The organism is Microbacterium sp. GXF0217, from assembly GCF_054798195.1.
In genome coordinates this window covers 452,355-565,150 of record NZ_JBSJZG010000001.1, presented here as the reverse complement: position 1 = coordinate 565,150, position 112,796 = coordinate 452,355, and the positions used below count along the sequence as shown (strand labels likewise).

The following is a 112,796-nucleotide window of genomic DNA, read 5'->3' as shown; positions in this document are numbered from 1 at the left end:
TGCGGAATCCGCGACCCAGCCGTCGACGGCGACGGCGAAGTCGAGCGTGACCAGATCGCCGTCGCGCAGGACGTAATCGTGCGGGAGGCCGTGCAGGACCGCATCGTTGACGGAGGTGCAGATGACCTTTCCGAACGGGCCGCGGCCGAACGAGGGTGCGTAGTCGATGTAGCAGGATTCGGCGCCGACCTTGCGGATCATGTCGTGCGCGCGGCGGTCGATGTCCAACAGGTTCGTGCCGATCCTCGTGTCATCGCGCAGCGTGGCGAGCGTCTCGGCGACGAATCGCCCGGCGGCCCGCATCTCATCGATCTCGGCCGGAGTGCGCAGTTCGATCATGGTGTTCCTCTCATCCTCTCCATTCTCCCGGATCGGCGAGGGGCAGAGCTCCACCCGCTCTCAGCGAACATCGTGACTTGTGCGCGCCGGCCGACGTACGATCGCATCATGTGGTTGCGCGAGGCGTTCTTCCGGTGGCTGATCCCGGCTGCGTTCGTGCTGCCGCTGTGGCTGCTGATCGGCTGGGGTGTGTTCTCCGGCGGCGGCTGGGCGTTCCTGTTCCTCTTCATCGGCATCCCGTCGGTCTTCATCGGCCAGCTGATACTGACCCTGCTCGTTCGGGCGCGGGCATCCGTGCGCATGAGCCGAGCCGTGTCGTGGTGGGACGTCGCCGGCTTCGGCGTGTGGCACGCGCTGACGATCGCCGTCGGGTTCTATCCCTCGTGGTTCGCGCCAGCGCTGACGCTCGCGATCATCGCGGGAATCGGACTGGTGTGGCTGACGCTGTGGCAGCTCTGGCGGGAGGCTCGCGACTCCGGCGGAATCCGGGTGATGACAACGTCGTGGCGCACTCCCGTCGCCGATGAGACCGCGGATGCGCGGGCTGCGGACCCCGAGGTGTTCATCGTCAGGGAGAAGCCGGACGCCGAGCGCTGAGCACGTTTTGGCGGAGCGGGACATTCATGGCAGAATAGTTCCTTGTGCCGTGATCGGCTCTGCCTCAGGGGAGCCCGCGGACGCATCGCGTTCCGTTCAGCACACACCTAACGTATTCCTTCCAGCTTGCACCCGACCTGTGGCGGATGCAGAGAGTAGACGATCATGCAGATCCTCGACGCCGTCGACGCGGCTTCGCTTCGCTCGGACATTCCCGAGTTCTTCCCCGGTGACACCATCAAGGTGCACGTGAACATCACCGAGGGCAACCGCTCCCGTGTGCAGGTCTTCCAGGGCGTCGTCATCGGCCGCCAGGGCGACGGCGTGCGCGAGACTTTCACGGTCCGCAAGATCAGCTTCCAGGTCGGCGTCGAGCGCACCTTCCCGGTGCACTCCCCGGTGATCGACCACATCGAGGTCGTCACCCGCGGTGACGTGCGTCGCGCGAAGCTCTACTACCTGCGTCAGCTGCGCGGCAAGAAGGCGAAGATCAAGGAGAAGCGCGACAACTGAGTCGCCCTCACTTCGAGAGGCACCCCGGGACACTCGTGTCCCGGGGTGCTTTCTTTCGGCCAGGGTGTGCAACGCTTGGTAGGCCGTACCGTTGTCCGGCTGATGCTCGTGAAGGAATGCGATGACGACTGAGTCCACCCCGGCCCCGGCGGCGAAGCGGAGGCGCGGCTTCCTGATCTTCCTGCGTGATGTCCTCATCATCGTGGTGATCGCGGCGCTCGTGTCGTTCCTGGTCAAGACCTTCATCGTCCGCTCGTTCTACATCCCGTCCGGATCCATGGAGCAGACGCTGCTCGTGAACGACCGCATCCTCGTCGATGAGCTCACGCCCCGCTGGACCGGGTACGAGCGCGGTGATGTCGTCGTCTTCAAGGATCCGGGCGGATGGCTCCCGCCTGCGGTCCAGGAACCCGCTCAGCCGCCGCTGATCGCGTTCGTCGACGGCGTCCTGACGTTCGTGGGCGTCTCGGCATCCGACTCGCAGGATCATCTGGTCAAGCGCCTCATCGGCCTGCCCGGCGACCACGTCGTCTGCTGCAACGCGCTCGGCCAGATCTCGGTGAACGATGCGCCGATCGACGAGCTCTCGTACCTGAACCTGCCCGAGGGCGACACGCTCGCGTCGGAGGAGCCGTTCGACGTCACCGTTCCGGACGACCAGCTGTGGCTGCTCGGCGACAACCGGGATCGATCGCAGGATGCCAGAGCGCACCAGGATCTGCCCAGCGGCGGATTCGTGCCGCTGGAGAACGTCGTCGGCAAGGCGTTCCTGACGACGTGGCCGTTGGACCGGATCGGCCTGATCGACGGCCACTACGACGTCTTCAACGGAGTCCCGGACCCGCAATGATGACGGTCGTCGCCCCCTCGCTGCGGTTGGAGCGCACGCTGCTCAAGGAGCACGAGCTCATCATCGCTCTCGACGAGGTCGGTCGTGGTGCGCTGGCGGGACCCGTCACGGTCGGTGCGGCGGTGATGGATGCCGCTGGCGCGCGGCGCCGAGTCCCCGAAGGCCTGCGCGACTCGAAGCTCATCACCGAACGACGGCGCCCTGAGGTCGCCCTGCGAGCCGCGGCGTGGGTGCCGGCATCGGCTCTGGGGTGGGCGAGCGCGGCCGAGGTCGACGAGGTCGGCATCATGCGCGCGCTCGGGCTCGCCGCCTCGCGTGCCGTGTCGGCGATCGCGGAGCAGGGTGTTCCCGCCGAGCGGGCGCTCGTCATCCTGGACGGAAATCACGACTACGTCTCGGCCGTGCATCCGACCGGCCTCCGTGTGCGGCCGGTGATCAAGGCGGACCGGGACTGCGCCTCGGTCTCGGTGGCCTCTGTGATCGCGAAGGTCGCGCGCGATTCGCTGATGGCGCAGTTGCATGACGAGCACCCCGCCTATCAATGGGACCGCAACAAGGGGTACGCCAGCCTGGAGCATCGGACGGCCATCCGCGAGCACGGGCTCTCGCCGCTTCATCGGTCGTCCTGGGCGATCGCTGACGCGCCCACCCTGTTCTGACCTCCGGTGGCGCGGGAGGTGGCATGGTGCGCCGAGCGGGCGCGTGGCCTCGTAGGATGGTCTCATCATGGATGAGGAAGCCTTCGACGATTACGACCGCGAACTCGAACTCGCACTGTTCCGCGAGTATCGGGATGTCGTCGCGCAGTTCCAGTACGTCGTCGAGACCGAGCGCCGCTTCTACCTCGCGAACGAGGTCAACGTGGTGCGCCGGGACACCGAGCACGACTTCTACTTCGAGATCTCGATGACGGACGTGTGGGTGTGGGACATCTACCGCGCCGATCGCTTCGTCAAGGCGGTGCGGGTGCTCACGTTCAAGGATGTCAACGTCGAGGAGCTGCAGCGCCGCGAGTTCGAGCTGCCCGAGGAACTGTCGCTCGACGGCAAGTGACTCGCTCTGCACAGGACGACGACCGAGCGGGATTCCCCCCGAACGCCGTAGATTCCGCCGGTTCGGCGTACGCACGGTGACCTGTGCGCGACGACGCTGTCGACATGGCAGCGAAGGACGACCTCGGCAGAGCGGGTGAAGAGCGCGCGGCGGCGTACCTGCGCGGACGTGGCTACGACGTGCTCGACCGCAACTGGCGGTGCCCGACGGGCGAGATCGACATCGTCGCGACGAAGGCCGGGATGCTGTGCGTCGTCGAGGTCAAGACGCGCACGTCGCTGCGGTTCGGGCACCCGTTCGAGGCGCTCGACGACCGCAAGGTGCGACGTCTCTGGCGCCTCGCGCACGCCTGGGTCGATGCGCACCCGGGAAGGGCCGGTCATCACCGCGTCCGACTCGAGGCCATCGGGATCGTCGGCTCGGACCCCAGTGAGGGGATGCTGGAGCACCTGGTGGATCTGCGATGACCGCCGTCCGCACCTGGGCGGTCGCGCTGACCGGCGTCGACGGTCACATGGTCGAGGTCGAAGCCGACCTGTCGAACCAGCGGCCCGATTTCCGGATCATCGGGCTTGCGGACCGCTCGCTGGGTGAAGCGACGCAACGCGTGCACAACGCGTGCAAGAACGCCGGGTTGGAGCTCTCCACGCGCCGACTGACCGTGAACCTGTCACCGGCGAGCCTGCCGAAGCAGGGATCGGCGTTCGATCTCGGCGTGGCCGTCTCCGCATTGGCGACCAGCGGCTCGCTGGACGCGGCATCGATCGCACGCACCGTGCACATCGGCGAGCTCGGACTGGACGGGCGGCTCAGGCCGGTTCCCGGCGTGCTTCCCTCCGTGTTCGCCGCTCAGCGCGCCGGCTTCGCGCACGTCGTCGTTCCGCACGCGAACGCGGAGGAAGCACGCCTGGTGGCCGGCATCGAGGTGCGCGCCGCCACCACGCTGGCTGAGGTCGCCGTGTGGCACGGTGCCGAGGTCGAGATCCCCGATGTCGAGCCGATCAGGGCTCCGGCGGCGACGGAGGAGCACCCCGACGACGTCGATCTCGCCGACGTGATCGGCCAGGAGGATGCCGTCGAGGCGCTGCTGACCGCGGCAGCCGGCGGACACCACCTGCTGCTGAGCGGCCCTCCTGGCGCAGGCAAGACGATGCTGGCGCGCAGGATACCGGGCATCCTGCCAGAGCTCACCGACGACGAGGCGCTCGAAGTCGCATCCATCCGCTCGCTGGCGGGACTCCCGGTGCACTCGCTGAACCGCGTGCCTCCGCTCGAGGCGCCGCATCACAGCGCTTCGTCGATGGCGCTCGTGAGCGGCGGTTCCCGAGTGGCGCGTCCCGGAGCCATCGTGCGTGCGCATCGTGGCCTGCTCTTCCTGGACGAAGCAGCGGAGTTCAGCAGGCAGGCGCTCGATTCGCTGCGCCAGCCGTTGGAATCGGGATCCATCGACATCCAGCGGGCCGGGTTCACTGCGCGATTCCCCGCACGATTCCAGCTGATCCTCGCGATGAACCCGTGCCCGTGCGGGAACTACGGCGTCCGCGGGGCCGACTGCACCTGCCCGCCGAACGCCATCCGACGCTACGCCGGGCGCCTCTCCGGTCCGCTGCGCGACCGGATCGACATCGACCTTCAGGTCAGCAGGGTCGCCGCGTCGCGGGCGACCGCGGGCGAACAGTCTGCACTCACCTCCCGGGTCGCACGTCAGCGCGTGGCCGAAGCGCGCTCCCGCGCCGCCCTGCGCTGGACGGATACGCCGTGGCGCGTCAACGCCGAGATCCCCGGCACCTGGTTGCGTCAAGGCATGCACAGGCTTCCACCGGAGGACCGCGCAGCGCTCGACCGTGCACTGGAGCGCGGTGTGCTGACGCTGCGCGGGTACGACCGCGTGCTGAGACTCGCGTGGACAATCGCTGATCTCGCCGGTCGTGATCGTCCCGGTCGCGAGGAGATCGGACGAGCCCTGTTCCTGAAGAGAGGACTGATCACATGATGGAGCGATTGAGTCGGGACGCCGCACTCCGCGACCGGGTCGCGAGGCTGCGGCCGGATGCCGACGCGGACGAGGCTCTCGCACGGGCGGCCTGGTCCGTCATCGCCGAACCGGGAGACGGCGTCGCCGGAGCCCTCATCCAGGAGCTCGGCGCGCCGGCGGCACTGTCGGCGGCATTGGGTGAGGTGAAGCGCCCGCGCGCGGAGGCCGCCGCGGTCGACGCTCTGGGCGGTGCCGGGGGAGCGAAGCTGCTGCATCAGGGGCGCACCCGTTGGCGACCACGCGCGCACGTCGACGACGTCGGGCGCTCGCTGGCGGCCGCGTCAGGGATCGGCGCGGCTCTGCTACTGCCCGGCACTGTCGGCTGGCCGACGGATCTCGACGATCTCGGGGTCCACGCCCCGGCGCTCCTCTGGGTCCGCGGAGACCCGGAATGCCTCACCGTGCAGCCTGGCGTCGCACTCGTGGGCGCGCGCGCCTCCACGTCGTACGGCGAATCGGTCACGGCCGACATCGCCGGGGACCTCGCGGTGGGAGGAGCGCTCGTGGTCTCCGGCGGCGCGTACGGCATCGACGGAGCCGCGCATCGAGCGGCGCTCGGCGTCGGCGGGAAGACTGTCGCCTTCCTGGCCGGAGGAATCGACCGTGCCTATCCTGTCGGCCACCATCAGCTCTTCGAGCAGATCGTCCAGGCAGGCGCCGTGGCAGCTGAAGTGCCGTGCGGAACCTCGCCGACGAAGTGGCGGTTCCTCGCGCGCAACCGGATGATCGCCGCTCTCGGTCGGGTCACGGTCGTCGTCGAAGCCGGCTGGCGCAGCGGTTCGCTGAACACCGCCGGGCACGCAGCGTCGCTCGGACGCCCTCTCGGGGCGGTGCCCGGTCCGGTTACGAGCGCGGCGTCGGCCGGATGCCATCGTCTGCTGCGCGAGTACGACGCACGCTGCGTCACGACCGCGGCCGAGGTGCGCGAGCTGTGGGGAGAGATGCCCGCGGTCGACGCAGCGGACGTGCAGAGAACCGACCCGGACACCACCCGCCTCCTGGATGCCCTGAGCACCCGCACCGCCCTGCCACCACACGAGGTCGCTCGCAGATCCGGACTGGGCGTGGACAGGGTACGTGGTCTTCTCGGGATACTCGAGCTGGACGGCGTGACGTCGCGCGGCGAGGAGGGCTGGCTGCGGAAGGTGCCGGCGAGCCGATGAGCGGACGCCCAGCCGTGACCGTCGGCGCCTCCGACCCGATCCGTCGTCGAACGGCCATTCGGCGGGGCGAGTCGTCTGGTGCGCGGAACCGGGCCATCCTGGAGGCATGGATCTCATGGCGGCGGCGGAGGCGTTCGCGACGCATCTCGCGACCGTTCGCCGACTCTCGCCGGCGACGGTGCGCGCGTATCGATCCGATCTGCGCGATCTCGCAGCATCCGTGGGCGACGTGGCGATCCGCGACGTCGATCTGGATGCGCTGCGCGAGTGGCTCTGGCAGGCGACCCAGCGCGGGGATGCCCGGAGCACGCTCGCAAGACGAGCGGCCGCGGCACGATCGTTCTTCGCGTGGGCGAAGGACGAGGAGCTCCTCTCGATCGACCCGAGCCTGAGGCTGATCACGCCCAAGCAGGGCCGTTCGCTGCCGACGGTCGCGTCACGCGACGGGATGCGTGCGCTGCTCGATGCGCAGCGGTCGCTCGCGGCGGACGGCGACCCCGCAGCGCTCCGCGACCACGCGATCCTCGAGATGCTCTACGCCTCGGGCATGCGCGTGTCCGAATTGTGCGGGCTGGACGTCGACGATCTCGACCAGGACCGCGCAACGGCCCGCGTTCTCGGCAAGGGATCCAAAGAGCGTGTCGTGCCCTATGGGCGTCCCGCCCGCGACGCGGTCGGCGCATGGATCACACGGGGAAGACCCGTGCTGGCCGCGCGTTCCGCATCGGCGTCGCCTGCGGCCTTCCTCGCGCCGCGCGGAGGCCGGATCGGCCCTCGGCTCGTGTACGCCCTGGTCGCTCGGACTCTCGGTCCGGTCGTGGGGGCCGAGAACGTGGGCCCCCACGCTCTGCGCCACTCCGCCGCGACCCACCTGCTCGACGGCGGCGCCGACCTGCGCGCCGTGCAGGAGATCCTGGGTCACGCGAGCCTCGGGACGACGCAGATCTACACGCATGTCTCCACCGAGCGCCTGACGGAGTCGTACCGGCTCGCGCACCCGCGCGCGTGAGCAGTCGACTCAGAGCGGATCGCAGCACGGCAGCAGGACGGCGCGCTCGATCGGACCGAACATGATCATGGGGTCGACGTAGGCGCCGTGCACCCGCAGCCCGAGGTGCAGCGTGCCCTGCGCCGCATGCCCGCCCGTCGAAACTCTACCGATCACGTCTCCGGCCGCCACCTCAGCGCCGGAAACCACGGTCGCGATCACGGGTTCGAACGTCGTCACGAGGCCGCCACCGTGATCGATGGTGATGAGAGGTCGGTCGACGACCGTGCCGACGAAGGCCACGACGCCGTCTGCCGGCGCACGCACCTCGCCGGTCGCGGCGATGTCGATGCCCCGATGGCCGGCGCCGTACTCGTGCGCCGGGGCGACGAACGGCTCCACGACGGTCCGGCGGCCCGCCACCGGCCAGACCCAGTGCGCATCGCCGGATGCCGGTGCCGCGCCGAGGATGCTGAGCACGAGCACGAGTGCGACGACGGTCGATGCTCGAAGCAGACGGTGCGAGAAGACGGGCATGATCCCATCGTGCGCGCGCTGGACGGCGGGGAGAACGGCTGAACCCGACGGCGGTGCAGAACTCACGCGTCACCTGGGCTGTGCAGGGCGAGTGCGCCGGGCGGATCGGGTACACTTGTCCTCGCACCTCGATTCCGGGGTGACTACGCGTGCCCAGAGCGACTTCGGTCGCGGCATCCACTCCCGCAGGTCCTGCTCGATGAGCAGGTGGGTGTGCGCCGGGCACCAGGCTCGACGACCGATCGGTCGTCGTAATGAACCTCAACGGCGCGAGAGCGCCAGAACAAGGAGACGACCATGGCTGTGGTCACCATCCGTCAGCTGCTCGACAGCGGCGTGCACTTCGGACACCAGACCCGTCGGTGGAACCCGAAGGTCAAGCGCTTCATCCTCACGGAGCGCAGCGGCATCCACATCATCGACCTCCAGCAGTCGCTCGGCTACATCGACAAGGCGTACGACTTCGTCAAGGAGACCGTCGCGCACGGCGGCACGATCCTCTTCGTCGGCACCAAGAAGCAGGCGCAGGAAGTCCTCGCGGAGCAGGCGACCCGTGTCGGCCAGCCCTTCGTGAACCAGCGCTGGCTCGGTGGCCTCCTCACCAACTTCCAGACGATCGCCAAGCGTCTGGCTCGCATGAAGGAGCTCGAGGAGCTCGACTACGAGAACCCGGCCGCTTCGGGCTTCACCAAGAAGGAGCTGCTGCTCAAGAAGCGCGAGCTCGACAAGCTGCACAAGTCGCTTGGCGGCATCCGCAACCTCTCCAAGACGCCGTCCGCCCTCTGGGTCGTCGATGCCAAGCGCGAGCACCTCGCGATCGATGAGGCCAAGAAGCTCGGCATCCCGGTGATCGGCATCCTCGACACCAACGCGGACCCGGACGACTTCCAGTACCCGATCCCCGGCAACGACGACGCGATCCGCTCCGTCTCGCTGCTGACCCGCATCATCGCGGATGCCGCGGCCGAGGGCCTGCAGCAGAAGCACAACCCCGAGCAGGGCGACGCTGAGCCGCTGGCCGAGTGGGAGCGCGAGCTTCTCGAGGCCAACGCCGCTGAGGCCGCTGTCGAGGCCGAGGTCGCCGCAGAGGCCGCTGTCGAGGCCGAGGTCGCCGTCGAGGCTGCGGTTGAGGCCGAGGTCGTCGTCGAGGCCGTCGAGGCCGCTGACGAAGCCAAGTAATCCCGCGAACACCCACACATCACGAAGCAAGGAGCCGCCACACATGGCCAACTTCACCATCGCCGACATCAAGGCGCTGCGTGAGCAGCTCGGTACGGGAATGGTCGACACCAAGAAGGCGCTCGAGGAAGCCGAAGGCGACCGCGAGAAGGCCGTCGAGATCCTCCGCCTCAAGGGTGCGAAGGGCAACGCGAAGCGTGCTGACCGTTCCACCAGCGAGGGTCTGGTCGTCTCGCGCGAGCAGGACGGCGCCGTGACGCTCGTCGAGCTCGCGTGCGAGACCGACTTCGTCGCGAAGAACGAGCGTTTCATCGCGCTGGCAGACAAGGTCGCCGACGCCGTGGCCGCCGTCAAGGCGAACACGGTCGACGAGGCACTCGCCGCCGATGCGTCCGGCCAGACCGTCGATCAGCTGATCGCGGACGAGGCTGCGATCATCGGGGAGAAGGTCGAGCTGCGTCGCGTGCGCACCCTGACCGGCGACAACTTCGAGGTCTACCTGCACCGCACCAGCAAGGACCTGCCGCCGCAGATCGGTGTGGTCGTCGCCTACACGGGTGCCGACGCCGAGACCGCGCGCAGCATCGCCCAGCACATCTCGTTCGCGAACCCGTCGTACCTGTCCCGCGAGGACGTGCCGGCGGCGGATGTCGAGAAGGAACGCGAGATCGTCACCGAGATCTCCCGCAGCGAGGGCAAGCCGGAGGCGGCACTGCCCAAGATCGTCGAGGGCCGTGTCACCGCGTTCATCAAGCAGGTCGCACTGCTCGAGCAGGACTACGCCAAGGACAACAAGCTGTCCGTGGCGAAGGTCGCGCAGGACGCCGGTATCACCGTGACGGACTTCGCGCGCTTCAAGGTCGGCGCGTAACGACGTCGAAGGGGTTCGGATCCGTCAGGGTCCGAACCCCTTCTTCATGCCCAGAAGGCACTATCTTGATTTTCGGGACGAGAGGATTCACCCATGACTGAACGAACCGGACGCCGCCGCGTCCTTCTCAAGCTCTCCGGCGAGGCATTCGGTGCCGGTCAGCTGGGCGTCAATCCCGACGTGGTGAGCCAGATCGCCCGTGACATCGCTGCAGCGGTCGACCAGGTCGAGATCGCGATCGTCGTCGGCGGCGGCAACTTCTTCCGTGGCGCGGAGCTCAGCCAGCGCGGCATGGACCGCGGGCGCGCCGACTACATGGGCATGCTCGGGACCGTGATGAACGCCCTGGCACTCCAGGACTTCCTCGAACAGGCCGGCGCCGCGACGCGCGTGCAGTCGGCCATCGCCATGACGCAGGTCGCCGAGCCCTACATTCCGCGTCGCGCAGAGCGCCACATGGAGAAGGGTCGCGTCGTGATCTTCGGCGCCGGCGCCGGTCTGCCGTACTTCTCCACCGACACGGTCGCCGCGCAGCGCGCGCTCGAGATCGGCGCGCAGGAGGTGCTCGTCGCCAAGAACGGCGTCGACGCGATCTACACCGCCGACCCGCACAAGGACGCCTCGGCGACCCGCATCGACCAGGTCACGTATCGCGATGCGCTGCAGCGCGGACTCAAGGTCGTCGACTCGACGGCGTTCAGCCTGTGCATGGACAACAACATGGACATGCGCGTCTTCGGCATGGAGCCGGAGGGCAACGTCACCCGCGCGCTGCTCGGAGAGACCATCGGAACGCTCGTCACCTCCTGAGCGTCGCGCACGGGTGCTGCGGCATCCGCCCAGATAGAATTGCCAGAACACCCCAGACGATTGGAGTCGCCGTGATCGCGGACGTCCTCGCAGAAACCACCACCCGGATGACCAGGGCGGTCGAAGCCGCAAAGGAGGACTTCGCGACGGTGCGCACCGGACGGGCGAACCCGCAGCTCTTCCAGAAGGTCATGGTCGACTACTACGGCTCGCCGACGCCGCTGGCACAGCTGGCTTCGCTCGCGAACCCCGAGGCGCGTTCGCTCATCGTGACCCCGTACGACAAGTCCGCTCTCAAGGCGATCGAGCAGGCGATCCGCGACATGCCGAACCTCGGCGCCAACCCGTCGAACGACGGCAACATCGTGCGCGTCACGATGCCGGAGCTGACCGAGGAGCGCCGCAAGGAGTACGTCAAGCTCGTGCGCACCAAGGGCGAGGATGCCAAGGTGCACGTCCGCGGCATCCGTCGCAAGGCGAAGGACGAGCTGGACGGCCTCAAGAGCGACGTCGGCGAGGATGACCTCGCCCGTGGCGAGAAGGAACTGGACGCGCTCACGCGTCAGCACGTCGATCTGATCGACGAGGCGCTGAAGCGCAAAGAGGCCGAACTGCTCGAGGTGTGAGCTGGAATGACTGACGACTCCGGGGGCCTGCCGCCGAATGACGCGCCCGCTGGGCGCGGCGAACGGCGACGCGATGCGGCTCCGACGCCGTTGAGCGACAGCGCCTTCCCCGGATTCGATGCGGCGGTCGTGCCGCCGAAGCCGGTGCTTCCCGTCGAACCGCCGATCGGCATGTCGACGGGGGAGCACAACGCGATCCGTGAGCAGTGGCGCGCCAAGCGCGGTGAGTTCGAGAACCATGTGTCGCATGCGAAGGACCAGCTCGATCAGGCGAACGAGCGCATCAAGGAGCGCACCGGACGCGACCTGGTCGTCGCGATCCTCATCGGTCTGGCGGCCGGGGCGATCCTGCTCGGATCGCTGCTGTTCATCAAGTGGCTCTTCGTCCCGATCGTGCTCGCGATCGCACTGCTGAGCATCTACGAACTCGGTCTCGCCCTTCGAGGAGCGGGACGGCGGGTCGACATCATCCCGCAGCTCGTGGCAGGTGCGCCGCTGGTGCTTGCGGGCTACTTCGCCGAGCCTTGGCTGTGCTGGGTGGCGCTGTTCGCGTCCGTCTCATTCGTCATCGTCTGGCGCCTTGTCGCTCAGATGATGGAGCAGGACGGCCGCACGTACGGCGACGTCCTCGCCGATGTCGTGGTCGGCGGCTTCGTCCAGGTGTACGTTCCTTTCCTCGCGAGCATCGCGCTGATCCTCCTGTCCCAGGAGGGCGGGCAGTGGTGGGTGCTCGCGTTCATCGCGATCGCGGTCGCCGCCGACACCGGCGCCTACGCATCCGGACTCGCGTTCGGCAAGCACCCGATGGCGCCGCGCATCAGCCCGAAGAAGACCTGGGAGGGCTTCGCCGGTGCCGTCGTCGCGGCCGCCGGTGTCGGAGTGCTCCTCGCGCTGTTCCTGCTGGAGATGCCCTGGTGGGCCGGCGTGATCCTCGGCGCTGCCGTCCTGCTCTCCGCGACGCTGGGCGACCTGGCCGAGTCGATGCTCAAGCGCGACCTCGGCATCAAGGACATGAGCTCCTGGCTGCCAGGACACGGCGGACTGCTCGACCGGCTCGACAGCATCCTGCCGTCGACGATTCCGGCGCTGACGCTCTACTTCCTGCTGTCGCCCTGGGCGACGCTCGGATGACGTCGAGTACGGTGGATGACGTGACAGATCTGCAGAGCAAGCCGGCGTCGTCGGCATTCACGCTGACGACGGGCCGCACCCGTGGCTACCATCCGGCAGCGGTGGAGACCTTCCTCGCCGCGGCCAAGGCGAGCTTCGAACGCGATGACGACACCCTCTCGGCCGAGGACGTCAGGGTCGCGTCCTTCCCCATGGTGAAGAACGGCTACGCGGTCGCCGAGGTCGATGCGGCTCTCAGTCGAATCGAGGATGCTTTCGCCGCACGGGTCCGCGACCGCGTCGTGCGCGCGGACGGCGCGACGGCGTGGGTCGAGCAGGCCAGGGACGAGGCCCAGATCATCCTCGACCATCTCGCTCGCCCGAAGCTGCACAAGTTCGCCAGGGTCGGCTGGCTCACCTACGGGTACCGTGCCGAAGAAGTCGATCACGTCGCACGGCGCATCGTCCGGTATCTCCGCGACGGCGACGAGCTCTCGGTCGAGCAGCTGCGCTCTGCGGCCTTCCGGATGCAGCGCGGCGGGTACCGGGAAGAGCAGGTCGATGCGCTGATGGACGCGACGATCGAGGTCATGCTCGCGGTCCGCTGACCGCTTCCATGGTCTCCCCAGCGACCCCTGGGCTAGACTGTGCCTATTGTGAGTTCATCCCACGAGTCCGAAGAGATCGTCGCAGCGACCGTTCCGAGTCGTAGCGACATCGTCTCCACCCCGAAGCGCCCCGCGACCACCCGCGCCCGATGGTCGCGCCGTCGTGGGGTCGCCGGTACGTTCGCGGCGATCGCGGTCGTCGGCTTCGCTGCAGCCATCGTCGCCCCGACGGGGTTCGCCCTCGCCGACCCTGTGGACTCGGCTCAGGCGCAGACGACGGTGTATTCGCTGGCCGCGGATGAATCGCAGGACCTGCGCGTGACGGTCGAGGGCGCGACCTTCGCGCCCGTCGACCGCGGCACGTACGAGGTCTACGTCACGCCGAAGCCGACTCCGACGCCCACACCGAAGCCGGCGTCATCGGGCAATCGCTCCAGCGGCAGCGGCAGCGGCAGCGGCGCCCGACCGCAGTACACCGGCGGCGGGTCGCCCGCCGAGTGGATGGCGGCCGCGGGCATCGCCCAGAGCGACTGGGGCTTCGTCGACTACATCGTCTCGAAGGAGAGCGGCTGGAACCCGAACGCGGTGAACCGCTCGTCGGGAGCGAGCGGTCTGGTGCAGGCGCTGCCGTGCGGCAAGGTTCCCGGCAACTGCTTCGATCCGGTCGACAACCTGCGCTGGGGCAACGGGTACGCCACCGGCCGCTACGGCAGCTGGGAAGGCGCATACAACTTCTGGCGGAGCAACCACTGGTGGTGACACCGCTCTGCCATGCCCCGATCCCGTAAGCGGCGCCCGGAGCGCTCGAGTACCGACGACGCCTTCGATCGCCTTCTCGCGGGGTGGAAGCGCACCGAGACTCGGCGCGGCCGGGAGTGGATCGTCCAGCCGGTCTCCGCGCTGCAGGCGCAGAAGGAGTACGTCTGCCCCGGATGCGGGCAGGGCATCGCGCCGGGGACGGCGCACCTGGTCGCCTGGCAGGCCGACGGGGTGCTGGGAGAGGCCGCCGACCTCGCCGCCCGCCGTCATTGGCACACGCACTGCTGGCGGCTCGGGTGAGCATCGAGATCCGCGGGCCGCTCGAGCTGCCTGCGCGTCGCGAGGAGATCGAGCTGCGCACGGCTGACGGTCTCGTCCTCGTGGGCGAACTCGCGGTGCCGCACGACCGGGCACCGGTCGCGACGCTCGTCACCCTGCATCCGCTGCCGACCGCCGGCGGCTTCATGGACTCGCACATCATCCGCAAGGCGGCCGGCCGTCTGCCGGCACTCGCGGACCTCGCCGTCCTGCGCTTCAACACCCGTGGCACGCGGTCGCCGCACGGAACGAGCGAAGGGTCGTTCGACGGCGGCCGGGCCGAACGGCTGGACGTCGCCGCGGCGATGGCCGTCGTGCACGATCGCGGTCTGCCGACGCCGTGGCTGCTCGGCTGGTCGTTCGGGACGGAGCTTGCGCTGAAGTACGGTCGCGAGCACGACGTTGCCGGAGTGATCCTGCTCTCGCCTCCGCTGCACCGCGTGACCGACGAGGAGATCGCGGCCTGGGCCGGCGACCCACGACGCGTCATCGCCCTGATCCCCGAGTTCGACGACTATCTGCGTCCGGCCGCGGCGCACCAGCGCTTCGCGTCGATTCCGGATGCCGTGCTGATCCCGATCGACGGGGGCAGGCATCTGTGGGTGGGGGAGACCCAGACACGCCAGGTCCTCACCGAGATCGTCGCCGCAGTGAACCCCGAGGCGCTGCCGCTGCCGACCACGTGGCCCCCGGCATCCTGAGCGATCTCAGCGTTCGTTCATCCGCGGGATGACGACCTGCCGGTAGATGATCAGGATGCTGGCCGCGACCGGGATCGCGATGAGCGCCCCGAGGAGCCCGAGCAGCGAACCTCCGGCGAGAGCCGCGACCACGACGACGGCACCGGGCACCGAGACCGCCCTGCTCATGATGCGCGGCGAGATGACATACGCCTCGATCTGCATGTAGATGAGGTAGTAGATTCCGGCGGCCAGCGCGGTCGCGGGGGACCCGAGCCCCGGAATCAGGCAGGTGAGCACGATGATCGTCGAGCCCGTGAGCGTTCCGACCAGCGGGATCAGCGAGAAGAAGAACGCCACGACGGCGAGCACGGCGGGGAACGGCGCGTCGATGATCGTGAGGTAGACCGCGCTCAGCACGCCGTTGATGACGCCGAGGGACACCTGGCCCATGACGTAATAGCCGACCGAGTCGGTGATCTGATCGGCCAGGTCGATGAAGCGCGGGCGCTTCGACGCCGGGACCAGCTGGTAGACGGAGCGCTTGAGCGACGGCGTCGACGCGGTGAGGTAGATGGTCAGGATCAGCACGATGAAGGCGCCGAAGAGCCCGTTGACGACGGCGAGGCTCGCATTGATCACCCCGCCGGTGATGTTGCCCACATTCGCCAGCAGCCAGTCCTGCGCCTCCGTGAGCACCCGGTCGATGTCCAGCGCGGGGAACAGATCGCCGAGCCAGGTGCGCAGATCGGCCCAGATGTCATTGCTGCTCTGCACGAGAGCGGTGATCTGCTCGACGAGCTGCGTGACCTGCGAGATGATGATCGGCAGCACGATGAGGACGATTCCGGCGAACACGCCGAGCACCGCCACGATGGTCACGAGGACCGCGAGCCAACGGGGGAGCTTGCGCCTCTCCAGCCAGGAGATCAGCGGATCGAGTCCGAGACTGATGAACAGGGCCGTGCCCAGGTACAGCAGCACCGTGGACAGCGTCTGCACGCTGCCGATGAGCAGGATGCCGAGACCGACTCCGAGCGTCGCCACCAGTGCCGTGCGGAACGGATTGTGCAACTTCATGACGGCTCCTCGGAGAACAGGTGAGGCCAGCGTATCCAGTCGACACAAGCCAGAGCCGCAGACCTGCCGAGCGCGCGTCGGCGATCTGCTTGGGACAATACTCAGGTGATTTCGCTAGTCTGAAACGTCGAGCGATGATCCGGGACCCTTCCGGATCACGTAAGGAGATCTTTTCGTGCGATTCGTATGGGCCGTCGTGGCCTTCGTCCTGGCCACGCTCCTGATCGGTGCGGGGATCGCTCAACGCACCCTGTTCCTGGGCCCCTCCAGCGAAGAGCTGGTGCTGGAGACCTCGCAACCGGAGCCGTACACGCTGATCGACGGTGCCGTGCTGCGGACCCAGCCCGGTGTGCAGAGCCTCATCATCCGCGGCGAGGGAGAGCTGTTCGCGGCCTACGGGCGCACAGCGGACATGGAGGCGTGGCTCTCCGACGCCACGTACAACTCGATCACGCTGGACGAGGACGGCGCACCGGTCACCACGGTCGTCGAGCCGGAGCAGGCCGAGGATGCCCAGGGCGACGCGACGCCGACCCCGACCGCCACGCCGTCCGAGGACCCCGCAGCCGCAGCAGTCGGCCGCAACCCGGCCGGCTCCGACCTCTGGCTGGACTCGTTCGCCGAGCAGGACCAGATCATCTCCGACTCGCAGCTGCCCGAAGGCACCAGCATGCTCATCGCGCGGGACGGCACCGAACCAGCCCCCGATGACATCGTCGTCTCCTGGCCGCTGGACGACTCGACGCCGCTGGCCGGCCCGCTGATGGCCGCGGGCGGTCTGATGCTCGCGATCGGGATCGTGCTGTACATCCTCGGCATCCGTCACCAGCGCCGTGGCCGCGGCCCGCGCCGCAAGGGCCCTGGCCCGCTGCCGGTCACCGAGCCGATCGACGTCGCCATCGACAAGGTTCCCGAGCGCGAGGCGATCGAGGACAAGCCGTCGGCGGATGACGCGGCCGAGCCCGCATCGGACGCGACGCCGGAGCCGAAGCCGGAGGAAGGCACGGCCAAGCGGGTCGGCCTGACCCGTCGCCGCCGTCTCGCCATCCCGGCGCTCGCGCTGGTCGCCGTCGTGGCGACCGGATGCTCGGCCGACTCGTGGCCGCAGTTCGGCGCAGAGACGGCGACGCCGTCGCCGACCCCGACGGTGATCGCCCCGGAGAACCAGAAGCCGCCGGCGGTGACCGAAGCCCAGGCGAAGCGGATCCTCGAGAGCATCTCGGGCACGGTGGCCACGGCGGACACCGAGCTCGACATCGACCTCGCGGCGACGCGCCTCGACGGTGCGGCGCTGACCGCACGCCGAACGGACTACACGCTGCGCGGCGCGATCGCGGACCGTGCGGCCCCGGCCGTCATCCCGACGGACGACGTCGAGATCCTGCTGCCGCAGGCGACCGACGCATGGCCGCGCACGGTGCTGATGCTCTCGAAGAGCAGCGAGGACGACTCGGTCGCGCCGGTCATCATGACGATGAAGCAGCAGGACCCGTGGTCGAATTACAAGGTGTCCTACCTCGCCGAGATGCAGGCATCCGTCGAACTGCCCGCCCTCGCGCCGGCATGGGCGGGGACGACCCTCGTTCCGCCGGACACGACCTTCCTCGCGCTCGCTCCGAACGAGCTGGCTGCGGCGTTCTCGGACGTCGTGGATGCCGGAGACCAGAGCGCCTCGTACGACCTGTTCGACGACGGAACGCACGAGCTGGCCACGACCATTCAGGCGAGCAGGCAGTCCGTCGTGGACAGCCTCGCCGAGAAGAAGGCGGCCGAGACGTCGAAGGCCGAGTTCGGCATGGAGCCCGCGGCCGACGAGCCGGTGTCGATGGCCACGCTGGACAGCGGTGCGATCGTGTCGGTCGCCGTGCTGGACAGCGAGACGATCACGCCGACCTCGGCGGAGGCCGTCATCAAGTTCGGCGACGACCCCGTGGCGAAGGCGCTCACCGGCGTCGACCAGTCGGCCAAGGGCGTCAAGACGACGTACAGCATGCAGCTGTTCTTCTCGGTTCCGACCCAGGTGTCGGGGGAGCAGATCCGTCTGCTGGCGGTTCACCAGGATGTTCTGAGCGTGGAAGTGATCAAATGACCGACATCTCTCCGGCAGCCCTCCGCGGCGCCGTCGACCTGTCCGCCCTCCGCAACCGTCCGGCCGCGCCGCCTGCTGAGGGTGCCGCACCGACGGGCGACGTCGCACCGGCATCCGGAGCGCTCATCCGCGACGTCACCGATGAGACGTTCGGCGAGGTCCTCGAACTGTCGCGCACTGTGCCCGTCGTCGTCGATCTGTGGGCCGAGTGGTGCGGACCCTGCAAGCAGCTCAGCCCCATCCTCGAGAAGCTCACCCAGGAGCTCGCGGGCCGCGTCGTCCTCGCCAAGGTCGACGTCGACGCCAACCCGCAGCTCGCGCAGGGCTTCCGCGCGCAGTCGATCCCGATGGTGGTGGCCCTCGTGGCCGGACAGCCGGTTCCGATGTTCAACGGGGCCGTTCCCGAGGAGCAGGTCCGCCAGGTGTTCGACCAGCTCCTGCAGCTCGCGGCGCAGAACGGCGTCACCGGCGTGCTGTCCGTCGGAGACGAGCAGCCGGACGCTCCCGTGGCCGAGGAGCCGCCGCTGCCGCCGCTGCACGCCGAGGCGTTCGCGGCGATCGAAGACGGCGACTACGCGACCGCGATCCGCGCGTACGAGAAGGCACTCGCGGAGAACCCCCGCGACGACGAGGCGCGCGCCGGGCTCGGCCAGGTGCGTCTGCTCGATCGCGTCCAGGGGCTGGATCTGCAGCAGGCGCGCGCGGCCGCTGCCGCAGCGCCCCAGGACGTCCAGGCCCAGTTCGCCGTCGCCGATCTCGATATCGCCGGTGGGCACGTGGACGACGCATTCGGCCGCCTGCTCGACCTGTTCGCCGCACTCGGAGCGGAGGAGCGGACGCCGGTGCGCGAGCGCCTCGTCGAGCTGTTCGGTCTGATCGGCGCCGACGACCCTCGCGTCGTCAGCGCGCGCACGCGGCTGTCGTCGCTGTTGTTCTGAACCGACCAGCGCGTCAGCCGTGCGACACGGTCGGCACGTGCGGATCCGGCTGGTGGCGCAACCACAGCGTCGACAGCGCCGGCACCGTGACCGCGGCGATCGGCACACCGGCATCCTGTTCCGGATGCGCGACGACCATGCCGAGGTTGCCGGCGTCGTAACCGCCGAACGCGGCGGCATCCGTGTTGAGCACCTCCTGCCAGACGCCCTCGACGCTGAACGCGAGCGGTAGGGCGGTGCGGGTCGTGCCCGAGAAGTTGCTGACGACGACCAGACGACCGCCGTGCGCGTCGCGTCGCTCGAAGGCGATGACGTTCGGGTCCCAGGACGGCGCGCCCATCCGGGTGAACGATGAGGCGTCGCCGTCGCGCTCCCACAGCGGGGCCTGCGCGCGGTAGGTAGCGTTGAGCGAGCCGACGAAATCCAGGAGCTGGCGATGCGCCGGCTGGTCCAGAAGCCACCAGTCCAGCTCCCTGGACTCGGACCATTCCGAGAGCTGCCCGAACTCCTGCCCCATGAACAGGAGGTTCTTGCCGGGATGGCCCCACATGTACGCGAGATACGCTCGCGCGTTCGCGAGCTGGTGCGTGTGGTCACCGGGCATCTTCGCCACGAGGCTGCGCTTGCCGTGCACGACCTCGTCGTGGCTGATCGGGAGGACGTAGTTCTCGCCGAACGCATACACGAACGAGAACGTCATCTCGCCTTCGTGGTGCGAGCGGTGCACGGGGTCACGCTCGATGTAGACCAGGGAGTCGTTCATCCAGCCCATGTTCCACTTGAACCCGAAACCGAGACCGGCGTGATCGGTCGGCGCGGTGACGCCGGGGAAGCTCGTCGACTCCTCGGCGATCATGACGATCCCGGGGTGCAGGCGGTAGGCGGTCGCGTTCGCCTCCTGCAGGAATCGGATGGCCTCGAGGTTCTCCCGCCCGCCGTGGATATTGGGCTCCCACTCGCCGTCGTTGCGCGAATAGTCGAGATAGAGCATGGAGGCCACGGCATCCACCCTGAGCCCGTCGATGTGGAACTGCTCGAGCCAGTACAGCGCGTTCGCGACGAGGAAGCCGCGCACCTCGGTGCGGCCGTAGTCGAAGATCAGAGTCCCCCAGTCCTGGTGCTCGCCGCGCCGCGGATCGGGATGCTCGTACAGCGCTTCGCCGTCGAAGCGGGCGAGGGCGAAGGCGTCCTTGGGGAAGTGGCCTGGCACCCAATCCAGAATCACGCCGATTCCCGCCCCGTGGAGGCGGTCGATGAGGTGGCGGAGGTCGTCGGGGGAGCCGAAGCGGCTGGTCGGGGCGTAGTAGCCGCTGACCTGGTAGCCCCAGGACCCGCCGAAGGGGTGCTCGGCGACGGGCATGAACTCGACGTGCGTGAACCCGGTCGCCTTCACGTGCTCGATGAGCGGCTCGGCCATGTCGCGATAGCCGAGGCCGTTCCGCCAGGAGCCGAGATGGACTTCATAGACCGACATCGGCTGGGCGACGGCGTGGGTGGCGGCGCGGCGCGTCATCCACGCCCCGTCCTGCCAGGTGTAGGCGGATGCCGTCACGACGGATGCCGTCTCCGGCGGGGTCTGGGCGAGCTGCGCCATCGGGTCCGCCTTGAGGATCCAGCGGCCGTCGCGGGTGAGGATCTCGAACTTGTAGCGCGTACCGATCGTGACATCCGGGATGAACAGCTCCCAGATGCCGCTCGCGCCCAGCGAGCGCATCGGATGTCCGACCCCGTCCCAGCCGTTGTGGTCTCCCACGACGCGTACCGCGCGGGCGTTCGGCGCCCACACAGCGAAGGCAGTGCCCAGCTCGGAGCCGTGCGCCTTCGGGTGCGCGCCCAGCGCGTCCCACAGGCGCTCATGGCGCCCCTCGGCGATCAGGTGCAGATCCATGTCGCCCAGCGTCGGAATATGCCGGTACGGGTCACCGGTGACCGTCTCGTCCTCGCCGTACACCGCCGCGACCCGGTAGGCCACCGGCGGGCCTTCGTGCCTCGCCTCCCATATGCCATGGGCGGTATGCGTCATCGGCAGGCGTTTCCCGTCCGCGAAGACGACACTGACCTCGTCGGCGAGCGGGCGACGAACACGAATCGTCGTGAGCGTGCGACCTGCGGCATCCTGGGACGGATGCGCGCCGAGCACGTCGTGCGGGGCATGATGCGCGCCTGCGGCGATCTGCGCCCAGTCCTCGGCTTCGGTGACGTCCTCGACGTAGCTCATGATCGCTCCTTCACTGCCAGGATGTGCACGGGCTCGGCGAAGGCGTCGAGCCGCACGTAGTCGTGATCGGTCCAGGTCCAGACCTGGCCGGTGACGAGGTCCTCCACGTCGAACGGCTCACCGGGCGCGATGCCCCAGACGCGCGTGTCCAGATGAACCGTGGTCTCCCGCACCGAATGCGGATCGACATTGGCGACGACCAGCACGGTGTCCGAGGAGCCTGTTCCCGTGAAGGCGGCATCGAGATGCTTCGAGAACACCAGCACGGCGTCGTCGTCGCTCCAGTGCACCGCGAGGTTGCGCAGCTGACGCAGTGCCGGATGGTCGCGACGGATCTCGTTGAGTCGGCGCAGATAGGGCGCGAGCGAATCGCCTGCCGCCTCAGCCGCCGCGAAGTCGCGCAGCTTGTATTCGTACTTCTCGTTGTCGATGTTCTCCTCGGCGCCGGGGCGAGCGACGTTCTCATACAGCTCGTAGCCGGCGTAGACGCCGTACGTGGGCGCCGCAGTCGCCGCGATCGCCGCACGGATCCGATAGGCGGCCCTGCCGCCGAATTGCAAGTACTCGGTGAGGATGTCCGGCGTGTTGACGAAGAGGTTCGGGCGCAGGTAGTCCGCGGTCTCGGTGGCGAGCGAAGTCAGGAACTCCTCGAGCTCCGCCTTGGTGTTGCGCCACGTGAAGTACGTGTAGCTCTGCTGGAATCCGGCAGCGGCGAGGCCGCGCAGCGGAGCCGGACGGGTGAACGCCTCGGCGAGGAACACGATGTCAGGGTGGCGTTCGGTCACGCGAGCGATCAGCCACTCCCAGAACCAGAGGGGCTTCGTGTGGGGGTTGTCGACGCGGAAGATCCTCACGCCCTGCGCGATCCAGTGCTCGACCACGCGCAGCACCTCGGCGCAGATGCCCTCTGGATCGTTGTCGAAGTTGACGGGGTAGATGTCCTGATACTTCTTCGGCGGGTTCTCGGCGTACGCGATCGTGCCATCGGGGAGCGTCGTGAACCACTCGGGGTGCTCGCGCACCCAGGGGTGATCAGGGGACGCCTGCAGCGCGAGGTCGAGTGCGATCTCGAGCCCGGACTTCTGCGCGGCGCGGACGAACGCGCGGAAGTCAGCCAGCGTGCCCAGGTCGGGATGCACGGCGTCGTGGCCGCCGTCGGCCGAGCCGATGGCCCAGGGCGACCCAGGATCGTTCGGACCGGCGTCGAGCGTGTTGTTCGGCCCCTTGCGATGGCTGCGGCCGATCGGATGGATCGGCGGCAGATACACCACGTCGAAGCCCATCTCCGCGACAGCGGGCAGTCTCCGGACAGCGGTGCGGAACGTGCCGCTGACGATCGTGCCGTCCTTCCGGCGCTTGGCGCCCTCCGAACGCGGGAAGAACTCGTACCAGGCCCCGACACCGGCCCTGGTGCGCTCCACCAGGATGCGCTGCTCGTCGGATGCCGATGCCAGCGAGCGAACGGGCCGCGCCGAGAAGAGTCGGGCGAACTCGGCGCTGCGTGCTGCTTCCTGCGTCACCGCGGCATCCGCCCCGCCGAGGTCGCGCGCGGCGGCGCTGAGTCGACGTCGTTCGGCGGCTGGTCGGTCCTTCTCGGCCGCCGCGCGTGCGAACAGCTGCGCTCCGGATGCCGTCATCACCTCGACATCCACGCCGGCGTCGATCTTGACCGCGGCGGCGTGCGCCCAGGTCGCGTAGTCATCGGCGAAGGCTTCGAATCGGTAGCGCCACAGCCCGCGGTCGTCGAGCGCGATGTCCACGGTCCAGCGATCGCTGCCGTCGTTCAGCGGAGCGAGACGATGCAGCGTCTCGGTACCGTCCGGTGCCGTGAGGCGCACGTGCACGCCGATGCGATCATGCCCCTCGCGGAATGCGATGACGCTGAACGGCACCACCTCGCCGGAGAACGCCTTCGCGTCGAATCCACCGGGGACGAACGGACGGGGATCCGACAGAGGGAGGCGCCCGACGCGCGTCGACTCAGGCGTCGCGGTCGCCGGAGCGGACCGCAGGGGGATCTGGGCGAGGCTCCTCAGAGCCTCGGGACGGGATACCGTGCGTGCGGCCATATCCCGAATGTACCGCTCCTGCGCTCTCGGTGACACCGGCGCGCGAGCGGGCTCGCCGAGTCACTCCACGCGGAACAGATGCATCGACGTACCAGGCACCGGAAGGACGTCGCCGGGGGCGAGGATACGCTGCTCGGCATCCGGGTGCTCATCGGCGCTCGACCAGAGCGATATGAACTTCGTCGCGCCTTCGACGGCATCCGGAAGCGTGATGTCGATCGGCGTCTCGGTGCCGTGCACGATGAGCAGGATGCGGTTGAAATCCTCGGTGTCAGGAGTGGATGCCGCGACGTACTGCAACGTCCGGTTGCCCGGATCCGTCCACTGCTGCTGCTCCATCGTCTCGCCGTTCTGGTCGTACCAGTCCATGACGCTCGCGTTGGGGATGTGCTCGCCCAGCCGGGCGTAGCGGCTGGGCCGCAGCGCCGGATTCTCGCGGCGCAGCCGGGTCAGCGTCGTCACATGGGCGCGGAGGTCCTCCTGCCACGGCTCGAACTCCCAGCTCAGCCAGGTGAGGGCCGAGTCGTGCGCATACGCGTTGTTGTTCCCGCGCTGAGTGCGCCCGTTCTCGTCACCGGCGGTGAGCATCGGGATGCCGGCCGACAACAGGACGGTGCCGAGCAGATTGCGCATGGCCTTGCGCCGTGCGGCGAGGATGTTCGGGTCGTCCGTCGGCCCCTCGGCGCCGTGGTTGAACGCACGGTTCATGTCCGCGCCGTCGTGGTTGTTCTCGCCGTTCGCCTCGTTGTGCTTGACGTCGTACGAGACGAGATCGTGCAGCGTGAAGCCGTCGTGCGCCGTGACGAAGTTGACGCTCGCGAGCGGACCCCGCTCGGCGGCGAACGTGTTCGACGAACCGGCGAGGCGGGTCGCGAACCCGCCGATGCCGACCGGTGCCGAGGCGCGTCGCGCGTAGTCGATGTCGCTGAGCCAGAAGTTGCGGACGCGATCGCGGTAGCGGTCGTTCCATTCCATGTAGCCCTCGGGGAAGTTGCCGGTCTGCCAGCCGCCCAGGCCCACGTCCCACGGCTCCGCGATGAGCTTCGCATCCGCGAGTGCGGGGTCCTCGAGGATCGCCCGCAGCAGCGGGTGGTCGCGGTCGTATTCGTGGCCGGCGTTGCGGCCGAGAGCCGCCGCGAGATCGAACCGGAAGCCGTCGATCTGCATCTCGTTCGCCCAGTACCGCAGCGAATCGAGGACCAGGCGCGCCGCGGCATCCGTCGAGGTGTTCAGTGTGTTGCCGCAGCCAGTGGTGTCGATGTACGCGCCGTCCGGCTGCTGACGGTAGTAAGACGCGTTGTCGATGCCGCGCAGGCTCGAGCGCGGCCCGCCGATTCCCTCCTCGGAGGTGTGGTTGTACACGACGTCGAGGACCACCTCGAGGCCGGCCTCATGCAGCAGACGCACCATGCCCTTGAACTCGGAGAGCACGGCCTCCGGTCCCTCCTTGCGCGCGTCGTCACTGGCGTACGCGGCGTGCGGGGTGAAGAAGTTGAGTGTGTTGTAACCCCAGTAGTTCGTCAGGCCGCGCTCGAGCAGGCGAGGCTCCGGCACGAACGCGTGGATCGGCAGCAGCTCGATCGTGGTGACCCCGATCGAGTGGAAGTACTCGATCATGGCGGGGTGCGCGAGCCCGGCGTATGTGCCGTGCAGCGCAGGCGTGACTCCCGGGTGGCGCTTGGTGACGCCCTTGAGATGGGCCTCGTAGATCACGGTGCGATCCAGCGGGATGCGCGGCTTCGGCACGCCGCCCCAGTCGAAGCCGTCGGCGATGACGACCGAGCGCCATTCCTCGTAGCCGTCGCCCTGGGCGAGACCGCGCGCGTAGGGATCCAGCAGCAGGGTCTCGGGGTTGAACGTGTTGCCTGGGCCGTGCGGTCCGCCGACGCGCAGTGCGTACCGGGTGCCCGGCTGCAGCAGGTCGGTCGTGACCTCCCACACGCCGCCGGGGCGGCGATCGAGTGCGGCGGTGTCGGTGACCCAATCCAGGTCGGATTCATCGAACGTGACGAGCTCGACGGATGACGCGTTCTGCGACCAGACGCGCAGCGTGGCTGCGCCGTCGTGCATACGGACGCCGAGGTTGTCGAGGTTGTTTCCGCCGGGAACGGAGAACGGACGGGACGCGGGCATGAGTAACACCCTAGGCGGGTTGTGTTGCCGTCTCATGTCAGGCCGCACTCAGTTCCACCCTCGGCAGTAGCCGGACAGGGGAGAATCGACGTATGCGTCACTACCTCGATCACGCGGCGACGACCCCGCTGCGCCCGGAATCCCGGGATGCCTGGGTGCAGGCGACGACGGTCATCGGCAACGCCGCATCGACGCACGGCGCCGGTCAGGATGCGCGGCGCCTGCTCGAGGAATCCCGTGAGCGCATCGCCGCCGTGCTCGATTGCGACCCGATCGAGGTGGTGCTCACGTCCGGCGGAACCGAGTCGATCAACACCGCGCTTCGGGGCCTCTGGGTCTCCCGTCCGCAGGGGACGGGAGCGATCGTGCTGCCGGATGCCGAGCATCATGCGACCGTCGACACGGTCGCCGCTCTCGTGCGCGAAGGCGCCGCCGTCCGCGTCGTCGGGGTGACGGACCACGCCCGCATCGATCCCGCCGCGTTCGCGTCGGCGCTGCCCGGTGCCGCGCTGGCGACCGCGCTGATCGCGAACAACGAGTCGGGGACTCTCAACGATGCTGCGGCCCTGTCGCGATCAGCCGGACACGCGCTGGTGCCGCTGCATCTCGATGCGGTCGCGGCGCTCGGGCACATCCCGTTGTCGTTCCGCGGACTCCGCGGCGAGGCGCCGGCGGGATCAGGGCTCGCGGCCATGAGCATCGCCGGGCACAAGATCGGCGCCCCCGTCGGAGTCGGGGCTCTCGTGGTGGCGCGCACCGCGCGGATGACAGCGCTGATGCACGGCGGGGCGCAGCAGCGCGGTCTCCGCGCCGGTACGCAGGACATCGCGGGTGCCGCGGCCCTCGCCGTCGCGCTCGAGCGCGCCGAAGCCGAGCGGGAGGCCGAATCGCTGCGCCTGGGCGTGCTCAGGGACCGGCTCGTCTCCGGCATCCTGCAGCGCGTTCCCCACGCCGTGCTGCTGGGCGACCCGGTCGACAGGCTGCCAGGCAACGCGCACGTGCTGTTCCCCGCCGCCGTGGGAGAGAGCCTGCTTTTCCTGCTGGACGTCGCCGGGATCGCGGCATCCACCGGATCCGCGTGCCAGGCCGGCGTCGCCGAGCCGTCGCACGTCGTGATGGCGATGGGGCGCAGCGAGCAGGATGCGCGAAGCGTGCTGCGCTTCACGCTCGGCCGCACGTCCTCCGACGAGGACGTGGACGCCGTGCTGTCGGTGATCGCCGACGTGTACGCGCGGGCATCCGGGTCCCGGCCAGGCAGCGGCTCGTAGACTGGTCTCATGCGAATTCTGGCGGCCATGAGCGGTGGCGTTGACTCGGCCGTCGCTGCGGCCAGGGCTGTGGAGGCGGGCCACGAGGTCGTCGGTGTGCACCTGGCGCTCTCTCGAGCCGGAGGTACCCTGCGCACCGGCAGCCGCGGCTGCTGCACGATCGAGGACGCGATGGACGCGCGCCGCGCCGCCGATCGCCTGGGCATCCCGTTCTACGTGTGGGACTTCTCCGAGCGCTTCCGCGACGACGTGATCGACGACTTCATCAGCGAGTATCAGGCCGGGCGGACGCCGAACCCCTGCATGCGCTGCAATGAGAAGATCAAGTTCGCGGCCCTCCTGGAGCGCGCGCTCGAGCTCGGCTTCGACGCCGTCTGCACCGGGCACTACGCGACGCTCGTCCCGACCGAGGCCGGGTTGGAGCTGCACAGAGCATCGGACAACGCGAAGGACCAGTCGTATGTGCTGGGTGTCCTGACCTCCGAGCAGCTGGCGCACACCTACTTCCCGCTGGGGTCGACGCCGTCCAAGGCGCTCGTACGCGCCGAGGCCGCCGAACGAGGCCTCAGCGTGGCGCAGAAGCCGGACAGCCACGACATCTGCTTCATCCCCGACGGCGACACGCGCGGATGGCTGGCGGAGAAGGTCGGCACGGCGACGGGCGAGATCGTCGACCGCACCGGCGCCGTCGTCGGCTCGCATGAAGGAGCGCACGGCTACACGGTCGGCCAGCGGCGAGGGCTTCACCTGGGCGTGCCGGCCCCGGACGGCAAGCCGCGGTTCGTGCTCGAAGTGCGTCCGGTCTCGAACACGGTCGTGGTCGGCCCGAAGGAGGCTCTCGCGATCGCGGAGATCTCGGGGGAGCGGTTCAGCTGGGCAGGGGCCGCGCCGACGGATGCCGAGTTCGCGTGCGAGGTGCAGATCAGAGCGCACGCGGAGCCGGTTGCCGCTGTCGCCTCCGTGTCGGATGCCGCTGTCCGCGTGGTGCCCTCGGTGCCGCTGGACGGCGTGGCCCCTGGTCAGACCGCTGTGCTCTACGTCGGCACGCGTGTGCTCGGGCAGTTCACGATCGACACGACGGTCTCGGCGGTGCCGGTCGGGGTGTGACGGCCGAGGTCCCCGCATCCTGCAGGGGATTCGCGGACATGCGAGGCGCATATTGCCGGTCAGCTCCTGCAGAACGCGGAATCTCCTGCAGGATGCAAATCGCTCCGGTGATGTCGTACGCCGCTCGTAGACTGACGGGGTGCCGGAGAACATCTCGCTGGAAGACGCCCGCCTCGAAGCCGAAGAGCTGACCACCCGCATCCTCGAGGCGAAGGACGCGTACTACGGTCGTGACACGTCGGTCGTCGACGATGCGACCTATGACGCCTGGATGCGCCGTCTCGAGGAACTCGAGCGACTGCATCCCGAACTGCAGGGCCAGGATTCGCCGACGCAGATGGTCGGCGCGGCGGAGGCCACCGGGCTCGCGACGATCGAGCACGCCGAGCGGATGCTGAGCCTCGACAACGTCTTCTCCGTCGACGAGCTGCGGGACTGGGCCGCGAAGACGCAGTCGTCCGCTGGACGGGCGGTGGCGTGGCTCACCGAGCTGAAGATCGATGGTCTGGCGATCAACCTGCGCTACGAGAACGGAGTGCTGACCTCCGCGGCGACACGCGGCGACGGACGCGTGGGCGAGATCGTCACCGAGAACGCGCTGCGGCTGCCCGAGATCCCGCTGCGCCTGAGCGGAGAAGGTCACCCTGAGATCGTCGAGGTGCGCGGCGAGGTGTTCATCCCGGTGGCGGCGTTCGAACGGCTCAATGCGGCGCAGGCCGCGTTCCGTGATCGCGCATACGCCGAAGCCCTGGCGCGCTGGCAGAGCCGTGGCGGAGCCAAGAAGCCCTTCGAGGAGGAGAAGGCGCGCACCGCGGCTGCGAGGCGGTTCCCGTCGTTCGCGAATCCGCGCAACGCCGCCAGCGGCGGCCTGCGTCAGCAGCTCGACAAGAAGGACGGGCTGGAGCTCGAGGCCGCGCTCCTGCGCATCGAGTCCCTGGCGATGTACGTGCACGGCATCGGTGCCTGGCAGAACCCTCCCGTTGCCGCGCAGAGCGAGGTGTACGAGCTGCTGTCGAGCTGGGGTCTGCCGACCAGCCCCCATACCAAGGTCTGCGAGGGCATCGACGACGTCGTCGCCTTCGTCGAGCACTTCGGCGAGCATCGGCAAGACATCGAGCACGAGCTCGACGGCATCGTCGTCAAGGTCGACGAACTCGCACTGCACGACGAACTCGGCATGACCAGTCGCGCGCCGCGATGGGCGATCGCCTACAAGTACCCGCCCGAGGAGGTGCAGACGACCCTGCTCGACATCGTGGTGTCCGTCGGCCGCACCGGGCGCGCGACGCCGTTCGCCGTCATGGAACCGGCGCACGTCGCCGGTTCCGTGGTGCGCCAGGCGACGCTGCACAACAAGGACGTCGTCAAGGCGAAGGGCGTGTTGATCGGCGACACCGTGGTCCTGCGCAAGGCCGGGGACGTCATCCCCGAGGTGCTGGGGCCGGTGGCCGAGAAGCGCGACGGCAGCGAACGCGAGTTCGTGATGCCCGTCGGGTGCCCGGAATGCGGCACGCCGCTGCGCCCGATGAAGGAGGGCGACATCGATCTGCGGTGCCCGAATGCGCGTTCGTGTCCCGCGCAGGTCCGGGGCCGCGTCGAGCACATCGGTTCTCGCGGCGCCCTGGATATCGAGGTGCTCGGCGAGGTGACAGCCGCGGCGCTCACGCAGGCGGCGCCCCCCGCGCTGCCCCCGCTGGACACCGAGGCAGGGCTGTTCTCCCTGGTACTCGACGACCTCGTGCCGATCTCGGTCGTGGTCCGCGATGGCGAGACCGGATTGCCCAAGCAGGATGACGACGGCATCGTCAAGACACGAGCGCCCTTCCGACGCAATCCGACCGCCGCCGAGAAGAAGAACGGGATCAACGCAGCGCAGCCGTCGGCGGCTGCCGTGAAGCTGCTGGCCGAACTTGAGAAGGCGAAGACGAAGGAGCTGTGGCGGCTGCTCGTCTCGTTGAACATCCGGCACGTGGGTCCGGTTGCGGCGCGCGCGCTCGCGCAGTGGTTCGGCTCGCTCGACGCGATCCGTGCGGCATCCCGTGACGAGCTGGCCGCCGTCGAAGGCGTCGGTGGAATCATCGCTGATTCGCTCCTGGACTGGTTCGAGGTCGACTGGCACCGCGAGATCGTCGAGCAGTGGACCGCTGCAGGCGTGCAGTGGGCGACACCGGGGCACCCTGGGCCAGGAGCCGCGGTAAGCGAGGGCGGCGTGCTCGACGGCCTCACGATCGTCGCGACCGGCAGCCTCGACGGCTATACCCGCGACGGAGCCCAGGAGGCGATCATCCAGGCCGGTGGCAAGGCCGCCTCGAGCGTGTCGAAGAAGACGGATTTCGTAGCGGCGGGGCCCGGGGCCGGATCCAAGCTCGCCAAGGCCGAGGAGCTCGGCATCCGGATTCTGGATGCCGCGCAGTTCCACGTCCTCGTCACGGAGGGGCCGGACGCGCTCGCATGAAGCGCTACGGCCCTCTGATCGCCGTGGAGGGAACACTGGCCGTCGGAGACCCAGGGAGGCATCACGTGCGCCTGACCCCTGACGCGGTGGTCATCCGCAACGGCGGCACCGGACGGGGACTCTTCTCCTGGGACGATGTCGAGCGCGTGACGTTGAACGTTCCGACGACCAGGTTCCGGCTGCCCGGTCTCGTGAGCACGGTGGCGATCGGGGCGCTCACCGTGGTCACCGCCGACATGATCGACCTGGATCCCGATGACGGTTCGCTGGAGATCGTCGCGAACGGCACGACCGAGACGCGTCCACTGAGCAGGCATCATGTCGGCGGCTACTGGGCACCCACGGTCACGGGAACGCATCGTCTGCTGGCGCACCTCATCGAATCGCCTTCGCAGCGGACATTGCTGGCGCATCCCGAGTCGCTCATCGATGTCGCGGCGAAGCTCGCCCGATCGGTCGCGGATGCCGATGGCTGACCGCCTCATCGTGCTCAACGGCATGGCCGGAGCGGGAAAGACGACGCTCGCCCGCCCGTTGGCGCGCGAGCTCAGTGTCCCGATGGTCTCGAAGGACGCGATCGAGGAAGCGCTCGGCGAGGCCGTGGAGGCCGCTCTGCCGACGCGCGCGGTCGGTGCGCTGGCCGCCGATGCGCTCTGGCGGATCGTCGGAATGCTGGACGGCGCGGTGCTGGTCGAGTCCGTTTGGCTCGCCGGGCGCGACGAGTCGTGGTTCCGCCGCGGGTGGGAGTCGGCCGGTGCCCCGGTCGGGGTGGAGGTCTGGTGCGAGGCCCCGCGGGAGCTCCTGCGCGAGCGATACCTGACGCGGGCAAGGCACGCCGTCCACGATGATCAGGCCCGCATCGCCGAGTGGGATGCGGCGGCAGCTGCTGCCCGGCCGATGACCGGATTCCCCGTGATCCGTGTGAATACCGCGCGGCCGGTCGATGTCCAGGGTCTCGCCGCGGTCATCGCCGCGCGGACGTTCGCGTCGATCTGATCGTCGTCACCGCGTCGGTCGGATCTCGAACCCGTCGAAGGCATGCTCCGGGATCTCGGTGACCTCGAGATCGTCGATCCGTGCCGAACGCGGTCCTCTGCTCATGGCGTCGAGCATGCCGTCGATCTTCAGCGCCTCGCCGTGCAGCTCTGCCTCGACGGACCCGTCGTGACGGTTCCGCACCCATCCGGCGATGCCGCCGGCCGCAGCGAGGTCGTTCACGAACCAGCGGTAGCCGACGCCCTGCACGCGCCCGGTGACGCGCACGCGGATCGAGGTCATGTCAGCGCTCGCACGTGGCGGAGCTCATGCAGGTCGCGTCCTCGACGCGAGCCCACTTCACCGTCACCATGACGCCACGGTAGCCGATCGCGGGACGTGCGCTGCGCGGTGAGACCGACCCCGCCGGTTCGGCCTCACCGCGCAGACGACTTCTCGCGCGTGGGGTCAGCCCTTGTGACGCGGCTTGCGGTATGGCCTCTCGTCCCGGTCGCCGCGCGCGGGACGACTGTCGTGCCGGTCGTCGTCGCGCGGGCGACGTGCACCGCCGCCGCGCGGTCCGCGGTCCGGCTTGATCTCGATGAGTCGACCCGAGATGCGCGTGTCGCGGAGCTTGTCGAGCACCGAGGCAGCCAGATTCGCGGGCAGCTCGACGATCGAGAAGTCCGGGTTGATCTTGATGGCGCCGAAGTCGTCGCGACCGAGGCCGCCCTCGTTGGCGAGAGCGCCGACGATCTGGCGCGGCTCCACACGGTGACGACGTCCGACCTCGATGCGGTACGCGGCGTAGTCGCCGCGTCCACGACGTTCGGTGCGGGGCGCGCGGTCCCCGCGCTCACCGCGGGATCCGGACTCGCGCGGCGGACGGTTGTCAGCGGCGACCGCGCGGGCGAGCGGGTCGTTCTGCGGGTCCAGCAGCAGTGGAGTCTCGCCCTGAGCGACAACCGCCAACGCGGCGGCCACATCGCCCTCGGGGACGTCGTGGTTGCGCACGTAGTGCGCGACGATGTCGCGGAACGCCTCGATGCGGCTCGTCTCACTCAGCGCGGTCGTAATGGCATCGTCGAAGCGCGCGAGGCGGGTCGTGTTGATGTCCTCGGTGCTGGGCAACTGCATCTGGGTGGGCTGCTGGCGCGTCGCCTTCTCGATCGACTTGAGCAGGTAGCGCTCGCGCGGGGTGATGAAGCTGATCGCGTCTCCCGACCGACCGGCGCGGCCGGTGCGGCCGATGCGGTGCACGTACGACTCGGTGTCGGTGGGGATATCGAAGTTGATCACGTGGCTGATGCGCTCGACGTCCAGACCGCGAGCGGCGACATCCGTGGCGACGAGGATGTCGAGCTTGCCGTCCTTGAGCTGGTTCACGCTGCGTTCGCGCTGCACCTGGGGGACGTCTCCGTTGATGGCGGCCGCCGAGTACCCGCGGGCGCGCAGCTTCTCCGCCAGCGTCTCCGTCTCGTTCTTGGTGCGGACGAATACGATCATCCCGTCGAAGTTCTCGACCTCGAGGATGCGGGTGAGCGCATCCACCTTCTGCTGGTAGGAGACGACCAGGTAGCGCTGCGTGATGTTCGTGTTGGTCGCCGTCTTCGACTTGACGGTGATCTCCTCGGCATCCCGCAGGTACTGCTGAGCGAGCCGACGGATCTGCGCAGGCATGGTCGCCGAGAACAGGGCGACCTGCTTCTCCTCCGGAGTCTGCGCGAGTATCTGCTCGACGTCCTCGGCGAAGCCCATCTTGAGCATCTCGTCGGCCTCGTCGAGCACGAGGTACTTCAGCTCGGAGAGGTCGAGCGTCCCCTTGGCCAGGTGGTCCATGATGCGCCCTGGCGTGCCGACCACGACGTGGACGCCGCGGCGGAGCGCCGACAGCTGGACGCCGTAGCCCTGTCCGCCGTATACGGGGAGGACGTGCACGCCCTTCATCTTGGAGGCGTACGACTCGAATGCCTCGCAGACCTGCAGTGCGAGCTCGCGGGTCGGCGCGAGCACCAGGGCCTGCGGGGTCTTCTGCGACACATCAAGGCGCTCGAGCACGGGCAGGGCGAACGCGGCCGTCTTCCCGGTTCCGGTCTGGGCCATACCGACGACATCGCGTCCGCTCAGCAGGGTCGGGATGGTCTCGGCCTGGATCGGCGAAGGGGTCTCGTATCCGAGATCTCGGATGGCTTTGAGAACGGGCCCGGTGATGCCGAGCTCCTCGAATCCGGGGGTAGCGGGGGATTCCTCAGGGGCGTCGGTCAGCACTGCATCTTCAGGGGTCACTTCCTAAAGGTAGCGCCCCCGGGCCCCTCGTGTCTGTGAGGTCGTCGGTCAGGACCCGTTCGTCAAGGCGACGAGCTTGTCCTTGACCTCGCGGCGCAGGACCTTGCCGATGAGCGATTTGGGCAGCTCGTCGACGACGAACACGCGCCGCGGAACCTTGTAGGGCGTCAGGATGCCGCGGGCGAACTCTCGGATCGACTCGACGTCGACATCGGAATCGCCGTCGACGACGACGGCTGCGACGACCTCCTCGCCGGAGTGCTCGCTGGGAAGCCCGATGACCGCGGCATCCGACACCACGGGATGCTGACGCAGCGCGTTCTCGACCTCGGTCGGGGCGACGTTGAACCCGCCGGTGATGATGAGCTCCTTGATGCGGTCAACGATCCGGACGAAGCCGGCGTCGTCGATCGTCACGATGTCGCCGGTGCGGTACCAGCCGTCGACGAACGCGTCATCCGTGGCCTCGGGCTTGCCGTAGTAGCCGGAGAACACCTGCGGACCGCGGACTACAAGCTCGCCTGCGGAGCCGGGGGCGACGTCCTTGGTGGGCTCCTCCGGGTCGACGACCCGGCATTCGGTTCCGGGCAGGGGGAGTCCGACCGTCCCGGGGACACGGCTGTCGGCCACGGGGTTCGCCATGAGCACCGGCGAGCACTCGCTGAGCCCGTACCCTTCGACCAGGTAGCCGCCGGTGGCCTCCTCGAACGGCACGACCAGTTCGTGCGGCAGGGCCATCGCTCCGGAGATCGCGACATCGATCCCGTCCAACGAGACGCCCTTCGACTTCGCAGCGGCGAGCAGTCGATCGGCGATCGGCGGCACGAGCGGCAGGAACGTCGCCGGATGCTTCTTCACGACGTCGAGGACGAGGTCGGGATCGAACTTCGGGAACAGCACGAGACGGGCGCCCATCGACATCGCGAAGGTCAGGCACAGGGTCAGGCCGTAGGCGTGGAACATCGGCAGCACGGCGTACACCACGCATCCGTTGCCGCGCTCGATCGAGGGCACCCATGCCTGCGACTGCGCCGCGTTGGCGAGCAGATTGCGGTGCGTGAGCGCCGCGCCCTTCGGTGTTCCGGTCGTGCCTGACGTGTACTGGATGATCGCCAGATCGTCGGTCTGCGGCTTCGGGTGCGAGGCGGGCAGAGGCTCGGCGCCCACGACGCGTTCCCACGGGATTGTGCCGCGCACCTTCTCCGTCAGCGCGGCACGGGACTCACGGGCCTTCGCGATCGGGAGGTTCAGAGCGAGCTGCGTGAGCTTCGGCATCCCCTTGGTGACATCGACCGAGATGAGCGTCGTGACGGCGAGATCGGCCGGAAAGTCCTGCACTGTCCCGACGACCTTGTTCCACACGATCGCGTGGGCGGCGCCGTGATCCTCGAACTGCTTGCGCAGCTCGCGCGGCGTGTAGAGCGGATTGTGCTCGACGACGACGGCCCCGACGCGCAGGACGGCGTAGAAGGCGACGATGTGCTGCGGGCAGTTCGGCAGCACGATCGCGACCGGGTCGCCGGCCTTCACACCGAGGGCGCGCAGCCCGCCGGCGGCCCGGTCGATCGCGGTCTGGAGCTCGGCGTAGGTCGTCTCGCGCCCGAAGAACTGCAGCGCAGGGGCCTGCGGGTAGTCGCGAGCGGATGCCGCGACGATGTCGATGAGGGAGCCCTGAACCGGTGCGAGGTCTTCGGGGACACCGGCGGCGTAGCTGGCGACCCAGGGACGAGGGGGATCGAACGTCGTCATGGGCAACAGCCTATGGGGGACGCGAGAGGTCACGGGGGAGCGGCGGCTGCGAACTAGACTGGTCGGGTGTCTGAAATCACCCCCGAACTCGTACGCCATCTCGGCGTGCTCGCGCGCATCCAGCTGAACGACGATGAGGTGACGCGGCTCACGGGCCAGCTCGACGCCATCGTCGACAACATCGCGAAGGTCTCGGAAGTCGCCACCGCGGACGTCGCGGCGACGAGCCACCCGATCCCGCTCGCGAACGTCTTCCGTCCCGATGAGGTCGGTCAGACGCTGACGCACGAGCAGGTGCTGCAGAACGCACCGGATGCCGCCGACGGACGCTTCCGCGTCACCGCGATCCTGGGAGAAGAGCAGTGAGCGACATCATCCGCTGGACCGCGGCCGAACTCGCGGACAAGTTGACGGCCGGTGAGGTCTCCAGCCGTGAGGCGACCCAGGCGCACCTCGACCGCATCACCGCTGTCGACGGCGACGTGCATGCCTTCCTGCACGTGAACGAGGGCGCACTGGCCGCCGCCGACCGGATCGATGCGGCGCGCGCCGAAGGCTCGCAGCTGCACCCGCTCGCAGGCGTCCCTCTCGCGATCAAGGACGTCCTCGTCACGACGGATCAGCCCACCACGAGCGGCTCCAAGATCCTCGAGGGCTACCTGTCCCCGTACGACGCCACCGTCGTCGCCCGGTCGCGCGCCGCTGGGCTCGTGCCGCTGGGCAAGACGAACATGGATGAGTTCGCGATGGGCTCCTCCACCGAGCACTCGGCATACGGTCCGACGCGCAACCCGTGGGATCTCGACCGGATCCCCGGCGGGTCCGGCGGTGGATCCGCTGCCGCGGTCGCCGCGTTCGAGGCTCCGCTCGCGCTCGGCTCCGACACCGGCGGATCGATCCGCCAGCCCGCGCACGTCACCGGCACGGTCGGCATCAAGCCCACCTACGGCGGCGTCAGCCGCTACGGCGCGATCGCGCTGGCGTCGAGCCTGGACCAGGTCGGTCCCGTCACCCGCACTGTGCTGGATGCCGGACTCCTGCACGACGTCATCGGCGGGCACGACCCGAAGGACTCGACGTCCCTCACCGACGCGTGGCCGTCGTTCGCCGACGCCGCCCGTGACGGCGCGCGCGGAGACGTGCTCAAGGGCCTCAAGGTGGGTGTCATCAAGGAGCTGCCCGACACCGGCTTCCAGCCCGGTGTCGCCGCATCCTTCCGCGAATCGCTCGCACTGCTCGAGGCCAACGGCGCCGAGATCGTCGAGATCTCCACACCGCACTTCGAGTACGGTGTCGCCGCGTACTACCTGATCCTGCCGGCCGAGGCATCCAGCAACCTGGCGAAGTTCGACTCGGTCCGCTTCGGACTGCGCGTGACGCCCGAGGGCGGCGCGACGGTCGAGGATGTCATGTCAGCGACGCGCGAAGCCGGCTTCGGCGACGAGGTCAAGCGCCGCATCATCCTGGGCACGTACGCGCTCTCCGCCGGGTACTACGACGCGTACTACGGCAGCGCGCAGAAGGTGCGCACCCTGATCCAGCAGGATTTCGCGAACGCCTTCGCCGAGGTCGACGTCATCGCCACACCGACCGCGCCGACCACGGCGTTCAAGATCGGCGAGCGCATCGACGACCCGCTGCAGATGTACCTCAACGACATCACGACGATCCCGGCGAACCTCGCCGGCGTCCCCGGCATCTCGATCCCCTCAGGGCTCGCCGCCGAGGACGGGCTGCCCGTCGGCATCCAGTTCCTGGCTCCGGCGCATGAGGATGCGCGTCTGTACCGCGTGGGCGCCGCGCTCGAGACCGCACTCGTCGACTCGTGGGGTGCACCGCTGCTGACCAGAGCCCCGCAGCTCGAGGGAGGGAACCGCTGATGGCCGCCGCCGCTCTGATGGACTTCGACAAGGCACTGGAACTGTTCGAGCCGGTGCTCGGCTTCGAGGTGCACGTCGAGCTCAACACCGAGACCAAGATGTTCTCGGATGCTCCGAACCCGGCCAACGAGAAGTACCACGCGTCCGAGCCGAACACGCTCATCGCTCCGGTCGATCTCGGCCTTCCGGGTTCACTGCCCGTCGTCAACGCGACGGCGATCCGCTCGTCGATCAGCCTCGGGCTCGCGCTCGGCTGCTCGATCGCCGAGTCCAGCCGGTTCGCGCGGAAGAACTACTTCTACCCCGACCTCGGCAAGAACTACCAGATCTCCCAGTACGACGAGCCGATCGCGTACGAGGGCTCGGTCGAGGTGGAGCTCGAGGACGGCACGCTCATCACGGTGCCGATCGAGCGCGCGCACATGGAAGAGGATGCCGGAAAGCTCACCCACATGGGCGGAGCGACCGGACGCATCCAGGGCGCCGAGTACTCGCTGGTCGACTACAACCGCGCGGGTGTTCCGCTCGTCGAGATCGTCACGAAGCCGATCTTCGGTGCCGAGCATCGAGCACCGGAGATCGCGAAGGCGTACGTCGCCGCGATCCGCGACATCGTCCGCGGCCTCGGCATCTCCGAGGCTCGGCTGGAGCGCGGCAACCTGCGCTGCGACGCGAACGTCTCCCTGCGTCCTCGTGGCCAGGAGAAGCTCGGCACGCGCACCGAGACCAAGAACGTCAACTCGATGCGCTCCGTCGAGCGCGCGGTGCGCTACGAGATCCAGCGTCAGGCCGCGATCCTCGCCGACGGCGGCACGATCATTCAGGAGACCAGGCACTGGCACGAGGACACCGGCACCACCTCGCCAGGGCGACCGAAGTCGGATGCCGACGACTACCGGTACTTCCCCGAACCGGATCTGCTTCCCGTTCAGCCTGCGGCTGAGCTGATCGAGGAGCTGCGCGCGGCACTGCCCGAACAGCCCGTCGCCCGTCGTCGACGTCTGATGACCGAATGGGGCTTCACAGACCTGGAGTTCCAGGACGTGCGCAACGGCGGTCTGCTCGATGTCGTGGAGGCCACGATCGCGGCTGGCGCCGCACCCGCCGCCGCACGCAAGTGGTGGACGGGTGAGATCTCGCGACAGGCGAATGCCGCGGAGAAGGATTCGACCGAGCTGATCAGCCCCGAGAACGTGGCGGCGCTGCAGAAGCTCGTCGACGCGGGCACGCTGACCGACAAACTCGCGCGCCAGGTGCTCGAGGGCGTCATCGCCGGCGAGGGGACGCCGCAGGAGGTCGTCGATTCCCGCGGGCTCGCGGTCGTCTCGGATGACGGCGCGCTCATCGCGGCGATCGACGAGGCGCTGGCCGCGCAGCCGGACGTCATGGCGAAGATCAAGGACGGCAAGGTTCAGGCCGCCGGCGCGGTCATCGGAGCCGTCATGAAGGCGATGAAGGGCCAGGCGGATGCCGCGCGCGTGCGCGAGCTGATCCTGGAGCGCGCCGCCCAGTAGTCGTTCCGTCGGCATGGCGCGCAGGCGCCATGCCGACGGATCATCCAATGTCGGTGGTGTCGGCGAGAATGGACGCATGGGGCGCGGAGATGGTTCGGGTCGCATCATCTCGCCCGAAGGCGCGGATGATGCGGGTACGCGCATTCTGCACGTCGACATGGACGCGTTCTACGCCGCGGTCGCGGTTCTCGACGACCCCTCGCTGCGCGGCCTGCCGCTGATCATCGGCGCCCCCGACGGCCGGTCGGTCGTCTCCAGCGCGTCGTACGAGGCACGCCGATACGGCGTCCGCGCCGCCATGCCCGTGTCCCAGGCCGTGCGACTGTGTCCGACCGCGCGCATCGTCCTGCCCGACTTCCGCCGCTACCAGGAGATCTCCCGTCAGGTGATGACGATCTTCGAGTCGTTCACGCCGTTGGTCGAGCCGCTGTCGGTCGATGAGGCGTTCCTCGACGTGCAGGGCGTGCGGCGTCTGTGGGGGAGTCCAGGGCGGATCGCACAGCTGGTGCGCGAGCGCGTGCTCGGCGAGGTCGGCATCACCTGCAGCGTGGGTGTGGCGGCGACCAAGCACGTCGCCAAGATGGCGTCGACGCTGTCCAAGCCGGATGGGCTGCTCATCGTCGCCGCGGCGGACACGCTGGACTTCCTCGCGCCGCGCCCTGTGCGGGCGATGTGGGGCGTCGGGCCGAAGGCGGCCGAGGCGCTGGAGGCTCGCGGCATCCGGACGATCCGCGACATCAGGGAGTCGTCTTCGGAGATGCTCGAGCGCGCGGTGGGCCCTGCGCTCGGTCATCGACTCGCAGAACTCGCCCTTGGCGAGGATCCCCGCGGTGTCGAGACCACGCGCGTCGAGAAGAGCGTGGGGCACGAGGAGACCTTCGACGTCGACATCACCGATCGGGAGATGCTCCGATCCGAGCTGCTGCGGTTGTCTGATCGGGTGGCCGCCCGGCTGCGACGCGCCGAATGGGAGACGCGGACGGTCGCGATCAAGATCCGCTTCGATGACTTCACGACCGTGAATCGCTCGCAGACGCTGGCGGAGCCGACCGCGGTGGGGCAGCGCATCGGAACGGCCGCGCAGGAGCTCTTCGAGCAGATCGACCGTCGCGGTCCGGTCCGCCTGGTGGGAGTGCGGGCAGAGAAGCTCCAGCCCGCAGGCGGCGGTGCGTTCGCGTTGTGGGACGACGATGAGGACTGGCGGCGCGTCGAGGGCGCGCTCGACAGTGCACGGGCTCGCTTCGGCAACAGCACCATCACCCGCGCCCGGCATCTCGGCCGAGGGGACGGGCGCGGTGCGCCCCGGCATCCGAAGGCGCACGGAACCGATTGACGGCGCGGCGAGCGTCCGAGTGGACTAGCGTTGACGCATGCCGAACATCGCAGTGGAACTTGGGAAGCTGGCCGCCGACTTCGGCGTGAAGAGCGCATACGGCGAGCCGCAGGACGTCGACGGTGCGAGCATCACGCCCGTCGCACTCACCGTGACCGGCTTCGGGGCCGGAACGGCGGAGGCTGGCGAGGGCGGCGGGGGATACGGCGTGTCCGTCCCGCTCGGCGTCTATGTGCGTCGCGAGGAGGGACTGCGGTTCGAGCCGAACCTCATCCCGCTGATCGTCGTCGCGATCCCGTTCGTGTGGGTCGCCGGACGTGCGCTCTCGCGTGTCATCCGTGCCCTCAAGAAGTAGCTCCGCTCAGGTCACAGCAGCGCTGGATGCCGCGGCGACTCGCGTCACAGAGGCGATCTCCGCGGTTTCCGCCGCCAACCCGGTCGTCCTGATCGACGGACGAAGCGGCGCGGGCAAGACGACGCTCGCCCGCCTCATCGCGGAGCGATGGCCGCTGACGGGACGTCCTCAACTGATCGCGATGGATTCGCTCTATCCCGGCTGGGACGGGCTGGATGCCGGAACGCAGCGCGCGCTCGACGAGATCCTGCGGCCTCATGGCCGCGGACGCATCGGAACCTGGCGTCGCTGGGACTGGGAGCGCGGAGCGGATGCCGAGAGCCATGCCGTTGATCCGGCTCTCGGGATCATCCTCGAGGGGTGCGGAACGATCACTCCGCAGACCGCACGGATCGCGGACGTGCGCGTGTGGGTGGAGTCGCCCGATGCGACGCGGAAGACGCGAGCGCTGCAACGGGACGGCGATGCGTTCCGGCCGCACTGGGAGCAGTGGGCAGCGCAGGAGCTGACCCATCTCGAGAGGGATGACCCGCGCGGACTCGCGAACGTCCAGGTGCAGGTCCCGTAGAAGGCGTCGTCAGCCGAGTTCGTCTGCGGACTGAATCAGTCCCTCCAGGCGATAGCCGAGCCAGTCGTACACGCCGCGGCGAGGATCATCCTCGTCGAGTGCGTCCTCGTCGACGATCCCGAGCCGGGTCGCGAGGACGAGCCGCAGAGCCGTGAGCGTGCGCAGCCACGCGTCGAATTCGGCATCCGGGATCAGGACCGCGAGAGTGCCGGGCGCCACCTGCTCGTCGAACAGGTCGTGTCCCGCATCGAAGTCCGCGAGAGCCGAACGGACGATCGCAGCCTCGGCCAGCCGTCGATCGAGCAGATCGTCCCGGGTGGCGTCTGTGAAGGCCCGTGATGCTCCGGCATCCTCCGGGTACGCGTCGGGTGCGAGCCGTGCCACAGCCGGATCGTCCGTCTGCTCGGTCGCGTCGGTTCTGAGCATGTCCTGGAACTCGTCGAGGAGATGCGCGAGATGAAGCCCCTCGATCGCGGCGAGATCGAGCCGGACGGAGCGTGCGGTCACTGCGGAGCCTTCCGGACGGTGGCCCACAGGCCGTAGTCGTGCATCGCCTGTGCGTGCACCTCCATGGTCTCCCGCGGACCCGTGGCGACGATCGCGTGCCCGTCGTGGTGGACGGAGAGCATCAGTTGGGTTGCGCGGTCCTGCGAGTAGCCGAAGTACGTGCGGAACACGCGCACGACGTAGCTCATGAGGTTGACCGGGTCGTTCCACACGACGACCTGCCACGGTTCCAGCGGAGCCGCTGAGAGGTCGAGGGTCTTTTCGATATCCGGCGTCGCGATGGGGGAGGTCATGCCCACCCCAACTCGTGGAGCTGGTCGTCGTCGATGCCGTAGAAGTGCGCGATCTCGTGGACCAGGGTCGTATGGACCTCGTCGCGCAGGTCATCCTCCGTGTCGCACTGCTCGAGGTGGGGGTCGCGGTACACGATGATGCGATCGGGCAGTTCGCCCATTCCGTACTGGCCGCGCTCGGTGAGGGCGAGGCCGTCGTAGAGGCCGAGAAGGTCGAGACTGCCGTCCTCCGGACGGTCTTCGACGACGAAGACCACGTTGTCGAGGCCCTCGACCATCTCGTCCGGCAGCAGATCCAGCTCGTCGACGACGAGCTGCTCGAAGGTCGCGGCATCCATTTCCATCGTGGTCAAGACTACGGGTGCACCGGGGTCAGTGGACGAACAGCAGCAGGCCGGCGACGGCGAGGAAGAGCGCACCGAAGACGATGTTCAGGGTGCGCTGGCCTCGCGGGGTGCGGGTGAGCCGTCGGAAGGGCCCCGCGGCCGCGGCGAAGAAGAACCACATCACGATCACGTCGACGACCACGACGGTCGTGATGAGGATCAGGTACTGCGGAAGCGCAGGCTGATCGAGGCGGATGAACTGCGGGATGAACGCGAGGAAGAAGACGATGGCCTTGGGATTGAGCAGATTCACCCAGAACCCGCGGCGCACCATGGACCAGGTGCTCTCGCGCACGCGCGGCAGTTGCTCGGCATCCGCCTGCGGGGTCGGCTTCGCGAGGATCATCCGGATGCCGAGGTACACGAGATAGGCCGCCCCGGCATACCGCACGATGTCGAACAGCAGGGGAGAGCGGGCGACGAGCAGACCGACGCCCGCGGCGACGATCACGACGTGCACGACGAGTGCGAGCTGCTGGCCGATCACTCCCCAGATGGCGCGCCGCCACCCCTCGTTCAGCGCGTTCGACATCGTGTTGATGGCGCCGGCGCCCGGCGTGAAGCTGATGACGACCGACGCTGCGAGCAGGGAGAGCCAGACGGTCAGCGACACCCGCCGATTCTATGGCGCGACGCCGGCGCTCTCCGAACCGGACGCGAGGCGGCTCAGGCGTGCGGTGTGACCACCGCGCGCCCGCTGAGCTTGCCGTCGTGCAGGTCGTGGTAGGCCTGCAGCGCCTGGTCCATCGAGTACGTCTTCACCTGAGGAGTGATCTTGCCGGCGCGATACAGCTCGACGACCTCGTAGAGCTCCTCGATCGTGCCCCAGTACGTGTTGGTGAGTTCGGCCTCATACGGGTTCGCGTAGAAGTTCCAGTCGACGGGACCGCCGGCGACGCCGACGACCGTGATCCGGCCGCGGCGGGCGATCACCTGCTGCGCCAGTCGGATGGTCGGCGTGATGCCGACGAAGTCGAACACCGCGTCGACGCCCTGACCGCCGGTCGCCTCGCGGATGCGCTCCGCCTGGCCCTCGCCGCCGGCGATCGTCACCGCGCCGGACTTCTCGGCCTCGGCCATGGCCTCGGGCTTCATGTCGGTGGCGTACACGGTCGCACCGGTGATCGCCGTGAGGATCTGGACCGCGATCTGGCCGAGTCCGCCGAGGCCGATCACGAGAGCGGACTTGCCACCGCCGGAGAGCTTCGGGAGGGCCAGCTTGATGGCGTGATACGGGGTGAGTCCGGCATCCGAGAGCGGAGCGGCGACGACCGGATCGGCGTCGCCCAGCGGCACGAGGTTGCGAGCGGGCACCGTCATGTACTCCGCCATGCCGCCGTCGCGACCGAGCCCGGTGGCCAGGTACGGCTGCGTGGCGGCGTTGTAGCAGTAGGTGTCCTGTCCCCGCGAGCAGGCCGGGCAGTGACCGCATCCGATGGGTCCGTAGGACAGGAAGGCGTCTCCGATGGAGAGGCCGGTCACGCCGTCGCCGAGTTCTTCGATCCAGCCCGAGTTCTCGTGTCCGAGCGTGTAGCTCGGGGCGAGCTGCTCACCCATGCTCTCGTCGAACTGCTCGAAGACGGCGACGTCGGAGTGGCACGCGCCTGCGCCTGCGATCTTGAGGAGCACCTCGCCGGGGCCTGGCGTGGGACGGGGCACGTCGTCGATGGTGGGGAAGGTCTTCCAGGCGGTGAATCGGACGGCTTTCACAATGCACTCCTCAGCATCGGCGACAACTGTCCGACAATCCTATCGACGGCCGGAAACGAGATCGAGGTGCTCGCACCCGACTGGATCGGACGCGAACACCTCGATGATTGGGGTGGCTAACGGGGCTCGAACCCGCGACCCCCGCGACCACAACGCGGTGCTCTACCAACTGAGCTATAGCCACCATGCGCCTGCTGTCAGCAGGCAACCAGACGATTCTAATACACGTCTGAGGCTGCGAATGACACCCGGGTCAGATGTCGTTCGCGAACGTCGACACCGTGGCCGTGGAGATGATGCGCGCTTCGTCGCTGGACGGACCGGGCTCGGGCACGAAGACCGCCGACCGGTAGTAGCGCAGCTCCCGAATGGACTCCAGGATGTCGGCGAGCGCACGATGTCCGCCGTCCTTCGCTGGAGCTTGGAAGAACACGCGCGGGTACCAGCGACGCGACAGCTCCTTGATGCTGGACACGTCGACGTTGCGGTAGTGCAGCCACTGATCGATCTGTGGCATGTACTTCGCGAGGAACATCCGGTCGGTGCCGATGGTGTTGCCGGCGAGCGGCGCCTTGCGCTCGAGCGGGACGAAGCGCTTGATGTAGGCGAGCGTCTGAGCTTCGGCTTCGGCCAGGCTCACACCGCCGGGAATCTCGTCGATCAGGCCAGACGAGCGGTGCATGTTCGTCACGAAGTCGTTCATGTGGTCCAACGCGGCATCGCTCGGCTTGATCACGACCTGGAAGCCGGGATCGAGCGGCCTCAACTCGAAATCGGTGATGACGACCGCGATCTCGACGAGCTCGTCGATCGCGAGATCGAGCCCTGTCATCTCGCAGTCGATCCAGACGAGTCGATCGTTCTCAGACGCAGTTGCCATACAGGCATCCTAATGAGCGCGCAGACATTGGCCCCCCAGGCAGGATTCGAACCTGCGACCGGCGACTTAGAAGATCGATGCTCTTCCGCTGAGCTACTGAGGGTCGTCCATAAGCCTACCGACATCCCGCTCGTTGTTCAGGCGCTCGGCCTGTGCCGCCCGCCTTGCCTGCGCGTACTCGCGTCGACGTTCTCGGCACGCATCGCAGGGGCAACCGTGGCGAACTCTTGCGCCGCCTCCGTGCGGAACTCGCCGTCGCCGATCATCGGTGGTCATCGTGGGCGCTGACAACGACCCGGCCGACAGCCGATAGTTGAGGTGATTCGCGCGTCTGGCGCCGCGGCGGCGGTGGCAATTCGCGCAGACGACCTCGCACTTGTCGATCTCCTGCCGGATGAGCTTCCACGACCGCGTCGAACCTCCGACCGCGCGTCCGATCTCGAAACTCTTCGTGAAGCCAGGCAGATGATCGAAATCGAGCACGACAGGGTCGGATTCACCGCAGTCGGCACATGGATGCGCTGCCAGGTAGGCGATCAGGTGGACGAAGCTGCGGTATCTGTGGCGCGCCTGCAGCTCTCGCTGGTGATCAGGGTCAGTCGCCATCAGGCGCGCCTCATCGGAGATAGCGCAGCGTCTGGACGGCCTCGTCGGCCGTCCAGAATTCGCCGATGAGTCGGAAGGCTCCGGATGCGAGGTGCAGACGCTCGGCTCGGTAGCGAAGGCCGAGCGGTTCGGCCGCGATGCGGAGATGACCGAGGATGCGCCCGGCGGCGTCCTGCACGCGCCACAGGTGATCGCTCGCTCTGACGAGTCGCTCGCGGTCGGAAGCAAGCGTCGGGGTGGCGTAGGGGATGTCGGGAAGGGCGGTGATCGTGGTGTCGTGCATCGGTATCTCCTTTCGGTTCGAACATATGACCGACCTCCGACATCGACCTCGGCTCGCGCTGCCACGCGGTCGCGCAGTCGCCCTGCACATCCGCAGTGATCTGTTCGTTTCTCCACCGTTCCCGGGGACCGGCCCCGATCGCGTGCGCAGACGTCCGGCTGACGCGGCACGCTGTTGCGCAGCCGGGCTCGACCCGGGTTTCTTTGAGGAGCAGGCGATGAACGACACCATCACGATCATGGGATTCATCGGAAACGACCCCGGCGGCAACACCACGGCGACCGGCGTGCCCGTCGTGAACTTCCGCGTCGGGAGCAGCCAGAGTCGTTACGACGCGAAATCGCAGACGTGGATCGACACAGGCACGAACTGGTACAACGTCTCGGCCTATCGGCAGCTCGCGGTCCAGGCGCGCGCGTCGCTGCAGAAGGGCCACCCGGTCATCGTGACGGGTCGGCTCCGCGTCAGGGACTGGGACAACGGCACGGCTCGCGGCACGAGTCTCGACATCGATGCGGAGGCAATCGGTCACGATCTGCGCTGGGGGACCAGCGCGTTCGCCCGCAACCGGCCGGCGGTCTCGCGCACGACGGGCGCCGAGACGGCCGATTCGACGCCGGCCGATCGTGATCCCGCGTCCGAGTCCGACCTGGACGAGGAAACCGCGCGGGAGGAGGAAACCGCGGTCGTCGACCCTTCGTGGGAGCTCGAGTCGACCCACAGTGCCGCCTGACATCGTTCACGGGGTCGGCGATGCACGCACCCTAGACTCGAAGCGTGCCTCGCCGACCTGTCGTTCCCGCCGTGCGTGCATTCGCGTTCTCCGTCGCAGCATTGTGCGCGATCGCTCTCGTCGCCTGCACGCCGCAGCCGACGAACCCCGTGCCATCGGCTCCGTCGGAATCCACGACGACCAGCCCCGACGCGACGGCGCAGCCCACGGACCCCGCGGGACCGGTGCTCCTTCCCGAGGGAACGGCCGCCGACAATCTTCCGCTGTTCGCGGCAGTCACAGCCGCAGTCGCGGGCTCCGAGCAGGCGAACCAGGGGCGCGCGTACATCGACGCGCTCGTCGCGGCGGGATTCGACAAGGCGGCGATGCAGGTCACCGCGGACGAGACCACCGTCGGCAACCCCGTCGAGAGCCTGCAGTTCTCGGTCCGGTGGGGGGAAGCGGAATGCCTGATCGGTCAGGTGGGTCCGTCGACCGGCCAGCCGGTGACGACGGTGACGGATCAGCTCGCCGAGGGGCGCTGCCTGATCGGCGCGACCCGTCCGATCGACTGGTGACCGGAATCCGCACCGCACGCAGCCGGTAGGCTGGAGTGTCGATTCACGACGCCAACAGAAGGAGCGGTTTTCCGTGGCAGAGTACATCTACTCGATGGTCCGTGCACGCAAGGCAGTGGGCGACAAGCTCATCCTCGACGACGTCACCATGGCGTTCCTCCCCGGCGCGAAGATCGGCATGGTCGGCCCGAACGGCGCCGGTAAGTCGACGATCCTGAAGATCATGGCCGGTCTCGACACGCCGTCCAACGGTGAGGCCAAGCTCAGCCCAGGGTTCTCCGTCGGCATCCTGATGCAGGAGCCGGAGCTGGACGAGTCGAAGACCGTTCTCGAGAACATCCAGGACGGCATTGCGATCAAGGCCAAGGTCGACCGGTTCAACGAGATCTCGGCGCAGATGGCCGACCCCGACGCGGACTTCGACACGCTGCTCGCCGAGATGGGCACGCTGCAGGAGGAGATCGACGCAGCCGACGGCTGGGATCTCGACTCCCAGCTCGAGCAGGCGATGGATGCGCTGCGCACCCCGCCGGCGGATGCCGAGATCGCCCCGCTCTCGGGTGGTGAGCGCCGTCGCGTCGCCCTGGCGAAGCTGCTGCTCCAGAAGCCCGATCTGCTGCTGCTCGACGAGCCCACCAACCACCTGGACGCCGAGAGCGTGCTGTGGCTCGAGCAGCACCTCCAGGCCTACAAGGGCGCGGTCATCGCGATCACCCACGACCGGTACTTCCTCGACCACGTCGCCGAGTGGATCGCCGAGGTAGACCGCGGACGCCTGATCGGGTACGAGGGCAACTACTCCACGTACCTGGAGAAGAAGGGCGAACGCCTCGAAATCCAGGGCAAGAAGGACGCCAAGCTTGCCAAGCGCCTCAAGGAGGAGCTCGAGTGGGTCCGCTCCAGCGCGAAGGGCCGTCAGACCAAGTCGAAGGCGCGTCTGGCCCGCTACGAGGAGATGGCGACCGAGGCCGAGCGCACCAGGAAGCTCGACTTCGAGGAGATCCAGATCCCGGCGGGCCCGCGCCTCGGCAGCGTCGTCATCGAGGCGAAGAAGCTGCAGAAGGGCTTCGGCGACCGCACGCTCATCGACGGCCTCAGCTTCAGCCTGCCGCCGAACGGCATCGTCGGCGTGATCGGCCCCAACGGCGTCGGTAAGACGACGCTGTTCAAGACGATCGTCGGCCTCGAGCCGCTCGACGGCGGCGACTTGAAGGTCGGAGAGACGGTCAAGATCAGCTACGTCGACCAGTCGCGCTCCAGCATCGACCCGAACAAGACGCTCTGGGAAGTCGTCTCCGACGGCCTCGACATCATCACGGTCGGCAAGACCGAGATCCCCTCGCGGGCATACGTGTCGAAGTTCGGGTTCAAGGGTCCGGACCAGCAGAAGAAGGCCGGCGTGCTCTCCGGCGGTGAGCGCAACCGACTGAACCTCGCGCTGACGCTCAAGGAGGGCGGCAACCTGCTGCTTCTCGATGAGCCGACCAACGACCTCGACGTCGAAACCCTCAGCTCGCTCGAGAACGCCCTGCTCGAGTTCCCCGGTTGCGCCGTGGTCATCACGCACGACCGGTGGTTCCTCGACCGCATCGCGACGCACATCCTCGCGTACGAGGGCACGGACGAGAACCCGGCCCAGTGGTACTGGTTCGAGGGCAACTTCGAGGCGTACGAGGCGAACAAGATCGAGCGCCTCGGTCCTGACGCCGCGCGTCCGCACCGCACCACGCACCGCAAGCTCACGCGTGACTAGGCTGCACATCCCCATCCATCTGCGGTGGGGCGATCTCGACGCGTTCAACCACGTCAACAACACCTCGATGCTCAAGCTCCTCGAGGAGGCGCGCGTGCGTGCCTTCTGGAAGCCGGGGCCGGGGGAGCAGGCACCGTCGACCGCGGTGCTCGATTCCGGAATCGAGCAGGGCGTCCTCACGCTCATCGCTCGGCAGGAGATCGAGTACCTCGCGCCGGTGCCGTACCAGCGGCATCCGCTCGAAGTGCAGATGTGGTTCGGCAAGCTCGGCGGGTCGAGCGTGGAGGTCTGCTACGAAGTGCACAACGATCCCGCCTCCGAAGAGCGCGTGATCTATGCGCGCTCCACGGCGGTGATCGTGCTCGTCGATGCGCGGACAGGACGTCCCACGCGCATCACCCCCGAGATGCGGACGGCGTGGGAGCCGTACATCGGCGACCCGATCGTCTACGCGCACCGCTGAGCGCCCCTGACGCCCTGCAGGCGCTCAGCGCCGGGCGTCGCCGTCCGGCACGCGGATCATGATCTCCTGCGCGACACTCGCGACCAGGGCGCCGGCACGCGTGTAGATGCGTCCCGACGCGAGTCCGCGGCCGCCACGGGCGTTCGGCGACTCCTGCACGTACAGCAGCCACTGATCGGCGCGGGCGGGTCGATGCCACCACATCGCGTGGTCGAGGCTGGCGACCTTGAGCCCGGAGAGCGCCCACGAGACGCCGTGCGCGCGCAGGATCGACTCCTGGATCGTCATGTCGCTGAGATACGCCAGCGCGGCGCGATGCAGACGCTCGTCATCCGGCATCTGCGCCCTGATCCGCATCCAGACCGCCTGATGAGGACGGTGCTCGCCCTCGACGGTGAGATAGATCGGGCCTTCGACGTGACGCACGTCGGCCGGTCGATCCCGCAGCATCCGCATCGACAGCGGATGCACGCCGGTGACGAGCTCCTCGTCCGGTGCGACGTCCTCGGGGGCGGGCAGACCGGACGGCAGGGGAGCGGCGTGCTCGACCCCGGGGCTCTCGTCCTGGAAGGACGCGATCATCGAGAAGATCGGCACCCCGTTCTGGTACGCCTGGGAGCGCCGTGTCGAGAAGGAACGACCGTCATGGATCCGATCGACAGCGATCGTCAAGCCCTGCGAGGCATCCCCCGGACGAAGGAAGTACCCGTGCATCGAGTGCACCGCGCGCTCGGGCGGCATCGTGCGCTCAGCGGCGATGAGCGACTGCGCCAGCACCTGACCACCGTAGATGCGACCCGTCGGCATGGCGTGCGAGCGACCGGTGAAGATGTCCTCGGTCGTACGCGCCGAGCTCTCGTCCAGATCGAGTACATCCAGCAGCAGTTCGACGGATGCCTCGGCGCGTGTGTCTTCGCTCATGACAGTCCTCCCCGCGGCCGGGCGCCGCACCTCGGTAGTCTAGAGCGCGTGCCTCCTCGTCTCGTGCTCGCCGATCCCGAAACCACCCGAGACGTCCTGACCTTCGTCGGTCGCGCTGCGCGCATCTCCGACGAAGGGGTGCGACTGCAGGCCAGAGCCGGCGTCCTCGCGCTCACCACTGCCGCACTCGCGCCTCACGGCCTCTTCGACCAGACCCCGACCGTTCTCGCCATGCGGGTCGTCGCGGCGGACCCGGAGCTGGAATGCGATCTCGTGGTCGCGTCGCTCACGGCCACAGACGACGACCGGATGCTGGAGCTCCCGGAGACCGCGCTCGCACCGCCGTGGGCCGGCATCGCGCCACCGCGCGGCGATTGGCAGCGCGAGTCGGCGCTCACGGCATCCGTCGTCGCTCAGCGCGCGCAGTGGGGCATCAGCGCCGTCGCGCACGGGACGACGGACGGCGCCGGCGAAGAAGCCGTGCGCGCCCTGCGCGCGGCCATCTGGGGGCAGCCCGACCCCGACCTGGGCGACCTTCCGCGCGGTATGGCCTTCGCCGCCGATGCGCTCGGCTTCATCTCCGGGGAGGAAGAGGTTCCGGTGATGCGCTCGGGACGCTGGACGCGGATGGCCTTCCGTCGCGGCCACGTGCTCGCGCGCGGTCCGGTCGCCACCGGCCTCACGCCGGTGCGCGGTACGGGAGCAGCGAACTAGACGGAGCGGGCGGCCGCGCGCCCTGCCTGCCGTCCGGAGAAAAGGCACCCGCCGAGGAAGGTCCCCTCCAGCGCGCGGTAGCCGTGCACGCCGCCGCCGCCGAACCCGCTTGCCTCACCTGCGGCGTAGAGACCGGGGATCGGCGTGCCGTCCGTTCCCAGAGTCCGTCCGTCGAGATCGGTCTCGATGCCGCCGAGCGACTTGCGCGTCAGCACATGCAGCTTCACGGCGATCAACGGGCCGGCAGCCGGGTCCTGCAGCCGGTGCGGGCTCGCCGTGCGGATGAGCTTGTCACCGCGATACGAGCGCATGGAGCGCAGCATCCCGATCTGCGCGTCCTTGGTGAAGTCGTTGTCGATCTCGCGATCGCGCGCGAGGATCTCGCGCCGGACATGATCCAGATCCAGCAGATCGCCGTCCGGGGCGCGCCGCAGCTGCTCCAGAAGGGTCTCCAGATCGTTCTCCACGATGAAGTCCTCGCCTTCGTCGAGGAACGCCTGGACGGGGCCCGTGGGCCCCTTCGCGAGTCGGGACTTCAGCAGCAAGGGGATGTCCTTGCCCGTGAGATCCGGATTCTGCTCGCTGCCGGAGAGGGCGAACTCCTTCTCGACGATCTGACGGGTCGTGATGAACCAGGAATGGTCGTGACCGGTCGTCCGGAGGTGCGCGAGCGTCCCGAGCGTGTCGAACCCGGGGAACAGCGGCACCGGGAGCCGCCTGCCGGTGGCATCGAGCCAGAGGGACGACGGGCCGGGGAGGATCCGGATTCCGTGCGCCGGCCACACCGGATCCCAGTTGGCGATTCCCTCGACGTAATGCCACATCCGGTCGCCGTTGATGAGATGCGCGCCGGCGGCTGCGGAGACGGACTGCATGGACCCGTCGACGTAAGCGGGAACGCCGGAGAGCATGTGGTCCGGCGCGTTCCCGAGCCGAGAGGGCCAGGCGGCGCGCACGAGCTCGTGGTTGCCGCCGATGCCGCCGGAGGCCACGACCGTCGCGCCGGCGGTGATCTCGAACTCCCCGACGACGTCGCGGCTGCTCGCCACGCCTCTGGCCTCGGCGCTGTCCTGCAGCACGTCGCCGCGGGCACCGGTGACGGTCCCTCCCGAGACGATCAGTTCCCGCACGCGGTGGCGGGGGAGGACCGTCAGCGTCCCGGCATCCTCAGCCGCGCCGACAGCAGCGGCGAACGGCGCGACCACCCCGGGGCCGGTGCCCCAGGTGATGTGGAAGCGGGGGACGGAATTGCCGGGGCCCAGCGCACCGTAGCCGCCGCGCTCCGCCCAGCCCACCACCGGGAAGAAGCTCACGCCCTTCTCCCGCAACCAGGCGCGCTTCTCGCCGGCCGCGAACTGCAGGTAGGCCTCGGCCCACCTGCGCGGCCAGGCGTCCTCCGGTCGATCGAAGCCTGCGCCTCCGAGCCAGTCCTGCGTCGCGAGCTCCAGCGAGTCCTTGATGCCCATCCGTCGCTGCTCCGGCGAGTCGACGAGGAACAGCCCACCGAACGACCACCACGCCTGCCCGCCCAGATTCGAGCGCGGCTCTTGATCGATCAGCACCACACGGCGGCCGACCGCGACCGCCTCCGAAGCGGCGACGAGGCCTGCCAGCCCCCATCCGATCACGAGTACGTCTGCGGACGGGGGCGTGGTCGTCATGTGTTCTCCGGTGAATCCTGACTGCGGGTCTCGAGCGTCGGACGCCCGGCGGCGACAGGGCCGATGCCGGACGGCTCGAATGTGTTCACCATGGCATAGGCGGCGCGTTCCAGGTAGTCCCAGAGTGTGGATTCGTGCAGCGGCGACAACTCGGCCTCATCCACGGCCGTCCGCATGCAGCGCAGCCAACGATCCCGTGCGTCAGGGTCGACATGGAACGGCATGTGCCGCATGCGCAGCCGAGGGTGCCCGCGGGTCTCGCCGTACGTCGTCGGTCCGCCCCAGTACTGGACGAGGAACAGCGTCAGCCGCTCCGCCGCAGGGCCGAGGTCCTCCTCCGGGTACATCGGCTTGAGCACGGGGTCGAGCGCGACCTCGCGGTAGAACGTCGACACCAGCCGTTCGAACGTCGGGAAGCCCCCGACCTCGTCGTAGAACGTCACTTCTTCTCGCTTCCCGATCCGGTGCTGTCGTCGGAGCCGCCCGACTTCTTTCGTCGCCAGATCCCGCGCTCGGCGACCGGCGGTACGCCGGTGATGGCGTTGGGGCGCGTGCGAGGCGGGTTCGCACCGCGGACGCGCCGGGCGCCGTCCAGGCCCGTCGGCGTGACGGTCGTCATGCTCGGGATGCCGATCTCGAGGCCGTCGAGCGCCTTCTTGAGCCGGGCGCGCAGCTCTTGCGCGACGTCGTCCTTCGCGTTGGCTCTGGTCTTCATGACGACGCGCACGACGAGCGCGTCGCCGGTGATGGATTCCAGGCCCCAGATCTCGGGGCGCTCCACGATCCGCGTACGCCACTTCGGGTCCTTGGCGAGCTCCTGCGCGGTCTCCAGCATCGACTTCTCGACCGCTTCCAGATCGGCATCCGGAGCGACGCCGAGATCGATGATGGCGCGCGCCCAGCCCTGCGACATGTTCCCGATGCGGGTGACCTCGCCGTTGCGGACGTACCAGAGCGTGCCGTTGACGTCGCGCACCTGCGTGATGCGGACGCTGACGTACTCCACGACACCGGAGGCGAGTCCGAGGTCGACGACGTCGCCGATCCCGATCTGATCCTCGGCGACGATGAACATGCCGTTCAGGACGTCCTTGACGATGTTCTGGGCGCCGAAACCGAGGCCGGCGCCGACCGCGGCGGTGAGAAGCGTGAGCGAGCCGATCAGATCGGGAGATATCACCGAGACGACCATGAGCAGCGCCACGATCGTGACAGCCACGTTGATGATGTTCTGGAGGATCGATCCCAGCGTGCGCGTGCGCTGCACGAGGCGCATATCGGCCAGTGGTGAGCGCTCCAGCGCCTGAGTGTCGTCGACATTCGCCTTGGACTTGGCGCTGTCGACGATCCGCTTGACGACGCGGTGGACGACGAACCGCAGGGCGAGCCCGATCAGGAAGGCGACGACGATGATGATCGCGACCTGAAGGGCTCGCTCACCGACCGTTCCGAGAAAAGCCAGGAAGTCGGTCCACGCGGTGGAGATCTCAGTGGTCGCCGGTGGGGCGGTGGGTTCGGCGAAGGTGATCATCACGCCCGATTCTACCGAGCGGGCCTCTGCAGCAGCTGGAACAGCACTGCAGAGGCCCGCGGGCAGGAGGATGCCGAGCTCAGCGCTCTTCGTCGCGGCTCTGCGCCGCGAGCGACCGCTCGACGTCGGCGAGGTTCTCGCTCACCAGACGACGCAGTGCCGGAGCGGCCTCCGCATTCGCGGAGAGCCAGGAGCGCGTCGCGTCGCGCAGTTCGCGGCTGGCGAGAGCGGTCGGGTACAGCCCGACGATCAGATAGTTCGCGATCTGGTAGGTCCGCGACTCCCAGATCGGGAGCAGCATGTCGAAGTACGCGGGAACGAACTCGTCGAGGACCTCGACGCCGGCAGGATGCACGAAGCCGAGCGCTGCCGAGCGGACGATCGTGTTCGGTGCGTCGTCCTTCTCGACGAGCGACGCCCATGCGATCTTCTTGTCCGCGACGGTCGGAAGCGCGGCGCGCGCCTGCGCCGCGAACTCGGCTCCCTTGGACGTGTTGTCGGCGGCGAGCGCGGCATCGATCGACGAAGCATCTGTCGCGCCGATCGTGGCGAGGCCGACGAGCAACTGCCAGGACAGATCCGTGTCGACCTCGAGGCCGGGCAGCGTCTCCTCGCCCGCGCGCAGGCGTCCGACGATGCCGGCGTGCTCACCGGTCACGAGGTTGCCGGCGAACGCGGTGACGAACTGGAGTTGGCTGTCGCTGCCCGCATCTGCCGACTGCGCAAGCTCCCACAGGCCGTCGGCGACCTTCTGCCTGGCGGCTGCGCGATCGGCCGGCGCGACGTACAGCGTCGCCGCGGTGCGCAGCTGCGCGAGAGTGGTGCGGACGGTCGTCGACTCGGTCTCGCGGCCGATGTTGCCGAGCACCAGGTCGATGTAGTCGGATGCCGCGCTCTCGGCATCACGGGTCTGATCCCAGGCCGCGCCCCAGACGAGGGAGCGGGCGAGCGGGTCCGCGATATCGGCGAGGTGCGCGACCGCCGTGGCCAGCGAGCGGTCATCGAGGCGGATCTTCGCGTACGCGAGATCGTTGTCGTTCAGCAGGATCAGGTCCGGCCGCGCGATGCCCTTGAGCTCCGGCACCTCGGTGCGGTCGCCGTCGACATCGATCTCGACGTAGTGCGTGCGCTGCAGCGATCCGTCGACCAGATCGTAGAAGCCGATGCCGAGGCGGTGCGGCCGGATCGTCGGGTAGTCGGCCGGGGCGGTCTGCGTGACTGCGAAGCGGCTGACCTTGCCGTCGGCATCCTCTTCCACGACCGGTGCGAGGGTGTTCACACCGGCGGTCTCGAGCCACTTCTTCGACCAGGTGCTCAGCTCGCGTCCGCTGGTCGCCTCGAGCTCGGTGAGCAGGTCGCTCAGCTCGGTGTTGCCCCAGGAGTGCTTCTGGAAGTACTGCGAGACGCCGGCGAAGAAGGCTTCGATACCGACCCAGGCGGCGAGCTGCTTGAGGACGGAACCGCCCTTGGCGTACGTGATGCCGTCGAAGTTGACCTGGACGTCCTCGAGATCGTTGATCTCGGCGACGATCGGATGCGTGGACGGCAGCTGGTCCTGACGGTAGGCCCAGGTCTTCTCCATCGCGTTGAAGGTGGTCCAGGCCTCGGTCCACTCGGTGGCCTCGGCGGTGGCGATGGTCGACGCCCACTCGGCGAACGACTCGTTCAGCCACAGGTCGTTCCACCACTTCATCGTCACCAGGTCGCCGAACCACATGTGCGCGAGCTCGTGCAGGATCGTCACGACGCGACGCTCCTTCACGGCATCCGTCACCTTGCTGCGGAAGACATAGGCCTCCGTGAATGTGACGGCGCCGGCGTTCTCCATCGCTCCGGCGTTGAACTCCGGGACGAAGAGCTGGTCGTACTTCGCGAAGGGGTACGGCACCCCGAACTTGGCCTCGTAGTAGGCGAAGCCTTCGCGGGTCTTGTCGAAGATGTAGTCCGCGTCGAGGTGCTGCCACAGGCTCTTGCGACCGTAGACACCGAGCGGGATGATGCGGCCGGAGGCGCTCGTCAGCTCCGAGAAGGTCGACTCGTACGGTCCGGCGACCAATGCGGTGATGTAGGAGGAGATCCGCGGTGTCGGCTCGAAGCCCCAGGTGGCGGTGGTCTGGTCGTCGTGGACGATCGGCTCCGGCGTGGGGGAGTTCGAGATGACCTTCCACGCGGCGGGAGCCGTGACCGTGAACTGGAACGTGGCCTTGAGGTCGGGCTGCTCGAAGACGGCGAACACGCGACGGGAGTCCGGAACCTCGAACTGCGAGTAGAGGTAGACCTCGCCGTCGACCGGGTCGACGAAGCGGTGCAGGCCCTCACCGGTGTTGGTGTATTCGCAGTCGGCATCGACGACGAGCACGTTCTCGTCCTGCAGATCGGCCAGAGCGATGCGCGACTCGGTGAAGACCTCGCTCGGGTCCAGCTGAACGCCGTTGAGCGAGATCTCGCGGATCTCCCGCGCGATGAGATCGATGAAGGTGTAGCTGCCCGACTGGGCGCTGAAGCGCACCACACTGCGGGAACCGAACACCTCCTCGCCCTTCGTCAGGTCCAACGAGACCTGATAGGACTGCGTATCGATGAGGGCTCGACGCTCCTGCGCTTCGATACGGGTGAGGTTCTCTCCAGGCACTGCTCTTCTCCCAGGGGTCAGGGGGGTGCGACCGCTCCACGACGCTGCTGGCGCCGACGGCAACCATGACAGCCTACGCCAGGACGCGGCCGAGCCGGACGAGAGGAAGTGCAAGGATGGAGAGGTGACTGCGAACGCCTCTTCTCCTGTTCCCTTCGCTTCGCCGGCTGCGGCCGGTGGCGTGCCGTTCGTCGAGACGCCGGTCGTGTACGACGGCATCCTGCTCGCCGGATTCGGCGGGCCGGAGGGGCAGGACGATGTCATCCCCTTCCTGCGCAACGTCACCCGCGGCCGCGGCATCCCTGACGAGCGTCTCGAGGCGGTCGCGCACCACTACCGGCACTTCGGCGGAGTCAGCCCGATCAACGCCCAGAACCGCGCGCTGAAGGCGGCGCTCGAGGCGGAGCTGAGTCGGCGAGGCATCGACCTCCCGGTGTACTGGGGCAACCGGAACTGGACGCCGTACCTGGACGACGCGGTGCGCGACGCCGAGGCGGCGGGCGACACCACGCTGCTCGCCTTCGCGACCAGCGCCTACAGCTCGTTCTCCAGCTGCCGGCAGTACCGCGAGGACTTCGCGCGCGTGCTCGAGGACACGGGCCTGGGAGATCGCGTCACGATCGACAAGATCAGGCCGTTCTTCGACCACCCTGGGTTCGTCGATGCCTTCCTCCAGGGTGTTCGAGCGGCGATCGAGGGCTACCTGGCCGACGGCACGACGGCCGAGCAGATCCAGGTCCTGTTCTCCACGCACAGCGTGCCGACCGATGACGCCCAGCGATCCGGTCCGAGGGACGTCGATTGGGGACCGGGCGGTGCCTATGCGGCGCAGCACGAAGCCGTCGCGGCCTGGGTCATGGACCGCATCGCGGCGGAGGTCCCCTCTGCCGGTGGCGTGGAGTGGGAGCTCGTCTACCAGTCCCGCTCCGGCCCGCCGACGCAGCCGTGGCTCGAGCCCGACGTGTGCGATGTGATCGGCGAGCTGCCCGGCCGAGGTAAGAGCACCGTCATCGTCGTGCCGCTGGGCTTCATGAGCGACCACATGGAAGTGCTGTGGGATCTCGACACCGAGGCCGCCGAGGCCGCGGGAGAGGCCGGGCTCGCGTTCGTGCGGACCCCGACCCCCGGCGTCTCGCCGGCCTTCGTCGCCGGGATCGTCGATCTCGTCGAGGAGCGTCTGGATGGCCGCGCCGCGGCTGACCGCGCGCACGTCACGGACCTCGGTCCCTGGTACGACGTCTGCCGCCCGGGATGCTGCGAGAACATCCGTGCCGGCTTCAAGCCGGCGGCGGCGGGTCTCGTCCCGTAACGGACGGCTTCGGCGCCTCCTCGCCGTCAATAGGATGGGTCCCATGCGCATCCATATCGCCACCGATCACGCAGGTCTCGATTTCTCGACCCAGCTGCAGGACCACCTTCTCAGCGCCGGGCACGACGTCATCGACCACGGTCCCGTCGACTACGACGCGCTGGATGACTACCCGGCCTTCTGCATCCGAGCGGCACAGGCCGTGGTGAGCGACCAGCGCGCAGGCGTGGACGCGCTGGGTGTGGTGTTCGGCGGTTCGGGCAACGGCGAGCAGATCGCCGCGAACAAGGTCGAGGGCATCAGGGCCGCGCTCGTGTGGAACCTCTCGACGGCGGAGCTCGCCCGCGAGCACAACGACGCCAACGTGATCTCGATCGGCGCGCGCCAGCACTCCTTCGACGAAGTCGTCAGCTTCATCGACCGCTTCGTCGAGACGCCGTTCTCGAACGACGAGCGGCACGTGCGTCGTATCGGTCAGATCGCGGACTACGAACGCGACGGATCGTTGCTCCCGGATCCTCGGGCCTGACATGCCCGAGGGGCATTCTGTCCATCGCATCGCCCGCCAGTTCGCGCGGAACTTCGTCGGGAAGACGCTCGTCGCCTCGAGCCCGCAGGGGCGTTTCGCCGAGGGGGCTGCCGTCCTCGACGGACGGGAGGCGCTCAGCGTCCAGGCCGTCGGAAAGCAGATGTTCCTCGAGACCGAGGGCGATGTCTGGCTGCGCGTGCACCTCGGGCTGTACGGCGCGTGGGACTTCGCGGGGGAGATCCTCGTCGATCCGACGATCGCCTCGGCGAACGGCCGGATGGGGCAGACCAATCAGCGCGGCACTGAACTCGACGACGCGGACGCGATTCTCGACGACGCTGGGGAGAACTCGCTCACGTCGATCGGAGCCCCGCGCCGAACTCGCGTGCACGTGCGCATGTCGGAGCAGACGAAGGGCCTCGCCGACGATGATGCAGAGTGGCCTCCGCCGGTGGTCGGGCAGGTGCGTCTGCGTCTGATGACCCCCATCACCTGCGCAGACCTGCGTGGACCGACCGCGTGCGTGCTCCAGACGCCCGACGAGATGCTCGCCACGATCGCGAAGCTCGGACCCGATCCACTGGTCGGAGATCCGGACGAGGGCGAGGAGCGCTTCGTGAGCGCCGTGCGCAAGAAGCAGACGGCGATCGCACTGCTCCTCATGGACCAGGCCGTCGTCAGCGGCATCGGGAACGTCTACCGCGCCGAGATGCTGTTCCGTGCGCGGCTGAACCCGCACACTCCTGGGCGCGACGTGCCGGAGGAGGTCGTGCGGGATCTGTGGCGCGATTGGGTGCGGCTGCTGGCGATCGGGGTCGAGACCGGTCAGATGATGACCATGGATGATCTCTCGCCCGAGCGATACCGCGCCGCGATGGCGAGTCGCGATGATCGCCACTGGGTCTACCACCGCGCAGGGCTCCCATGTCGGATCTGCGGAACGGAGATCGCGCTGGAGGAGATCGGCGCCCGCAAGCTCTACTGGTGCCCGTCCTGCCAGGCGTGATTCTCGCGGCAACGGCAGGTCGCGCTGGATCCAGAGTGCATGCTGTGAAAGCATTCCGTGCAACGAAGGCACGATTGGAGCACCCATGGATCTTTCCGGAGCAGAAGGCTTCCTGTCCTGGCTCAGCGGCATCATCTGGGGGCCATTCGTCCTCATACCGCTGCTGCTCGGCACCGGCCTTTACCTGACCATCCGTCTCGGCGGGATCCAATTCGTGCGCCTCGGTTCCGCGCTGCGTCTGGGACTGTTCACCCGCAAGGACCCGGATTCCGATGGTGACATCTCGCAGTTCCAGGCGCTGACCACCGCACTGGCCGCGACCGTGGGAACGGGAAACATCGTCGGTGTGGCGACCGCGATCGGCATCGGCGGACCAGGCGCTCTGTTCTGGATGTGGATCACTGGACTCCTCGGCATGGCGTCCAAATACTCCGAAGCCTTCCTCGGCGTTCGGTTCCGCAAGACGGATGCCGCGGGGGAGAAGTCCGGCGGGCCGCAGTACTACCTCGAACGCGGCATCCCGAACCGATTCGGCAAGTTCCTCGCGCTGTTCTTCGCGATCGCGGCCGTGTTCGCGTCGTTCGGCATCGGCAACATGACGCAGGGCAACTCGATCGCATCGAACATGGAGAACAGCTTCTCCGTTCCGACCTGGGTCACGGGCCTCGTGCTCACCGCGTTCGCGATGGTGGTGCTCGTCGGGGGAATCAAGTCGATCGGTCGGGTGACCGCGGGCCTCGTTCCGATCATGATCATCTTCTACGTGCTGGGCGCGCTCTACATCCTGATCGTCAACATCGGCGACGTTCCCGCCGCTTTTGCGCAGATCTTCACCGACGCGTTCACAGGAACCGCTCCGATCGGCGGGTTCGCCGGCTCCGCGATCATCATCGCGGTCCAGTTCGGCGTGGCCCGAGGGATCTTCTCGAACGAGTCGGGCATGGGGTCGGCGGCGATCGCGGCAGCGGCGGCCAAAACCAGCCACCCGGTTCGCCAGGGCCTCGTGTCGATGACGCAGACCTTCATCGACACGATCATCGTCGTCACCTGCACGGGGCTCGTGATCATCACGACCGGCGTCTGGAAGATGACGGACCCGGAGACGGGGGAGCCGATCAGTCCGGCGCTCATGACCGGCGAGGCGTTCTCGCATGGTCTCCCCGGCGAGTGGGGGCACTACATCGTGACGATCGGGCTCGTGCTGTTCGCCGGATCCACGATCCTCGGCTGGTCGTACTACGGCGAGCGCTGCATCGAGCGGCTGTTCGGTCGCAGAGCGGTCATGCCGTTCCGTGTCGTGTTCTCGCTGGTCGTGTTCGTCGGCTGCACGGTGCAGCTCGGCGTGGTCTGGGCGTTCTCGGATGTGATGAACGGTCTCATGGCTCTGCCGAACCTCATCGGGCTGCTCGTCCTGTCGGGTCTGATCGCCCGCGAGACGAAGAAGTACCTCGACAACGATCCGAAACTCCGCGCCAGCACAGCGGAGGTGAACGCCTTCATGGCGGGCGATCAAGGCTTCGAGCAGTGGAAGACGCAGGCGATCCCGGTCGTCGAGCAGAAGTAGCAGGCAGCAGCGGCGGCGGTCCGTGCGGCCGCCGCCGTAGTCTGGTTCTATGCGCCAGAACCCCAGTTTCACCCTCGCCGACGTCGCTGAGATACGGCGGGTGATCGATCGGAATCCGTGGGCGTCGCTCGTCAGCGCGGCGGACGACGGACTGGTCGCCTCGCACTATGCCGTGGTTCTCGACGAGGACCGCGACGACCTGACCATCGTCGGGCATGTCGGTCGGCCGGACGACATGCTTCACGATCTCGGCGGGCGCGAGCTGCTCGTGATGTTCGAGGGCCCGCACGGCTACATCTCGCCCGGCTGGTACGACCCCGGCACGGCGAGTGTTCCGACGTGGAACTACACGGCCGTGCACGTGTCCGGTGTCGCGGAGCTGCTCAGCACCGAGGAGAACCTCCGGGTGCTGGATCGGCTCGTCGAGCGCTTCGAATCCCGGATGCCGGATCCCCGCGGCATGTGGTCGCGTCCGAACGACGAGGCGTTCGTGCGGCGACTGGAGGCGGGAACGGTCGGCTTCCGCCTCACGCCGACCAAGGTCGTCGCCAAGCGCAAGCTCAGCCAGAACAAGGATGCCGCCACGATCGAGAACGTGATCGCCGAGTTGCAGGGCGCCGGCCCGTACGCGAATCCCGCGCTGGCCGCCGAGATGCGTCGCGCACAGGATGCGCGCACCAGGGCCGCCGGCTCGTGATCGGTGAGCAGTTCACCGCGCTGCGGGCCGTTCGCGTCGCAGGCCCCGGGCGCGAGTTCCTGTTCGACGACGAACCGGTGGACGTGCTGATGCGCGACGGCCTGATCGTGGACATCGCCCCCACCGGTGCGATCGCGCTGCGGGGCCAGGTGCTGGATGTGCAGGGCGCCTGGGTCGTGCCAGGTCTCTGGGACAACCATGTGCACGCCGTGCAGTGGGCTCTGGCCTCGGAGCGGACCTGGCTGGGGGAGGCGGCATCCGCGCGCGCGGCCGCCGCGCTGATGTCCGACGTGCCGGTGCGCCAGGACGGTCGACGGATCGGCACAGGCTTCCGCGACGCGCTCTGGCCGGATGCTCCGGACCTCGAGGTTCTGGATGCCGCGACGCGCGAGATCCCGACGTACCTCATCAACGCCGATGTGCACAGTGTGTGGCTGAACACGGCCGCGCTCGCTCGCGAGGGCTTCCGTGCGCCGGACGGCGTGCTCCGCGAGGAGGATGCGTTCGAGATCTCCCGCCGTCTGAACGCCGTCGATCCGGATCATGCGGATGCTGCGGTGCGCGGGGCCGGCGCCAGAGCGGCGGCGCGCGGCATCACCGGGATCGTGGATTTCGACATGGCCTGGAATGCGGAGGCCTGGGCGCGGCGGAGCGCGGCGGGGTTCGATGCCCATCGCGTCGAGTTCGCGATCTACCCCGCCGATCTGGACCGCGCGATCGGCGCCGGGCTGCGGACCGGAGCTGACCTCGCGAGCGGCGGCCTGATCGAGGTGGGACGGCTCAAGGTCATCAGCGATGGCTCACTGGGCACCAGGACCGCGGCGTGCTCGCACCCGTATCCCGGCGACGGATACGGCGTGATGACCGTGGATCTGCCCGAGCTGATCGAGTTGCTCACCCGCGCGGCCGGCGCGGGGCTGGAAGCATCGGTGCACGCTATCGGGGACCGTGCCGCGGCATCCGCGCTGGATGCCTTCGCGCAGACCGGAAGCACCGGGACGATCGAGCATGCACAGCTCCTGCGTCACGCCGACCTGTCCCGGATGGCGCGGCTGGGGCTGGCCGCGAGCATCCAGCCGCAGCACGCATTGGATGACCGCGATCTCGTGGCGCGGTACTGGGCGGGGCAGACCGGCGTCGCCTACCCGATGGCATCGCTGCTCAGAGCCGGAGTCGAGCTTCGGCTGGGATCGGATGCTCCCGTGTCGCCGTTGGATCCGTGGACCGCGATCGCCGCCGCGGTCACGCGCGCGGACCGGGGCCAGGATCCGTGGCATCCGGATGAGCGGTTGAGCATCGACGAGGCCATCGGCGCGAGCGTTCGGACGGCCGTCCGGCCGGGAGACCCGGCGGACCTCGTAGTGTGCGGTCTCGACCCGCGCTCGGCGGACGGCGACGCGCTGCGCAGGATGCCGGTGCGCGCCACGCTGCTCGGTGGCCGCGTCACTCACGCGTCCTGATCAGCGCCGTCGCGGGGAGACGACGAACGCCCCGGGATCGGATCCCGGGGCGTTCGAGGAATGCCTACGCTGCGACGTGCGCGACGAGGAACCAGCGGTCCTTCTCGAGACCGCGCATGATCTCGATCGCCACGTCCTGGCTGGTGAGGTCGATCTCGTCGAGGCCATCGATGGCGGCCTTGGCATCGACCAGGATCGCGTCGATGTCTGCGACGATCGTGCGGATGATCTCGTCGGACTGCGCGAAGCCGGCGGGAACGCCGGTGCTCGGAGCCTTCGCGGCGACCGCGCTCACGCGAGCGTCGATCGGCAGGCCGAGAGCGACGATACGCTCCGCGGCGGTGTCGGCGAAGTCGCCGGCGTGGGCGACGATCGTGTCGAGCAGCTCGTGGACACCGATGAAGTTGGCGCCGCGGACGTGCCAGTGCGCCTGCTTTCCGTTGATCGTCAGCGCCTGCAGCCCGAGGACGACCGGCGAGAGGAACTGTGCTGCCGCTGCGGCGACCGTCGGGTCGCTGGCGGTGGTGGAAATGGTCTGTGCCTTGCTCATTCTGGTTCCTCCCGGACGTCTTCTTCGTACCTGATGAACACAACCGTACTCAGCCTCAGACATTCCGCAAGCAAGCTGAGGCTCGGCTTATGAGCGCGAAATCCCGCGGAATTACGCGCTTCTGAGGGTAGTCTCGCCTTATGAGCATCTCGTCATCGGCATCCATCATCGCGCTCGCGGAGCGGGCACCCGCGATCGCCGACGACGTCTTCGTCGCTGACGGCGCGCGCGTGGTTGGCGCCGTGACTCTCGAGGCCGGCGCCAGCGTCTGGTACAACGCCGTCTTGCGTGCCGACTCGGCATCCATCACCATCGGCGCGGAGACCAATCTGCAGGACAACGTCTCCGTGCACGTGGACAGCGGGCACCCGGTCGTGCTCGGGCGCCGGGTGTCGGTCGGGCACAACGCCGTCGTGCACGGATGCACCATCGGCGACGGCTCGCTGGTCGGCATGGGAGCCGTGGTTCTCTCCGGCGCCGTGATCGGAGCCGGATGCCTCGTCGCGGGCGGTGCGGTCGTCCTCGGCGGAACAGAGGTGCCCGATGGCTCGCTCGTCGCCGGTGTTCCGGCGAAGGTGCGCCGCGTCCTCACAGACGAGGAACGTGCGGGGCTGATCGCGAACGCCGAGATCTATCTCGCGCACGTGCAGACGCACGAGTCCGCGACCGCGCGGTAGCGTTCGCGGGCACCGCTAGGCTGGTGTCGTACGGGGCCGTGGCCAAGCTGGTCAAGGCAGCGGGCTCATAACCCGACGATCGTGGGTTCAAGTCCCACCGGCCCCACATGGCTGTCATCGAGAACTCGAAGGTCACCGTCGTCGGAGCGGGCAGCGTCGGATCGAGCGTGGCGTACGCCGCCTTGATCCGGGGCTCCGCCCGCCATGTCGTGCTGTACGACATCGCGACGGAGAAGGTCGAGGCCGAGGTGCTCGATCTCGCCCACGGCACGCAGTTCACCGGGTCGAGCGATATCGTCGGCGGCAGCGACATCTCTCTCGTGGCGGGATCCCACGTCGTCGTGATCACGGCTGGTGCGAAGCAGAACCCCGGGCAGACGCGCATCGAGCTCGCCGCTGTGAACGCCGGCATCATCCGCAGCATGATGCCGCAGCTGCTGGAAGTCGCACCCGATGCCGTCTTCGTCATCGTCACCAATCCCTGTGACGTGCTCACGGTCCTCGCCCACGAGGCGACGGGCCTTCCGCGGGAGCGCATCTTCGCCTCCGGCACTGTCCTCGACACGTCCCGGCTGCGCTGGAAGCTCGCTGAACGGGCCGGAGTGTCGACCTCCAGCGTCCACGCGCACATCGTGGGGGAGCACGGAGACACCGAGTTCCCGCTGTGGTCGAAGGCGACGATCGGGACCGCTCCGATCCTGGAATGGGAGACGCCGACGCACCCGCGCATCAGTCGCGACGAACTCGACGCGATCGCCGTCGACGTCCGTGACGCCGCCTACACGGTCATCCGGGGCAAGGGCGCGACCAATTACGCGATCGGGTTGTCGAGCGCCCGCATCATCGAGGCGATCCTGGGGGATGAGCATGCGGTGATGCCGGTGAGCACGGTGCTGGAGGACTTCCACGGCGTCGACGGCGTCGCGCTCTCTGTTCCCTCCGTGGTCAGTGCGGCAGGTGCCGTGCCGATCCGTGCGACGACCTTCTCAGAGGAAGAGGCGTCCTTGCTGCACCGATCGGCGCAGGCTCTGCGTCAGGTGGCCGATTCGCTGCGCTCCTGAGTCTCCTGGTCTTCTGCTTCCGTTTCGACCTGCGGTCGTCCGACGACGCCGATTCCGACGGCTTCGTGACTCGGCTCCGGTTCGTCACGCGACGGCGCTTCGGGCTCCTCCGCCGGCTCCTTCTCCGTACTCGGCTCCGTCAGTTCGTCGTCCGAGGGCATCGACTCACCGGACTGCTCCTCCGGGGTTCCTGGGTCGCTCACAGATCCTCCTCCTCGGTGCCTCCGGCAGCCAGGCGATCCGCCTCGGCGCTGTCGACGCGGTTCGGGTCGATGTCCTCATCGAGGATCTCGTCGCCGTCGACCTCGCGCGTGACCGGTGCTTCGGCATCCGCATCGTCCGGCGTGATCGGAATCGGGAACGGGGGCGGGTACTGGTTCGACATGATCGGCTCCTCTCGTGGTGGTCTCTCCACAATAGGAAGCGACCGGAGGGCGGCCTAGTGGGTTGACGTGCTCGTCCCGCGGGAGTAAGCCGACGCGAGGCCGCATGCCGCGGCCGTGATCACATCACATCGCCGATGTAGGAGTACTTGACGAAGACCTCGGCCGCGATGCCCGATTCCTCGAGGACGCCCTGCACCGCGTTCATCATGTAGTTCGAGTCCCAGCCCATGTAGAGGAAGTGGGTCTCGTCGAGCTCGTCCCAGTGCCCCTTCCAGGCCATGGCATCGTAGATCGGCCCGCCATGACGGGCGCTGTACGAGAGCGCGGCTGCGCGGTCGTCGGTCCAGGCCCGCCGGAACACGCGATTGAACAGGTACTTCACGTCGCGCACGTCCCAGTGCTCACCCCGGTACTCGACGTAGGAGAACTCGCGATCCCAGCCCGCAGGCCACCCGCGGCGTCGCACGGCGTCCAGGACCGGCGTCAGACCGTCGTCATCGATCTCCGACAGCTCAGGACGCGCCCAGATCCGCACGAACGCCGCGGTCAGCTGGACCGTGCGCTGCGCGATCGCCGCGGTTCCCCAGGAGGCCGCGTCGGCGAGAGCGCGCGTGGCGTCGACACCGCTGCGCGCGTAGGCGTCCCGCTGCTTGGCGGGGAACGACGCACCGAACACGCGTTCCGCGAGCGGCTGCTCCAGGAGCGTGATGTTTCCGAGCGTCGGCGCGAGCGCGCGATGGCTGTTCTGCTCGTCCTCGGTCAGCTCGCTCCACGGACGGATGCCGTCCCCGGACCAGGTGTCGCCGGGCGCGGCGGGAACGATGTGCTCGAGATCGAAGTCCGCGACGTCGTCGACGCCCTCGAGCCTGCCGAGCACGTACGCGGCATGCGGCAGCTCCGCGTACTTCAGCACGGCGCTCACCCGCTCATCGGATGGCGTGATGCGTGCGATCGCGCGTGCGAGCTCATCGTGGCCGGCGGCCCTGGCCCGGCACAGTCGGGCGATCAGACGGTCGGTCGGCAGGTTCACGATCGCGCGGCGCAGGTACATCGCCTGCACCCACTCCAGGGTCTCGATGAACTCCTCGCGCGTGAGGAGCCCGTTGGCGTGGTCGCTGTACGCGCTCATGACCAGCGGATACGCGGCGCGTCCGAACGTGTTCACGAACTGCAGCTGACGGCGGACGTCGGCATCCTGCTCTCGCGACGGATCCAGCAGGATGCCGTAGATCTCGGCGAAATGACGCCACACCGCGGCATCCGCTTCCAGGTGTGCCACGTCGACGCGCGGGAATGAATGCCGGAACGCGCTGTACACGCCGTGTTCGCCGTTCGCTGCGACTTCGCGACCCATGCGCATGACGAGGTAATGGCGCCAGAAGGCGCCGATCGCCTCGCCGGTGTGCTGTTCGATCGGGAGCCAGAACCGTTCCTCCACGTCGAGCTGCTCGGCGTGCGTGAGCCCCATCAGGATGTAGTTGTGGATCAACTCGTGGTCTCGCAGCGGCTCGCCAGTGGAGTTCAGGCTCTCGAAGATCTGCTGCGCGTTCGCTTGGATGCCGAGCGTGATCGACACGTGCTCGAGCTTCTTCAGACCGCGCCAGATGCGGGGCGCCTCGTCCGCGTGCACCTGGCTGCGGAAGAAGGCGTAGTTGTCGTCGAACCGCGACTCGCGATCGGCATCGTCCCGGTGATCGAGTACGACGCTCTCGTAGAGGTCGGCCCAGGCGTGATGAGGGCGCAGCTTCGTCCGTCGTCGGTCGTCCGCGCGGACGAGCACGCGCTCCAACTCGCCGGCCATGACCTCATCGTGACCGCGTACCGCGTGGTGGAGGGCGGCGACGAGCAGCATCAGGGTCGTGACGCGCTGCTGGCCGTCGATGAGGATCAGATCGCGATCCGTCGCATCCTGCGCGGACAGGATCGAACCGATGAAGTGCCGGTGCGCGTCGTCCTCACCGGCGACGGCCCTGACATCGGACAGCAGCCGTTCGCATGCCCCGATATCCCAGCGGTACTGCCGCTGATACACCGGCACGACGATGGTCGTGGCCGGGGCTGCGAGCCATTCGATCGTGTTTACTGCGGTCGCTTCGACGTTGGTGGCCGTTGCCATGACTGAGTGATGCCTCCGGAAAAGCGGGAATCCGAGACCCGCCGGATCGAGTCTAGCCCGCGCGCATTTTGCACGGTCGAGATCCACTGCGCTCCCGAAGCTCGCTGTTAGGCTTGCCTTATCAGGGCCTGTTAAAACGTGCTGGCCCCCGATGAAAGGACATGACTCGATCATGGGATACATCAAGTCCGAAGCCCTCGAAGAGACCGGCTTCGTCGTGCTCGACAGCTACAACCAGGCGCTCGACCCGGCCGAATGGCTCGACATCGAGTACGTCGACTGGAAGTCCTCCGGCGACACCCGCTTCGCGCCGCTCGCCAGCGCCAAGGGCGAGATCGAGTGCAACGGCTTCTGGAACCACAAGCCGCCGCGCACCGACAAGGACGGCGTGTGGATCGACGAGCAGACCGCCAAGGCGCCGAACCTCACGCGCCGCGCGCAGGAGCCGGGTGCCAACGTCGGCCGCTGCCGTGTTATCGAGCTGCAGCCGAACACCTACGGCGAGTGCCTCTACAACCTGCACCAGGATGACAACAACCGACTGAACCCGGACGGCACCGGGTGGGTGGTCCGTGGGTTCTTCAACCTCACGGACGACAAGGACAGCTTCTTCGTGCTGCGTGAGAACCGCACCGACCCTGCCGGTGAGGTGCGCATCGCGCTGCCGGCCGGCGCACAGCTCATCATCGACACGCAGCGTCTCTGGCACGCCGCGACGCACGTCGGCACCGAACCGCGCTACAACCTCATCACCTCGTGGACGTCAGGACCCGAGCTGGACGCCTACATCGAGAAGTACAACGGAACCGGCTCGCACACGCAGTTCGAGCTCCCGCAGGACGTGCTCGAGGCCGGCTACGCAGAGCAGGCCCGCAAGGATGCCGCTCGTGCCGCGTACTACGCCGCGAAGGGTCAGCAGGTCAAGCAGGCCATGAGCGAGGCCTGAGTTTCCCACTCCTCACGCGGAGGCGGGAATCACATGCTTGTGATTTCCGCCTTCGTGCTAGAGAATGGGCGCATAACCGCATATCTCGCCACTTCTTCGTGGGGTTCAGGTCGTTGGGGAAGACGCACCTGATGAAACGGAGAGATCATGGCGACGGCTTACGCACGCGGAGTGGTGTACATCCACTCCGCACCTCGCGCGCTCTGCCCGCACCTCGAGTGGGCGGTGGGACGCGCTATCGGTCGTGCGGTGAACTTCGACTGGGCCGACCAGCCCGTTCTCGAAGGCTCTCGACGTGCCGAGTTCTACTGGGACGGCCCGGTCGGAACCGGTGCCGCTCTCGCCACCGCGATGCGAGGGTGGGAGCACCTGCGCTTCGAGGTGACGGAGGACCCGACCCCGCGCAGCGATGGCGGTCGATGGCTGCACACCCCTGATCTCGGCATCCACTACGCCCAGACGGATGCCGCGGGCAACATGGTGATCGGCGAGGACCGCATCCGGTACGCGATGGAGATCGCGGCGGGGAGCGCCGTCGAACTGCAGCGCGAACTCGATGTCGCCCTCGGTTCGGCGTGGGACGAGGAACTCGAACCGTTCCGCCACGCCAGCGACGATGCGCGAGTCGTCTGGCTGCACAAGGTCGGCTGATCCGGCCGGAGAGACCCGGGGCGCCTGGAGGCGCCGGTATCGGACTCCGGTGAACGAACCCGGATGCTGAGAAAGCGAATCCCGCCCCGCACGACGAAGGCCCCGAACCGGAGAACCGGGTCGGGGCCGACGTCTGCGAGGATCAGCCCTCGTAGTCGGAGAATGCGACGACGGCGTTGTGGCCGCCGAAGCCGAACGAGTTGCTGATCGCGAGCTGCGGGCCATCGCCCAGCGGCTGCGGTTCGCCCGAGACGAGCAGCGGGATCTCCGGATCCTGCGTGGTGAGGTTGATCGTGGGCGGCGCGACGCGGTTCTGGATCGCGAGCACCGTGAAGATCGCCTCCAGCGCTCCGGTGCCGCCGAGAAGATGGCCGGTGGAGGCCTTCGTCGCAGAGACCGGGACCGAGTGCACGCGATCGCCGATGACGTTCTTCAGCGCCGTGTACTCGTTGGGGTCGCCGACCGGCGTCGAGGTGGCGTGCGCGTTGACGTGCGTGATCTCGTCCGGAGTGCGCCCGGCGGCTTCCAGCGCGAGCTTCACGGCGCGCGTCGCACCCTCCGGTGCGTTCGCGGTGATGTGGTAGGCGTCAGCGGTCACACCGCCGCCGACGAGCTCGGCGTAGATCTTGGCCCCACGTGCCTTGGCGTGCTCTTCGGTCTCGAGGATGAGGACGGCAGCGCCCTCACCCATCACGAAGCCGTCGCGGTCGGCGGAGTACGGGCGCGATGCGGTCGACGGGTCGTCGTTGCGGCGCGAGAGCGCCTGCATCGAGGCGAAGGACGCGATCGTGATCGGGTGGATGGCGGATTCGGTGCCGCCCGCGATCACGACATCGGCGAGGCCGGCCTTGAGGTGCTCGTACGCGTTCACGAGCGACTCGGTGCTGGAAGCGCAGGCGGAGGCCACGGTGCGGGCGAAGGCGCGGGCCGTGAAGTGCAGGGAGAGGTTGCCGGCCGCGGAGTTCGGCATGAGCATCGGGACCGTCATAGGCATGACGCGACGCGGGCCCTTCTCGCGCAGTGTGTCCCACGCGTCGAGCAGCGTCCACACGCCGCCGATGCCGGTGGCGAAATCGACGCCGAGGCGCTCAGGATCGACGTCGGGGGACCCGGCATCCTCCCAGGCCTCCATGGCAGCGATCAGCGCGAACTGCGAGGAGGGGTCGAGGCGCTTGGCCACCGGACGGGCGAGCACCTCTTCGGGCCGCACGATCGCTTCCGCGGCGAAGGTGACGGGCAGCTCGAGCTCGGCGACCCATTCGTGCTCGAGGGTGCGGCCTCCGGACATGCCGGCGAGCAGATTGGTCCAGTTCTCGGGAGCCGTGCCGCCGATCGCGGACGTGGCGCCGATGCCGGTGACGACGATGCGCTTGGTCATGGGGTGTGGTTCCTTCGAGCGGGAGTGGAGCAGGAGGCGCGGGAGCGAGCCGGAGGATGCCACGCCCGCATGACGCGGGGGTGGCATCCGTCAGGTCTTACTCCTGGCCGGCGACGATGAAGCTGACTGCGTCACCGACAGTCTTGAGGTTCTTGACCTCGTCGTCCGGAATGGTGACGCCGAACTTCTCCTCGGCGTTGACGACGATCGTCATCATCGAGATCGAGTCGATGTCGAGGTCGTCGGTGAAGGACTTCTCGAGCGCGACCTCGGAGGCGTTGATGCCGGTCTCGTCGGTGATGAGCTCTGCGAGGCCGGCGAGGACCTCATCGTTGGTGAAAGCCATGTGGTCTTCCTCTTTCTTGCGGGTTGTAATCGGAACCGTGGAACAGTCTAGGCAACCACGGGCACGGATCAGGGCAGGACGACGACCTGTGCGGCGAAGACGAGACCGGCACCGAAGCCGATCTGCAGGGCGAGGCCGCCGGACAGCTCGGGGTGCTCGGCCATCAGGCGGTGGCTTGCGAGCGGGATCGAGGCGGCCGAGGTGTTGCCCGTGGTCTCGATGTCGCGCGCGATGACCGTGGTCTCCGGCAGCTTCAGCTGCTTGGCGAACTCGTCGATGATGCGCATGTTCGCCTGGTGGGGGATGAAGGCTGCGAGATCCGCAGCCTCGATGCCGGCGGCGTCGAGCGCCTCGCGGGCGACCTTGGCCATCTCCCAGACGGCCCAGCGGAAGACCGTCGGGCCCTCCTGCCGCAGCGTCGGCCAGGGTGCTGAGCCGTCACGGAACTCGGTGAGGGTGTGGTTCATGCCGACGGCATCCGCCTTGGAGCCGTCGGATCCCCAGACGGCCGGCGCGATGCCGGGGGTCTCGCTCGGTCCGATCAGGGCGGCGCCCGCGCCGTCGCCGAGCAGGAAGGAGATGCTGCGGTCGGCGGGGTCGACGATGTCGGACAGCTTCTCGGTGCCGATCACGAGGGCGTAGCGCGCGGCACCGGATTTGATGAGGGCATCGGCCTGCGCGACCGCGTAGGCGTAGCCCGCGCACGCCGCGTTGATGTCGTACGCCGCCGCAGGGTTGGCGCCGACGCGGTCCGCGACGATCGCGGAGACAGACGGTGACTGCTTCGGGTTGCTGATCGTGGCGACGATGACGAGGTCGACGTCGGCGGCGTCCACACCGCTGCGCTCGATGGCCTCGGCCGCAGCCGTCGTCGCGAGATCGATCGCGTCGGTCTCGGCGACGGCGCGCGCACGGGTGATGATGCCGGTGCGCTGACGAATCCACTCGTCGCTCGAGTTGATCGGCTCGATGAGGTCCTCGTTCGGCACCGCATTCTCACCGCGCGCCGCTCCGTACGCGAAGATCCGGGTGTACGCGGGCCCGGCTGCCTGCTTCAGTGTGACGCTCACGCGGCTGCTCCGTTCAGCAGCGCTGCGGCTGCATCGAGATCTTCGGGGGTCTTGACGGCGACGGTCGGCACTCCGCGCAGGCCGCGCTTGGCGAGCCCGGTGAGGGCGCCAGCCGGCGCCAGCTCGATGAGGCCGGTGATGCCGCGCTCGGCGAAGGAGGCCATGCACAGGTCCCAGCGCACGGGGGACGCCACCTGACCGACGAGGAGATCGAGCGCCTGCGCGCCGCTCGTGACGACCGTGCCGTCGCGGTTGGTCCACAGCGTGAGCGACGGATCGGATGCCTCGACGGCCGCCACGGCATCCCGCAGCGTCTCGACGGCGGACTGCATGTAGGAAGTGTGGAAGGCGCCAGCGACCTGCAGCGGGATCACACGGGTGCCCTTGAGCGGCTCGGCCGCGAGGGCCTCGAGAGCGGGAATGGCCCCGGCGACGACGATCTGACCGCCGCCGTTGTAGTTCGCCGGCGCGAGGTCGAGTTCGGCGAGGCGGCCGAGCAGCGCCTCTTCGTCGCCGCCGAGCACCGCGCTCATGCCGGTCTGGACCTGTGCCGCGGCATCCGCCATGGCACGACCGCGGATGCCGACCAGGCGCATGCCGGTCTCGGCATCGATGACGTCGCCGCCGACGAGGGCGGCGATCTCGCCGACCGAGTGGCCGGCGATGCCGTCCGCGCGCCGACCGGCGCGCTTCTCGAGCTCCTGTCCGGCGATGAGAGAGGCGGCCACGATCAACGGCTGCGCGATGCGCGTGTCACGGATCGTGTCGGCATCCGATACGGTCCCGTGCTGCACGAGATCGACCTGCGCAGCCTCGGAGTACGCCGCGAGACGCTCCGGAACGCCGTCCAATTCGAGCCAGGGGGAGAGGAAGCCGGGGGTCTGAGAGCCCTGTCCAGGGCAGGCGACGACGATCACCAGTCCAGTCTGCCAACGATCCGCGCCGGACAGTGGGGGATCTCTCACAAGATTGCGAAGATCCCTTGTGTGTGGCGCACAGCGGTCAGCGGGGCCGGCGGGGGTTCGAGCGCCGTCTGCTCGGCTCAACCGTGCCGATCGAGCCGAGGATGAGGGCCGTCTGCAGGATCAGTGCCTCGCGCGGACCGGTCGCGTCCCAGCCGATGACCTCGCTGACGCGCTTCAGTCGGTAGCGGACCGTGTTCGGATGGACGAACAGCTCGCGGGCGGTCGCTTCGAGCGATCGGCCGTTGTCGAGGTAGCTCCACAGCGTCGTGACCAGGTCGGTGGAGTGCGCCTGCAGGGGACGGTGGATGCGTTCGACCAGCGTGTGCTTCGCGAGCGGGTCTCCGGCGAGAGCGCGCTCCGGAAGCAGGTCGTCCGCCTCGACGGGGCGCGGGGCACCCCGCCACGCGCGCGCGACGGCGAATCCGGCGAGGGCCGCGCGAGCGCTCTGCCCGGCATCCACCAGCGCTGCGACGGCAGGGCCGACGACGACGTAGCCGGGACCGAACGACGGCTCGAGCCGCGCCGCGATCTCGTCGAAGGCGAGCTCGTCTTCGACGCCTTCGTGGTCCGCGTCGTGCGCACGTCCGACGACGAGCACGAGACGCGACCCCTGCACGCCGACCAGCACGTCGACGGCGAGCTTGCGAGCGGTGCGTCTGACCTGATCGATGTCGAACTGCGCAGGCGTCGTGCCGACGATCACGCTGACCTCACCGTGACCGTGCCATCCGAGCGCGGCGATTCGGCTCGGCAGCTCCTCGTCCGCTTCACCGGTGAGGATCGAGTCGACGACGAGTGCTTCGAGGCGGGCGTCCCACAGGCCGCGCGCCTCGGCGGCACGGGCGTACACATCTGCGGCGGCGAAGGCCACGTCACGGGAGTAGAGCAGGATCGCTTCGCGGAGATGCTCGCCCTTGCCCGCCACGCGTTCCTCGGTGACCTCGACGGTGACGCGGATGAGCTGGAGAGTCTGCTGCAGGCTCACGCTGCGCAGCAGCTCCCGTGGTGCGGCGGCGAAGATATCAGCGGCGATCCACGGCGTCGACGTCGGGTCGTCGTACCACTGGATGAACGACGTGATGCCGGCCTGCGCCACCAGCCCGACCGCGGAGCGGCGGGCCGGTGGCATGTCGGCGTACCAGGGGAGGGTGTCTTCCAGGCGCTTGATCGTCACCGTCGCGATGTCGCCGGAGATCCGGCGCAGCCACGCGAGCGTCGCTGTCTTGTCCATCGAGGAGGGGGACGAGCCTGTCACCGTCGGCTCAGCTCTCGCCGCCGGCGTTCCCGCTCGATCCGGCGTTGACGTTGTGCAGATCGTACTTCGCGATCGCCTGTCCGATGACGGAGCGGTCGAGGCGTCCCTGGTCGGCCAGGCCCTGCAGGGCGCGAACGACCATGGACGGCCCGTCGATCTTGAAGAAGCGACGTGCGGCAGCGCGGGTGTCCGCGAAGCCGAAGCCGTCGGCGCCGAGCGTGTAGTAGTCGCCGGGAACCCACTTGCGGATCTGATCCTGCACGGCGTGCATGAAGTCGCTCGTCGCGACGATCGGACCCTCGGTCGAGGCGAGCTTCTCGGTCAGGTAGGCGACCCGCGGCTCCTCCTCGGGGTGTAGGAAGTTGTGCTCGTCCGCGGCGAGGCCGTCACGGCGCAGCTCGCTCCAGCTGGTTACGGACCAGACATCGGCGACGACGCCCCAGTCGTTGGCGAGCAGCTCCTGAGCCTCGAGGGCCCACGGCAGACCGACGCCGGAGGCGAGCAGCTGGACGCGAGGTCCGTCGCCCTGGCCGACCGAGATGCGGTGGATGCCCTTCAGGATGCCGTCGACATCGACATCCTCCGGCTCGGCGGGCTGCTTCATCGGCTCGTTGTACACCGTGAGGTAGTACATGACGTTCGGGTCGGAGTGCGTCCCGCCGTACATGCGCTCGAGTCCGGCCTGCACGATCTGCGCGACCTCGTACCCGAATGCCGGGTCGTACGTCACGGTCGCCGGGTTCGTCGAGGCGAGCAGCGGCGAGTGGCCGTCGGCGTGCTGGGTGCCCTCACCGGTCAGCGTGGTTCGTCCGGCGGTGGCGCCGATCACGAAGCCGCGTGCCATCTGGTCGGCGGCGGCCCAGAAGGCGTCGCCGGTGCGCTGGTAGCCGAACATCGAGTAGAAGATGTAGATCGGGATGAGCGGCTCGCCGTGCGTCGAGTACGACGTGCCCGTCGCCGTCAGCGCAGCCGTCGCACCGGCCTCGTTGATGCCGACGTGCATGATCTGACCCTGCGGGCTCTCCTTGTACGCGAGGAGCAGTTCGCGGTCGACCGAGGTGTAGTTCTGGCCGTTCGGGTTGTAGATCTTCGCGGTCGGGAAGTACGCGTCCATGCCGAACGTGCGCGCCTCGTCGGGAATGATCGGGACGATGCGCTGACCGAAGCCCTTGACGCGCATGAGGTCCTTGAGCATCCGGACGAACGCCATCGTGGTGGCGACCTCCTGGTTGCCGGAGCCCTTCTTCAGCAGTGCGTAGTCCTTGTCCTCAGGGAGGGCGAGGTCGACGTGCGTGCTGCGGCGCTCGGGGAGGAAGCCGCCAAGATCGCGGCGGCGGTCCAGCATGTACTGGATCGTCTCGTCCTGTGCACCGGGGTGGTAGTACGGCGGACGGTACGGGTCGGCCTCGAGCTGCGCGTCCGTGATCGGGATGTGCATCGTGTCGCGGAAGAGCTTGAGGTCGTCCAGCGTCATCTTCTTCATCTGGTGGGTCGCGTTGCGGCCCTCGAAGTGCGGGCCGAGGCCGTAGCCCTTGACCGTCTTCGCCAGGATGACCGTCGGCTGGCCCTTGTGCTCCATCGCGGCCTTGTACGCGGCGTACACCTTGCGGTAGTCATGACCACCGCGGCGCAGCTTCCAGATGTCGTCGTCGCTGTAGCCCTCGACGAGCTTCAGCGCGCGCTCGTCGCGGCCGAAGAAGTTGTCACGGACGTAGGCGCCGTTCTCGGCCTTGTACGTCTGGAAGTCGCCGTCCGGCGTGACGTTCATGAGGTTGAGCAGCGCGCCGTCGGTGTCGCGGGCGAGCAGATCGTCCCACTCGCGGCCCCAGACGACCTTGATGACGTTCCAGCCGGCGCCGCGGAAGTAGCTCTCCAGCTCCTGCATGATCTTGCCGTTGCCGCGGACAGGGCCGTCCAGACGCTGCAGGTTGCAGTTGATCACGAACGTGAGGTTGTCCAGACCCTCGTTGGCGGCGACCTGCAGCTGGCCGCGGGACTCGACCTCGTCCATCTCGCCGTCGCCGAGGAAGGCCCAGACGTGCGAGTCGGCGACGTCCTTGATGCCGCGGTTGGCGAGGTACTTGTTCGTCATCGCCTGGTAGATCGCGTTGATCGGGCCGAGGCCCATCGACACCGTCGGGAATTGCCAGAACTCCGGCATCATCCGCGGGTGCGGGTAGGACGGCAGCCCATTGGGAGCGCCGGACTTCTCCTGGCGGAAGGCGTCGAGCTGCGATTCGGTGACGCGGCCCTCGAGGAAGGCGCGGGCGTACATGCCGGGGGACGCGTGGCCCTGGTAGAAGATCTGGTCGCCGCCGGAGGGGTGATCCTGCCCGCGGAAGAAGTGGTTGTGACCGACCTCGTACAGCGATGCCGCCGAGGCGTAGGTGGAGATGTGACCGCCGACGCCGATGCCGGGGCGCTGCGCGCGGTGCACCGTGATGGCCGCGTTCCAGCGGATCCAGTGACGGTAGCGGCGCTCGAGCTCCTCATCGCCGGGGAAGGCCGGCTCGTTCTCGGTCGCGATGGTGTTGATGTAGTCCGTGGTGGGCACCATCGGCACACCGAGGTGCAGATCCTTGGAGCGCTTGAGCAGGCTGAGCATGATCTCGCGCCCGCGGCCGTGGCCCTTGGCATCGACGAGTTCGTCGAGAGACTGCTGCCATTCGCCGGTCTCTTCCGGATCGCTGTCGAGAGAGCCCTGGGAGTACGGATCCTGATCGTGGACGGTCACGGTGGAGCCTTTCGTCAAGCTGGCAGGTCTTGCCAATGAAACGGGAAGCGACACGGGGAGCCTTGTCGGCTCTTCACAACGCGCGCCGCCAACAGCCTAGCCCTGTTCCACGACCTCGGCGCACACCGGGGGGCGAGTGCCTGAGTCAGTGTCCGACGACGCCCTGGAGCTCCACCATGACCTGGATCGCGGCGAGGAACCCGGACGCGAACGTCCCGTACCCGTAGCTCTCCCACAACTCGATCACCTCATTAATGAGAAAGCCGACCACTCCGAAACTGCGCCCCCGACAAATGATGACCTGAGGGAGGACGCACTGTCTGAGAAGACTTACTGCCGGGCCATCGCCAGCCGGAAGCGTTGATCAGAAGTGACGACGTGATGGTCGTTGACGGCGGCCGCGTCGACGTCGATCTGGACCCAGGTAACGGTGCCGGTGAACGCGCTCTCGCCGTGGCCGTAGTCTTCCGAGACCGGGGCTCCAGCATCGATGCCAATATCGGCGGTTTCGTCCATCGAGAAGAAGATGCCATGTGTGCGTTCGATCCGCCCCTCCCCAACATGGTCGCCGTCGAGATAGAGAGTCAAAGTTCCACCTTTCCCGATGCCGCCCCCGTCGTACGCAAACTCGACGCGGGCCTGGTGGGTTCCGGCAGCGATCTCGGTTTCGCTCCCGATGCAGGTGCGTTGCACGCCCATGAAGTTGTAGGCGCAGCGCAGTCTGCCTTCGTTCGCGTACAGCGACCAGCCTCCGAAATCACCTCCCTGGGCGATGATCACACCTTGGGCGCCGGCTTCGGGCACCTCGATCTCCGCTGTGACCGAGTGACTGTGGTTCTTGATGTTGATGAATGCGTTCTCCTGGATGCGATGCATCCCCCCGTAGAGCACCTGGGTGTTGCCGATGACGGCCTGAGGGCGTCCTGCCAGCTCGCGATTGAACCGCTCAGCCGCGCGCGGGTCGAGCGGGAGAACGTTGTACTTGGCCGCTTCAGGAACAGTCGCTGCAGATCTGCCAGCTTCTCCGGATGCTCCGCCGCGAGGTCCCTCGCTTGCGACCAGTCCGTGTTGGTGTCATACCGCCAGGGGCGAGATACCTGAAGAACGGCTTGTCCGGAGCGACCGACTTCTGGGTGCGCGTCCACAGGATCGCCTTGTCGGCCAGATCGGACATCAGGTGATACCCCTGCTCCGGAGTCGCGGGGGGTTCGATCGGCGTGGTCTGTTCGTACAGTGCGGGGGACCACTGGTTGTTCTCGCCGCCGATGAAGCCGTAGAGGTACTCGAAACCACCGCCGGGGTTCGGCCAATGATCGAAGGGCTCGATCGGGCTCGCCTCGAACACGGGGACCTCGCGGCACTTGCCGATCTGCGCCGTCGAATAACCGTTCAACCGGAGGATCTCAGCCAACGGCGCGCACGTGTTCGGTCGAAGAGAGTTGTACCCGGGCGCAGAGGTCGCGAACTCGGTGATCGCTCCCATTCCTACCGCGTGATGGTTGCGCCCCGAGAGCATCGCCGCGCGCGTAGGTGAACACAGCGCCGTGGTGTGGAACCGGGTGTACCGCGGACCTTCAGCGGCCAGGCGTTCTGCCGTCGGAGTGCTGCACGGGCCACCGTAGGCACTCGATGCACCGAACCCCACGTCATCCAGCAACACAACCACGACGTTCGGTGCGCCAGCGGGTGGGCGTAACGGCTCGATGGGTGGATAGGAGGTATCCGGATCGGTCGCGGCGAAAGTGGCCACACCGACCGGCTTCCGGTCCGGGATGGGAAGAACCTCTCGGTGCAAATCGTGAGCAGTCATTTCATCTCCGAAGGGCTGACAGCAAAGGCTGCGACCGGCAGCGACCGGGCCAAGGCTTTCGGGAGGTTGCGCCGGTTCACGCCGGACGGATGATGCGTGATCGGCTCAGTCATCGACGCCTCCTCCGGATGGTGACGCATGACCCCGCGCCTTTGCACCGACAGCAAACCGATCGCGGCAAGGTGTCGACACTTCAGGCGTCCGAAATCGCCCCGTCCGGGCGAGGATGCGGCTAACGGCAGGAATGCTCGACATTCCACCGGGGGCCGCCCACAGGTTTCCGCGAACAGTCAGACCCGCGCGAACCCAACACTTTCTCGGTGGGCCCTGCCGGGATCGAACCGACGACATCCACGGTGTAAACGTGGCGCTCTACCAGCTGAGCTAAAGGCCCTGGTTCTGACCAGTCTAGTGGGGGTCAGGACTCCTCGTGCGTGCGCGGATCCGCGTCGAAGAGCCGGCCGTCCTCACGCCCCAGTGCGGTGATGGCGTCGACCTCGGCATCCGCCAGCGCCACGGATGCCGCGGCCAGATTGCTCTGCTGGTGCTCGACGGACGATGCCTTCGGGATCGAGACGACCTCTCGAGCGACGTGCCAGGCGAGGATCGTCTGCACAGGGCTGATGCCGTGCGCGGCAGCGATCTCGGTGATGACGGACTCGTGGACCAGATCGCGTGCGCGGCCCAGCGGGCTCCAGGCCTCGGTGAGGATTCCGTGCTCGCGGTGATAGGCCAGCTGCTCGGTCTGCGGGAAGTACGGGTGCAGCTCGATCTGGTTCACTACCGGGAGCACGCCGGTCTCCCGCTCGAGACGTTCGAGGTGCTCGGGCAGGAAGTTCGACACGCCGATCTGGCGGACCAGGCCGCGCTGCTGCGCGTCCACAAGTGCAGTCCAGGCCTGGACGTATTCGTCCTGGCTCGGGTTCGGCCAGTGGATCAGGTGCAGGTCGATCGCATCGAGCCCGAGGCGATAGCGGCTCTCCTCGATGCTCCACGTCGCCTGTGCCGACGCGTGATGGCGCCCGGGGAGCTTGGACGTCACGATCACATCGGCGCGCGGCGTCTGTGCGTCCGCGACTCCGCGCCCGACGGCGCCCTCGTTCTCGTAGTTGAAGGCGGAATCGACGAGCCGATAGCCGCCATCGATGCCGGCAGCCACGGCCGCAGCCCCGGCTGCGCCCCTCAGCCCGTACGTACCCAGGCCGATCGCCGGCAGAGCGAAGCCGTTGTGGGCGGTGAACGTGGGCAGCGATGTCATCGGGTCTCCTTCGTCGAACGCGTTCATCCAGCCTAATGACGAGAATGGATCCATGCGCTGCCCCTGCCTGTCCGGTGACACGTTCGAGAACTGCTGCGGTCCGCTGCTCGATGGAGCAGCGGCGCCGACCGCTGAACGGTTGATGCGCTCGCGCTTCACGGCGTTCGCCAGAGGCGACGCCGCGCACCTGCTGCGTACATGGCATCCGTCCACGCGACCGGTCGACCTCGACCTCGACGCCGGCATCCGATGGACGCGCCTCGATGTGCTCGAGACGTCGCACGGCGGTCCGTTCGATCGGGGCGGGATCGTCGTGTTCGAGGCCTTCTTCCGTGAGGACGGGGTCGCCGGCTCGATGCGCGAGCGCAGCCGCTTCGTCCGGGAGGGACGCGAATGGTTCTACGTGGACGGCGTACCGGGCTGAACGATGTCGTCGACAGCGACTAGGTTGGGAACGTGAACGCCAGCCCCGAACAGCAGCGCCTCCTTCTCGATGTCGCCGACCTGGATCGTCGCATCCAGCAGACGGAACGCGCCCGTACGCAGCCCGCGAACGCCGCGCGCATCAACGAACTCTCCGCGATCCGTCAGGCGCAGCTGCGAGAGCTCACCGCACTGGCGGGGACGCGCGACGATGCGGCGGCGGAACTGCGCCGTCTCGAAGCCGACGTGGCCGTCGTCGAGCAGCGGCGTGCGCGCGACGCGGAGCGCCTCGCCGCAGCCACGAACCCGAAGGACGCGCAGGCGTATGAGAGCGAGCTCGCCAGCCTCGCGCGGCGCACCAGTGATCTCGAGGATCAGGAGCTCGAGGTCATGGCGCGCGTGGAGGAGGCCGAGACGGCGGTCGCGGCTCAGCAGAAGCTGATCGATGCGACCACCGCGGAGGGCACCGAGCTCACGGCTCAGGCGAAGGCCGGTATCGCCGCGGCCACCACCGAGGGCGAGCACCTCGCACGCGACCGCTCGGCGATCGTCGCCGGCATCGACGCGGCGCTGCTCGCGGATTACACCCGACGCGCCTCTCGGACGATCGGCGCGGCACTTCTGCGCGCCGGCACGTGCGAAGGCTGCCGCATGGTGCTCTCCGGTATCGACCTCACCACCATCCGTCAGGCTCCGGCCGACCAGATCACGTCGTGCCCCGAGTGCGGCTGCATCCTCGTGCGCACCGAGGAATCCGGGCTGTGAAGCTCCTGCGCGCCCCGCACGGTGTCGCGCAGCGCTGAACGACGCATCGCGCTCGTCGAGACGGGCGGAGCGTACACGGCGGTGGAACTGGATGCTCAGGGCGCCGAGCTCGAGCGTCACGTGATCGCCAACGCCGCAGCGCCCGCGTGGATCCGTGCAGCGGACGCGGAATCGAAGCCGCGCTGGGTCATCCGCAGCGCACGGGCGGTCTATCCGGCGCTGCTGAGCGCGGGAGTCGCGCTGACGCGCACGCACGACCTCGTACTGTGCCACGCGATCCTCCGGGACACGGCGCTGCTCTCCGAGCCGCTCGCTCCGTCGCGCGCGTGGATCCCCACCGCGACCGAGATCGAGCCGCCGACGCTCTTCGACGCCTTGGCGGCGGATGCGACGCATGATCCAGTGGGCGAGGTGCTGGAACAGTATCGCGCGCAGCTTCTCGTGCTGTCGGCGGCGCCGGATGGCCGTCTGGCGCTCCTGTGCGCCGCCGAATCCGCGGGCGGCCTCATCGCGGAGGAGATGCGTGCGGGCGGTCTGCCGTGGGACGCGGCGACGCACGAGCGGATCCTCATCGACACGCTCGGCGAACGGCGCGGAGGTGGCGTGCCGGCGAAGATGGCCGAGCTCGCGCGGCAGGTGCGCACGGAGCTCGGCGACGACCAGCTGAACCTCGACAGCCAGCAGAAGGTGCTGCGCGCGCTGCACAGGGTCGGAGTGCTCGCGGAGTCGACGAGCCGCTGGGAACTGGCGGAGTACGACCACCCCGCTGTCGCGCCGCTGCTGGTCTACAAGAGGCTGTCGCGGCTACTGAGCGCCAACGGATGGACCTGGCTCGCCGATTGGGTGCAGGGCGGCCGGTTCCGTCCCGTCTACATCCCCGGCGGCGTCGTCACTGGCCGATGGGCGTCCGCGGGCGGCGGCGCGCTGCAGCTGCCGCGCATGCTGCGCCCCGCCGTCCGCGCCGACGAGGGGTGGCGACTCGTGGTCGCCGACGTCGCGCAACTGGAGCCGCGGATGCTGGCAGCCATCGCGAGGGACGAGGCGATGGCTCAGGCCGCCAGGGGGCGCGACCTGTACGAGGGCGTCGTCTCATCCGGAGCCGTCGCCAGTCGGGAGGAGGCGAAGTACGCGGTGCTCGGGGCGATGTACGGAGCGACCACCGGCGACAGCGGCCGCCTCGTACCGCGGTTGCGCAAGGTGTACCCGAAGGCGATGCGTCTGGTCGACGATGCGGCGCGCACTGGCGAGGACGGCGGGGTCGTCTCGACCTGGTTGGGGCGTTCCTCGCCGAAGCCTCCCGCAGCCTGGCTGGCGGTCCAAGCCGCAGCGAGCGGTGCCGATGCCACCCCGGCTCTGGTCCGCGAAGCGCGGCGGCGCGCGCGCGAACGCGGACGCTTCACCCGCAACTTCGTCGTGCAGGGCACAGCCGCCGAGTGGTCGCTGATCTGGCTCGCCGAGATCCGGCACCGGCTGCAGGCGCTGCCTGCCGCGCAGGCCCCTGCCGCGGCATCCGGTCCCTTCGCGCAGACCGCGCATCTCGCGTTCTTCCTTCACGACGAGGTGATCCTGCATGTGCCGGCCGAGGCGGCCGAGCAGGCGGCGGATGCCGTGCGCGAAGCCGCGGCGGTGGCGACGGAGCGGCTGTTCGGCTCGTTCCCGCTGGATGTGCCGCTGGACCTGCGTGTAGCCGATACGGCCGAGAAGTAGACTGGTGGCGTGAATGGGCCGGCCGGACGGTCGCGTGGCGGGAGACCGCACCGAGGAACGTCCGGGCTCCGCAGAGCAGGGCGGTGGGTAACACCCACCCGGAGTGATCCGCGAGACAGTGCCACAGAGAGCAGACCGCCCCGCAAGGGGTAAGGGTGAAAGGGTGGTGTAAGAGACCACCGGGGGCCGTGGTGACACGGCCCGCCAGGTAAACCTCGCCCGGAGCAAGGCCAGACAGAGGATGATGACGCGGCTCGCCGAGTCCTCGGGTAGGCCGCTGGAGCGTCACGGCAACGTGCCGCCGAGAGAGATGACCGTCGAAGGGGCGAAGAACCCCGGAACAGAACCCGGCGTACAGGCCGACCCATTCACCTCACAACGACGACGGCCCCGGCATCCGAGACAGGATGCCGGGGCCGTCGTCGCAGGATCTTGCGCGTCCCGCGGCGCGGAGCTTAGTCGCCCGCGAGCGATGCGGCGCCGATGATTCCGGAGTTGTTGCGGTGGATCGCCGGGACGATCGGGGTCTTGAGGTCGAGCAGCGGCAGGAAGTCACTGGCGTTCTTCGACACGCCGCCGCCGACCACGAACAGGTCGGGGCTGAAGAGGAACTCGATGTGCGCGTAGAACTCCTGGAGGCGCTCCGCCCACTGCTCCCAGCTGAGGCCTTCGCGCTCGCGCGCCGATGTGGCCGCCCAGCGCTCGACCGATTCGTACGTTCCGAAGTTGAGGTGTCCGAGCTCGGTGTTCGGGACGAGCACTCCGTTGTAGAGGAACGCCGAGCCGATGCCGGTGCCGAGAGTCGTCATGAGGGTCAGGCCGATGACGTCGCGTGCGGCCCCGTGTCGCGCTTCGGCGACGCCGGCGGCGTCCGCGTCGTTCACGAAGACGATGTTGCGCTGCAGGCCGTCACGGAAGAACTGCTCCGCGTCGAAGTCGATCCACTGCTTGGACACGTTCGCCGCGGACAGGGTCTTGCCGCGCTTCACGATCGCGGGGAACGCGACGCCGAGGGGCAGCGTCGATTCGTGCACGTCGAGCGTCTTGAGGACCGTCTGCACGGCGATCAGAACGTCCTGCGGTGATGCGCCTTCTGGCGTCGGAACGCGCACACGATCGGACGCCATGGTCCCGTGCTCGAGGTCGACGATGCCTGCCTTGATACCTGTGCCGCCGATGTCGACGCCGATCGCTTTTGCCATGAGCAATAGCCTACCCAGCGGGCCGGGCGACAGTAGGATCGTGACAGGAGCTTACGAAGGGATCCGCCATGCCGGACAACGATCACAAGTACTGGTACAACTCCGTGACCGGCGAGGTCGAGTTCGGCATGATTTCGCCGTCGACCGACCGCATCGGACCCTTCGACACGGCGGAGGAGGCTGCCGACGCCACCGAAGTCGTCAAGCGTCGCGCGGCGGCGTGGGCAGAAGAAGAAGCAGCAGAGAACGGGTGGGATTCTTGACGATGAGCATGGACAAGCAGCGGGACTTCGTTCTGCGAACGATCGAAGAACGCGGCGTCAAGTTCGTCCGCCTGTGGTTCACGGATGTCATCGGCACGCTCAAGTCGGTGGCGATCGCTCCGGCCGAGGTCGAGGGCGCGTTCGCGGAGGGCATCGGCTTCGACGGCTCAGCGATCGAGGGCCTCACGCGGACCTCGGAGTCGGACCTGCTCGCTCAGCCCGACCCCACGACGTTCCAGACGCTGCCGTGGCGCGGGGAGATCGATCCGACCGCCCGCATGTTCTGCGATCTGACGACCCCGGACGGCCAGCCGGCCGTCGCCGATCCCCGTCACGTCCTCAAGCGCACTCTCGCCAGGGCGGCGGATGCCGGGTTCACGTTCTATACGCATCCCGAGATCGAGTTCTACCTGCTGAAGTCCTCGAACTACGGTCCCGAGGGTCCCGTCCCCGTCGATTCGGCCGGCTACTTCGACAACGTCCCCGGCGGCACGGCGCACGACTTCCGTCGGCGCTCGGTGCGGATGCTCGAGGACCTCGGCATCTCGGTCGAGTTCAGCCACCACGAAGGCGGCCCAGGGCAGAACGAGATCGACCTGCGCTACGCGGACGCGCTGACGATGGCGGACAACGTGATGACCTTCCGCACGGTCATCAAAGAGGTCGCGATCGAGCAGGGCGTGTACGCCACGTTCATGCCGAAGCCGCTCAGCAACCACCCGGGCAGCGGCATGCACACGCACATGTCGCTGTTCGAAGGCGAGCGCAACGCGTTCTACGAAGAGGGTGCGAAGTACCAGCTCTCCAAGACCGGCAGGCAGTTCATCGCGGGCCTCCTCAAGCACGCGAACGAGATCGCAGCGGTCACCAACCAGTTCGTGAACTCGTACAAGCGGCTCTGGGGCGGCGACGAAGCGCCCAGCTTCGTGACGTGGGGGCACACGAACCGGTCGGCGCTGGTACGCGTTCCGATGTACAAGCCGAACAAGAGCGGCTCGTCGCGCATCGAGTACCGCGGCATCGACTCGGCCGCCAATCCGTACCTCGCCTACGCACTGCTCCTCGCCGCAGGACTCAAGGGCATTGAGGAGGGCTACGAGCTGCCTCCGGAGGCCGAGGACAACGTCTGGGCGCTCAGCGACGCCGAGCGTCGAGCCCTCGGCTACGCCTCGCTTCCTGCCAGCCTGGATCACGCGCTGGAGTACATGGAGGCATCCGAATTGGTCGCCGAGACGCTGGGGGAGCAGGTCTTCAACTACGTCCTGCGCAACAAGCGCAAGGAGTGGGAGGCGTACCGCGGTCAGGTCACGCCGTTCGAGCTGAAGAGCAACCTCGAGCTGCTCTGACGATCCATGGCTCGACCGGATGAGACCGTCTCGCTCTCCGCGCTGGCGCGTCTGGGGTTCACCGAGCTCAGCGCGGCGGCGCTCGCGCTGAGCGAGATCGCGGAGCTCACCGGCATCGCCCGCCGCATCCTGCTGGAGGGGGCCGCGAAGGCGGCGGATCCGGATGCCGCTGCCGCCGGCATCCTGCGCGTCGCGCGCCGTGATGCCGGCGCGATCAGGCGCCTGTTGGGCGATGACGTCCAGCGGCTCACCGTCTGGCGAGTGTTCGGAGCATCGATCGGACTCGCAGACTTCTTCCTGCGGCATCCGGACGCCCTGGAGGTGCTCGCGGAGCCCGCTTTCGCGGTGCCGAGCAGGGCGCAGCTGCATGCACGGATGCTCGCGGCCGTCGGAACCCGCGACGGTTTCGCGGACTCGGGCGAGGACGAGGCCTGGGTGCGTCTGCGCGTCGCCTACCGCCGCGAGCTCGCCCGCATCGCGAACGTCGACGTCTCGCATCCGGAGCCGGCGCGGCTGATCCCCGAGGTCAGCGCCGCGCTCGCGGACGCCGCCGGTGCCGCTCTGGAGGCCGCGCTCGCGGTCGCGCGGACCCGCGTGGCGGCATCGATGCCGCGTGAGGCGGTGGCGGCGACCCAGCTCGCGATCATCGGGATGGGCAAGGCCGGTGCGCGCGAGCTGAACTACGTCAGCGACGTGGATGTGATCTTCGTCGGAGGGACGGCCGACGAGGAGGCCGTCGAGGAGAGCCGCGCGATCGACATCTCGACGCGGCTGGCCCGCGAGACCATGCGCGGCCTGTCCGGCATCGAGGTCGAGCCGCCGCTCTGGGAGGTCGACGCGGCCCTGCGCCCTGAGGGCAAACAGGGCGCCCTGGTGCGGTCGCTGACGTCGCATCTCGCCTATTACGACCGGTGGGCGAAGAGCTGGGAGTTCCAGGCGCTGCTCAAGGCGCGCCCGCTCGCCGGCGATCCGGAGCTCGGAGACGCGTACATTCAGGCCGTTCAGCCCAAGATCTGGTCCAGTGCCGCGCGTGAGAACTTCGTGGACAGCGTGCAGCGCATGCGCGAGCGGGTGACGGAGCACATCGATCCTGCAGACGCCCCGTTCCAGATCAAGCTCGGCGAGGGCGGGCTGCGCGACATCGAGTTCACGGTCCAGCTGCTGCAGCTGGTGCACGGGCTCACGGATCCGAGCATCCGGACGCGGGGGACTCTCGAAAGCCTGGATGCTCTCGTGGCCGGCGGGTACATCGGTCGCGCCGAGGCGGAGACGTTCGCCGAGGACTACTGCACGCTGCGCCTGCTCGAGCATCGTCTGCAGCTGCGGGAGCTCTCGCGCACGCACCTCATGCCGCGCACCGACGAAGGCCTGCGGGTGCTCGCACGCGCCACGGGGCTCGCCGACAGCGGCCCCGCGGTCTGGACGCTCTGGGATCAGGTGCGACGCGAGGTCCGCGACATCCACACCCGGTTGTTCTACCGGCCGCTGCTCAGCGCCGTGGCGTCGCTCCCGGAAGAAGAGCGCAGCCTGTCCACCGAGCAGGCGCACGATCGTCTCTCGGCCATCGGCTTCCGCGACCCGGCCGGCGCGCTGCGTCACATCGGCGCGTTGACGAACGGTCTCAGCCGGAAGGCGACGATCCAGCGGCATCTCATGCCGGTGATGGTGCGCTGGTTCGCGGACGGCACGGATCCCGATTACGGCCTCATCGCCTTCCGCCGGATCAGCGAGCGCCTCGGCGACACGCCGTGGTTCCTGCGCGTGCTCCGCGACTCGGCCGGTGCCGCCGAGAGCCTCACGAGGTTGCTGTCGTCGTCGCGCTACGTCGGTGAGCTGATGGAGTGGATTCCGGAATCCGTGGCGTGGCTGGACAGCGCCGAGTCCCTGCGCCCGCGGGGCGAGGCAGCGCTCGACGAAGAGGCCAGAGCGATCCAGACCCGGCACGAGCAGACGGCGGATGCGCTGCGCGCCGTGCGGGGTCTTCGACGCCGTGAGCTGCTGCGCACGGCGATGGGTGCGGTGCTCGACGTGCTCACGATCGAGGAGATTGCGACCGCGCTCACCGGGATCACGGACGCGACGATCCAGGCCGGGCTCCGAGCGGTCAGGCGCGAGGTCGTTCCCGTCGAGGACGACAGCCTCGATTTCGCCGTGATCGGCATGGGCCGCTTCGGCGGAGCCGAGCTCGGTTTCGGGTCGGATGCCGACATCCTTTACGTCTACGAGGCGAACGACGTCGACCCGCAGCGGGCGCAGCAGCTCGCCGTGAAGCTCGTGAACGGCCTGCGCGAGCACCTCACAGATCAGCGCGTGCCGCTGGATCTGGACGCGGATCTGCGACCGGAAGGCCGCAACGGACCCGTCGTGCGGACGCTCGACGCATACGCGGAGTACTACCGCCGCTGGTCGTTGTCCTGGGAGGCGCAGGCGCTGCTGCGGGCCAGGGGCGTCGCCGGGAGCACCCGGCTGACCGAGCGCTTCATGCGCCTCGCCGACAGCGTCCGCTACCCGGACGAGGTCGACCTGCAGGGTCTGCGTGAGATCAAGCGCATCAAGGCGCGCGTCGAGGGGGAGCGGCTGCCGCAGGGGGCCGATCCGCGCAGGCATCTGAAACTCGGTCCCGGATCGCTGAGCGATGTGGAATGGCTCGTGCAGCTGCTTCAGCTGCAGCACGCGGCCGCGGTGCCTGGTCTGCGCACCACGTCGACCATCCAGGCATTGGATGCCGCCGTCGAGGCGGAGATCGTCGATGCGGAGGATGCCGACCGGCTTCGGGAGGCGTGGCGTCTGGCGAGCCGGCTGCGTTCGGCGATCACGCTGTTGACCGGTCAGACCAGCGACGTGCTCCCGGCGGATCGTCGGCAGCTCGATGGGATCGGCCGCCTGCTCGGCTATCCGGACCGCTCGGCGACGGATGTCGAGGAGGACTATCTCGGCGTCACCCGCCGTGCGCGTCGCGTGTTCGAGGAGCTCTTCTACGGATAGTTGCCATATCGGTCGGGTGCACCCAGGCTGAGATCATGAGCAACTCGATCGGCGTCGTCTGGAATCCGTCCAAGGTGGAAGAAGGCGCGCTGCGATCAGCCGTCGAGGCGGTGTTCGGCGACCAGGTCCAGTGGTGGGAGACCAGCGTCGAGGACCCCGGCCGGGGAATGGCGGAGAAAGCGCTGGCAGCCGGCTGCGACGTCGTCCTCGCGGTCGGCGGTGACGGCACGGTGCGTGCGGTCGCCGAGGCGCTTTCCGAATCGGATGCCGCGCTGGGCATCGTTCCCCGGGGGACGGGCAACCTCCTCGCGCGCAATCTCGATGTGCCCCTCGACGATATCCCGGCGGCACTGGAGCGGATCGCGCAGGGCGGATCGACGACGATCGACCTCGGCTGGGTGGAGCTGGACGGCGTCGAGCGTGCTTTCGCCGTGATGGTGGGCTTCGGAGTGGATGCCCAGATGCTCGTCGAGACCGATGACGACCTGAAGGATCGGGCCGGGTGGCTCGCCTATGTCGAGGCCATGGGCCGGGCGCTCGCCGGTGCGGAGATGACCGGCATCACGATGACGCTGGACGACGAGGATCCGGTCGACGTGCGCGCGCACACGCTGCTCATCGGCAACTGCGGAATGGTGCAGGGCGGCATCCGCCTCCTGCCGGATGCCGTGCTCGATGACGGACGCCTTGACCTGCTGCTCGTGAGCGCAGACGGGGCGCTGCAGTGGATGGACACCGTGCGGTCGGTCGTGTGGGACAACGGCATCCGACGGATCTTCGATCGCGACGCCGCGGCCGTCAGCACGGAGTCGACCAGTCATCTCGCGGCCGAACGGATCCGTGTGCGTCTCGAGAAGCCGCTGGTGTTCGAGATCGACGGCGAGGAGATCGGCGAGGTCTCGGAGTTCGCCGTGCGCGTCCAGGCCGGTGCGCTCACCGTTCGCTGAGGACGCAGGCGCTGAGCGCACGAAAGAGCCCGTCAGGAGGACCTGGCGGGCTCTTTCGCGAACGGCTCTTCGGATCAGACTCCGAAGTACAGCTCGTACTCGAACGGGTGCGGACGCTGCGCGATCGGCAGGATCTCGTTTTCGATCTTGTACGAGATCCAGGTCTCGATGAGCTCAGGCGTGAACACGCCGCCCTCGAGGAGGAACTGGTGGTCCTCACGCAGAGCATCCAGCGAGTCCAGCAGCGAGTTCGGGACCTGCGGGATGTTCTTGGCCTCCTCCGGGGGAAGTTCGTAGAGGTCCTTGTCGACGGGCTCGTGCGGCTCGATGCGGTTCTTGATGCCGTCGAGGCCAGCCATCAGCTGCGCGGCGAAGGCGAGGTACGGGTTGCCGGAGGCATCCGGTGCGCGGAACTCGATGCGCTTGGCCTTCGGGTTCGAGCCCGTGATCGGGATGCGGATCGCGGCGGAACGGTTGCCGGCCGAGTAGACCAGGTTGACCGGAGCCTCGAAGCCCTTGACCAGGCGGTGGTAGCTGTTCAGGGTCGGGTTGGTGAACGCGAGCACGGCCGGCGCGTGCGCCAGCAGGCCGCCGATGTACCAGCGTGCGACATCGCTGAGCTGGCCGTAGCCGGCCTCGTCGTAGAACAGCGGCTTGCCGTCGTTCCACAGCGACTGGTGCGTGTGCATGCCGGAACCGTTGTCGCCGAACAGCGGCTTGGGCATGAAGGTCGCGACCTTGCCCCACTCCTCGGCGGTGTTCTTGACGATGTACTTGAACTTCAGGATGTCGTCGGCCGCGTGCACCATGGTGTCGAAGCGGTAGTTGATCTCCTGCTGCCCGGCGGTGCCGACCTCGTGGTGCGAACGCTCGAGGATGAAGCCCGCGTCGATGAGCTTGAGCGTGATGTCGTCGCGCAGGTCGGCGGTCTTGTCGACGGGGGAGACCGGGAAGTACCCGCCCTTGTAGGGGGTCTTGTTGCCCAGGTTGCCGCCCTCTTCCTCGCGGCCAGTGTTCCACGCGGCCTCTTCGGAGTCGACCTTGTAGAAGCTCTCGCCGGCGGTGACCGAGTAGCGGACGTCGTCGAAGATGTAGAACTCGGCCTCGGGGGCGAAGAACGCGGTGTCGGCGATGCCGGTGGAGGCGAGGTACTTCTCGGCCTTCTTGGCGACCTGACGCGGGTCCTTCGAGTAGATCTCGCCAGTGCGCGGGTTGTAGATGTCGAAGAGCATCACCAGCGTGCTGGCCTCGCGGAACGGGTCGACGTACGCCGTCGAGACGTCAGGGATGAGCTGCATGTCGGACTCGTGGATCGATGCGAAGCCGCGGATCGAGGAGCCGTCGAACAGTTGACCGTTCGTGAAGAAGTCCTCGTCGACCGTCGACGCGGGGATGTTGAAGTGCTGCTGAACGCCGGGCAGATCGGTGAACCGGATGTCAAGGAACTTGACGTCGTTCTCCTTGATGTAGCTCAGCACCTCGGATGAATCAGTGAACATGTATCACTCCTGATGACGCGGGTTGGGGACCAGAGGTCTTCGTGAAGGCTAGGGTGGCGGAGTTTCTCTGCCGTGTCCTGAATGTTTCCGGCATGTTACAGGGCCTCGGTAGAATCGGGGTGTGACGGATGCTGCGAACACCTACCCGGGCGAGCGACTGGGGCTTCCCGAATCGGGATCCCGGAGCATCGGACGCGTCGGCCGCCGCATCGCCGCTCTCGTGATCGATTACGCGGCCGCCACGATCCTCGCGACCGCATTCTTCGGCTACGACCAGTTCGCGCTCCCGGCAGAGGCGGGGGCGACGATGTTCGCGCCCATGATCGTGTTCGCCGTGATGCAGATCGTGTTCATCCCGACCCTCGGCGGCAGCCCTGGCCACCGGATCGTGGGCCTCCGGGTGATGCGCGCGGACGGCGCGTGGCCCGGCCTCTGGCGTCCGATCGTCCGGACGCTCCTGCTGGTGGTCGTCGTTCCCGCCGTCATCTGGGATCAGGATCAGCGGGGGCTCCACGACAAGGCAGCCGGGACAATCCTGCTGCGGGCCTGACACCGGCGCTCAGTTGCGCCCGCGGTTGCGACGGCGCATGTCCTTCGGGGCGCGACCGCCCAGGAACGACCGCGCGGGGTCGATCACGAAACCGCGCCGCAGCGCTTCGCGGCCGATCAGCATCCGGAAGCCCATCTCGTCTCGATTGCTCAACGTGACCTCCGACACGACCAGCCGGTCGACGAGACGGATCGCCAGCAGGACGACGATGCGGTCCTGCTGGTGCCCGGATGAGCTGCGCACCCGACGGCGGTCGTGCACGGGGCATTCCACGATCGTGGCGTCGGCCTGACTCTCCTGCCAGGGCTTCACCCGGAAGCGGACCCAGTCCTCGCCCTCCCGCTGGAACTCCTCGACGTCGTAGGCGTGCAGAGAAGAGGTGCGCGCACCGGTGTCGATCTTGGCCTTGATCCAGTCGACTCCGGCATCCGGAAGGCTGACCCATTCACGCCACCCCGTGAGAGTGTTTGAATGGGGTGTCCGACTCATGATCTACATCCTGGCAGGAAATCTCTGTGAAGCTCGCCGTTCTCTCCCGTGCGCCGCACGCCTACTCGACTCAGCGGCTGCGTACAGCCGCTCTGCAGCGCGGGCATGACGTCAAAGTGCTCAACACGCTGCGGTTCGCGATCGATCTCACCGAGGACGAACCCGACCTGCAGTATCGCGGACGTCCGCTCAGCGACTACGACGCGATCCTTCCGCGCATCGGCAACTCGATCACGTACTTCGGCACCGCTGTCGTCCGCCAGTTCGAGCAGATGGACGTCTACACGCCGAACACCGCGAACGGGATCTCGCAGGCGCGCGACAAGCTGCGGGCGAATCAGATCCTCTCCCGGCACAACATCGCCATGCCCGCGACCGCCTTCGTGCGCAACCGCGCGGACGTGCGGCCGGCCATCGAACTCGTCGGCGGTGCGCCGGTCGTCATCAAGCTCCTCGAGGGCACGCAGGGCATCGGGGTGATCCTGGCGCCGCAGGTCAAGGTCGCCGAAGCGATCATCGAAACGCTGCACTCGACGAAGCAGAACGTGCTGATCCAGAAGTTCATCGCGGAGAGCCGTGGCCGCGACATCCGCGCGCTGGTGGTGGGCGACCGCGTCGTCGCCGCGATGCGCCGTGTCGCAGCCGGCGACGAGTTCCGATCGAACGTCCACCGCGGCGGCACCGTCGAACCGGTCGAGCTCGACCCGCTCTACGAGCAGACGGCCGTCCGCTCCGCGCAGATCATGGGGCTGCGCGTCGCCGGTGTCGACATGCTGGAGGGCGACGACGGCCCGCTCGTCATGGAGGTCAACTCCTCGCCGGGCCTGCAGGGCATCGAGCAGGCGACGAACCTCGATGTCGCCGGCGCGATCATCGACTACATCGCAGGCCAGGTCGCCTTCCCCGAGATCGACGTCCGTCAGCGGCTGAGCGTGTCGACCGGGTACGGCGTGGCCGAGCTGCTGATGCACGCGGGGGCGGAGCAGGTAGGCAAGCAGCTGGGCGAACTCGGGCTCTGGGATCGCGACATCACCGTGCTGACGCTGCACCGCGGCGTCACCGTCATCCCGAACCCGCGCAAGCACGTCGTGCTGGAGGCCGGCGATCGTCTGCTCTGCTTCGGCAAGCTCGAGGAGATGCGCTCCATGATCCCGGAGCGACGGCGTCGGCGCGCGAAGGTGCGGCGTCTGCCGAAGGACGCGCGCGGGTGATGCACAAGCGCCTCTACTCCGGAAGGAGCAGAGGCGCTTCGCGCAAGCCGTCGCAGCTCAGCGCGGACGCTGTGCGCGAGCCTTCATGGGGTCGACGCCCTTCGGGATCGGCAGCGAGGTGACCGACTGGGACACCGAATCGATCCGGCGGATCACCGCGGCCATCGTCGTCTTGTCGATGGCCTTGGGAAGCTTCTTGATGGTCTTGGAGAGATCGGCGATGGCGACCTCGTCTTCGCCGTGACCGACGTACAGGACGGTCACGGGGACGCCGTGCGCGACGCGCTGCGCCTTGGTGCGCTCCTCGTTCACGAGCCGCGTCAGGCGTCCGCGCGCGCCCTCGCCGATGACGACGATGCCGCCGCGGCCGATCGCACGGTAGACGGCCTCCTGCGTCTTGGGGTTGATGCCCACAGGAGTGTCGGAGGCCTGCCAGTTGCGCCCGAGGCTCGTGCTGAGCACATGGCCGGATGCGCCCGGCATGCCGTCGATCTTCGCGTACATGGCCTTCGTGGACATCCGCGTCATGAGCATCAGGGCGCCGAGCACACCGACCATGAGACCCGTGATGGCCCAGAGCACGAGCGTCCACACCTGGAACGGCGGGATCAGGTAGCCGACGACCAGGCCGACCAGGATGCCGGCGACGAGGATCGCGATCTGCGCCCAGGGGAGCCACGAGTACACCTCGCGCGTGAACCGGAAGAGGGACTTGAGCTGGGAGAAGAACCCAGGACGCTTCTCGGGTTCGGGAGCACGCTTTGCCATACGTACAAGACTACCGAGTCGCCGGAGGGGCCTGTGACGCGTTCGCGGCGGGCGCACTCGTCCTGCACAGCACGGATGCCGCGGTGGATTCTCCCCGAGTTCGCGCGTTCCTCGGCTGACGCTCGAGCGTGGGAGCGTCGCTGGGTGTGTGCTCGGTGCATGAGGACCAATCAGGAGGACGGCGTACTGGTTCCCGGCGTGCACCGCGCGATCAGATCGCTCGCGCCGGGTGAATGCCCCTGGCCGGGCACGCTCGTCACGGACGGCACCGAGGTCGGCGTCTGGTGCGATCTCGATCGCGCCGATCTCGGCATCGATTGGCGGTTCGCCGGGGCAGCTCATGTCGCCGCGCCCACGGACGTCGCCCGGTCCGCCGGCGGGCACGGCGCAATCCTGCCGTGGTGCACCACCCGTGTCACCACGTTCCTCGCCAGGCGGACAGCGGCCGAAGCCCCGCTCGAGCCGGGCGAGTGGGGCACGCTCGTGCTGAGCATGCTTCGTGGACTGCGGGAGATCGTCGACTCCGGCGAGCCCGAGCTCGCCGGACAATGGTGGCTGACGGAGGCCGGTCGTCCGCTGTGCGTGCCCGGAGGCAGCGCGACGGCGCGGAGCACTGCGGTCGACATCCTGGCCTGCGCGCAGACCATGTGCCCCGACCGCTCGCTACGGCGCATCCTGGTCGGAATCCAGGAGTCCGTCGCAGACAGCATTCCGACGACGGCGCGCGTGCGCGGGTGGGAGCGCGAACTGCTCGAGTTCGCCGCTCCGCGAGCGCTCCGAGTCGACGATCATGCGCCGCAGTCGGCGCGCGACGCGTCCATCGTGCGGAGTGCCGAAGCACGGGCCCCTTCGCCGCGCCGACGCATGCGATCCCGTACGGCTCCGGTGCGATCGCTGCTCGCTGAGCGTCTCGTGCGGGCGGCGGCCGTGATACCGCGGCGGCGGCCCCGGAGAGCGGCCCCTGCTCGTCCAGGCGGGGCGAAGCAGCACGCACCGCGCCGGCGGATGCTGCTGATCGCGGGTGGAGCGGCCGCTGCGGTGCTGTGCGCTGGAGCGCTCTGGCCGGGGGATGAGCATGCACCGTCACAGGCCGCGGAGTCTGCGCTGGTCGGCGGTGCGAGTCCGGCCGCGGTCACGCCCGGACCGACGGCATCCGCTGCGCCGTCATCGTCGGCCGATCCCGAAGCCGCGACGGACGCAGCGCCGCCCGCTGCGGCCGATCCGGCGGCGACGGCCGTCGCCGTGCTGGCTCAGCTCGATGCGTGCGCCGCCGTGGCGGATGAGGAATGTTCCGACGCGATCGCGTCCGGCTCGAGCGCGCGTTCGTCGCACGTGCTTCGGTCGGAATCCGCCGGCGAGCCGGTGCTCGTGGACGACTACGGCGATCTCGCCGTCATCCGGCTGGGAGTGGATGCCGAGCGCGAACAGATGCTGGTGCTCGTGCGCCAGAACGACGAATGGCTGGTCCGCGACGTGTACGACGTCGCGGACCAGCCAGGTGATGGATGACGCTCAGGCGCCGAGGTTCGCCTCGAACTGGGCGCCCTCCAGGCGTGCCTTCATCGCACCGAGGAAGCGCGCCGCGTCGGCACCGTCGATGATGCGGTGGTCGTACGAGATCGCGAGGAACACGTATGAGCGAACCGCGATCGCGTCGACGCCGTCGACCGTGACCACACCGGGACGCTTGAACACCGTGCCGGTTCCGAGGATCGCCGACTGCGGCAGGAACACGAGCGGGGTGTCGAACAGCGCTCCACGCGAGCCCGTGTTCGTCACCGTGAAGGTGCCGCCGGCGAGCTCATCGGGCTTCAGCTTGTTGTCGCGCGTGCGGGCGGCGAGATCGGCGATCTCGTGCGCGAGCTGTGCGAGGTTCTTCGCGGCGGCATCCCGGACGACCGGCGTGAGCAGGCCGCGCTCGGTGTCGACGGCGATGGAGATGTTCTCCGAAGCCGGGTACACGATGCTGTCGCCGTCCACCGTCGCGTTGATGATGGGGAACGCCTGGAGAGCCTCGGCTGCGGCCAGTGTGAAGAACGGCAGGAACGAGAGCTTGTCGCCGGTCTTCTGCTGGAACGACGCCTTGACCTTGTCGCGGTACGACGCGAGGGCGGTCACGTCGACCTCGACGAAGGTGGTCAGCTGCGCGGTCTGCTGCATCGACGCCACCGCACGCTCGGCGACGACCTTGCGCAGGCGCGACATCTTCTGCGTCGTGCCGCGCAGGGGCGAGACCTCGAGCGGTGCCGCTGCGGGAGCAGGAGCGGCTGCGGGTGCCGCCGTCTTGGCGGACTCGGCGGCGCTGAGGACATCCTCCTTGCGGATGCGTCCACCGACGCCGCTGCCCTTGACGGTGCTGAGGTCGACGCCCTGCTGCGAGGCCAGGCGGCGCACGAGCGGGGTGACGTACAGGCTGTCGGACTCGCCATCGGCGGGCGCCGCGGCAGGAGCTGCGGGAGCGGGAGCGGGAGCAGGAGCTGCGGCAGCCGGTGCCGGAGCTGCGGCAGCCGGTGCCGGAGTTGCGGGTGCCGGAGCAGCGGCAGCAGGAGTCGGCGCAGCAGCGGGAGCAGGAGCAGCGGCAGTCGGAGCCGGCGCAGCGGGTGCCGGAGCGGCCTCCGCGGGGGCGGGTGCAGGTGCGGCAGCGGGAGCGCCGGAACCGACTCGGGCGAGCACGGCGCCGACAGCGACGGTCTCGTCCTCGCCGGCGACGATCTCCTGCAGAACACCGGCGACCGGCGAGGGGATCTCGGTGTCGACCTTGTCGGTCGAGATCTCCAGCAGAGCCTCGTCGACGGCGACCTCTTCGCCGATCTGCTTGAGCCAGCGGGTGACGGTGCCCTCGGTCACGCTCTCACCGAGCTCGGGCAGGACGACATCGGTGCTGTCGCCGCCGGGTGCGGGTGCAGCGGGGGCCTCGGCAACGGGTGCCGGCGCAGCAGGCGCCTCAGCAGCCGGTGCCTCAGCAGCCGGTGCGGGAGCGGCGGGAGCGGCCTCGGCCGGTGCGGTCTCGGGCTCAGCAGGTGCGGCAGCCGGAGCATCCGACGCCGGTGCGGCAGCGGAACCGTCGCCGATGCGCGCCAGCAGTGCGCCGACCTCGACAGTCTCGTCCTCGGCGACCAGGATCTCCTCGATCACGCCGGAAACCGGCGAGGGGATCTCGGTGTCGACCTTGTCGGTCGAGATCTCGAGCAGGCCTTCGTCGGCCTGGACGGTGTCTCCTACCTGCTTGAGCCAGCGGGTGACCGTACCCTCGGTGACGCTCTCTCCGAGAGCGGGGAGGACCACGGATGTGCTCATGACTGAGTCTCCTTAAGGAAGTATGTGACGCATCAAGCTTAGTGACCTGCGCGCCGGTTCGTGCTCAGAGGGCGTGCAGTGGTTTTCCGGCGAGGGCGAGGAAGGCCTCGCCGAGCGCTTCGCTCTGAGTCGGATGGGCATGGATCAGGGGGGCGATGTCTTCGGGGTGCGCCTCCCACGCGACGGCCAGCTGGCCCTCGGTGATGAGCTCGCCGACGCGGTCGCCGAGCAGATGGACGCCGAGAACGGGTCCGTCCTTCCGGCGTACGACCTTCACGAGTCCGCCGGTGCCGATGATCTCGCTCTTGCCGTTACCGGCGAGGTTGTACTCGTAGCTGACGACGCTCTCGCTGCCGTGCTCGGCCACGGCGGCCGCTTCGGTCAGACCGACCGAGGCGACCTCGGGGTTCGAGTAGGTGATCTTGGGGATCTGTGTCTCCGGCACGGGCGCGGGGGAGAACCCGGCGATGCGCTCGGCGACGGCGATTCCCTGGAGGAATCCGCGGTGTGCCAGCTGCAACCCTGGAACGATGTCGCCGACCGCCCAGAGCCCTGGTACCCCGGTGCGGAGCTGCTCATCGACGATCACGAAGCCGCGATCGAGCGTGACGCCCGCCTCCGCGAACCCGAGTCCGTCAGTGGCAGGGCCCCGACCGACGGCGACCAGCAGGTAGTCGCCGGTGAACGTGCGGCCGTCCTCGAGCGTCACCGTGACGCTGTCGTCGCCCTGCGCTGCGTTCTGGAAGCGAGTGCCCAGCGAGTACTGGATGCCGCGGCGACGGAACGCCCGCTCCAACCCCTTGCTGAGGGCGATGTCCTCGTTGGGGACGAGATGCTCCAGCCCCTCGATGATCGTCACCTCGGCACCGAACGATCGCCAGACGCTCGCGAACTCGACGCCGATGACGCCGCCGCCGAGGATGAGCACGCGCTCCGGGACGACATCGAGCGCGAGCGCCTGCTCGCTGGCGAGGATGCGTCCGCCGATCTCGAGGCCGGGAAGGCTGCGGCTGTACGAACCAGTGGCCAGCACGACGTTGCCACCGGTGTAGACGTCGTCGCCGACGGCGATCGTGCGATCCGGGGTGAGACGGCCCTCGCCGGCCACGACAGTGATGCCGCGGGCCTTCACGAGTCCTTCGAGTCCTTTGAACTTCTTGGCGACGATGCCTTCGCGGTATGTGCGCACGCCGGCGGCGTCGACGCCCTGCAGCGTCGCGGTGACGCCGACCGATGCAGCATCGCGCACGTGATCCGCGACCTCGGCCGCGTGCAGGAGCGCCTTGGTCGGGATGCACCCGCGGTGCAGGCACGTTCCGCCGACCTTGTCCTTCTCGATCAGCGCGACGCTCTTGCCCAGTTCGGCTGCGCGCAGGGCTGCCGCATATCCGCCGCTGCCACCGCCGAGGACGACGACGTCGAAGGAGTGCATGCTCATGCGTCTGCCTCCTGTGCCGCCGCCGATGCGGTCGCCTCGGCGAAGGCGACGAGGGATCGCACCGTTGCCGCGGTCGGGCCCTTGTCCACGAAGCCGTACGGGGCGCTGTTGTGCTCACCGGAGCCGGCGATGTCGAGGTGCACCCATGGGATGCGCGGTGCGTCGTCTCCCTCGCCGACGCGACCGATGAAGCGCTGCAGGAAAAGCCCGGCGAACAGCGAACCGCCCGCACGGTCGCCCATGTTCGCGTTGACGAGATCGGCGATGGGGGACTGCAGCGACTCCTCCATGTAGGGCGGCAGCGGCAGCGCCCAGGCGAGTTCGTCCACGCTGCCCGCGGCCGTCAGATAGTCGGCGACGACATCGTCCGATCCCATCACGCCGGTGTGGCGGTGACCCAGCGCGACGAGGATGGCGCCGGTCAGGGTCGCGACGTCGATGATCACGTCCGGATTCTCGCGGCTCGCCGCGACGAGACCGTCGGCGAGGACGAGCCGGCCCTCGGCATCCGTGTTGAGGACCTCGACCGTTGTGCCGTCCAGGATTCGGATCACGTCGCCGGGGCGGGTCGCGCGGCCGGAGGGCATGTTGTCCGCGATGCACATCCATGCGGTCACGCGGACCGGGATGCCCAGCTCCGCGATCGCGCGGATCGTGGCGAGGACGGTCGCCGATCCGGCCATGTCGAACTTCATGCCGACCATGCTCGCCGCGGGCTTCAGTGACAGTCCGCCGGTGTCGAACGTGATGCCCTTTCCGACGAGGGCGATGTGGCGCACGGCGTCAGCGGGGGAGTACTCCAGGCGCACCAGGCGCGGCGGGCGGTCGGACCCCTGACCGACTCCGAGGATGCCGCCGAAGCCCTGCTCCTCGAGCGCTTTCTCGTCGAGCACCTCGACGGTGACGTCCGTGCCGGCGACGCTCTCCACGGCGCTGCGTGCCAGGTCATCAGGGCTCTGCCACTGCGCGGGCACGGCGACGAGATCCTTGACCAGCGCCAGCGCATCGCCCAGCGTCTGAGCGCGAGCGATGTCGGCATCCGTCAGCGCGTCGTCATGCACGACGATCGACTCGGCACGCGGCTTGCCAGCCTCCGAACGGTACCCGTCGAAGCGGTAGCCGCCGAAGACGGCGCCTTCGGCGGCGGCGCCCGCGAACTCCGACAGCCCCTCGGCGAGGCCGAGAGCCAGGGTCGTGAAGCCCGTGAGCACACGGGCGGCGGTTCCTGCGGCATCGCGGACGGACGAGGCCGTCGGGGCGGCGCCAGCGCTCACGACCGCAAACGGCACGGAGGAGACCTCCGGCAGATGCACGCGGGCGAAGGCGTTCGCCGAGCCGGTGAAGCCGACTCCGTCGAGCGCCTCAGCCAGACCCGGATAGGCGGCGAGGGCGTCAGGAGCGGTTTCGGAGATGACGAGCACTGCGGCGTCTGCAGCGCTCCCGGGAAATGCGTCGGTGGTGTGCGAGAGCACGGGATGCGTCATGGTTCCATCCTAGGGATGCCGCGCGCTCAGCACCCGGGGCCGCGACCGCTGTGTTCGCTGACAGCGACACCGACCCGCCGCCGCGGCCCGGCTCGTAGCATTGACCTATGCCCCTTTCCGGTGACCTCTTCGAACGCGTGGCCAACGCGCCGGCTGTTCCGACCGGTCTGCCCCTCGTCATGCTCCTGACCGGCTTCACGGATGCCGGCAGCGCCGTGTCCGGACTCATCGACCACCTGCGCGAGACGGCTGACCCGCAGCCCCTCGTGGCGTTCGACAACGATGTGCTGCTCGACTACCGTGCCCGTCGGCCGATCATCGTCTTCGAGCAGGACCACCTCACCCAGTTCCGTCCGTCGCGCCTCGAGCTCTCGCTCGCGCACGACGCGCTGGGCCAGCCGTTCCTGCTCCTCTCGGGCTACGAGCCGGACTTCGCCTGGAACGCGTTCACCGCCGCGGTGCTCGAGCTCGCCACCGAGTTCGAGGTCGCCAGCGTCAGCTGGGTGCACGCGATCGCGATGCCGGTGCCGCACACCCGCCCGATCGGGACGACCGTCAGCGGCAACCGTGCCGAGCTGATCGCCGCGCAGTCGATCTGGCGCCCCCGCACCCAGGTGCCCGCGACCGCCGGCCATCTGCTGGAGTTCCGCTTCGTGGAGAGCGGATATCGGGTGGCCGGGTTCGTGCTGCTCGTTCCGCACTATCTGGCCGAGACGGAGAACCCGGATGCCGTGATCGCGGCTGCGGATCGGCTCATGAGTGCGACAGGGCTCGTCCTGTCGATGGATGCCGTCCAGGCCGACCGCGAGGCATTCCTCACGAAGGTCGACGACCAGGTCGTCGCGAGCGACGAACTCCGCCAGATGCTCACCACCCTGGAGCACCGGTACGACGCCTACATGGCCGGTTACGACCCGACCGATACGGATCGGACGGACGCCGGCGGGTTCAGCGAACGCGATCTTCCCAGTGCCGACGAGCTCGCCGCGGAGCTCGAGCGATACCTCGCTTCGCGCCCGCCGGGGGAAGACGATCGACACGGTCTGGGCTGACGGCGCGCCGCACCATCGCACATGTGCGATACTGGTAGTCCGACCCGTTGTCAAGACACCGCCTGAGTGCTGTGGACTTGACAAGGGTCTTACTAGTGTCCGAAAAGTTCCGAGCGGGTCGCGCCCGCTCGTGAGAGGCGAAACGTGACTGCTGCCACGACCAAGACATCCCGGACGAAGAAGGCCGCTTCCGACGCTGAGGCGGTCGAGCCCGACGAGACGGCGGCCGCTGCCAAGGCGACCGCTGCCAAGGCTCCTGCCAAGAAGGCGCCCGCGAAGAAGGCGGAGGCGAAGGCCCCCGTCAAGCGACGCAAGAAGGCCGATGAGGATGTCGTCGAGGATGACGACTCCGAGGTCGATGAGTCCGCTGCGGCATCCGACTCCGACGAGGAGGAGGACGGCAAGAAGCCGGCCTTCACCGAGCCGCTGCCGACGGGCGCGATCGTCATCTCGTCGAACGACGACGAGGACGTCCCCGTCTACTCCACCCAGATCACGGGTGCGACGGCCGACCCGGTCAAGGACTACTTGAAGCAGATCGGAAAGGTCGCGCTGCTGAACGCGGCCGAGGAGGTCGAGCTCGCGATGCGGATCGAAGCCGGTCTGTTCGCCGAGGAGAAGCTGTCGGCCATGTCGCCGGCCGAGAAGACCAGCCAGCTCGGGCTCGACCTGCAGTGGGTCGCCCGTGACGGCCAGCGTGCGAAGAGCCACCTGCTGGGCGCCAACCTGCGACTCGTGGTCTCGCTCGCCAAGCGCTACACCGGTCGCGGCATGCAGTTCCTCGACCTCATCCAGGAGGGCAACCTCGGTCTCATCCGTGCGGTCGAGAAGTTCGACTACACCAAGGGCTTCAAGTTCTCGACGTACGCGACCTGGTGGATTCGCCAGGCGATCACGCGTGCGATGGCCGATCAGGCTCGCACCATCCGCATCCCTGTGCACATGGTCGAGGTCATCAACAAGCTCGCCCGCGTGCAGCGCCAGATGCTGCAGGACCTCGGTCGCGAGCCCACCCCCGAGGAGCTCTCCAAGGAGCTCGACATGACCCCTGAGAAGGTCATCGAGGTGCAGAAGTACGGCCGCGAGCCGATCTCGCTGCACACTCCGCTCGGCGAGGACGGCGACAGCGAGTTCGGCGACCTGATCGAGGACACCGAGGCGGTCGTTCCGGCCGACGCGGTGGGCTTCACGATGCTGCAGCGCCAGCTCGAGCAGCTGCTCGATTCGCTGTCGGAGCGTGAGGCCGGCGTGATCCGGATGCGTTTCGGGCTCGGCGACGGTCAGCCGAAGACCCTCGATCAGATCGGCGACACCTTCGGTGTCACGCGCGAGCGCATCCGTCAGATCGAGTCCAAGACGATGGCGAAACTGCGGCACCCCAGCCGCTCGCAGTCGTTGCGGGACTACCTCGAATGATGGGGGCCGCACCTCAGGCGCGCTCCGCAGGCATCCGGTACGTCTTTCCCGTACTGGCGGGAAAGCTCGCCCGCTTCGCCACGCGTCTGCGCGGCGGAGGGTCGGCGTTTCCGGGGTACCTGACCAACAGGCTCGCACCCACGCTGCTGCCGACGCTCGCCGGTCAGTTCCCGTACGGTGTGATCTTCGTCCTCGGCTCCAACGGCAAGACGACGACCACGCACATGGTCAGCGAGGTGCTGCGCGCCCACGGCCTGACGGTGTTCACCAACCCGACCGGCGCGAACCTGCCGCAGGGCGTGACGAGCGCGCTTCTCGCCGACGCCTCGCTCACCGGCAGGATCACAGCGGATGTCGCGGTCCTCGAGATCGATGAGGGCTACGCCGCCGACCTCGCCGATCGGCTCTCGCCGTCGGTCATCCTGTCGTTGAACGTGCAGGTCGATCAGCTGTTCCGGTTCTTCGAGACCGAGCGCGTCGCCGACATGATGCTGGATGCCTCGACGCGGGCGTCCGGTCATGTCGTCGTCAACCGCGACGACCCGTACCTGTCGAAGATCGATGCATCGGCCATGAAGGCTCCGGTGTCGTTCTTCGGCATCGCCGACGACATCGTCGCAGCATCCGCCCACGGCCTGGCCAACGCCGCTGACACGCGCAGCGGCACCGCCGGTACGGCCCCGCAGGACGCCTTCGCCGAGGTGCGTGAGGTGTCGGGGCGCGAGATCGTCGTGAACGTCGGAGGTGCGGATGCCCGCATCACACTGCCCGCTCGAGGGCTGCACTACGCGGCTGACGCCGCTGCGGCGCTGGCCGTCGCCGCGCGAGTGCTGGGAGACGAGTTCGACTCCGGTCGCGCGGCAGCCGGCTTCGCCACCATGGCGCCCGCATACGGTCGAGGCGAGGTCATCCCCCTGCGGGGCGACGCCGCAGGCGAGCAGGTCGAGTTCGTGATGTTCAAGAACGCGCCGAGTCTGCAGATGAACCTGGATGCCCTGGACGGCACCCCGGAGCGTGCGCTCATCGCGATCGACGACGGCACCCCAGACGTCTCCTGGCTGTACGACGTCGATTTCGCCCCGCTGCCCCGGGCCGATGTCGTCACCGGCGAGAAAGCGCATCAGCTCGCCCTCGCCCTCGCCTACGCAGGCGTCGAGATCGGCACCGTCGAACCCGACATGGAGAAGGCCGTGGAGCTCATGCGGTCCTTCCCCGACACGTCGGCCGCCCGCCAGATCTGGTTCGTGAACTACGAGCTCATGATGACCGGCCGCCGCATCCTCGGTCGTGACGAGCAGGAGACGCGCCGATGACTCAGGTCACCATCGCCCAGCTGTACCCGGCCGAACTCGGCGTCACCGGCGACCGCGGCAACGTCCGCGCGATCGAGCGGCGCCTCGGCGCCAGGGGCGTGGAGACGGCGACGGCTCTGGTCGCGCCCGGCGAGGAGCTTCCCGCCGATCTCGATGTCCTGGTGATCGGCAACGGCCCGCTCTCCGCGCTGCGCGGCGTGCACGCGGATCTGACGGCGCGCACGGACCAGCTCGCGGCGTTCGTGTCGGATGGCGGCGTGCTCTTCTCCGTCGGCGGTTCGGCCGAGCTGCTCGGAGAGCGCCTGGACGCACAGGACGGCGAGAAGCTGGACGGGATCGGCGTGCTGCCGTACCGCGTCGCGCGTGTGAGCGACCGCCGCGTCGGCTACATCATCGTCGACACTTCGGACGGGCCGGTGGTCGGCTTCGAGGACCACGCCTCGGAGTGGACGCTGACCGATGCCGCAACCGCGTACGGCACTGTGCGCGACGGTCACGGCAGCTTCGCGCGGGGCGAAGGGCGCGGCGAGTTCGTGCGTGCGGGCAACGCGTTCGCGTGCAACGTCCAGGGTCCCGTCCTGCCGCTGAATCCGGCGCTCACCGATGTGCTGATCGACGCCGTCGCAGAACGCCGCGGATTCACGGCGCCTGCGGCCGAGCGCAGCGAGCTCGACGAGTACGCCGAAGCCGCCCGCACGAAGATCCTGATGCGCCCCACCCGCGACAAGGGCTTCAAGACGATCAAGGTGTGAGGGAGGCGCCCCGGTGACATCCGATGCGAGCAGCGCGCTGCCGCGCGCCGTCCTGTCCCGCGGTGCCCTCGACTCCGCCGTCCGTGCGGCAGTCGATGCCGGCGGGACCGTCGCCGATCTGCGACGGGATGCCTGGGGGCATGGCCTGTCTGAGGTCGCCGAGGCCGCTCGTGAAGCCGGAGTACGACGAGCCATCGTCGATGACGAGGGCGCGGTGCGGATGCTGCGCGGTCTCGACATCGAGGCAGCGACCACCGGCACAGCGGACATCGATCCCTTCCTGCTGTACGGGCTGCCGAATGATGAGGGCATGCTGCGCACCGATCCCGTCCTGCGGCTGACCGGACGGGTGATGTCGACCAAGCCGCTGCGCATCGGCGAAGCGGTGTCCTACGGCTACACGTTCCGCGCGACCGCCGACACGACCGTCGCCCTCGTGACCGGGGGATACGCGCAGGGGATCGTTCGGGCTCTGGGCAACGCATCAGACGTCGAGGTCGCTGGGGTCCGCCGACCGATCGTCGGGCGCGTTGCGATGGACGTCTGCGTCGTCGACCTCGGCGACGTCCGCGTTCCGCCGGGCGCGGAGGTCGTCTTCTTCGGCGGCCGCGGAGCCGTCGCCGGTGAACTCGCCCGCTGGCGGGCAACGACAGGACTCGGCATCCCGGAACTCGTGACAGTCGCGGGTCTGCATGCCGCGCGCGTATGGGAGGCCTGATGCGACCGGTCCTGGAGATCTCCCGAGGCGCGTTCCTCGCCAATGTCGCCGCCGTGCAGGCGCGCATCGCTCCGTCCGAACTCATGCTGGTCATGAAGGACGACGCCTACGGCCACGGCCTCGGCTGGTCGGCCACGGCCGCCGCGGATGCTGGTGTGCACTGGTTCGGAGCATATGACGTGCCCACAGGGCTGCGACTGCGGAATGCACTGGGGGAGCACGGTCGCATCTTCGCCTGGGCGACGTCCGAGGACGACGAGATCGCGGAGGCACTGGCTGCGGACATCGATCTCGGCGTCGGCACGATCGAGTACCTCGAGCGCATCCGCTCGGTCGCCGGAAGCGCGGCGCGCACGGCACGCGTGCACCTGAAGATCGACACAGGGCTGCATCGCAACGGCGTGCGACCGGAGGGCTGGACGGATGCCGTCGCGAAGGCCCGCGCGGGGGAGGCGGATGGCTCGCTGCAACTGGCCGGCGTCTGGAGCCACATCGCCGAAGCCAGCGATGCCGACGATGATGAGGCGCGCGCTGTGTTCCTCTCCGCCGTCGCCCAGGTCGAAGCGACCGGCGCCGCGCCTGAGGCGCTCCACCTCACGGCGTCGGCGGCCTCCTGGTGGCGGCCGGAGCTGCGCGAGTCGCTGTCGCGCATCGGAGCGTTCTGCTACGGCATCCGGTCGGCGGACGGACCAGCGCTCGACGGCATCCGTCCGATCGCGACCTTGACGGCATCCGTCGTCGAGGTGACTCCCGGCGGCGTGCGGGTCGGGCTCGGCGCGCTCGACGGCTATCCGTCGACGCTCGTCGGAGTACGGATCGGGACGGCGGCAGGGCCGGTGCAGGTGCGGGAGATCGGCCTCGACACGATTCTGGTCGATGGCTGGCCGGGAGCCGTGGTGGGAGAGCGTGTGCGCGTGTTCGGGCCCGGAGATCAGGGGGAGCCGAGCGCGACCGATCTCGCCGAGCACATCGACACGGTAGGAGAGGAGATCCTCACGCGGCTGTCGCCGCTGGTACGCCGCGACGTGGACTGATCCGCTCTCGGCGCCGGGAACCTCAGGCCTCGATGAGGCGAGCGGTCTCGTCGTGCCAGCTGGTCGCGATGCTGCGGAGCTTCTCTTCGTACTTGCGACCGTGGTGGGCGCAGAACAGCAGCTCGGAGCCGTTGACCTCGGCGGCGATGTAGGCCTGCGCGCCGCACGAATCGCAGCGATCCATGGCGGTCAGGCGGTACTCCACCGTGGAGGTCTCACGTTCAGTCGTTGCATTCATCTCGGTGCCTCCTCGGTAGTCGGGTTCGCTGGGGAGCGTGCTCAATACAACCACGCCCCGGCTGTGCGCATGCCCGGATCGCGGCGTGTTTCGCTCAGCGCGTACGCGGAAGGCGTCGACCGGGGATGCATGGGGAGTGTCGTCGGCTCACCGGACGGCACCGCACGTAAACTTGAAGACTGTGACCTCCGAGTATTCCGCCCATCATCTTCAGGTTCTGGAAGGACTCGAAGCGGTCCGCAAGCGCCCGGGCATGTACATCGGGTCGAACGGCTCGCCCGGCCTCATGCACTGCCTGTGGGAGATCATCGACAACTCCGTCGATGAGGCCGTCGGCGGCAACGGCTCCAAGATCGCCGTCGTCCTTCATGACGACGGCAGCGTCGAGGTGCGCGACCGCGGTCGCGGCGTGCCCGTCGATGTGGAGCCGCGGACCGGACTCACCGGCGTCGAGGTGGTCTACACCAAGCTGCATGCCGGTGGGAAGTTCGGCGGAGGGTCGTACGCGGCCTCCGGCGGCCTGCACGGCGTCGGCGCGTCTGTCGTGAACGCGCTCTCGGAGCGGTTGGACGTCGAGGTGGACCGCGGCGGCAAGACCTACGCCATGAGCTTCCACCGCGGAGAGCCGGGCATCTTCAAGGACGACGGCGCTCCGCGTCCGGATGCCGTCTTCACCCCGTTCGAGGAGAAGAGCGAGCTGCGCGTGGTCGGGAAGGTTGCCAAGGGCGTCACCGGCACACGGGTCCGATACTGGGCGGACCGTCAGATCTTCACGAAGGACGCGGCGTTCCAGCTCGCCGAGCTCGAGACCCGCGCCCGTCAGACCGCATTCCTCGTGCCGGGGCTGGAGATCCTCGTCCGCGACCAGCGCGCCGCGACGGACGACGGAGTCAACGAGACCTCCTACCACTACGAGGGCGGCATCTCCGAGTTCGTCGAGTACCTGGCGACGGATGCTCCGGTCACCGACACCTGGCGCATCCAGGGCGACGGCACGTTCACCGAGACGGTTCCGGTCCTGCAGGCGAACGGGACCATGGCGTCCCAGGAGGTCCAGCGCGACTGCCGCGTCGACATCGCGCTGCGCTGGGGGACCGGCTACGAGACGACCACGCGGTCCTTCGTGAACATCATCGCGACGCCCAAGGGCGGAACGCATCAGCAGGGCTTCGAGCAGGAGCTCCTGAAGGTGCTGCGCTCCCAGGTCGAGCAGAACGCGCGGCGGCTCAAGGTCGGCAACGACAAGCTCGAGAAGGACGACGTCCTCGCCGGCCTCACGGCCGTGCTGACGGTCGAGGTCCCCGAGCCGCAGTTCGAGGGCCAGACCAAGGAAGTGCTCGGCACCCCCGCTGTGCGCCAGATCGTCGCACAGGTGGTGCGCCGAGAGCTCGGCGCTCGCTTCTCGTCCACCAAGCGCGACGACAAGAACCAGGCGACGCAGCTGCTCGACAAGATCGTCGCCGAGATGAAGGCGCGCGTCTCCGCCCGCGCGCACAAGGAGACGCAGCGCCGCAAGAGCGCACTGGAGTCCTCCACGCTCCCCGCGAAGCTCGTCGACTGCCGCACCAAGGACGTCGACCGCAGCGAGCTCTTCATCGTCGAGGGCGATTCCGCGCTCGGCACCGCGAAGGACGCCCGCAGCAGTGAGTTCCAGGCGCTGCTGCCGATCCGCGGCAAGATCCTCAACGTGCAGAAGGCATCCATCGGCGACATGCTGTCCAATGCCGAGTGCGCGTCGATCATCCAGGTCATCGGCGCCGGCTCAGGGCGCAGCTTCGACATCGAGGCGGCGCGCTACGGCAAAGTGATCCTCATGAGCGATGCCGACGTCGACGGCGCGCACATCCGCACGCTGCTTCTCACGCTGTTCTTCCGCTACATGCGACCGCTGATCGAGGCGGGGCGCGTGTTCGCGGCCGTACCGCCGCTGCACCGCGTGATCGTGATGAACCCGGGGTCGAAGCCGAACGAGACGATCTACACTTACAGCGAGCAGGAGCTGCACGCCCTCCTCGCGAAGCTGCGCAAGCAGAACAAGCGGTGGCACGAGCCGATTCAGCGCTACAAGGGCCTGGGGGAGATGGATGCGGATCAACTCGCATCCACGACTATGGATCGGTCGGGTCGCCTTCTCCGTCGTGTCCGCATGGAGGATGCCGAGGCCGCCGGACGGGTGTTCGAGCTGCTGATGGGCAACGAGGTCGCCCCGCGTCGCGAGTTCATCATCGAGTCGTCTGACCGGCTGTCGCGCGAGGCGATCGACGCCTGAGCGCGCTCTGACGGAGCACGCCGTGGGACGCTCGCGGCGCAGAGCACCGCGAACGGATCAGACAACCGGGCGGCCGATCGACCCGATGACGCCGTCGATGGGCTGGCCTGAGGCATCGCGCTTGGCGCCGGGCACCGGAAGAGCCCGCACCGCGCCGTCTGTACCCACCGCGTACGCCGGCTCGTCGCCGACCCATGCCACGGTCAGACGGTCCTCGCCCTTCAGGAAGGCGTGCGCGCGCACACCGCCCGTGGCGCGGCCCTTGGCCGGGTACTCGGAGAAGAACGAGACCTTCGCACGACCGGGGTCGGTGCCGGGAATCATCCCCTCGGCGCCGGAGACGGTCGCCACGACGGCCTCTTCGTCCGTCGTGACAACGCCGAAGTGCAGCACGGTCGCACCAGCGCCGAGCTTGATGCCCGCCATGCCACCGGCCGGTGCGCCCTGCGGGCGGACGGAGGCGGCGGCGAAGTGCAGCAGCTGCGCGTCGGTCGTCACGAAGACGAGTTCGGCTTCGTCGGTCGCGGATGCCGCGCCGACGACCGAGTCGCCGGGCTTCAGCCCGATGACCTCGAGCTCAGGACGCACGGGGAGCGTCGACGGCACGATCCGCTTGACGGTGCCCTGGGTGGTGCCGATCGCGAAGGGCGTCTCCGTTCCGAGCGGAACGAGGGCGACCACCCGCTCGGTGCGCGCGGTGATGTTGAGATAGTCGCGCAGCGGCGTCCCCGCACCGAGCTGGACCGAGCTCGCCGGAACCGACGGCAGGTCGACGGGGGAGAAGCGCAGCAGCCGTCCGGTCGAGGTCAGCGCGCCGATCTCCCCGCGCACCGTCCCCTCGACGGTCGATGCGATCGCATCGTGCTTGCTGCGCCGAGGCGGCCTGCTGATCTCCTGCCCGTCGAGGACATCGACGCGCACGGCGCGACCGGTCGTCGACAGCGCCACGAGGGTCGGCGCGTCGGCGATCTGCAGATCGGTCTCTCCGGCCTTCGCCCGGCGCGGAGCCGCCGGCTTGGCGTTCATCAGCAGGGTGCGGCGCGGAGTGCCGTACGCGTCGGCCGCGGCATCCAGTTCCTTCGCGACCTGTGCCCGCAGCAGAGCGTCGCTGCCGAGCAGCTCCTGCAGCGCGGCGATCTCGGCGCGCAGGGCATCCCGCTCGGACTCGAGCTCGATGCGCGAGAACCGGGTGAGACGGCGCAGGCGCAGTTCCAGGATGTACTCGGCCTGTGGCTCGGACAGGTCGAACACGGTGCGCAGCCGCGTGCGGGCCTGCTCGCTGTCGTCCGACGACCGGATGACCTGAATGACCTCGTCGATGTCGAGGATCGCGATGAGCAGGCCCTCCACGAGGTGCAGGCGCTCCTCGCGGCGGGCGAGGCGGTACCGGCTGCGTCGGGTGATGACCTCGATGCGGTGGCCGACGTAGACGCTCAGCAGCTCCTTGAGACCGAGCGTGCGCGGCTGGCCCTGGACGAGCGCGACGTTGTTGATGCTGAAGGAGTCCTCCAGCGGCGTGAGCCGGTAGAGCTGCTCGAGGATCGCGTTCGGGTCGAACCCTGTCTTGACCGTGATCGCGACCCTGAGACCGTGATGGCGGTCGGTGAGGTCGGTGACGTCGCTGATGCCCTGCAGCTTCTTGGACTGCACGGCATCGCGGATCTTCTCGATCAGGCGCTCGGGCCCGACCATGTACGGCAGCTCAGTGACGACGATGCCGGTGCGCCGCGGCCCCAGCGATTCGATCGACACCTTGCCGCGCACCTTCAGCGCGCCACGGCCGTTGGCATAGGCATCCCTGATGCCGTCCAGGCCCATGACGATGCCGCCGGAGGGGAAGTCAGGGCCGGGGACGAACTCCATGAGCTCCTCGGTCGTCGCATCCGGATTCTCGAGCAGGTAGGTGGCGGCGGCCACGACCTCGATGAGGTTGTGCGGTGCCATGTTCGTCGCCATGCCGACGGCGATGCCGCTAGCCCCGTTGACCAGAAGGTTCGGGAATGCTGCGGGCAGGACGGACGGCTGCTGGAACTGGCCGTCGTAGTTCGGGATGAAATCGACGACGTCCTCGTCGAGGTCGTCCGTCAGCGCCAGCGCCGATCCGGCGAGCCGTGCTTCGGTGTATCGAGCGGCAGCGGGGCCGTCGTCCAACGAGCCGAAGTTGCCGTGGCCGTCGACGAGCGGCAGACGGAGCGCCCACTTCTGCGCGAGGCGGACGAGCGCGTCGTAGATCGCGGTGTCTCCGTGCGGGTGGAGCTTTCCCATCACTTCGCCGACCACGCGGGCGCTCTTCACATGTCCGCGGTCGGGGCGCAGCCCCATCTCCGCCATCTGGAACAGGATGCGGCGCTGCACGGGCTTGAGACCGTCGCGCGCATCCGGGAGGGCGCGCGAATAGATCACGGAGTACGCGTACTCCAGGAACGACCCCTGCATCTCGCTTTCGAGGTCGATGTCCTGGATGCGTTCCTCGACGGGTTCAGCGGACGAGGTTTTGGGCATGACGGACCTTCGGGCGTTGCACGGGGCTGTGAAAGACTGGCTCGGATATGCCTCTCATGCTACCGTCCGAGTCCGCCGCAGCCCGGAGCATCGTCGGGGTGGCGGACGACCTGTTCGCCACCGTCCGCGGCTCGGGAGACACCCGCATCCGTTCCGGAGTGCTCGTCATCGTGGACGGTCTCGGCGCGATCGATCTGCGCGCCCACGCCGGGCACGCGCGTCACCTCGCCGGACGCATGGCGAAGCGGGACACGGCGACCTCGGTCTTCCCCTCGACGACCGCCGCCGCCCTGACGAGCATCCTGACCGGCGCCTGGCCAGGCGAGCACGGACTCGTCGGCTACCGCGTGCTGGATCGCGCACGCGACCGGCTGGTGAATCAGCTCTCCGAGTGGGAGTCCGCCGGAATCGATCCGCGCACGTGGCAGGCCGAGCGGACGATCTTCGAGCGAGCCGGCGATGCAGGTCATCCCGCGTACGCGCTCGGAGTCGCGGCCTATGCGCACAGCGGCTTCACGCATGCGACGCTGCGCGGCGCGGAGTTCGTGGCCGTGGCGTCGGCCGCCGAGCGCGTCGAGGCCGCCTACGCTCTCGCGGCGGCGCACGACGGCGCGATCGTGTACTGCTATCTCGCGGACGTCGACAAGGCCGGCCACAAGCACGGAGTCGACTCCTCG

At 68.4% G+C, this 112,796-nt stretch carries 107 protein-coding genes, 4 tRNA genes, 1 other RNA gene and 1 pseudogene (2 of these 113 cut by a window edge); 66 read left to right on the top strand and 47 right to left on the bottom strand.

What is annotated here, in order from left to right:
- On the bottom strand, positions 1-339 hold the start of the coding sequence (gene map / locus ACWAT3_RS02855) for a type I methionyl aminopeptidase (protein WP_460795701.1). Its footprint begins 444 nt before the window's first position; the window shows 339 of its 783 coding nt (coding positions 1-339); the start codon lies at positions 337-339; the stop codon falls past the left edge of the window.
- A gap of 108 nt (positions 340-447) precedes the next feature.
- On the opposite strand from map, the gene ACWAT3_RS02850 reads away from it, so the two are divergent.
- The 9 genes from ACWAT3_RS02850 to ACWAT3_RS02810 all read left to right on the top strand — a co-directional run bounded on the left by ACWAT3_RS02850 (position 448) and on the right by ACWAT3_RS02810 (position 7,559).
- The gene (locus tag ACWAT3_RS02850; protein WP_460795700.1) at positions 448-936 is read left to right on the top strand and encodes an MFS transporter permease; all 489 of its coding nucleotides are present in this window, start codon (positions 448-450) and stop codon (positions 934-936) included.
- Positions 937-1,101: 165 nt separating this feature from the next.
- Positions 1,102-1,449, top strand: coding sequence for a 50S ribosomal protein L19 (gene rplS / locus ACWAT3_RS02845; protein WP_460795699.1), 348 nt, complete (start codon positions 1,102-1,104; stop codon positions 1,447-1,449).
- Positions 1,450-1,570: 121 nt separating this feature from the next.
- Complete coding sequence (gene lepB, locus ACWAT3_RS02840) at positions 1,571-2,299, top strand: signal peptidase I (RefSeq protein WP_460795697.1); 729 nt, start codon at positions 1,571-1,573, stop codon at positions 2,297-2,299.
- Positions 2,299-2,958 (top strand): ribonuclease HII, encoded by a 660-nt coding sequence (locus tag ACWAT3_RS02835; RefSeq protein WP_460795876.1) that lies wholly within the window; start codon positions 2,299-2,301, stop codon positions 2,956-2,958. Before lepB ends, ACWAT3_RS02835 begins: the two co-directional genes overlap by 1 nt.
- Before the next feature lie 67 nt (positions 2,959-3,025).
- A complete protein-coding gene (locus ACWAT3_RS02830; RefSeq protein WP_406250040.1) occupies positions 3,026-3,352 on the top strand; it encodes a DUF2469 family protein in 327 nt (108 codons plus the stop codon).
- 104 nt (positions 3,353-3,456) lie between these two features.
- On the top strand, positions 3,457-3,819 hold the full coding sequence (locus ACWAT3_RS02825) for a YraN family protein (RefSeq protein ID WP_460795695.1): 363 nt from the start codon (positions 3,457-3,459) through the stop codon (positions 3,817-3,819).
- Positions 3,816-5,345 (top strand): YifB family Mg chelatase-like AAA ATPase, encoded by a 1,530-nt coding sequence (locus ACWAT3_RS02820; protein ID WP_460795694.1) that lies wholly within the window; start codon positions 3,816-3,818, stop codon positions 5,343-5,345. The genes ACWAT3_RS02825 and ACWAT3_RS02820 overlap by 4 nt, the downstream gene beginning before the upstream one ends.
- Entirely contained in the window at positions 5,342-6,550 is a 1,209-nt protein-coding gene (gene dprA, locus ACWAT3_RS02815) for a DNA-processing protein DprA (protein WP_460795692.1), read from the top strand. Before ACWAT3_RS02820 ends, dprA begins: the two co-directional genes overlap by 4 nt.
- Positions 6,551-6,656: 106 nt before the next feature.
- Positions 6,657-7,559, top strand: a complete 903-nt coding sequence (locus tag ACWAT3_RS02810; protein ID WP_460795690.1) for a tyrosine-type recombinase/integrase — start codon at positions 6,657-6,659, stop codon at positions 7,557-7,559.
- A 9-nt stretch (positions 7,560-7,568) separates the two neighbouring features.
- Here ACWAT3_RS02810 and ACWAT3_RS02805 read toward each other — a convergent pair whose 3' ends face one another.
- Positions 7,569-8,075 carry a murein hydrolase activator EnvC family protein gene (locus ACWAT3_RS02805; RefSeq protein ID WP_460795689.1) on the bottom strand — a complete coding sequence of 169 codons (507 nt, stop codon included), beginning with the start codon at positions 8,073-8,075 and terminating at the stop codon, positions 7,569-7,571.
- Positions 8,076-8,372: 297 nt separating this feature from the next.
- Between ACWAT3_RS02805 and rpsB the strand changes: the two genes are divergently transcribed.
- From rpsB to ACWAT3_RS02760, 9 genes are all read left to right on the top strand, one after another.
- Entirely contained in the window at positions 8,373-9,254 is an 882-nt protein-coding gene (gene rpsB, locus ACWAT3_RS02800; RefSeq protein ID WP_460795688.1) for a 30S ribosomal protein S2, read from the top strand.
- Positions 9,255-9,297: 43 nt separating this feature from the next.
- Positions 9,298-10,125, top strand: a complete 828-nt coding sequence (tsf, locus tag ACWAT3_RS02795; RefSeq protein ID WP_460795686.1) for a translation elongation factor Ts — start codon at positions 9,298-9,300, stop codon at positions 10,123-10,125.
- A 93-nt stretch (positions 10,126-10,218) separates the two neighbouring features.
- Positions 10,219-10,935 carry a UMP kinase gene (gene pyrH, locus ACWAT3_RS02790; RefSeq protein ID WP_460795685.1) on the top strand — a complete coding sequence of 239 codons (717 nt, stop codon included), beginning with the start codon at positions 10,219-10,221 and terminating at the stop codon, positions 10,933-10,935.
- Between the two features lie 71 nt (positions 10,936-11,006).
- A complete protein-coding gene (gene frr / locus ACWAT3_RS02785; protein WP_460795684.1) occupies positions 11,007-11,561 on the top strand; it encodes a ribosome recycling factor in 555 nt (184 codons plus the stop codon).
- 6 nt (positions 11,562-11,567) lie between these two features.
- Positions 11,568-12,692, top strand: a complete 1,125-nt coding sequence (locus ACWAT3_RS02780; protein WP_460795682.1) for a phosphatidate cytidylyltransferase — start codon at positions 11,568-11,570, stop codon at positions 12,690-12,692.
- A gap of 20 nt (positions 12,693-12,712) precedes the next feature.
- The gene (locus ACWAT3_RS02775; RefSeq protein WP_460795681.1) at positions 12,713-13,279 is read left to right on the top strand and encodes a DivIVA domain-containing protein; all 567 of its coding nucleotides are present in this window, start codon (positions 12,713-12,715) and stop codon (positions 13,277-13,279) included.
- A 48-nt stretch (positions 13,280-13,327) separates the two neighbouring features.
- Positions 13,328-14,038 (top strand): aggregation-promoting factor C-terminal-like domain-containing protein, encoded by a 711-nt coding sequence (locus ACWAT3_RS02770; protein WP_460795679.1) that lies wholly within the window; start codon positions 13,328-13,330, stop codon positions 14,036-14,038.
- 12 nt (positions 14,039-14,050) lie between these two features.
- The gene (locus ACWAT3_RS02765; protein ID WP_460795678.1) at positions 14,051-14,338 is read left to right on the top strand and encodes a hypothetical protein; all 288 of its coding nucleotides are present in this window, start codon (positions 14,051-14,053) and stop codon (positions 14,336-14,338) included.
- Between the two features lie 2 nt (positions 14,339-14,340).
- Entirely contained in the window at positions 14,341-15,057 is a 717-nt protein-coding gene (locus ACWAT3_RS02760; protein WP_460795874.1) for an alpha/beta hydrolase, read from the top strand.
- A gap of 6 nt (positions 15,058-15,063) precedes the next feature.
- Here ACWAT3_RS02760 and ACWAT3_RS02755 read toward each other — a convergent pair whose 3' ends face one another.
- On the bottom strand, positions 15,064-16,116 hold the full coding sequence (locus ACWAT3_RS02755) for an AI-2E family transporter (protein ID WP_460795677.1): 1,053 nt from the start codon (positions 16,114-16,116) through the stop codon (positions 15,064-15,066).
- A gap of 175 nt (positions 16,117-16,291) precedes the next feature.
- On the opposite strand from ACWAT3_RS02755, the gene ACWAT3_RS02750 reads away from it, so the two are divergent.
- Together ACWAT3_RS02750 and ACWAT3_RS02745 are read left to right on the top strand one after the other, a co-directional pair.
- Positions 16,292-18,205, top strand: a complete 1,914-nt coding sequence (locus ACWAT3_RS02750; protein WP_460795675.1) for a glycosyl transferase — start codon at positions 16,292-16,294, stop codon at positions 18,203-18,205.
- Positions 18,202-19,143, top strand: coding sequence for a tetratricopeptide repeat protein (locus ACWAT3_RS02745; protein ID WP_460795674.1), 942 nt, complete (start codon positions 18,202-18,204; stop codon positions 19,141-19,143). The genes ACWAT3_RS02750 and ACWAT3_RS02745 overlap by 4 nt, the downstream gene beginning before the upstream one ends.
- A 13-nt stretch (positions 19,144-19,156) precedes the next feature.
- Here ACWAT3_RS02745 and glgB read toward each other — a convergent pair whose 3' ends face one another.
- The 3 genes from glgB to glgX are packed head-to-tail and all read right to left on the bottom strand — an operon-like array spanning position 19,157 to position 25,563.
- Entirely contained in the window at positions 19,157-21,361 is a 2,205-nt protein-coding gene (gene glgB / locus ACWAT3_RS02740; protein ID WP_460795672.1) for a 1,4-alpha-glucan branching protein GlgB, read from the bottom strand.
- On the bottom strand, positions 21,358-23,430 hold the full coding sequence (locus ACWAT3_RS02735; RefSeq protein ID WP_460795671.1) for an alpha-1,4-glucan--maltose-1-phosphate maltosyltransferase: 2,073 nt from the start codon (positions 23,428-23,430) through the stop codon (positions 21,358-21,360). The genes glgB and ACWAT3_RS02735 overlap by 4 nt, the downstream gene beginning before the upstream one ends.
- Positions 23,431-23,490: 60 nt before the next feature.
- Positions 23,491-25,563, bottom strand: a complete 2,073-nt coding sequence (gene glgX / locus ACWAT3_RS02730) for a glycogen debranching protein GlgX (protein ID WP_460795669.1) — start codon at positions 25,561-25,563, stop codon at positions 23,491-23,493.
- A gap of 92 nt (positions 25,564-25,655) precedes the next feature.
- Between glgX and ACWAT3_RS02725 the strand changes: the two genes are divergently transcribed.
- The 5 genes from ACWAT3_RS02725 (at position 25,656) to ACWAT3_RS02705 (ending at position 31,389) form a co-directional block, all read left to right on the top strand.
- Entirely contained in the window at positions 25,656-26,831 is a 1,176-nt protein-coding gene (locus ACWAT3_RS02725; protein WP_460795668.1) for a cysteine desulfurase family protein, read from the top strand.
- Positions 26,832-26,840: 9 nt separating this feature from the next.
- The gene (gene mnmA / locus ACWAT3_RS02720; RefSeq protein WP_460795666.1) at positions 26,841-27,938 is read left to right on the top strand and encodes a tRNA 2-thiouridine(34) synthase MnmA; all 1,098 of its coding nucleotides are present in this window, start codon (positions 26,841-26,843) and stop codon (positions 27,936-27,938) included.
- Between the two features lie 139 nt (positions 27,939-28,077).
- The gene (gene ligA, locus ACWAT3_RS02715) at positions 28,078-30,393 is read left to right on the top strand and encodes an NAD-dependent DNA ligase LigA (protein ID WP_460795664.1); all 2,316 of its coding nucleotides are present in this window, start codon (positions 28,078-28,080) and stop codon (positions 30,391-30,393) included.
- On the top strand, positions 30,390-30,869 hold the full coding sequence (locus ACWAT3_RS02710) for a hypothetical protein (RefSeq protein ID WP_460795663.1): 480 nt from the start codon (positions 30,390-30,392) through the stop codon (positions 30,867-30,869). Before ligA ends, ACWAT3_RS02710 begins: the two co-directional genes overlap by 4 nt.
- Positions 30,862-31,389: an AAA family ATPase gene (locus ACWAT3_RS02705; protein WP_460795661.1), complete on the top strand. Its 528-nt coding sequence runs from the start codon at positions 30,862-30,864 to the stop codon at positions 31,387-31,389. Before ACWAT3_RS02710 ends, ACWAT3_RS02705 begins: the two co-directional genes overlap by 8 nt.
- Before the next feature lie 6 nt (positions 31,390-31,395).
- Here ACWAT3_RS02705 and ACWAT3_RS02700 read toward each other — a convergent pair whose 3' ends face one another.
- The 3 genes from ACWAT3_RS02700 to ACWAT3_RS02690 all read right to left on the bottom strand — a co-directional run bounded on the left by ACWAT3_RS02700 (position 31,396) and on the right by ACWAT3_RS02690 (position 35,403).
- Positions 31,396-31,671, bottom strand: coding sequence for an acylphosphatase (locus ACWAT3_RS02700; protein ID WP_460795659.1), 276 nt, complete (start codon positions 31,669-31,671; stop codon positions 31,396-31,398).
- Positions 31,672-31,836: 165 nt separating this feature from the next.
- Positions 31,837-33,636, bottom strand: coding sequence for a DEAD/DEAH box helicase (locus ACWAT3_RS02695; RefSeq protein WP_460795873.1), 1,800 nt, complete (start codon positions 33,634-33,636; stop codon positions 31,837-31,839).
- Positions 33,637-33,702: 66 nt separating this feature from the next.
- Positions 33,703-35,403, bottom strand: a complete 1,701-nt coding sequence (locus tag ACWAT3_RS02690) for a long-chain-fatty-acid--CoA ligase (protein WP_460795657.1) — start codon at positions 35,401-35,403, stop codon at positions 33,703-33,705.
- Positions 35,404-35,469: 66 nt separating this feature from the next.
- Between ACWAT3_RS02690 and gatC the strand changes: the two genes are divergently transcribed.
- From gatC to ACWAT3_RS02660, 6 genes are all read left to right on the top strand, one after another.
- Positions 35,470-35,769: an Asp-tRNA(Asn)/Glu-tRNA(Gln) amidotransferase subunit GatC gene (gatC, locus tag ACWAT3_RS02685; protein WP_460795656.1), complete on the top strand. Its 300-nt coding sequence runs from the start codon at positions 35,470-35,472 to the stop codon at positions 35,767-35,769.
- Positions 35,766-37,283: an Asp-tRNA(Asn)/Glu-tRNA(Gln) amidotransferase subunit GatA gene (gene gatA / locus ACWAT3_RS02680; protein ID WP_460795654.1), complete on the top strand. Its 1,518-nt coding sequence runs from the start codon at positions 35,766-35,768 to the stop codon at positions 37,281-37,283. The genes gatC and gatA overlap by 4 nt, the downstream gene beginning before the upstream one ends.
- On the top strand, positions 37,283-38,797 hold the full coding sequence (gene gatB, locus ACWAT3_RS02675) for an Asp-tRNA(Asn)/Glu-tRNA(Gln) amidotransferase subunit GatB (RefSeq protein ID WP_460795653.1): 1,515 nt from the start codon (positions 37,283-37,285) through the stop codon (positions 38,795-38,797). The genes gatA and gatB overlap by 1 nt, the downstream gene beginning before the upstream one ends.
- Before the next feature lie 76 nt (positions 38,798-38,873).
- On the top strand, positions 38,874-40,130 hold the full coding sequence (dinB, locus tag ACWAT3_RS02670) for a DNA polymerase IV (RefSeq protein WP_460795652.1): 1,257 nt from the start codon (positions 38,874-38,876) through the stop codon (positions 40,128-40,130).
- 37 nt (positions 40,131-40,167) lie between these two features.
- The gene (locus ACWAT3_RS02665) at positions 40,168-40,485 is read left to right on the top strand and encodes a hypothetical protein (RefSeq protein WP_460795650.1); all 318 of its coding nucleotides are present in this window, start codon (positions 40,168-40,170) and stop codon (positions 40,483-40,485) included.
- Positions 40,469-41,053, top strand: coding sequence for a nucleoside/nucleotide kinase family protein (locus ACWAT3_RS02660; protein WP_460795648.1), 585 nt, complete (start codon positions 40,469-40,471; stop codon positions 41,051-41,053). The genes ACWAT3_RS02665 and ACWAT3_RS02660 overlap by 17 nt, the downstream gene beginning before the upstream one ends.
- A gap of 9 nt (positions 41,054-41,062) precedes the next feature.
- On the opposite strand, the gene ACWAT3_RS02655 is transcribed toward ACWAT3_RS02660, so the two are convergent.
- The 10 genes from ACWAT3_RS02655 to ACWAT3_RS02610 form a co-directional block, all read right to left on the bottom strand.
- Positions 41,063-41,560, bottom strand: coding sequence for a DUF2017 family protein (locus ACWAT3_RS02655; protein WP_460795647.1), 498 nt, complete (start codon positions 41,558-41,560; stop codon positions 41,063-41,065).
- Positions 41,557-41,853: an ATP-dependent Clp protease adapter ClpS gene (clpS, locus tag ACWAT3_RS02650; protein WP_460795645.1), complete on the bottom strand. Its 297-nt coding sequence runs from the start codon at positions 41,851-41,853 to the stop codon at positions 41,557-41,559. The genes ACWAT3_RS02655 and clpS overlap by 4 nt, the downstream gene beginning before the upstream one ends.
- Positions 41,850-42,197 (bottom strand): metallopeptidase family protein, encoded by a 348-nt coding sequence (locus ACWAT3_RS02645; protein WP_460795644.1) that lies wholly within the window; start codon positions 42,195-42,197, stop codon positions 41,850-41,852. Before ACWAT3_RS02645 ends, clpS begins: the two co-directional genes overlap by 4 nt.
- Positions 42,198-42,225: 28 nt before the next feature.
- Positions 42,226-42,852 carry a LysE family translocator gene (locus ACWAT3_RS02640; protein ID WP_460795642.1) on the bottom strand — a complete coding sequence of 209 codons (627 nt, stop codon included), beginning with the start codon at positions 42,850-42,852 and terminating at the stop codon, positions 42,226-42,228.
- Between the two features lie 53 nt (positions 42,853-42,905).
- On the bottom strand, positions 42,906-43,949 hold the full coding sequence (locus ACWAT3_RS02635; RefSeq protein ID WP_460795640.1) for an NAD(P)-dependent alcohol dehydrogenase: 1,044 nt from the start codon (positions 43,947-43,949) through the stop codon (positions 42,906-42,908).
- Between the two features lie 108 nt (positions 43,950-44,057).
- Positions 44,058-44,133 (bottom strand) — tRNA-His (locus ACWAT3_RS02630).
- 69 nt (positions 44,134-44,202) lie between these two features.
- The gene (gene orn, locus ACWAT3_RS02625; protein ID WP_460795638.1) at positions 44,203-44,829 is read right to left on the bottom strand and encodes an oligoribonuclease; all 627 of its coding nucleotides are present in this window, start codon (positions 44,827-44,829) and stop codon (positions 44,203-44,205) included.
- A 28-nt stretch (positions 44,830-44,857) separates the two neighbouring features.
- Positions 44,858-44,932 (bottom strand) — tRNA-Arg (locus ACWAT3_RS02620).
- Complete coding sequence (locus ACWAT3_RS02615; RefSeq protein ID WP_460795636.1) at positions 44,923-45,435, bottom strand: hypothetical protein; 513 nt, start codon at positions 45,433-45,435, stop codon at positions 44,923-44,925. Before ACWAT3_RS02615 ends, ACWAT3_RS02620 begins: the two co-directional genes overlap by 10 nt.
- 10 nt (positions 45,436-45,445) lie before the next feature.
- A complete protein-coding gene (locus ACWAT3_RS02610) occupies positions 45,446-45,718 on the bottom strand; it encodes a hypothetical protein (RefSeq protein WP_460795634.1) in 273 nt (90 codons plus the stop codon).
- A 217-nt stretch (positions 45,719-45,935) separates the two neighbouring features.
- Between ACWAT3_RS02610 and ACWAT3_RS02605 the strand changes: the two genes are divergently transcribed.
- The 4 genes from ACWAT3_RS02605 (at position 45,936) to ACWAT3_RS02590 (ending at position 49,224) form a co-directional block, all read left to right on the top strand.
- Entirely contained in the window at positions 45,936-46,451 is a 516-nt protein-coding gene (locus tag ACWAT3_RS02605) for a single-stranded DNA-binding protein (protein ID WP_460795633.1), read from the top strand.
- A gap of 44 nt (positions 46,452-46,495) precedes the next feature.
- On the top strand, positions 46,496-47,008 hold the full coding sequence (locus ACWAT3_RS02600) for a DUF6993 domain-containing protein (RefSeq protein ID WP_460795631.1): 513 nt from the start codon (positions 46,496-46,498) through the stop codon (positions 47,006-47,008).
- Between the two features lie 73 nt (positions 47,009-47,081).
- Positions 47,082-48,761 carry an energy-dependent translational throttle protein EttA gene (gene ettA / locus ACWAT3_RS02595; protein ID WP_460795630.1) on the top strand — a complete coding sequence of 560 codons (1,680 nt, stop codon included), beginning with the start codon at positions 47,082-47,084 and terminating at the stop codon, positions 48,759-48,761.
- The gene (locus ACWAT3_RS02590; protein ID WP_460795628.1) at positions 48,754-49,224 is read left to right on the top strand and encodes an acyl-CoA thioesterase; all 471 of its coding nucleotides are present in this window, start codon (positions 48,754-48,756) and stop codon (positions 49,222-49,224) included. Before ettA ends, ACWAT3_RS02590 begins: the two co-directional genes overlap by 8 nt.
- A 24-nt stretch (positions 49,225-49,248) precedes the next feature.
- On the opposite strand, the gene ACWAT3_RS02585 is transcribed toward ACWAT3_RS02590, so the two are convergent.
- Positions 49,249-50,145, bottom strand: a complete 897-nt coding sequence (locus ACWAT3_RS02585; RefSeq protein ID WP_460795627.1) for an acyl-CoA thioesterase — start codon at positions 50,143-50,145, stop codon at positions 49,249-49,251.
- Positions 50,146-50,193: 48 nt separating this feature from the next.
- Between ACWAT3_RS02585 and ACWAT3_RS02580 the strand changes: the two genes are divergently transcribed.
- Positions 50,194-50,859 (top strand): hypothetical protein, encoded by a 666-nt coding sequence (locus ACWAT3_RS02580; protein ID WP_460795626.1) that lies wholly within the window; start codon positions 50,194-50,196, stop codon positions 50,857-50,859.
- On the opposite strand, the gene ACWAT3_RS02575 is transcribed toward ACWAT3_RS02580, so the two are convergent.
- The 4 genes from ACWAT3_RS02575 to pepN form a co-directional block, all read right to left on the bottom strand.
- A complete protein-coding gene (locus ACWAT3_RS02575; protein WP_460795624.1) occupies positions 50,856-52,520 on the bottom strand; it encodes an FAD-binding dehydrogenase in 1,665 nt (554 codons plus the stop codon). The genes ACWAT3_RS02580 and ACWAT3_RS02575 overlap by 4 nt on opposite strands.
- The gene (locus ACWAT3_RS02570; RefSeq protein WP_460795622.1) at positions 52,517-52,963 is read right to left on the bottom strand and encodes a globin; all 447 of its coding nucleotides are present in this window, start codon (positions 52,961-52,963) and stop codon (positions 52,517-52,519) included. The genes ACWAT3_RS02575 and ACWAT3_RS02570 overlap by 4 nt, the downstream gene beginning before the upstream one ends.
- Entirely contained in the window at positions 52,960-54,051 is a 1,092-nt protein-coding gene (locus ACWAT3_RS02565) for a mechanosensitive ion channel family protein (RefSeq protein ID WP_460795871.1), read from the bottom strand. Before ACWAT3_RS02565 ends, ACWAT3_RS02570 begins: the two co-directional genes overlap by 4 nt.
- A gap of 79 nt (positions 54,052-54,130) precedes the next feature.
- A complete protein-coding gene (gene pepN / locus ACWAT3_RS02560) occupies positions 54,131-56,683 on the bottom strand; it encodes an aminopeptidase N (protein WP_460795621.1) in 2,553 nt (850 codons plus the stop codon).
- A 124-nt stretch (positions 56,684-56,807) separates the two neighbouring features.
- Here pepN and ACWAT3_RS02555 point away from each other — a divergent pair, with 124 nt between their 5' ends.
- From ACWAT3_RS02555 to ACWAT3_RS02530, 6 genes are all read left to right on the top strand, one after another.
- Positions 56,808-57,992 (top strand): ferrochelatase, encoded by a 1,185-nt coding sequence (locus ACWAT3_RS02555; RefSeq protein WP_460795619.1) that lies wholly within the window; start codon positions 56,808-56,810, stop codon positions 57,990-57,992.
- Positions 57,993-58,035: 43 nt separating this feature from the next.
- Positions 58,036-58,521, top strand: coding sequence for a ribose-5-phosphate isomerase (locus ACWAT3_RS02550; RefSeq protein ID WP_460795617.1), 486 nt, complete (start codon positions 58,036-58,038; stop codon positions 58,519-58,521).
- A gap of 1 nt (position 58,522) precedes the next feature.
- On the top strand, positions 58,523-59,527 hold the full coding sequence (locus ACWAT3_RS02545) for an Fpg/Nei family DNA glycosylase (protein WP_460795615.1): 1,005 nt from the start codon (positions 58,523-58,525) through the stop codon (positions 59,525-59,527).
- A gap of 85 nt (positions 59,528-59,612) precedes the next feature.
- Positions 59,613-61,091, top strand: a complete 1,479-nt coding sequence (locus ACWAT3_RS02540) for an alanine/glycine:cation symporter family protein (RefSeq protein WP_460795614.1) — start codon at positions 59,613-59,615, stop codon at positions 61,089-61,091.
- Positions 61,092-61,140: 49 nt separating this feature from the next.
- The gene (locus tag ACWAT3_RS02535; protein ID WP_460795612.1) at positions 61,141-61,788 is read left to right on the top strand and encodes an FMN-binding negative transcriptional regulator; all 648 of its coding nucleotides are present in this window, start codon (positions 61,141-61,143) and stop codon (positions 61,786-61,788) included.
- Positions 61,785-63,248 (top strand): amidohydrolase, encoded by a 1,464-nt coding sequence (locus ACWAT3_RS02530; RefSeq protein ID WP_460795611.1) that lies wholly within the window; start codon positions 61,785-61,787, stop codon positions 63,246-63,248. The genes ACWAT3_RS02535 and ACWAT3_RS02530 overlap by 4 nt, the downstream gene beginning before the upstream one ends.
- Before the next feature lie 64 nt (positions 63,249-63,312).
- On the opposite strand, the gene ACWAT3_RS02525 is transcribed toward ACWAT3_RS02530, so the two are convergent.
- A complete protein-coding gene (locus ACWAT3_RS02525; RefSeq protein WP_460795609.1) occupies positions 63,313-63,798 on the bottom strand; it encodes a Dps family protein in 486 nt (161 codons plus the stop codon).
- A gap of 140 nt (positions 63,799-63,938) precedes the next feature.
- Here ACWAT3_RS02525 and ACWAT3_RS02520 point away from each other — a divergent pair, with 140 nt between their 5' ends.
- The 3 genes from ACWAT3_RS02520 to ACWAT3_RS02510 all read left to right on the top strand — a co-directional run bounded on the left by ACWAT3_RS02520 (position 63,939) and on the right by ACWAT3_RS02510 (position 65,536).
- The gene (locus tag ACWAT3_RS02520) at positions 63,939-64,475 is read left to right on the top strand and encodes a gamma carbonic anhydrase family protein (RefSeq protein WP_460795607.1); all 537 of its coding nucleotides are present in this window, start codon (positions 63,939-63,941) and stop codon (positions 64,473-64,475) included.
- Between the two features lie 32 nt (positions 64,476-64,507).
- Positions 64,508-64,581: transfer RNA gene (locus ACWAT3_RS02515), tRNA-Ile, on the top strand.
- A gap of 1 nt (position 64,582) precedes the next feature.
- Positions 64,583-65,536, top strand: coding sequence for an L-lactate dehydrogenase (locus tag ACWAT3_RS02510; protein ID WP_460795606.1), 954 nt, complete (start codon positions 64,583-64,585; stop codon positions 65,534-65,536).
- On the opposite strand, the gene ACWAT3_RS02505 is transcribed toward ACWAT3_RS02510, so the two are convergent.
- The 3 genes from ACWAT3_RS02505 to ACWAT3_RS02495 form a co-directional block, all read right to left on the bottom strand.
- The gene (locus ACWAT3_RS02505; protein ID WP_460795604.1) at positions 65,509-65,739 is read right to left on the bottom strand and encodes a hypothetical protein; all 231 of its coding nucleotides are present in this window, start codon (positions 65,737-65,739) and stop codon (positions 65,509-65,511) included. The two genes, ACWAT3_RS02510 and ACWAT3_RS02505, sit on opposite strands and share 28 nt — an antisense overlap.
- On the bottom strand, positions 65,736-65,921 hold the full coding sequence (locus ACWAT3_RS02500) for a hypothetical protein (RefSeq protein WP_460795603.1): 186 nt from the start codon (positions 65,919-65,921) through the stop codon (positions 65,736-65,738). The genes ACWAT3_RS02505 and ACWAT3_RS02500 overlap by 4 nt, the downstream gene beginning before the upstream one ends.
- A gap of 119 nt (positions 65,922-66,040) precedes the next feature.
- The gene (locus ACWAT3_RS02495) at positions 66,041-68,038 is read right to left on the bottom strand and encodes a DUF262 domain-containing protein (RefSeq protein ID WP_460795601.1); all 1,998 of its coding nucleotides are present in this window, start codon (positions 68,036-68,038) and stop codon (positions 66,041-66,043) included.
- A 172-nt stretch (positions 68,039-68,210) separates the two neighbouring features.
- Between ACWAT3_RS02495 and ACWAT3_RS02490 the strand changes: the two genes are divergently transcribed.
- Positions 68,211-68,984, top strand: a complete 774-nt coding sequence (locus ACWAT3_RS02490) for a hypothetical protein (RefSeq protein WP_460795600.1) — start codon at positions 68,211-68,213, stop codon at positions 68,982-68,984.
- Between the two features lie 147 nt (positions 68,985-69,131).
- A complete protein-coding gene (locus tag ACWAT3_RS02485) occupies positions 69,132-69,635 on the top strand; it encodes a DUF3145 domain-containing protein (RefSeq protein ID WP_460795599.1) in 504 nt (167 codons plus the stop codon).
- A gap of 142 nt (positions 69,636-69,777) precedes the next feature.
- Here ACWAT3_RS02485 and ACWAT3_RS02480 read toward each other — a convergent pair whose 3' ends face one another.
- The 10 genes from ACWAT3_RS02480 to ACWAT3_RS02435 all read right to left on the bottom strand — a co-directional run bounded on the left by ACWAT3_RS02480 (position 69,778) and on the right by ACWAT3_RS02435 (position 80,451).
- The gene (locus ACWAT3_RS02480; RefSeq protein WP_460795597.1) at positions 69,778-71,013 is read right to left on the bottom strand and encodes a beta-ketoacyl-[acyl-carrier-protein] synthase family protein; all 1,236 of its coding nucleotides are present in this window, start codon (positions 71,011-71,013) and stop codon (positions 69,778-69,780) included.
- A 97-nt stretch (positions 71,014-71,110) separates the two neighbouring features.
- Complete coding sequence (locus ACWAT3_RS02475) at positions 71,111-71,359, bottom strand: acyl carrier protein (RefSeq protein WP_017830435.1); 249 nt, start codon at positions 71,357-71,359, stop codon at positions 71,111-71,113.
- Positions 71,360-71,427: 68 nt separating this feature from the next.
- Positions 71,428-72,429 carry a beta-ketoacyl-ACP synthase III gene (locus tag ACWAT3_RS02470; RefSeq protein WP_460795595.1) on the bottom strand — a complete coding sequence of 334 codons (1,002 nt, stop codon included), beginning with the start codon at positions 72,427-72,429 and terminating at the stop codon, positions 71,428-71,430.
- Positions 72,426-73,346 carry an ACP S-malonyltransferase gene (locus tag ACWAT3_RS02465; RefSeq protein ID WP_460795594.1) on the bottom strand — a complete coding sequence of 307 codons (921 nt, stop codon included), beginning with the start codon at positions 73,344-73,346 and terminating at the stop codon, positions 72,426-72,428. Before ACWAT3_RS02465 ends, ACWAT3_RS02470 begins: the two co-directional genes overlap by 4 nt.
- An 85-nt stretch (positions 73,347-73,431) precedes the next feature.
- Positions 73,432-74,625, bottom strand: a complete 1,194-nt coding sequence (locus tag ACWAT3_RS02460; protein ID WP_460795592.1) for a PucR family transcriptional regulator — start codon at positions 74,623-74,625, stop codon at positions 73,432-73,434.
- A gap of 31 nt (positions 74,626-74,656) precedes the next feature.
- Complete coding sequence (aceE, locus tag ACWAT3_RS02455; RefSeq protein WP_460795591.1) at positions 74,657-77,383, bottom strand: pyruvate dehydrogenase (acetyl-transferring), homodimeric type; 2,727 nt, start codon at positions 77,381-77,383, stop codon at positions 74,657-74,659.
- Positions 77,384-77,713: 330 nt separating this feature from the next.
- Positions 77,714-78,259 carry a hypothetical protein gene (locus ACWAT3_RS02450; RefSeq protein WP_460795589.1) on the bottom strand — a complete coding sequence of 182 codons (546 nt, stop codon included), beginning with the start codon at positions 78,257-78,259 and terminating at the stop codon, positions 77,714-77,716.
- A gap of 115 nt (positions 78,260-78,374) precedes the next feature.
- Positions 78,375-79,193: a sulfatase-like hydrolase/transferase gene (locus tag ACWAT3_RS02445; RefSeq protein WP_460795588.1), complete on the bottom strand. Its 819-nt coding sequence runs from the start codon at positions 79,191-79,193 to the stop codon at positions 78,375-78,377.
- 321 nt (positions 79,194-79,514) lie between these two features.
- Positions 79,515-79,587: transfer RNA gene (locus ACWAT3_RS02440), tRNA-Val, on the bottom strand.
- 24 nt (positions 79,588-79,611) lie between these two features.
- Positions 79,612-80,451 (bottom strand): aldo/keto reductase, encoded by an 840-nt coding sequence (locus ACWAT3_RS02435; RefSeq protein ID WP_460795587.1) that lies wholly within the window; start codon positions 80,449-80,451, stop codon positions 79,612-79,614.
- 52 nt (positions 80,452-80,503) lie between these two features.
- Between ACWAT3_RS02435 and ACWAT3_RS02430 the strand changes: the two genes are divergently transcribed.
- The 4 genes from ACWAT3_RS02430 to rnpB all read left to right on the top strand — a co-directional run bounded on the left by ACWAT3_RS02430 (position 80,504) and on the right by rnpB (position 83,717).
- The gene (locus tag ACWAT3_RS02430; protein WP_460795585.1) at positions 80,504-80,875 is read left to right on the top strand and encodes a YchJ family protein; all 372 of its coding nucleotides are present in this window, start codon (positions 80,504-80,506) and stop codon (positions 80,873-80,875) included.
- Between the two features lie 32 nt (positions 80,876-80,907).
- Complete coding sequence (locus tag ACWAT3_RS02425) at positions 80,908-81,639, top strand: zinc ribbon domain-containing protein (RefSeq protein WP_460795584.1); 732 nt, start codon at positions 80,908-80,910, stop codon at positions 81,637-81,639.
- 21 nt (positions 81,640-81,660) lie between these two features.
- The gene (locus ACWAT3_RS02420) at positions 81,661-83,346 is read left to right on the top strand and encodes a bifunctional 3'-5' exonuclease/DNA polymerase (protein ID WP_460795582.1); all 1,686 of its coding nucleotides are present in this window, start codon (positions 81,661-81,663) and stop codon (positions 83,344-83,346) included.
- A gap of 14 nt (positions 83,347-83,360) precedes the next feature.
- An RNA gene (rnpB, locus tag ACWAT3_RS02415) (RNase P RNA component class A) lies at positions 83,361-83,717 on the top strand.
- Positions 83,718-83,801: 84 nt separating this feature from the next.
- Here the strand turns inward: rnpB and ppgK are convergent.
- Complete coding sequence (ppgK, locus tag ACWAT3_RS02410) at positions 83,802-84,548, bottom strand: polyphosphate--glucose phosphotransferase (protein ID WP_460795580.1); 747 nt, start codon at positions 84,546-84,548, stop codon at positions 83,802-83,804.
- A gap of 68 nt (positions 84,549-84,616) precedes the next feature.
- Here ppgK and ACWAT3_RS02405 point away from each other — a divergent pair, with 68 nt between their 5' ends.
- The 4 genes from ACWAT3_RS02405 to ACWAT3_RS02390 are packed head-to-tail and all read left to right on the top strand — an operon-like array spanning position 84,617 to position 90,089.
- Positions 84,617-84,811, top strand: coding sequence for an SPOR domain-containing protein (locus tag ACWAT3_RS02405; protein ID WP_460795579.1), 195 nt, complete (start codon positions 84,617-84,619; stop codon positions 84,809-84,811).
- 8 nt (positions 84,812-84,819) lie between these two features.
- On the top strand, positions 84,820-86,157 hold the full coding sequence (locus tag ACWAT3_RS02400; RefSeq protein ID WP_460795869.1) for a glutamine synthetase family protein: 1,338 nt from the start codon (positions 84,820-84,822) through the stop codon (positions 86,155-86,157).
- Positions 86,158-86,163: 6 nt separating this feature from the next.
- Positions 86,164-89,142, top strand: a complete 2,979-nt coding sequence (locus ACWAT3_RS02395; RefSeq protein WP_460795577.1) for a bifunctional [glutamine synthetase] adenylyltransferase/[glutamine synthetase]-adenylyl-L-tyrosine phosphorylase — start codon at positions 86,164-86,166, stop codon at positions 89,140-89,142.
- A 35-nt stretch (positions 89,143-89,177) separates the two neighbouring features.
- The gene (locus ACWAT3_RS02390; protein WP_460795575.1) at positions 89,178-90,089 is read left to right on the top strand and encodes a diacylglycerol/lipid kinase family protein; all 912 of its coding nucleotides are present in this window, start codon (positions 89,178-89,180) and stop codon (positions 90,087-90,089) included.
- 74 nt (positions 90,090-90,163) lie between these two features.
- Here ACWAT3_RS02390 and glnA read toward each other — a convergent pair whose 3' ends face one another.
- Positions 90,164-91,588, bottom strand: coding sequence for a type I glutamate--ammonia ligase (gene glnA / locus ACWAT3_RS02385; RefSeq protein ID WP_460795573.1), 1,425 nt, complete (start codon positions 91,586-91,588; stop codon positions 90,164-90,166).
- A 121-nt stretch (positions 91,589-91,709) separates the two neighbouring features.
- Between glnA and ACWAT3_RS02380 the strand changes: the two genes are divergently transcribed.
- Positions 91,710-92,138, top strand: a complete 429-nt coding sequence (locus tag ACWAT3_RS02380) for an RDD family protein (protein WP_460795571.1) — start codon at positions 91,710-91,712, stop codon at positions 92,136-92,138.
- A gap of 9 nt (positions 92,139-92,147) precedes the next feature.
- Here the strand turns inward: ACWAT3_RS02380 and ACWAT3_RS02375 are convergent, their stop codons facing one another.
- Positions 92,148-92,627, bottom strand: a complete 480-nt coding sequence (locus tag ACWAT3_RS02375; protein ID WP_460795570.1) for an ATP-dependent zinc protease family protein — start codon at positions 92,625-92,627, stop codon at positions 92,148-92,150.
- A 26-nt stretch (positions 92,628-92,653) separates the two neighbouring features.
- On the opposite strand from ACWAT3_RS02375, the gene ACWAT3_RS02370 reads away from it, so the two are divergent.
- Positions 92,654-93,838 carry a RimK family alpha-L-glutamate ligase gene (locus ACWAT3_RS02370; protein ID WP_460795568.1) on the top strand — a complete coding sequence of 395 codons (1,185 nt, stop codon included), beginning with the start codon at positions 92,654-92,656 and terminating at the stop codon, positions 93,836-93,838.
- A gap of 57 nt (positions 93,839-93,895) precedes the next feature.
- On the opposite strand, the gene ACWAT3_RS02365 is transcribed toward ACWAT3_RS02370, so the two are convergent.
- Positions 93,896-94,606: a DUF4191 domain-containing protein gene (locus ACWAT3_RS02365; RefSeq protein ID WP_460795567.1), complete on the bottom strand. Its 711-nt coding sequence runs from the start codon at positions 94,604-94,606 to the stop codon at positions 93,896-93,898.
- A 159-nt stretch (positions 94,607-94,765) separates the two neighbouring features.
- On the opposite strand from ACWAT3_RS02365, the gene ACWAT3_RS02360 reads away from it, so the two are divergent.
- Entirely contained in the window at positions 94,766-96,115 is a 1,350-nt protein-coding gene (locus ACWAT3_RS02360) for a hypothetical protein (protein WP_460795565.1), read from the top strand.
- A 3-nt stretch (positions 96,116-96,118) separates the two neighbouring features.
- Here ACWAT3_RS02360 and sucB read toward each other — a convergent pair whose 3' ends face one another.
- From sucB to ACWAT3_RS02345, 3 genes are all read right to left on the bottom strand, one after another.
- Positions 96,119-97,903 carry a 2-oxoglutarate dehydrogenase, E2 component, dihydrolipoamide succinyltransferase gene (gene sucB, locus ACWAT3_RS02355; RefSeq protein ID WP_460795564.1) on the bottom strand — a complete coding sequence of 595 codons (1,785 nt, stop codon included), beginning with the start codon at positions 97,901-97,903 and terminating at the stop codon, positions 96,119-96,121.
- 64 nt (positions 97,904-97,967) lie between these two features.
- Positions 97,968-99,341 carry a dihydrolipoyl dehydrogenase gene (lpdA, locus tag ACWAT3_RS02350; RefSeq protein ID WP_460795563.1) on the bottom strand — a complete coding sequence of 458 codons (1,374 nt, stop codon included), beginning with the start codon at positions 99,339-99,341 and terminating at the stop codon, positions 97,968-97,970.
- Entirely contained in the window at positions 99,338-100,825 is a 1,488-nt protein-coding gene (locus ACWAT3_RS02345; RefSeq protein ID WP_460795562.1) for a leucyl aminopeptidase, read from the bottom strand. Before ACWAT3_RS02345 ends, lpdA begins: the two co-directional genes overlap by 4 nt.
- Positions 100,826-100,932: 107 nt before the next feature.
- Between ACWAT3_RS02345 and ACWAT3_RS02340 the strand changes: the two genes are divergently transcribed.
- The 6 genes and pseudogenes from ACWAT3_RS02340 (at position 100,933) to ACWAT3_RS02315 (ending at position 107,110) form a co-directional block, all read left to right on the top strand.
- Positions 100,933-101,877 carry a proteasome assembly chaperone family protein gene (locus ACWAT3_RS02340; RefSeq protein WP_460795561.1) on the top strand — a complete coding sequence of 315 codons (945 nt, stop codon included), beginning with the start codon at positions 100,933-100,935 and terminating at the stop codon, positions 101,875-101,877.
- Between the two features lie 141 nt (positions 101,878-102,018).
- A pseudogene (locus ACWAT3_RS02335) lies at positions 102,019-103,293 on the top strand (RNA polymerase sigma factor); the annotation flags it as partial.
- Positions 103,293-104,606, top strand: coding sequence for a MurT ligase domain-containing protein (locus ACWAT3_RS02330; RefSeq protein ID WP_460795559.1), 1,314 nt, complete (start codon positions 103,293-103,295; stop codon positions 104,604-104,606). The pseudogene ACWAT3_RS02335 and the gene ACWAT3_RS02330, both read left to right, overlap by 1 nt.
- A complete protein-coding gene (locus ACWAT3_RS02325) occupies positions 104,603-105,358 on the top strand; it encodes a type 1 glutamine amidotransferase (RefSeq protein WP_460795557.1) in 756 nt (251 codons plus the stop codon). The genes ACWAT3_RS02330 and ACWAT3_RS02325 overlap by 4 nt, the downstream gene beginning before the upstream one ends.
- A 13-nt stretch (positions 105,359-105,371) precedes the next feature.
- Positions 105,372-106,076: an alanine racemase gene (locus tag ACWAT3_RS02320; protein WP_460795556.1), complete on the top strand. Its 705-nt coding sequence runs from the start codon at positions 105,372-105,374 to the stop codon at positions 106,074-106,076.
- On the top strand, positions 106,076-107,110 hold the full coding sequence (locus ACWAT3_RS02315; protein ID WP_460795554.1) for an alanine racemase: 1,035 nt from the start codon (positions 106,076-106,078) through the stop codon (positions 107,108-107,110). The genes ACWAT3_RS02320 and ACWAT3_RS02315 overlap by 1 nt, the downstream gene beginning before the upstream one ends.
- A 22-nt stretch (positions 107,111-107,132) precedes the next feature.
- On the opposite strand, the gene ACWAT3_RS02310 is transcribed toward ACWAT3_RS02315, so the two are convergent.
- Positions 107,133-107,348 carry a DUF7455 domain-containing protein gene (locus tag ACWAT3_RS02310; RefSeq protein WP_264157765.1) on the bottom strand — a complete coding sequence of 72 codons (216 nt, stop codon included), beginning with the start codon at positions 107,346-107,348 and terminating at the stop codon, positions 107,133-107,135.
- 181 nt (positions 107,349-107,529) lie between these two features.
- Between ACWAT3_RS02310 and ACWAT3_RS02305 the strand changes: the two genes are divergently transcribed.
- Entirely contained in the window at positions 107,530-109,617 is a 2,088-nt protein-coding gene (locus ACWAT3_RS02305) for a DNA gyrase/topoisomerase IV subunit B (RefSeq protein WP_460795552.1), read from the top strand.
- 57 nt (positions 109,618-109,674) lie between these two features.
- Here ACWAT3_RS02305 and ACWAT3_RS02300 read toward each other — a convergent pair whose 3' ends face one another.
- Complete coding sequence (locus ACWAT3_RS02300) at positions 109,675-112,119, bottom strand: DNA gyrase/topoisomerase IV subunit A (RefSeq protein WP_460795550.1); 2,445 nt, start codon at positions 112,117-112,119, stop codon at positions 109,675-109,677.
- 47 nt (positions 112,120-112,166) lie between these two features.
- Here ACWAT3_RS02300 and ACWAT3_RS02295 point away from each other — a divergent pair, with 47 nt between their 5' ends.
- Positions 112,167-112,796, top strand: partial view of an alkaline phosphatase family protein gene (locus ACWAT3_RS02295; protein WP_460795549.1) — the 5' portion only. It continues 492 nt past the right edge of the window; 630 of the gene's 1,122 nt are visible here — the first part of the coding sequence; the start codon lies at positions 112,167-112,169; the stop codon falls past the right edge of the window.

What these genes read in the sequence shown, in the direction of transcription:
- ACWAT3_RS02850 (WP_460795700.1), top strand. Translation starts at nt 448, where the DNA reads ATGTGGTTGCGCGAGGCGTTCTTCCGGTGGCTGATCCCGGCTGCGTTC.
- rplS (WP_460795699.1), top strand. Translation starts at nt 1,102, where the DNA reads ATGCAGATCCTCGACGCCGTCGACGCGGCTTCGCTTCGCTCGGACATT.
- lepB (WP_460795697.1), top strand. Translation starts at nt 1,571, where the DNA reads ATGACGACTGAGTCCACCCCGGCCCCGGCGGCGAAGCGGAGGCGCGGC.
- ACWAT3_RS02835 (WP_460795876.1), top strand. Translation starts at nt 2,299, where the DNA reads ATGACGGTCGTCGCCCCCTCGCTGCGGTTGGAGCGCACGCTGCTCAAG.
- ACWAT3_RS02830 (WP_406250040.1), top strand. Translation starts at nt 3,026, where the DNA reads ATGGATGAGGAAGCCTTCGACGATTACGACCGCGAACTCGAACTCGCA.
- ACWAT3_RS02825 (WP_460795695.1), top strand. Translation starts at nt 3,457, where the DNA reads ATGGCAGCGAAGGACGACCTCGGCAGAGCGGGTGAAGAGCGCGCGGCG.
- ACWAT3_RS02820 (WP_460795694.1), top strand. Translation starts at nt 3,816, where the DNA reads ATGACCGCCGTCCGCACCTGGGCGGTCGCGCTGACCGGCGTCGACGGT.
- dprA (WP_460795692.1), top strand. Translation starts at nt 5,342, where the DNA reads ATGATGGAGCGATTGAGTCGGGACGCCGCACTCCGCGACCGGGTCGCG.
- ACWAT3_RS02810 (WP_460795690.1), top strand. Translation starts at nt 6,657, where the DNA reads ATGGATCTCATGGCGGCGGCGGAGGCGTTCGCGACGCATCTCGCGACC.
- ACWAT3_RS02805 (WP_460795689.1), bottom strand. Translation starts at nt 8,075, where the DNA reads ATGCCCGTCTTCTCGCACCGTCTGCTTCGAGCATCGACCGTCGTCGCA.
- rpsB (WP_460795688.1), top strand. Translation starts at nt 8,373, where the DNA reads ATGGCTGTGGTCACCATCCGTCAGCTGCTCGACAGCGGCGTGCACTTC.
- tsf (WP_460795686.1), top strand. Translation starts at nt 9,298, where the DNA reads ATGGCCAACTTCACCATCGCCGACATCAAGGCGCTGCGTGAGCAGCTC.
- pyrH (WP_460795685.1), top strand. Translation starts at nt 10,219, where the DNA reads ATGACTGAACGAACCGGACGCCGCCGCGTCCTTCTCAAGCTCTCCGGC.
- ACWAT3_RS02780 (WP_460795682.1), top strand. Translation starts at nt 11,568, where the DNA reads ATGACTGACGACTCCGGGGGCCTGCCGCCGAATGACGCGCCCGCTGGG.
- ACWAT3_RS02765 (WP_460795678.1), top strand. Translation starts at nt 14,051, where the DNA reads ATGCCCCGATCCCGTAAGCGGCGCCCGGAGCGCTCGAGTACCGACGAC.
- ACWAT3_RS02755 (WP_460795677.1), bottom strand. Translation starts at nt 16,116, where the DNA reads ATGAAGTTGCACAATCCGTTCCGCACGGCACTGGTGGCGACGCTCGGA.
- ACWAT3_RS02745 (WP_460795674.1), top strand. Translation starts at nt 18,202, where the DNA reads ATGACCGACATCTCTCCGGCAGCCCTCCGCGGCGCCGTCGACCTGTCC.
- glgB (WP_460795672.1), bottom strand. Translation starts at nt 21,361, where the DNA reads ATGAGCTACGTCGAGGACGTCACCGAAGCCGAGGACTGGGCGCAGATC.
- ACWAT3_RS02735 (WP_460795671.1), bottom strand. Translation starts at nt 23,430, where the DNA reads ATGGCCGCACGCACGGTATCCCGTCCCGAGGCTCTGAGGAGCCTCGCC.
- glgX (WP_460795669.1), bottom strand. Translation starts at nt 25,563, where the DNA reads ATGCCCGCGTCCCGTCCGTTCTCCGTTCCCGGCGGAAACAACCTCGAC.
- ACWAT3_RS02725 (WP_460795668.1), top strand. Translation starts at nt 25,656, where the DNA reads ATGCGTCACTACCTCGATCACGCGGCGACGACCCCGCTGCGCCCGGAA.
- mnmA (WP_460795666.1), top strand. Translation starts at nt 26,841, where the DNA reads ATGCGAATTCTGGCGGCCATGAGCGGTGGCGTTGACTCGGCCGTCGCT.
- ACWAT3_RS02710 (WP_460795663.1), top strand. Translation starts at nt 30,390, where the DNA reads ATGAAGCGCTACGGCCCTCTGATCGCCGTGGAGGGAACACTGGCCGTC.
- ACWAT3_RS02705 (WP_460795661.1), top strand. Translation starts at nt 30,862, where the DNA reads ATGGCTGACCGCCTCATCGTGCTCAACGGCATGGCCGGAGCGGGAAAG.
- ACWAT3_RS02700 (WP_460795659.1), bottom strand. Translation starts at nt 31,671, where the DNA reads ATGACCTCGATCCGCGTGCGCGTCACCGGGCGCGTGCAGGGCGTCGGC.
- ACWAT3_RS02690 (WP_460795657.1), bottom strand. Translation starts at nt 35,403, where the DNA reads ATGACGACGTTCGATCCCCCTCGTCCCTGGGTCGCCAGCTACGCCGCC.
- gatB (WP_460795653.1), top strand. Translation starts at nt 37,283, where the DNA reads ATGGCCGCCGCCGCTCTGATGGACTTCGACAAGGCACTGGAACTGTTC.
- dinB (WP_460795652.1), top strand. Translation starts at nt 38,874, where the DNA reads ATGGGGCGCGGAGATGGTTCGGGTCGCATCATCTCGCCCGAAGGCGCG.
- ACWAT3_RS02665 (WP_460795650.1), top strand. Translation starts at nt 40,168, where the DNA reads ATGCCGAACATCGCAGTGGAACTTGGGAAGCTGGCCGCCGACTTCGGC.
- clpS (WP_460795645.1), bottom strand. Translation starts at nt 41,853, where the DNA reads ATGACCTCCCCCATCGCGACGCCGGATATCGAAAAGACCCTCGACCTC.
- ACWAT3_RS02645 (WP_460795644.1), bottom strand. Translation starts at nt 42,197, where the DNA reads ATGGAAATGGATGCCGCGACCTTCGAGCAGCTCGTCGTCGACGAGCTG.
- orn (WP_460795638.1), bottom strand. Translation starts at nt 44,829, where the DNA reads ATGGCAACTGCGTCTGAGAACGATCGACTCGTCTGGATCGACTGCGAG.
- ACWAT3_RS02615 (WP_460795636.1), bottom strand. Translation starts at nt 45,435, where the DNA reads ATGGCGACTGACCCTGATCACCAGCGAGAGCTGCAGGCGCGCCACAGA.
- ACWAT3_RS02610 (WP_460795634.1), bottom strand. Translation starts at nt 45,718, where the DNA reads ATGCACGACACCACGATCACCGCCCTTCCCGACATCCCCTACGCCACC.
- ACWAT3_RS02605 (WP_460795633.1), top strand. Translation starts at nt 45,936, where the DNA reads ATGAACGACACCATCACGATCATGGGATTCATCGGAAACGACCCCGGC.
- ACWAT3_RS02585 (WP_460795627.1), bottom strand. Translation starts at nt 50,145, where the DNA reads ATGAGCGAAGACACACGCGCCGAGGCATCCGTCGAACTGCTGCTGGAT.
- ACWAT3_RS02575 (WP_460795624.1), bottom strand. Translation starts at nt 52,520, where the DNA reads ATGACGACCACGCCCCCGTCCGCAGACGTACTCGTGATCGGATGGGGG.
- ACWAT3_RS02565 (WP_460795871.1), bottom strand. Translation starts at nt 54,051, where the DNA reads ATGATCACCTTCGCCGAACCCACCGCCCCACCGGCGACCACTGAGATC.
- ACWAT3_RS02550 (WP_460795617.1), top strand. Translation starts at nt 58,036, where the DNA reads ATGCGCATCCATATCGCCACCGATCACGCAGGTCTCGATTTCTCGACC.
- ACWAT3_RS02545 (WP_460795615.1), top strand. Translation starts at nt 58,523, where the DNA reads ATGCCCGAGGGGCATTCTGTCCATCGCATCGCCCGCCAGTTCGCGCGG.
- ACWAT3_RS02540 (WP_460795614.1), top strand. Translation starts at nt 59,613, where the DNA reads ATGGATCTTTCCGGAGCAGAAGGCTTCCTGTCCTGGCTCAGCGGCATC.
- ACWAT3_RS02535 (WP_460795612.1), top strand. Translation starts at nt 61,141, where the DNA reads ATGCGCCAGAACCCCAGTTTCACCCTCGCCGACGTCGCTGAGATACGG.
- ACWAT3_RS02525 (WP_460795609.1), bottom strand. Translation starts at nt 63,798, where the DNA reads ATGAGCAAGGCACAGACCATTTCCACCACCGCCAGCGACCCGACGGTC.
- ACWAT3_RS02520 (WP_460795607.1), top strand. Translation starts at nt 63,939, where the DNA reads ATGAGCATCTCGTCATCGGCATCCATCATCGCGCTCGCGGAGCGGGCA.
- ACWAT3_RS02510 (WP_460795606.1), top strand. Translation starts at nt 64,583, where the DNA reads ATGGCTGTCATCGAGAACTCGAAGGTCACCGTCGTCGGAGCGGGCAGC.
- ACWAT3_RS02500 (WP_460795603.1), bottom strand. Translation starts at nt 65,921, where the DNA reads ATGTCGAACCAGTACCCGCCCCCGTTCCCGATTCCGATCACGCCGGAC.
- ACWAT3_RS02495 (WP_460795601.1), bottom strand. Translation starts at nt 68,038, where the DNA reads ATGGCAACGGCCACCAACGTCGAAGCGACCGCAGTAAACACGATCGAA.
- ACWAT3_RS02490 (WP_460795600.1), top strand. Translation starts at nt 68,211, where the DNA reads ATGGGATACATCAAGTCCGAAGCCCTCGAAGAGACCGGCTTCGTCGTG.
- ACWAT3_RS02485 (WP_460795599.1), top strand. Translation starts at nt 69,132, where the DNA reads ATGGCGACGGCTTACGCACGCGGAGTGGTGTACATCCACTCCGCACCT.
- ACWAT3_RS02480 (WP_460795597.1), bottom strand. Translation starts at nt 71,013, where the DNA reads ATGACCAAGCGCATCGTCGTCACCGGCATCGGCGCCACGTCCGCGATC.
- ACWAT3_RS02475 (WP_017830435.1), bottom strand. Translation starts at nt 71,359, where the DNA reads ATGGCTTTCACCAACGATGAGGTCCTCGCCGGCCTCGCAGAGCTCATC.
- ACWAT3_RS02460 (WP_460795592.1), bottom strand. Translation starts at nt 74,625, where the DNA reads ATGGACAAGACAGCGACGCTCGCGTGGCTGCGCCGGATCTCCGGCGAC.
- ACWAT3_RS02450 (WP_460795589.1), bottom strand. Translation starts at nt 78,259, where the DNA reads ATGCATCGCATCCAGGAGAACGCATTCATCAACATCAAGAACCACAGT.
- ACWAT3_RS02445 (WP_460795588.1), bottom strand. Translation starts at nt 79,193, where the DNA reads ATGACTGCTCACGATTTGCACCGAGAGGTTCTTCCCATCCCGGACCGG.
- ACWAT3_RS02435 (WP_460795587.1), bottom strand. Translation starts at nt 80,451, where the DNA reads ATGACATCGCTGCCCACGTTCACCGCCCACAACGGCTTCGCTCTGCCG.
- ACWAT3_RS02430 (WP_460795585.1), top strand. Translation starts at nt 80,504, where the DNA reads ATGCGCTGCCCCTGCCTGTCCGGTGACACGTTCGAGAACTGCTGCGGT.
- ppgK (WP_460795580.1), bottom strand. Translation starts at nt 84,548, where the DNA reads ATGGCAAAAGCGATCGGCGTCGACATCGGCGGCACAGGTATCAAGGCA.
- ACWAT3_RS02405 (WP_460795579.1), top strand. Translation starts at nt 84,617, where the DNA reads ATGCCGGACAACGATCACAAGTACTGGTACAACTCCGTGACCGGCGAG.
- ACWAT3_RS02400 (WP_460795869.1), top strand. Translation starts at nt 84,820, where the DNA reads ATGGACAAGCAGCGGGACTTCGTTCTGCGAACGATCGAAGAACGCGGC.
- ACWAT3_RS02395 (WP_460795577.1), top strand. Translation starts at nt 86,164, where the DNA reads ATGGCTCGACCGGATGAGACCGTCTCGCTCTCCGCGCTGGCGCGTCTG.
- ACWAT3_RS02390 (WP_460795575.1), top strand. Translation starts at nt 89,178, where the DNA reads ATGAGCAACTCGATCGGCGTCGTCTGGAATCCGTCCAAGGTGGAAGAA.
- glnA (WP_460795573.1), bottom strand. Translation starts at nt 91,588, where the DNA reads ATGTTCACTGATTCATCCGAGGTGCTGAGCTACATCAAGGAGAACGAC.
- ACWAT3_RS02375 (WP_460795570.1), bottom strand. Translation starts at nt 92,627, where the DNA reads ATGAGTCGGACACCCCATTCAAACACTCTCACGGGGTGGCGTGAATGG.
- ACWAT3_RS02365 (WP_460795567.1), bottom strand. Translation starts at nt 94,606, where the DNA reads ATGGCAAAGCGTGCTCCCGAACCCGAGAAGCGTCCTGGGTTCTTCTCC.
- ACWAT3_RS02360 (WP_460795565.1), top strand. Translation starts at nt 94,766, where the DNA reads ATGAGGACCAATCAGGAGGACGGCGTACTGGTTCCCGGCGTGCACCGC.
- sucB (WP_460795564.1), bottom strand. Translation starts at nt 97,903, where the DNA reads ATGAGCACATCCGTGGTCCTCCCCGCTCTCGGAGAGAGCGTCACCGAG.
- lpdA (WP_460795563.1), bottom strand. Translation starts at nt 99,341, where the DNA reads ATGAGCATGCACTCCTTCGACGTCGTCGTCCTCGGCGGTGGCAGCGGC.
- ACWAT3_RS02345 (WP_460795562.1), bottom strand. Translation starts at nt 100,825, where the DNA reads ATGACGCATCCCGTGCTCTCGCACACCACCGACGCATTTCCCGGGAGC.
- ACWAT3_RS02340 (WP_460795561.1), top strand. Translation starts at nt 100,933, where the DNA reads ATGCCCCTTTCCGGTGACCTCTTCGAACGCGTGGCCAACGCGCCGGCT.
- ACWAT3_RS02330 (WP_460795559.1), top strand. Translation starts at nt 103,293, where the DNA reads ATGGGGGCCGCACCTCAGGCGCGCTCCGCAGGCATCCGGTACGTCTTT.
- ACWAT3_RS02325 (WP_460795557.1), top strand. Translation starts at nt 104,603, where the DNA reads ATGACTCAGGTCACCATCGCCCAGCTGTACCCGGCCGAACTCGGCGTC.
- ACWAT3_RS02315 (WP_460795554.1), top strand. Translation starts at nt 106,076, where the DNA reads ATGCGACCGGTCCTGGAGATCTCCCGAGGCGCGTTCCTCGCCAATGTC.
- ACWAT3_RS02310 (WP_264157765.1), bottom strand. Translation starts at nt 107,348, where the DNA reads ATGAATGCAACGACTGAACGTGAGACCTCCACGGTGGAGTACCGCCTG.
- ACWAT3_RS02300 (WP_460795550.1), bottom strand. Translation starts at nt 112,119, where the DNA reads ATGCCCAAAACCTCGTCCGCTGAACCCGTCGAGGAACGCATCCAGGAC.